General features: G+C 67.3%; 108 protein-coding genes, 1 tRNA gene and 1 pseudogene (1 of these 110 cut by a window edge). 46 read left to right on the top strand and 64 right to left on the bottom strand.

Going from position 1 to position 112,603, the window contains the following annotated elements:
* Window positions 1–492, bottom strand: partial view of an MFS transporter gene (locus tag DIE12_RS26015; RefSeq protein ID WP_044847451.1) — the start only. Its footprint begins 696 nt before the window's first position; only the first 492 of its 1,188 coding nucleotides appear in the window; the start codon lies at window positions 490–492; its stop codon lies off the left edge, out of view.
* Window positions 493–770: 278 nt separating this feature from the next.
* Between DIE12_RS26015 and uvrA the strand changes: the two genes are divergently transcribed.
* Both uvrA and DIE12_RS26000 read left to right on the top strand, forming a co-directional pair.
* Entirely contained in the window at window positions 771–3,656 is a 2,886-nt protein-coding gene (uvrA, locus tag DIE12_RS26005; protein ID WP_044847452.1) for an excinuclease ABC subunit UvrA, read from the top strand.
* A gap of 255 nt (window positions 3,657–3,911) precedes the next feature.
* Window positions 3,912–4,994 carry an AI-2E family transporter gene (locus DIE12_RS26000; RefSeq protein WP_044847453.1) on the top strand — a complete coding sequence of 361 codons (1,083 nt, stop codon included), beginning with the start codon at window positions 3,912–3,914 and terminating at the stop codon, window positions 4,992–4,994.
* A 138-nt stretch (window positions 4,995–5,132) separates the two neighbouring features.
* Here the strand turns inward: DIE12_RS26000 and purU are convergent, their stop codons facing one another.
* The 5 genes from purU to DIE12_RS25975 form a co-directional block, all read right to left on the bottom strand.
* Window positions 5,133–6,017 carry a formyltetrahydrofolate deformylase gene (gene purU, locus DIE12_RS25995; protein ID WP_124520756.1) on the bottom strand — a complete coding sequence of 295 codons (885 nt, stop codon included), beginning with the start codon at window positions 6,015–6,017 and terminating at the stop codon, window positions 5,133–5,135.
* A 101-nt stretch (window positions 6,018–6,118) separates the two neighbouring features.
* Window positions 6,119–6,976: an NUDIX hydrolase family protein gene (locus DIE12_RS25990; protein WP_124520754.1), complete on the bottom strand. Its 858-nt coding sequence runs from the start codon at window positions 6,974–6,976 to the stop codon at window positions 6,119–6,121.
* Window positions 6,977–6,981: 5 nt separating this feature from the next.
* Window positions 6,982–7,596 (bottom strand): LysE family translocator, encoded by a 615-nt coding sequence (locus DIE12_RS25985; RefSeq protein ID WP_044847456.1) that lies wholly within the window; start codon window positions 7,594–7,596, stop codon window positions 6,982–6,984.
* A 33-nt stretch (window positions 7,597–7,629) separates the two neighbouring features.
* The gene (locus tag DIE12_RS25980; protein WP_124486502.1) at window positions 7,630–8,196 is read right to left on the bottom strand and encodes an adenine phosphoribosyltransferase; all 567 of its coding nucleotides are present in this window, start codon (window positions 8,194–8,196) and stop codon (window positions 7,630–7,632) included.
* A gap of 78 nt (window positions 8,197–8,274) precedes the next feature.
* Window positions 8,275–10,281: a monovalent cation:proton antiporter family protein gene (locus tag DIE12_RS25975; RefSeq protein ID WP_124520752.1), complete on the bottom strand. Its 2,007-nt coding sequence runs from the start codon at window positions 10,279–10,281 to the stop codon at window positions 8,275–8,277.
* Window positions 10,282–10,406: 125 nt separating this feature from the next.
* Between DIE12_RS25975 and kdsD the strand changes: the two genes are divergently transcribed.
* The 11 genes from kdsD (at window position 10,407) to DIE12_RS25920 (ending at window position 19,638) form a co-directional block, all read left to right on the top strand.
* Window positions 10,407–11,390, top strand: coding sequence for an arabinose 5-phosphate isomerase KdsD (gene kdsD, locus DIE12_RS25970; protein WP_124520750.1), 984 nt, complete (start codon window positions 10,407–10,409; stop codon window positions 11,388–11,390).
* Window positions 11,390–11,926 carry an HAD family hydrolase gene (locus DIE12_RS25965; RefSeq protein WP_044847459.1) on the top strand — a complete coding sequence of 179 codons (537 nt, stop codon included), beginning with the start codon at window positions 11,390–11,392 and terminating at the stop codon, window positions 11,924–11,926. The genes kdsD and DIE12_RS25965 overlap by 1 nt, the downstream gene beginning before the upstream one ends.
* A gap of 3 nt (window positions 11,927–11,929) precedes the next feature.
* Entirely contained in the window at window positions 11,930–12,544 is a 615-nt protein-coding gene (gene lptC / locus DIE12_RS25960) for an LPS export ABC transporter periplasmic protein LptC (RefSeq protein WP_044847460.1), read from the top strand.
* A gap of 20 nt (window positions 12,545–12,564) precedes the next feature.
* A complete protein-coding gene (lptA, locus tag DIE12_RS25955) occupies window positions 12,565–13,230 on the top strand; it encodes a lipopolysaccharide transport periplasmic protein LptA (RefSeq protein ID WP_044847461.1) in 666 nt (221 codons plus the stop codon).
* The gene (gene lptB, locus DIE12_RS25950) at window positions 13,227–14,003 is read left to right on the top strand and encodes an LPS export ABC transporter ATP-binding protein (RefSeq protein ID WP_124486505.1); all 777 of its coding nucleotides are present in this window, start codon (window positions 13,227–13,229) and stop codon (window positions 14,001–14,003) included. The genes lptA and lptB overlap by 4 nt, the downstream gene beginning before the upstream one ends.
* 157 nt (window positions 14,004–14,160) lie before the next feature.
* Window positions 14,161–15,666 (top strand): RNA polymerase factor sigma-54, encoded by a 1,506-nt coding sequence (locus DIE12_RS25945; RefSeq protein WP_044847463.1) that lies wholly within the window; start codon window positions 14,161–14,163, stop codon window positions 15,664–15,666.
* A gap of 159 nt (window positions 15,667–15,825) precedes the next feature.
* A complete protein-coding gene (hpf, locus tag DIE12_RS25940; protein WP_006477786.1) occupies window positions 15,826–16,185 on the top strand; it encodes a ribosome hibernation-promoting factor, HPF/YfiA family in 360 nt (119 codons plus the stop codon).
* Window positions 16,186–16,354: 169 nt separating this feature from the next.
* Window positions 16,355–16,894: a PTS sugar transporter subunit IIA gene (locus DIE12_RS25935; protein WP_044847464.1), complete on the top strand. Its 540-nt coding sequence runs from the start codon at window positions 16,355–16,357 to the stop codon at window positions 16,892–16,894.
* 129 nt (window positions 16,895–17,023) lie between these two features.
* Window positions 17,024–17,992: an HPr(Ser) kinase/phosphatase gene (gene hprK, locus DIE12_RS25930; protein WP_006483133.1), complete on the top strand. Its 969-nt coding sequence runs from the start codon at window positions 17,024–17,026 to the stop codon at window positions 17,990–17,992.
* Window positions 17,993–18,067: 75 nt separating this feature from the next.
* Window positions 18,068–18,976, top strand: coding sequence for an RNase adapter RapZ (gene rapZ / locus DIE12_RS25925; RefSeq protein ID WP_124520748.1), 909 nt, complete (start codon window positions 18,068–18,070; stop codon window positions 18,974–18,976).
* 26 nt (window positions 18,977–19,002) lie between these two features.
* Window positions 19,003–19,638 (top strand): LON peptidase substrate-binding domain-containing protein, encoded by a 636-nt coding sequence (locus DIE12_RS25920; protein WP_124486506.1) that lies wholly within the window; start codon window positions 19,003–19,005, stop codon window positions 19,636–19,638.
* Between the two features lie 120 nt (window positions 19,639–19,758).
* Here the strand turns inward: DIE12_RS25920 and mutY are convergent, their stop codons facing one another.
* Both mutY and mutM read right to left on the bottom strand, forming a co-directional pair.
* Entirely contained in the window at window positions 19,759–20,865 is a 1,107-nt protein-coding gene (mutY, locus tag DIE12_RS25915) for an A/G-specific adenine glycosylase (RefSeq protein ID WP_124486507.1), read from the bottom strand.
* A 37-nt stretch (window positions 20,866–20,902) separates the two neighbouring features.
* Window positions 20,903–21,730 carry a bifunctional DNA-formamidopyrimidine glycosylase/DNA-(apurinic or apyrimidinic site) lyase gene (gene mutM / locus DIE12_RS25910; RefSeq protein WP_044847468.1) on the bottom strand — a complete coding sequence of 276 codons (828 nt, stop codon included), beginning with the start codon at window positions 21,728–21,730 and terminating at the stop codon, window positions 20,903–20,905.
* Window positions 21,731–21,816: 86 nt separating this feature from the next.
* On the opposite strand from mutM, the gene DIE12_RS25905 reads away from it, so the two are divergent.
* From DIE12_RS25905 to hisC, 8 genes are all read left to right on the top strand, one after another.
* Window positions 21,817–23,640 carry a tetratricopeptide repeat protein gene (locus tag DIE12_RS25905; protein ID WP_124486508.1) on the top strand — a complete coding sequence of 608 codons (1,824 nt, stop codon included), beginning with the start codon at window positions 21,817–21,819 and terminating at the stop codon, window positions 23,638–23,640.
* A complete protein-coding gene (gene lolB / locus DIE12_RS25900) occupies window positions 23,640–24,260 on the top strand; it encodes a lipoprotein insertase outer membrane protein LolB (RefSeq protein WP_124486509.1) in 621 nt (206 codons plus the stop codon). Before DIE12_RS25905 ends, lolB begins: the two co-directional genes overlap by 1 nt.
* 27 nt (window positions 24,261–24,287) lie before the next feature.
* Entirely contained in the window at window positions 24,288–25,169 is an 882-nt protein-coding gene (gene ispE / locus DIE12_RS25895) for a 4-(cytidine 5'-diphospho)-2-C-methyl-D-erythritol kinase (RefSeq protein WP_124520746.1), read from the top strand.
* Window positions 25,170–25,222: 53 nt separating this feature from the next.
* Window positions 25,223–25,299, top strand: a tRNA-Gln gene (locus tag DIE12_RS25890).
* 44 nt (window positions 25,300–25,343) lie between these two features.
* Window positions 25,344–26,306 carry a ribose-phosphate pyrophosphokinase gene (locus tag DIE12_RS25885; RefSeq protein WP_044847472.1) on the top strand — a complete coding sequence of 321 codons (963 nt, stop codon included), beginning with the start codon at window positions 25,344–25,346 and terminating at the stop codon, window positions 26,304–26,306.
* Between the two features lie 162 nt (window positions 26,307–26,468).
* The gene (locus tag DIE12_RS25880) at window positions 26,469–27,077 is read left to right on the top strand and encodes a 50S ribosomal protein L25/general stress protein Ctc (RefSeq protein ID WP_044847489.1); all 609 of its coding nucleotides are present in this window, start codon (window positions 26,469–26,471) and stop codon (window positions 27,075–27,077) included.
* A 119-nt stretch (window positions 27,078–27,196) separates the two neighbouring features.
* Window positions 27,197–27,796 (top strand): aminoacyl-tRNA hydrolase, encoded by a 600-nt coding sequence (gene pth, locus DIE12_RS25875; protein WP_044847473.1) that lies wholly within the window; start codon window positions 27,197–27,199, stop codon window positions 27,794–27,796.
* A 130-nt stretch (window positions 27,797–27,926) separates the two neighbouring features.
* Window positions 27,927–28,994: a histidinol-phosphate transaminase gene (gene hisC, locus DIE12_RS25870; protein WP_124520744.1), complete on the top strand. Its 1,068-nt coding sequence runs from the start codon at window positions 27,927–27,929 to the stop codon at window positions 28,992–28,994.
* An 88-nt stretch (window positions 28,995–29,082) separates the two neighbouring features.
* Here hisC and DIE12_RS25865 read toward each other — a convergent pair whose 3' ends face one another.
* From DIE12_RS25865 to rsmD, 3 genes are all read right to left on the bottom strand, one after another.
* Window positions 29,083–29,349 (bottom strand): YfhL family 4Fe-4S dicluster ferredoxin, encoded by a 267-nt coding sequence (locus tag DIE12_RS25865; RefSeq protein WP_124520742.1) that lies wholly within the window; start codon window positions 29,347–29,349, stop codon window positions 29,083–29,085.
* Between the two features lie 59 nt (window positions 29,350–29,408).
* A complete protein-coding gene (gene coaD / locus DIE12_RS25860; RefSeq protein WP_044847476.1) occupies window positions 29,409–29,906 on the bottom strand; it encodes a pantetheine-phosphate adenylyltransferase in 498 nt (165 codons plus the stop codon).
* A gap of 111 nt (window positions 29,907–30,017) precedes the next feature.
* Window positions 30,018–30,632 carry a 16S rRNA (guanine(966)-N(2))-methyltransferase RsmD gene (gene rsmD, locus DIE12_RS25855; protein WP_124520740.1) on the bottom strand — a complete coding sequence of 205 codons (615 nt, stop codon included), beginning with the start codon at window positions 30,630–30,632 and terminating at the stop codon, window positions 30,018–30,020.
* A gap of 202 nt (window positions 30,633–30,834) precedes the next feature.
* Here rsmD and ftsY point away from each other — a divergent pair, with 202 nt between their 5' ends.
* The gene (gene ftsY / locus DIE12_RS25850; protein WP_124520738.1) at window positions 30,835–32,001 is read left to right on the top strand and encodes a signal recognition particle-docking protein FtsY; all 1,167 of its coding nucleotides are present in this window, start codon (window positions 30,835–30,837) and stop codon (window positions 31,999–32,001) included.
* 104 nt (window positions 32,002–32,105) lie between these two features.
* On the opposite strand, the gene maiA is transcribed toward ftsY, so the two are convergent.
* Window positions 32,106–32,750, bottom strand: a complete 645-nt coding sequence (gene maiA, locus DIE12_RS25845) for a maleylacetoacetate isomerase (protein ID WP_044847479.1) — start codon at window positions 32,748–32,750, stop codon at window positions 32,106–32,108.
* Window positions 32,751–32,947: 197 nt separating this feature from the next.
* Here maiA and ybiB point away from each other — a divergent pair, with 197 nt between their 5' ends.
* Both ybiB and leuA read left to right on the top strand, forming a co-directional pair.
* Entirely contained in the window at window positions 32,948–33,922 is a 975-nt protein-coding gene (gene ybiB / locus DIE12_RS25840; RefSeq protein WP_124520736.1) for a DNA-binding protein YbiB, read from the top strand.
* A gap of 395 nt (window positions 33,923–34,317) precedes the next feature.
* Entirely contained in the window at window positions 34,318–35,964 is a 1,647-nt protein-coding gene (gene leuA, locus DIE12_RS25835; RefSeq protein ID WP_124486516.1) for a 2-isopropylmalate synthase, read from the top strand.
* A 142-nt stretch (window positions 35,965–36,106) separates the two neighbouring features.
* On the opposite strand, the gene DIE12_RS25830 is transcribed toward leuA, so the two are convergent.
* On the bottom strand, window positions 36,107–36,490 hold the full coding sequence (locus DIE12_RS25830; RefSeq protein ID WP_124520734.1) for a nuclear transport factor 2 family protein: 384 nt from the start codon (window positions 36,488–36,490) through the stop codon (window positions 36,107–36,109).
* A 45-nt stretch (window positions 36,491–36,535) separates the two neighbouring features.
* Window positions 36,536–37,105, bottom strand: coding sequence for an acyloxyacyl hydrolase (locus DIE12_RS25825; RefSeq protein WP_124520732.1), 570 nt, complete (start codon window positions 37,103–37,105; stop codon window positions 36,536–36,538).
* Window positions 37,106–37,466: 361 nt separating this feature from the next.
* Between DIE12_RS25825 and rpoH the strand changes: the two genes are divergently transcribed.
* From rpoH to cydX, 5 genes are all read left to right on the top strand, one after another.
* Complete coding sequence (gene rpoH / locus DIE12_RS25820) at window positions 37,467–38,402, top strand: RNA polymerase sigma factor RpoH (protein ID WP_044847484.1); 936 nt, start codon at window positions 37,467–37,469, stop codon at window positions 38,400–38,402.
* A gap of 330 nt (window positions 38,403–38,732) precedes the next feature.
* Window positions 38,733–39,008, top strand: a complete 276-nt coding sequence (gene cydP / locus DIE12_RS25815) for a cytochrome oxidase putative small subunit CydP (RefSeq protein WP_124486518.1) — start codon at window positions 38,733–38,735, stop codon at window positions 39,006–39,008.
* The gene (locus DIE12_RS25810) at window positions 38,998–40,578 is read left to right on the top strand and encodes a cytochrome ubiquinol oxidase subunit I (protein ID WP_044847486.1); all 1,581 of its coding nucleotides are present in this window, start codon (window positions 38,998–39,000) and stop codon (window positions 40,576–40,578) included. The genes cydP and DIE12_RS25810 overlap by 11 nt, the downstream gene beginning before the upstream one ends.
* Window positions 40,579–40,609: 31 nt before the next feature.
* Window positions 40,610–41,746, top strand: a complete 1,137-nt coding sequence (gene cydB / locus DIE12_RS25805; RefSeq protein ID WP_044847487.1) for a cytochrome d ubiquinol oxidase subunit II — start codon at window positions 40,610–40,612, stop codon at window positions 41,744–41,746.
* Between the two features lie 54 nt (window positions 41,747–41,800).
* On the top strand, window positions 41,801–41,923 hold the full coding sequence (cydX, locus tag DIE12_RS25800) for a cytochrome bd-I oxidase subunit CydX (protein ID WP_006483737.1): 123 nt from the start codon (window positions 41,801–41,803) through the stop codon (window positions 41,921–41,923).
* Window positions 41,924–42,182: 259 nt separating this feature from the next.
* Here cydX and nagE read toward each other — a convergent pair whose 3' ends face one another.
* The 8 genes from nagE to imuA all read right to left on the bottom strand — a co-directional run bounded on the left by nagE (window position 42,183) and on the right by imuA (window position 55,232).
* Window positions 42,183–43,946 (bottom strand): N-acetylglucosamine-specific PTS transporter subunit IIBC, encoded by a 1,764-nt coding sequence (gene nagE / locus DIE12_RS25795; protein ID WP_124520730.1) that lies wholly within the window; start codon window positions 43,944–43,946, stop codon window positions 42,183–42,185.
* A gap of 87 nt (window positions 43,947–44,033) precedes the next feature.
* Entirely contained in the window at window positions 44,034–46,616 is a 2,583-nt protein-coding gene (gene ptsP, locus DIE12_RS25790) for a phosphoenolpyruvate--protein phosphotransferase (protein ID WP_124520728.1), read from the bottom strand.
* A gap of 15 nt (window positions 46,617–46,631) precedes the next feature.
* Window positions 46,632–47,639 carry an SIS domain-containing protein gene (locus DIE12_RS25785; RefSeq protein ID WP_124520766.1) on the bottom strand — a complete coding sequence of 336 codons (1,008 nt, stop codon included), beginning with the start codon at window positions 47,637–47,639 and terminating at the stop codon, window positions 46,632–46,634.
* Window positions 47,632–48,735, bottom strand: a complete 1,104-nt coding sequence (nagA, locus tag DIE12_RS25780; protein ID WP_124486522.1) for an N-acetylglucosamine-6-phosphate deacetylase — start codon at window positions 48,733–48,735, stop codon at window positions 47,632–47,634. The genes DIE12_RS25785 and nagA overlap by 8 nt, the downstream gene beginning before the upstream one ends.
* 97 nt (window positions 48,736–48,832) lie before the next feature.
* On the bottom strand, window positions 48,833–49,567 hold the full coding sequence (locus tag DIE12_RS25775; RefSeq protein ID WP_124486523.1) for a GntR family transcriptional regulator: 735 nt from the start codon (window positions 49,565–49,567) through the stop codon (window positions 48,833–48,835).
* Window positions 49,568–49,873: 306 nt separating this feature from the next.
* Window positions 49,874–53,089, bottom strand: a complete 3,216-nt coding sequence (locus tag DIE12_RS25770; RefSeq protein ID WP_124521569.1) for an error-prone DNA polymerase — start codon at window positions 53,087–53,089, stop codon at window positions 49,874–49,876.
* Window positions 53,090–53,095: 6 nt separating this feature from the next.
* Window positions 53,096–54,592: a DNA polymerase Y family protein gene (locus DIE12_RS25765; RefSeq protein WP_124520724.1), complete on the bottom strand. Its 1,497-nt coding sequence runs from the start codon at window positions 54,590–54,592 to the stop codon at window positions 53,096–53,098.
* Window positions 54,525–55,232, bottom strand: a complete 708-nt coding sequence (gene imuA / locus DIE12_RS25760) for a translesion DNA synthesis-associated protein ImuA (protein WP_124486526.1) — start codon at window positions 55,230–55,232, stop codon at window positions 54,525–54,527. The genes DIE12_RS25765 and imuA overlap by 68 nt, the downstream gene beginning before the upstream one ends.
* A gap of 318 nt (window positions 55,233–55,550) precedes the next feature.
* Here imuA and DIE12_RS25755 point away from each other — a divergent pair, with 318 nt between their 5' ends.
* Window positions 55,551–55,859, top strand: a complete 309-nt coding sequence (locus tag DIE12_RS25755) for a VF_A0006 family four-cysteine protein (protein ID WP_124520722.1) — start codon at window positions 55,551–55,553, stop codon at window positions 55,857–55,859.
* Between the two features lie 100 nt (window positions 55,860–55,959).
* Here the strand turns inward: DIE12_RS25755 and DIE12_RS25750 are convergent, their stop codons facing one another.
* From DIE12_RS25750 to DIE12_RS25740, 3 genes are all read right to left on the bottom strand, one after another.
* Entirely contained in the window at window positions 55,960–56,292 is a 333-nt protein-coding gene (locus DIE12_RS25750; protein WP_124520720.1) for a DUF1493 family protein, read from the bottom strand.
* Entirely contained in the window at window positions 56,286–56,741 is a 456-nt protein-coding gene (locus DIE12_RS25745; protein ID WP_124520718.1) for an STM2901 family protein, read from the bottom strand. Before DIE12_RS25745 ends, DIE12_RS25750 begins: the two co-directional genes overlap by 7 nt.
* Before the next feature lie 437 nt (window positions 56,742–57,178).
* Complete coding sequence (locus DIE12_RS25740) at window positions 57,179–57,994, bottom strand: MetQ/NlpA family ABC transporter substrate-binding protein (protein ID WP_044848208.1); 816 nt, start codon at window positions 57,992–57,994, stop codon at window positions 57,179–57,181.
* A gap of 245 nt (window positions 57,995–58,239) precedes the next feature.
* Between DIE12_RS25740 and DIE12_RS25735 the strand changes: the two genes are divergently transcribed.
* Window positions 58,240–58,530 carry a YciI family protein gene (locus DIE12_RS25735; protein ID WP_044848209.1) on the top strand — a complete coding sequence of 97 codons (291 nt, stop codon included), beginning with the start codon at window positions 58,240–58,242 and terminating at the stop codon, window positions 58,528–58,530.
* A gap of 158 nt (window positions 58,531–58,688) precedes the next feature.
* On the opposite strand, the gene DIE12_RS25730 is transcribed toward DIE12_RS25735, so the two are convergent.
* The 5 genes from DIE12_RS25730 to DIE12_RS25710 all read right to left on the bottom strand — a co-directional run bounded on the left by DIE12_RS25730 (window position 58,689) and on the right by DIE12_RS25710 (window position 62,773).
* Window positions 58,689–59,306: an SCO family protein gene (locus tag DIE12_RS25730; RefSeq protein ID WP_124486528.1), complete on the bottom strand. Its 618-nt coding sequence runs from the start codon at window positions 59,304–59,306 to the stop codon at window positions 58,689–58,691.
* A gap of 18 nt (window positions 59,307–59,324) precedes the next feature.
* Window positions 59,325–60,227: a heme o synthase gene (cyoE, locus tag DIE12_RS25725; RefSeq protein WP_124520716.1), complete on the bottom strand. Its 903-nt coding sequence runs from the start codon at window positions 60,225–60,227 to the stop codon at window positions 59,325–59,327.
* 8 nt (window positions 60,228–60,235) lie between these two features.
* On the bottom strand, window positions 60,236–61,348 hold the full coding sequence (locus tag DIE12_RS25720) for a heme A synthase (RefSeq protein ID WP_124486529.1): 1,113 nt from the start codon (window positions 61,346–61,348) through the stop codon (window positions 60,236–60,238).
* Between the two features lie 25 nt (window positions 61,349–61,373).
* The gene (locus DIE12_RS25715; protein WP_124486530.1) at window positions 61,374–62,000 is read right to left on the bottom strand and encodes a cytochrome C oxidase subunit I; all 627 of its coding nucleotides are present in this window, start codon (window positions 61,998–62,000) and stop codon (window positions 61,374–61,376) included.
* Between the two features lie 62 nt (window positions 62,001–62,062).
* Complete coding sequence (locus DIE12_RS25710) at window positions 62,063–62,773, bottom strand: SURF1 family protein (protein ID WP_260426278.1); 711 nt, start codon at window positions 62,771–62,773, stop codon at window positions 62,063–62,065.
* Between the two features lie 84 nt (window positions 62,774–62,857).
* Between DIE12_RS25710 and DIE12_RS25705 the strand changes: the two genes are divergently transcribed.
* Window positions 62,858–63,067: a twin transmembrane helix small protein gene (locus DIE12_RS25705; protein WP_044848213.1), complete on the top strand. Its 210-nt coding sequence runs from the start codon at window positions 62,858–62,860 to the stop codon at window positions 63,065–63,067.
* A 186-nt stretch (window positions 63,068–63,253) separates the two neighbouring features.
* Here DIE12_RS25705 and DIE12_RS25700 read toward each other — a convergent pair whose 3' ends face one another.
* From DIE12_RS25700 to DIE12_RS25670, 8 genes are all read right to left on the bottom strand, one after another.
* Entirely contained in the window at window positions 63,254–64,111 is an 858-nt protein-coding gene (locus DIE12_RS25700) for a cytochrome c oxidase subunit 3 (protein WP_044848214.1), read from the bottom strand.
* A 138-nt stretch (window positions 64,112–64,249) separates the two neighbouring features.
* Complete coding sequence (locus DIE12_RS25695) at window positions 64,250–64,450, bottom strand: DUF2970 domain-containing protein (RefSeq protein ID WP_006760730.1); 201 nt, start codon at window positions 64,448–64,450, stop codon at window positions 64,250–64,252.
* A 16-nt stretch (window positions 64,451–64,466) separates the two neighbouring features.
* Window positions 64,467–65,075, bottom strand: a complete 609-nt coding sequence (locus DIE12_RS25690; protein WP_044848216.1) for a cytochrome c oxidase assembly protein — start codon at window positions 65,073–65,075, stop codon at window positions 64,467–64,469.
* A gap of 37 nt (window positions 65,076–65,112) precedes the next feature.
* A complete protein-coding gene (locus tag DIE12_RS38215; protein ID WP_027789063.1) occupies window positions 65,113–65,253 on the bottom strand; it encodes a cytochrome oxidase small assembly protein in 141 nt (46 codons plus the stop codon).
* Between the two features lie 91 nt (window positions 65,254–65,344).
* Complete coding sequence (gene ctaD / locus DIE12_RS25685; protein ID WP_044848217.1) at window positions 65,345–66,952, bottom strand: cytochrome c oxidase subunit I; 1,608 nt, start codon at window positions 66,950–66,952, stop codon at window positions 65,345–65,347.
* Window positions 66,953–66,995: 43 nt separating this feature from the next.
* Window positions 66,996–68,591 carry a cytochrome c oxidase subunit II gene (coxB, locus tag DIE12_RS25680; RefSeq protein ID WP_124520712.1) on the bottom strand — a complete coding sequence of 532 codons (1,596 nt, stop codon included), beginning with the start codon at window positions 68,589–68,591 and terminating at the stop codon, window positions 66,996–66,998.
* 56 nt (window positions 68,592–68,647) lie between these two features.
* Window positions 68,648–69,169 (bottom strand): DUF2244 domain-containing protein, encoded by a 522-nt coding sequence (locus tag DIE12_RS25675; RefSeq protein WP_044848219.1) that lies wholly within the window; start codon window positions 69,167–69,169, stop codon window positions 68,648–68,650.
* Window positions 69,170–69,364: 195 nt separating this feature from the next.
* On the bottom strand, window positions 69,365–70,330 hold the full coding sequence (locus tag DIE12_RS25670) for a methyltransferase domain-containing protein (RefSeq protein ID WP_124520710.1): 966 nt from the start codon (window positions 70,328–70,330) through the stop codon (window positions 69,365–69,367).
* Window positions 70,331–70,413: 83 nt separating this feature from the next.
* Here DIE12_RS25670 and DIE12_RS25665 point away from each other — a divergent pair, with 83 nt between their 5' ends.
* Window positions 70,414–71,226: a ComF family protein gene (locus tag DIE12_RS25665; RefSeq protein WP_124520708.1), complete on the top strand. Its 813-nt coding sequence runs from the start codon at window positions 70,414–70,416 to the stop codon at window positions 71,224–71,226.
* Window positions 71,227–71,332: 106 nt separating this feature from the next.
* Window positions 71,333–71,803: a tRNA (uridine(34)/cytosine(34)/5-carboxymethylaminomethyluridine(34)-2'-O)-methyltransferase TrmL gene (gene trmL / locus DIE12_RS25660; protein ID WP_044848221.1), complete on the top strand. Its 471-nt coding sequence runs from the start codon at window positions 71,333–71,335 to the stop codon at window positions 71,801–71,803.
* Window positions 71,804–71,827: 24 nt separating this feature from the next.
* Here the strand turns inward: trmL and DIE12_RS25655 are convergent, their stop codons facing one another.
* The 5 genes from DIE12_RS25655 to DIE12_RS25635 form a co-directional block, all read right to left on the bottom strand.
* The gene (locus DIE12_RS25655) at window positions 71,828–72,352 is read right to left on the bottom strand and encodes an O-acetyl-ADP-ribose deacetylase (protein WP_124486536.1); all 525 of its coding nucleotides are present in this window, start codon (window positions 72,350–72,352) and stop codon (window positions 71,828–71,830) included.
* A 106-nt stretch (window positions 72,353–72,458) separates the two neighbouring features.
* The gene (locus tag DIE12_RS25650) at window positions 72,459–73,457 is read right to left on the bottom strand and encodes an NAD(P)H-dependent glycerol-3-phosphate dehydrogenase (protein ID WP_044848223.1); all 999 of its coding nucleotides are present in this window, start codon (window positions 73,455–73,457) and stop codon (window positions 72,459–72,461) included.
* A 26-nt stretch (window positions 73,458–73,483) separates the two neighbouring features.
* Entirely contained in the window at window positions 73,484–73,966 is a 483-nt protein-coding gene (secB, locus tag DIE12_RS25645) for a protein-export chaperone SecB (RefSeq protein WP_014895954.1), read from the bottom strand.
* A 107-nt stretch (window positions 73,967–74,073) separates the two neighbouring features.
* Window positions 74,074–74,334 carry a glutaredoxin 3 gene (grxC, locus tag DIE12_RS25640; RefSeq protein WP_044848224.1) on the bottom strand — a complete coding sequence of 87 codons (261 nt, stop codon included), beginning with the start codon at window positions 74,332–74,334 and terminating at the stop codon, window positions 74,074–74,076.
* On the bottom strand, window positions 74,331–74,753 hold the full coding sequence (locus DIE12_RS25635; protein ID WP_050014781.1) for a rhodanese-like domain-containing protein: 423 nt from the start codon (window positions 74,751–74,753) through the stop codon (window positions 74,331–74,333). Before DIE12_RS25635 ends, grxC begins: the two co-directional genes overlap by 4 nt.
* Window positions 74,754–74,889: 136 nt before the next feature.
* On the opposite strand from DIE12_RS25635, the gene gpmA reads away from it, so the two are divergent.
* From gpmA to DIE12_RS25620, 3 genes are all read left to right on the top strand, one after another.
* A complete protein-coding gene (gpmA, locus tag DIE12_RS25630; RefSeq protein WP_044848226.1) occupies window positions 74,890–75,636 on the top strand; it encodes a 2,3-diphosphoglycerate-dependent phosphoglycerate mutase in 747 nt (248 codons plus the stop codon).
* A gap of 246 nt (window positions 75,637–75,882) precedes the next feature.
* Window positions 75,883–77,424, top strand: a complete 1,542-nt coding sequence (locus tag DIE12_RS25625; RefSeq protein WP_124486538.1) for a S41 family peptidase — start codon at window positions 75,883–75,885, stop codon at window positions 77,422–77,424.
* A gap of 132 nt (window positions 77,425–77,556) precedes the next feature.
* Window positions 77,557–78,309: a HesA/MoeB/ThiF family protein gene (locus tag DIE12_RS25620; RefSeq protein WP_124520706.1), complete on the top strand. Its 753-nt coding sequence runs from the start codon at window positions 77,557–77,559 to the stop codon at window positions 78,307–78,309.
* Window positions 78,310–78,409: 100 nt separating this feature from the next.
* On the opposite strand, the gene ptsP (DIE12_RS25615) is transcribed toward DIE12_RS25620, so the two are convergent.
* The 7 genes from ptsP (DIE12_RS25615) to DIE12_RS25585 all read right to left on the bottom strand — a co-directional run bounded on the left by ptsP (DIE12_RS25615) (window position 78,410) and on the right by DIE12_RS25585 (window position 85,838).
* Window positions 78,410–80,182, bottom strand: coding sequence for a phosphoenolpyruvate--protein phosphotransferase (ptsP, locus tag DIE12_RS25615; RefSeq protein ID WP_044848237.1), 1,773 nt, complete (start codon window positions 80,180–80,182; stop codon window positions 78,410–78,412).
* 207 nt (window positions 80,183–80,389) lie between these two features.
* Complete coding sequence (locus DIE12_RS25610) at window positions 80,390–80,659, bottom strand: HPr family phosphocarrier protein (RefSeq protein WP_006752075.1); 270 nt, start codon at window positions 80,657–80,659, stop codon at window positions 80,390–80,392.
* Window positions 80,660–80,733: 74 nt separating this feature from the next.
* Window positions 80,734–81,204: a PTS sugar transporter subunit IIA gene (locus tag DIE12_RS25605; RefSeq protein WP_044848229.1), complete on the bottom strand. Its 471-nt coding sequence runs from the start codon at window positions 81,202–81,204 to the stop codon at window positions 80,734–80,736.
* A 231-nt stretch (window positions 81,205–81,435) separates the two neighbouring features.
* Window positions 81,436–82,392 (bottom strand): glutathione synthase, encoded by a 957-nt coding sequence (gene gshB / locus DIE12_RS25600; RefSeq protein WP_124520704.1) that lies wholly within the window; start codon window positions 82,390–82,392, stop codon window positions 81,436–81,438.
* A gap of 25 nt (window positions 82,393–82,417) precedes the next feature.
* On the bottom strand, window positions 82,418–83,707 hold the full coding sequence (gshA, locus tag DIE12_RS25595) for a glutamate--cysteine ligase (protein ID WP_044848231.1): 1,290 nt from the start codon (window positions 83,705–83,707) through the stop codon (window positions 82,418–82,420).
* A gap of 241 nt (window positions 83,708–83,948) precedes the next feature.
* Window positions 83,949–85,466 (bottom strand): ammonium transporter, encoded by a 1,518-nt coding sequence (locus tag DIE12_RS25590; protein WP_124486541.1) that lies wholly within the window; start codon window positions 85,464–85,466, stop codon window positions 83,949–83,951.
* A 33-nt stretch (window positions 85,467–85,499) separates the two neighbouring features.
* Window positions 85,500–85,838, bottom strand: a complete 339-nt coding sequence (locus tag DIE12_RS25585; RefSeq protein WP_006398175.1) for a P-II family nitrogen regulator — start codon at window positions 85,836–85,838, stop codon at window positions 85,500–85,502.
* A 365-nt stretch (window positions 85,839–86,203) separates the two neighbouring features.
* Here DIE12_RS25585 and DIE12_RS25580 point away from each other — a divergent pair, with 365 nt between their 5' ends.
* Both DIE12_RS25580 and DIE12_RS25575 read left to right on the top strand, forming a co-directional pair.
* Window positions 86,204–86,455, top strand: coding sequence for an accessory factor UbiK family protein (locus DIE12_RS25580; protein ID WP_006398174.1), 252 nt, complete (start codon window positions 86,204–86,206; stop codon window positions 86,453–86,455).
* Between the two features lie 302 nt (window positions 86,456–86,757).
* Window positions 86,758–88,422, top strand: a complete 1,665-nt coding sequence (locus tag DIE12_RS25575) for a YifB family Mg chelatase-like AAA ATPase (protein WP_124521575.1) — start codon at window positions 86,758–86,760, stop codon at window positions 88,420–88,422.
* Between the two features lie 334 nt (window positions 88,423–88,756).
* Here DIE12_RS25575 and DIE12_RS25570 read toward each other — a convergent pair whose 3' ends face one another.
* Complete coding sequence (locus DIE12_RS25570) at window positions 88,757–89,329, bottom strand: hypothetical protein (RefSeq protein WP_124520699.1); 573 nt, start codon at window positions 89,327–89,329, stop codon at window positions 88,757–88,759.
* 163 nt (window positions 89,330–89,492) lie between these two features.
* Between DIE12_RS25570 and DIE12_RS25565 the strand changes: the two genes are divergently transcribed.
* On the top strand, window positions 89,493–90,029 hold the full coding sequence (locus DIE12_RS25565) for a peroxiredoxin (RefSeq protein WP_044846739.1): 537 nt from the start codon (window positions 89,493–89,495) through the stop codon (window positions 90,027–90,029).
* A 103-nt stretch (window positions 90,030–90,132) separates the two neighbouring features.
* Here DIE12_RS25565 and DIE12_RS25560 read toward each other — a convergent pair whose 3' ends face one another.
* The 9 genes from DIE12_RS25560 to DIE12_RS25520 form a co-directional block, all read right to left on the bottom strand.
* Window positions 90,133–91,488, bottom strand: coding sequence for a sigma-54 dependent transcriptional regulator (locus DIE12_RS25560; protein ID WP_044846740.1), 1,356 nt, complete (start codon window positions 91,486–91,488; stop codon window positions 90,133–90,135).
* A gap of 72 nt (window positions 91,489–91,560) precedes the next feature.
* A complete protein-coding gene (locus tag DIE12_RS25555) occupies window positions 91,561–93,585 on the bottom strand; it encodes an ATP-binding protein (protein WP_124486543.1) in 2,025 nt (674 codons plus the stop codon).
* Between the two features lie 4 nt (window positions 93,586–93,589).
* Complete coding sequence (locus DIE12_RS25550; RefSeq protein WP_044846742.1) at window positions 93,590–94,879, bottom strand: dicarboxylate/amino acid:cation symporter; 1,290 nt, start codon at window positions 94,877–94,879, stop codon at window positions 93,590–93,592.
* Window positions 94,880–95,240: 361 nt separating this feature from the next.
* Entirely contained in the window at window positions 95,241–96,926 is a 1,686-nt protein-coding gene (locus DIE12_RS25545) for a cation acetate symporter (protein ID WP_124520697.1), read from the bottom strand.
* 11 nt (window positions 96,927–96,937) lie between these two features.
* Window positions 96,938–97,243 carry a DUF485 domain-containing protein gene (locus DIE12_RS25540; protein ID WP_014895931.1) on the bottom strand — a complete coding sequence of 102 codons (306 nt, stop codon included), beginning with the start codon at window positions 97,241–97,243 and terminating at the stop codon, window positions 96,938–96,940.
* 97 nt (window positions 97,244–97,340) lie between these two features.
* Window positions 97,341–98,546 carry a CaiB/BaiF CoA-transferase family protein gene (locus DIE12_RS25535; RefSeq protein WP_124520695.1) on the bottom strand — a complete coding sequence of 402 codons (1,206 nt, stop codon included), beginning with the start codon at window positions 98,544–98,546 and terminating at the stop codon, window positions 97,341–97,343.
* A gap of 30 nt (window positions 98,547–98,576) precedes the next feature.
* Entirely contained in the window at window positions 98,577–99,722 is a 1,146-nt protein-coding gene (locus DIE12_RS25530) for an acyl-CoA dehydrogenase family protein (RefSeq protein ID WP_124520693.1), read from the bottom strand.
* A gap of 14 nt (window positions 99,723–99,736) precedes the next feature.
* Entirely contained in the window at window positions 99,737–100,933 is a 1,197-nt protein-coding gene (locus DIE12_RS25525) for an acyl-CoA dehydrogenase family protein (protein WP_124520691.1), read from the bottom strand.
* A 29-nt stretch (window positions 100,934–100,962) separates the two neighbouring features.
* Window positions 100,963–103,098 (bottom strand): 3-hydroxyacyl-CoA dehydrogenase NAD-binding domain-containing protein, encoded by a 2,136-nt coding sequence (locus DIE12_RS25520; RefSeq protein WP_124520689.1) that lies wholly within the window; start codon window positions 103,096–103,098, stop codon window positions 100,963–100,965.
* A 244-nt stretch (window positions 103,099–103,342) separates the two neighbouring features.
* Here DIE12_RS25520 and DIE12_RS25515 point away from each other — a divergent pair, with 244 nt between their 5' ends.
* The 3 genes from DIE12_RS25515 to DIE12_RS25505 all read left to right on the top strand — a co-directional run bounded on the left by DIE12_RS25515 (window position 103,343) and on the right by DIE12_RS25505 (window position 106,969).
* Complete coding sequence (locus tag DIE12_RS25515; protein WP_124486547.1) at window positions 103,343–104,305, top strand: LysR family transcriptional regulator; 963 nt, start codon at window positions 103,343–103,345, stop codon at window positions 104,303–104,305.
* Between the two features lie 71 nt (window positions 104,306–104,376).
* A complete protein-coding gene (ggt, locus tag DIE12_RS25510) occupies window positions 104,377–106,269 on the top strand; it encodes a gamma-glutamyltransferase (protein WP_124520687.1) in 1,893 nt (630 codons plus the stop codon).
* Between the two features lie 64 nt (window positions 106,270–106,333).
* Window positions 106,334–106,969: a LysE family translocator gene (locus tag DIE12_RS25505; protein WP_124520685.1), complete on the top strand. Its 636-nt coding sequence runs from the start codon at window positions 106,334–106,336 to the stop codon at window positions 106,967–106,969.
* Window positions 106,970–107,007: 38 nt separating this feature from the next.
* On the opposite strand, the gene DIE12_RS25500 is transcribed toward DIE12_RS25505, so the two are convergent.
* Genes DIE12_RS25500 through tauA form a run of 3 tightly spaced genes read right to left on the bottom strand, consistent with a single transcriptional unit; the run spans window position 107,008 to window position 109,827 of the window.
* On the bottom strand, window positions 107,008–107,973 hold the full coding sequence (locus DIE12_RS25500) for an ABC transporter permease subunit (RefSeq protein WP_124520764.1): 966 nt from the start codon (window positions 107,971–107,973) through the stop codon (window positions 107,008–107,010).
* On the bottom strand, window positions 107,973–108,770 hold the full coding sequence (locus DIE12_RS25495) for a taurine ABC transporter ATP-binding protein (RefSeq protein WP_044846750.1): 798 nt from the start codon (window positions 108,768–108,770) through the stop codon (window positions 107,973–107,975). Before DIE12_RS25495 ends, DIE12_RS25500 begins: the two co-directional genes overlap by 1 nt.
* Window positions 108,771–108,810: 40 nt before the next feature.
* Entirely contained in the window at window positions 108,811–109,827 is a 1,017-nt protein-coding gene (gene tauA / locus DIE12_RS25490; RefSeq protein WP_124486550.1) for a taurine ABC transporter substrate-binding protein, read from the bottom strand.
* A gap of 372 nt (window positions 109,828–110,199) precedes the next feature.
* Here tauA and DIE12_RS25485 point away from each other — a divergent pair, with 372 nt between their 5' ends.
* From DIE12_RS25485 to DIE12_RS25475, 3 genes are read left to right on the top strand one after another with little or no spacing between them, the layout of a single operon-like run.
* Entirely contained in the window at window positions 110,200–110,751 is a 552-nt protein-coding gene (locus tag DIE12_RS25485) for a PAAR domain-containing protein (RefSeq protein ID WP_124486551.1), read from the top strand.
* Complete coding sequence (locus DIE12_RS25480) at window positions 110,748–111,662, top strand: glycine zipper family protein (RefSeq protein ID WP_124486552.1); 915 nt, start codon at window positions 110,748–110,750, stop codon at window positions 111,660–111,662. Before DIE12_RS25485 ends, DIE12_RS25480 begins: the two co-directional genes overlap by 4 nt.
* 12 nt (window positions 111,663–111,674) lie before the next feature.
* Window positions 111,675–112,343 (top strand): hypothetical protein, encoded by a 669-nt coding sequence (locus tag DIE12_RS25475; RefSeq protein WP_124486553.1) that lies wholly within the window; start codon window positions 111,675–111,677, stop codon window positions 112,341–112,343.
* A gap of 134 nt (window positions 112,344–112,477) precedes the next feature.
* Here DIE12_RS25475 and DIE12_RS25470 read toward each other — a convergent pair.
* A pseudogene (locus tag DIE12_RS25470) lies at window positions 112,478–112,603 on the bottom strand (lipoyl synthase); the annotation flags it as partial.

The raw sequence follows: 112,603 nt of genomic DNA, 5'->3' as shown, positions 1-112,603 counted from the left end.
CACGATCGGCGCGCCGACGATCGCGACCGCGAACGACACGCCGATCGAGCCGCCGACCATCGCCATCGCCTTCGTGCGGTTCTGCTCGGAGGTCAGGTCGGCGATGAACGCGAGCACCGCGGACGACACGGCGCCCATCCCCTGGATCACGCGGCCGACGATGATCCACGTGATGTCGTGCGCGAACGCGGCGACGAAGCTGCCGAGCGCGAAGATCAGCAGGCCGGTGGCGATCACGGGCTTGCGGCCGAACTTGTCCGACGCCCACCCGTAGAAGATGTACAGCAGCGACTGCGTGACGCCGTACGCCCCGAGCGCGATGCCGACGAGCAGCACGTTGTCGCCGCCCGGGATGGTTTTCGCGTAGACCGAGAACACCGGCATGATCATGAACAGGCCGAGCATGCGCAGCGCGAAGATCGCCGCGAGCGACGTGGTCGCGCGCAGTTCGGGCGCACTCATGCGGGAAGACGTGGCGGACGGATTGGACATCGGGAATGAATTTCGAATGATCGGAATGTCCGCCCGGCGGCGGGCGGCGGAAGATCAGGGCCACCGGCCCGGCAGGCCTGGCAGGCGCGCTTTCCGGGGCCGCTTTCCGGGACGTCGGGCAGGCAGCCTGCGGGCCGCCTCGCGCCGTGCGGCGCGGCCGCCTTCCCGGCGTGGACACCGCCTTGCTGCCAGCTGCTGCAAAGGCTGGGGGCCCCCAACGACGGCCTCGAAAAGCCGTTATAGTAGCAGGTTTGGTTCCCTCCATTTTCGCCAGGTTCATGGAACAGATCCGTATCCGTGGGGCACGCACCCACAACCTGAAAAACGTCAATCTCGACCTGCCGCGCCACAAGCTGATCGTGATTACCGGGTTGTCCGGGTCGGGCAAGTCGTCGCTCGCGTTCGACACCCTTTATGCCGAAGGCCAGCGCCGCTACGTCGAGAGCCTGTCCGCGTACGCCCGCCAGTTCCTGCAGCTGATGGAGAAACCCGACGTCGACCTGATCGAGGGCCTGTCGCCCGCGATCTCGATCGAGCAGAAGGCGACGTCCCACAACCCGCGTTCGACCGTCGGCACGGTCACCGAAATCCACGACTACCTGCGACTTTTGTTCGCACGGGTCGGCACGCCGTACTGCCCCGACCACGACATCCCGCTCGAGGCGCAGAGCGTGTCGCAGATGGTCGACGCGGCGCTCGCGCTGCCCGAGGAAACCAAGCTGATGATCCTCGCGCCGGTCGTCGCGAACCGCAAGGGCGAGCACGCCGAGCTGTTCGAGGACATGCAGGCGCAGGGCTTCGTGCGCTTTCGCGTGCGCTCGGGCGGCGGCACCGCGAACGAAGGCGTCGCGAAGATCTACGAGGTCGAGTCGCTGCCGAAGCTCAAGAAGAACGACAAGCACACGATCGACGTCGTCGTCGATCGTCTCAAGGTGCGGCCGGACATGAAGCAGCGCCTCGCGGAATCGTTCGAGACCGCGCTGCGCCTCGCCGACGGCCGCGCGATCGCGCTGGAGATGGATACCGACCACGAACACCTGTTCAGCTCGAAGTTCGCGTGCCCGATCTGCTCGTACTCGCTGCAGGAGCTCGAGCCGCGCCTGTTCTCGTTCAACAACCCGATGGGCGCGTGCCCGGAATGCGACGGCCTCGGCCAGATCACGTTCTTCGACCCGAAGCGGGTCGTCGCGCACCCGTCGCTGTCGCTCGCCGCGGGCGCCGTGAAGGGCTGGGATCGCCGCAACCAGTTCTACTTCCAGATGCTGCAGAGCCTCGCGGCGTTCTACGAATTCGACATCGACGCCGCGTTCGAGGACCTGCCGGAAAAGATCCGCAAGGTGCTGCTGTTCGGCTCGGGCAAGCAGACGATCCCGTTCTCGTACATCAACGAGCGTGGCCGCACGACGATCCGCGAGCACGTGTTCGAAGGGATCATCCCGAACCTCGAGCGCCGCTACCGCGAGACCGATTCGGTCGCGGTGCGCGAAGAGCTCGCGAAATACCAGAACAACCAGCCGTGCCCGTCGTGCGACGGCACGCGGCTGCGCCGCGAGGCGCGCCACGTGCGGGTCGGCACCGGCGACTACGCGCGCGGCATCTATGAAATCAGCGGCTGGCCGCTGCGCGACGCGCTCGGCTATTTCGACGGCCTGTCGCTCGACGGCGCGAAGCGCGAGATCGCCGACAAGGTGATCAAGGAAATCGTCGCGCGCCTGACCTTCCTGAACAACGTCGGCCTCGACTACCTGTCGCTCGAGCGCAGCGCTGAAACGCTGTCCGGCGGCGAGGCGCAGCGGATCCGGCTCGCATCGCAGATCGGCTCGGGCCTGACCGGCGTGATGTACGTGCTCGACGAGCCGTCGATCGGCCTGCACCAGCGCGACAACGACCGCCTGATCGCGACGCTCAAGCACCTGCGCGACCTCGGCAACTCGGTGATCGTCGTCGAGCACGACGAGGACATGATCCGCACGGCCGACTACGTCGTCGACATGGGCCCGGGCGCCGGCGAGCACGGCGGCGTGATCGTGGCTGAAGGCACGCCGAAGCAGGTGCAGTCGAACCCGCAGTCGCTGACGGGCCAGTATCTGGTCGGCAAGCGCACGATCGAATACCCGGACGAGCGGCTCGCGCCCGATCCCGAGCGGATGCTGCGCATCGTCGACGCGCACGGCAACAACCTGAAGCACGTCGATCTCGAACTGCCGGTTGGCCTGCTGACCTGCATCACCGGCGTGTCGGGCTCCGGCAAGTCGACGCTGATCAACGACACGCTGTATCACGCGGTCGCGCGCCACCTGTACGGCTCGTCGGCCGAGCCGGCGCCGCACGAGGCGATCGAGGGCCTCGAGCACTTCGACAAGGTGATCAACGTCGACCAGTCGCCGATCGGCCGCACGCCGCGCTCGAACCCGGCCACCTACACGGGCCTGTTCACGCCGATCCGCGAGTTGTTCTCGGGCGTGCCGACCGCGAAGGAGCGCGGCTACGATCCGGGCCGCTTCTCGTTCAACGTGAAGGGCGGCCGCTGCGAGTCGTGCCAGGGCGACGGCGTGCTGAAGGTCGAGATGCACTTCCTGCCGGACGTCTACGTGCCGTGCGACGTGTGCCACGGCAAGCGCTACAACCGCGAAACGCTCGAAGTGCAGTACAAGGGCAAGAACATCAGCGAAGTGCTCGACATGACGGTGGAGCACGCGTACGAGTTCTTCAGCGCGGTGCCGGTGATCGCCCGCAAGCTGAAGACGCTGCTCGACGTCGGCCTCGGCTACATCCGCCTCGGCCAGTCGGCCACGACGCTGTCGGGCGGCGAGGCGCAGCGCGTGAAGCTGTCGCTGGAACTGTCGAAGCGCGACACGGGCCGCACGCTGTACATCCTCGACGAGCCGACCACCGGCCTGCACTTCCACGACATCGCGCTGCTGCTCGAGGTGATCCACCGGCTGCGCGACCAGGGCAATACGGTCGTGATCATCGAGCACAACCTCGATGTGATCAAGACGGCCGACTGGGTGATCGACCTCGGCCCCGAAGGCGGGGCCGGCGGCGGCCAGATCATCGCGCAGGGCACGCCCGAGCAGGTCGCGAAGACCAAGGCGAGCTTCACCGGCAAGTACCTCGCGCCGCTGCTCAAGCGCCCGGCCCGCAAGGCGGCGGCCGGCTGACACTTTCCGTTCCCGCGCGCGGCTGCCCGGCCGCGCGCGCCCGGCAGCGGGGCGGCGCCGGCCTCCTCGTTTTCCCTTCTGCGGTTTTCCCCTCTGCGTTTACACCACGAGCCAAACAGCCCCGTGGCAGACCATAATGGAAGCTATACTTTACGGTCGTAAGGTTCGCCATCCGCACCAATCCGGTGCGGCGCCGGGCGATCGCCGCCGTGTCGCCCACCGCGCGGCACGGCACACGAACGACAGGAATCCATGATGGAGAAGCAACAAGAGTCGCGCGACGCGCAGAACCGCGAGCCGCACCTGCGCAGCGTGCGGCTGACGAGCGACTTCAGCCTGCCGAAGCTGTCGGCGATCGAGATCGGCAGCTACCTGTTCGCCCTCGTCGCGATGGTGCTCGTCATCGAACTCAAGCTGCTGGGCGGGCTGCTGGCCGGCATGCTGGTCTATCAGCTGATCCATACGATCGCCCCGGTGATCGAACGCCACACCACGAGCATGCGCGCGCGCTGGGTCGCCGTCGTGCTGCTGTCGATCGCGATCGTCGGCGGGCTCACGGGCCTGACGATCGGCATCATCGACCACTTCGAGCACACGGTGCCGAACCTGCAGAGTCTCCTTGGCCAGCTGATGCAGATCGTCGAGCAGACGCGCGCCCGCACGCCGGCCTGGATCGCGAACCTGCTGCCGGTCGACGTCGAACAGATGAAGACCAAGGCGGCGCTGCTGATGCACTCGCACATGGACCAGCTCCAGCAAGGCGGCAAGAGCGTCGCGCGCGGCTTCGGCCACGTGGTGTTCGGGATGATCATCGGCGCGATGATCGCGATCGGCGTCGAGCACGGCAAGGTGCGTCGGCCGCTGTCGACCGCGCTCGTCACGCGCGTGTCGCGCTTCGCCGAATCGTTCCGCCGGATCGTGTTCGCGCAGATCAAGATCTCGGCGATCAACGCGACCTTTACCGGCATCTACCTGCTCGTCGCGCTGCCGATCTTCCACCAGCGGCTGCCGCTGTCGAAAACACTGGTGCTCGTCACGTTCATCGTCGGCCTGCTGCCGGTGATCGGCAACCTGATCTCGAACACGCTGATCGTCGCGGTGTCGCTGTCGGTCAGCATGGGCACCGCGATCGCGTCGCTCGCGTTCCTCGTCGTGATCCACAAGCTCGAGTACTTCCTGAACGCGAAGATCATCGGCGGCCAGATCGAGTCGCGCGCGTGGGAGCTGCTGCTCGCGATGCTGATCATGGAAGCCGCGTTCGGGCTGCCGGGCGTGATCGCCGCGCCGATCTTCTATGCGTACATGAAGCGCGAGCTGTACATGCTGCGGCTGATCTGACGCGCCGTACCCGACGCAACCCGATCCCCGCGCATCACGCGATAAAAAAACGCCGCTCCCCGTCAAGGGCGCGGCGTTCTTGTTTGCGGCAACCGACGGCCTGCGCAGGCCGGCCGGCGCGCATCACCGATCAGCCGATCAGCGGAACACGACGGTCTTCGTCCCGTTCAGCACGATCCGGTGCTCGACGTGCCACTTCACCGCACGCGCGAGCGTCACGCACTCGACGTCGCGGCCGATCGCGGTGAGCTGGTCGGGCGTCATGCTGTGGTCGACGCGCTCGACTTCCTGCTCGATGATCGGGCCTTCGTCGAGGTCGGTCGTCACGTAGTGCGCGGTCGCGCCGATCAGCTTCACGCCGCGGTCGAACGCCTGGTAGTACGGCTTCGCGCCCTTGAAGCTCGGCAGGAACGAATGGTGGATGTTGATCGCGCGGCCGGCGAGCTGCTGGCACATGTTCGGCGACAGGATCTGCATGTAGCGCGCGAGCACGACGAGATCGGCCTGGTGTTCGTCGATCACTTCCAGCACCCGCGCTTCCTGCGCGGCCTTCGCCGCATCGGACGAACCGCCGACGAGCGGGAAATGATGGAACGGGATGTTGTAGCTCGCGGCGAGCTGGTAGAACTCCTTGTGGTTCGACACGATCGCCGGAATCTCGATCGGCAGCTGGCCGGTGCGGTAGCGGAACAGCAGGTCGTTCAGGCAGTGGCCGATCTTCGACACCATGATCACGACGCGCGGCTTCACGGCCGCGTCGTGCATTTCCCAGCGCATCCCGAACTGCTCGGCGAGCGGCGCGAATTCCTTGCGAAGCGTGTCGAGCGCCGACGCGGCATCCGCGCCCTCGCCGTCCTGCACGAAGTGCACGCGCATGAAGAACTCGCCGGTGCGGCTGTCGCCGAACTGCGCCGAATCGAGGATGTTGTTGGCACGCTCGAACAGGAAGCCCGAGACCGCGTGGACGATGCCATGCCGGTCGGGGCACGACAGTTTCAAGATAAAGCTGTGATCGGTCGACATGACCGCTACTCCCTTCGTTTCGGTATTCGTCAAATAGGCCGTTCGTCCGGCCTTACCCTGGGGCCCAAGCCCGGGCAGGCAGGTGGCGCGTCAGTGGCGCGTCAGGCGGCCGGCGCGAACAGCGCGTCGATGCCCGCCGCGTCGGCCGCCGCGAGCCAGCGGTGGCGCAGCAGCGTGTCGAGCATCGCGAGGCTCGCATCCATCGTCGCGCGGCCTTCGCGCAGCCAGCCGATCACCTCGGGCACGCCGGCCAGCAGGTGCTCGGCCACTTCGCCGTCCTGGTTGTGCGGCGCGAAGTCGCGCGGCAGCGGCAGGTCGTACACGAAGATCAGTTCGGACTGCGTGCCTTCCGGCAGCGAACACAGTACCTGCACCGCGCGGCCCGCGATCGCACGCGCCGCCAGTTCGGCCGGCATGCCGGCCTCTTCCCAGCATTCCTTCGTGAGCGTCTCGTGAACGCCCAGGCCCCAGCCGATGCCGCCCGCGACGACGTTGTCGAGCATGCCGGGGTCGGTGGCCTTGGTCGCGCTGCGGCGGCCGAGCCACATCTGCGGCGCGGCCGCCGAACCCGGCGCAGCCTCATATTCTACGATGCCGTTCAGGTGCACCGCATAAGTCTGCGTGCCGAAGAAGCGCGACGCGGCGCGCTCGATGTACGCGAGCGGCGGATCGTCGAAGCGGTTGCGGATCGCATAGATCTCGTCGCGCCAGCCGGGAATCGCGCCTTCGGCCGCCAGCGCGCCGATCGCGCTCGCGAGCGCCATGCTGCGCGCGTCGACCGTGTCATAGCGCGCCGACAGCACGACGCGCGCGTCCGTCAGCTCGAACACGTCGGGCCAGCGCGCGAGCTTCGCGACGTCCTGGCGGCGCACCCAGCCCACGGCCACGCCGGCGATCTCGAAACGCAGGTGCGCGGCCGGATCGAAGCGGCGCGCGGCCGCAATGCACGGAAACGTCATCGGGCTCAGTCCTTCAGCGCGACGCGGATGCCGATCGCGATGAAGGTCGCGCCGGCGATCCGGTCCAGCCACACACCGGCCTTCGGGCGGCGCTTCAGCCATGTGCCGATCGCCCCCGCGCCGACGCCGAACAGCGAGAAGATCGCGGCCGTCTGCAGCATGAACAGCGCGCCGAGCTCGAACATCTGCAGCGTCACGCCCTGCACGCCGTGCGGATCGACGAACTGCGGCAGGAACACGACGAAGAACAACGTGACCTTCGGGTTCATCAGGTTGCCGATCACGCTCTGCCGGAAGATCGCGCCAAGCGGCTGCGGCGGGCGCTCGTGCGCGTTCGCGAGGCCCTGGCTGCGCAGCGCCTTGATGCCGATCCACACGAGGTACGCGGCGCCTGCGAGCTTCAGCGTCTGGAACGCGACCGGCGACGAGCGCAGCACCGCCGCGACGCCGAGCGCCGCGAGCGTCGTATGGAACAGGATTCCGGCCGTGAAGCCGAGCGCGGCGACGAAGCCGGCCGCGCGGCCCTGCGAGATGCCGCGCGCGAGCACCTGCAGGTTGTCGGGACCCGGCGCGAACGTGATCGCGATCGACGTGGCGAGAAACAGCATGAAGTTGGGCATCGTGACCTCGCGGCGTGGGCCGGCTCCGGTGGTTCAGTGGCCGGCGAATTCGGTGACGGTATAGACGGGCAGCCCCGCGTTGCGCAGCAGCGTCGAGCCGCCGAGATCGGGCAGGTCGATGATCGCCGCGCCTTCGACGACGACCGCACCGAGCCGCTGCAGCAGGTTGCGCCCCGCCATCATCGTGCCGCCGGTCGCGATCAGGTCGTCCATGATGATCACGCGGTCGCCGGGGCGGCACGCGTCTTCGTGGATCTCGACGGTCGCGCTGCCGTATTCGAGGTCGTACGATTCCGAGCGCGTCTTGTACGGCAGCTTGCCGAGCTTGCGGATCGGCACGAAGCCGACGCTCAGCTCGTACGCGACGATCGGCGCGATGATGAAGCCGCGCGCGTCGAGCCCCGCGACGTAGTCGAGCTTCGCATCGACATAGCGTTCGACGAACAGGTCGACGAGGATGCGCAGCGCCTTCGGGCTCTGCAGCAGCGTCGTGATGTCGCGGAACTGCACGCCCGGCTGCGGCCAGTCGGGCACGGTGCGGATCTGGCTGTGGATGAAGGCGACCGGATCGAGCGGTGCGCCCGGCGACGAATGCGGCATGAAACTCTCCGAAAAAAACGGTGCGCGAAGATCGGGCACCGTTTCGAATAAATACGGGTCAGGTTATCGAAGCGCGACTCAGGCGAGCGCGGCCGGCGGCTCGCGCCGATGCCGCGACAGCCGTTCCTCCGCGAGCGCGAGCGCTTCGGGCAGCCCGCGCAGCACGACGATGTCGCTCGCGCGCAGCTTGGTCTGCGGGTCGGGTTCGACGCCGCGGATGCCGTGCCGGCGGATCGCCGTGACTTCCAGCCCGAGCGCATACAGCCCGAGCTCCTCCAGCGAGCGCCCGACCGCATCCGCGCGCGCGTCGACCGGCACCGATTGTAGCCGCACCTGCTCGTGATCGTCGTCGTCCGTGTCGTCGGCGCCGCGGAAATAGCCGCGCAGCAGGCTGTAGCGCTCGTCGCGCATCTCCTCGACGCGCCGCACGACCTTGCGCATCGGCACGCCGACCAGCACCAGCGTGTGCGACGCGAGCATCAGGCTGCCCTCGACGATCTCCGGAATCACCTCGGTCGCGCCGGCCGCGAGCAGCTTCTCGAGATCGGCATCGTCGACCGTGCGCACGATCGCCGGCAGCGTCGGCTCGAGCTCGTGCACGTGGTGCAGCACGCGCAGCGCCGACGGCGTGTTCGCATACGTGATCGCGACGGCCGCCGCGCGATGGATACCGGCCGCGAGCAGCGACTCGCGGCGCGCCGCGTCGCCGAACACGACCGATTCGCCGGCCGTCGCGGCCGCGCTCACGCGATCGGGGTCGAGGTCGAGCGCGACATACGAAATGCCTTCCTGCTCGAGCATGCGCGCCAGGTTCTGCCCCGCGCGGCCGTAGCCGCAGATGATCACGTGGCCGCGCTGCTTGAGGCTTTGCGTCGCGATCCGCGTCATCTGCAGCGACTGCTGCATCCATTCCGTCGACGACAGCCGCATCACGATCCGGTCGGCGTTCTGGATCAGGAACGGCGCGGCGAGCATCGACAGCAGCATCGACGCGAGGATCGCCTGCAGCAGCGTCGAATCGACGAGATGCCGGTCGAGGATCAGGTTCAGCAGCACGAAGCCGAATTCGCCGGCCTGCGCGAGGCCGATGCCGGTGCGCATCGCGACGCCCGGCGTCGCGCCGAACAGCCGCGCGAGCCCCGCGATCATCGTCGCCTTGAACAGGATCTGTCCGACGAAGAAGCCGAGCACCAGCAACGGATGCTCCCAGATCACGCGCGGATCGAGCAGCATCCCGGTCGTCACGAAGAACAGGCCGAGCAGCACGTCGCGGAACGGCTTGATGTCCTCTTCCACCTGATGCCGGAACGGCGTCTCGGAGATCAGCATCCCCGCGATGAACGCGCCGAGCGCGAGCGACAGGCCGAAGCGGTCGGTGATGAACGCGGCGCCGAGCGTGACGAGCAGCAGGTTCAGCACGAACAGTTCCTGCGAGCGGCGCCGCGCGACGACGTTGAGCCAGCGCGTCATGAAACGCTGGCCGACGATCAGCAGCAGCGCGAGCGCGATCACGATCTTGACGGCCGCGAACCCGAGCGTGAGCGCGAGATCCTTCGACGACTCGGCGCCGAACGCGGCGATCACGATCAGCAGCGGCACCACCGCGAGATCCTGGAACAGCAGCACGCCGAAGATGTTGCGGCCGTGCGCGGTCTCGATCTCGAGCCGCTCGGCGAGCATCTTCGACACGATCGCCGTCGACGACATCGCGAGCGCGCCGCCGAGCGCGACGCTGCCCTGCCACGTGATGTGCACCCAGCGCTCGAACAGCGCGCCGAGCACAACCGCGAGCGCGAGGGTCGCGACCACCTGCAGCAGCCCGAGCCCGAACACGAGCCGCTGCATCGCCCGCAGCTTCGCGAGCGAGAATTCGAGGCCGATCGAGAACATCAGGAACACTACGCCGAATTCCGCGAGATGCTCGGCCCGTTCGAGGTCCGCGGCAATGCCGAACGCGTGCGGGCCGACCAGGATGCCGACGGTCAGGTAGCCGAGCATCGGCGGCAGGTTCAGCGAGCGAAATACGACGACGCCCACTACCGAGGCCAGCAGCAGCAGCAGGGTCATTTCGAGCGGGGAAATCACGGGCGAAGCGTCCTCGTTCGTCGGGGCCACGGCAAGGCGGGCGCAGGTGGTGGCGGTAGGCAAGCGGCATCGGACGAGTCCGAAGGCGCGGCGCGGCGAACAAACGCCTTTGCTATACTCCGCGCATGATAGCGAAAATCAATGATGATCGGGCGCTCGCGCTCGCCCGCGACGTGCTTGACATCGAGGCGGACGCCGTGCGCGCGCTGCGCGACCAGCTCGACGGCGACTTCGTTCAGGCCGTCGCGCTGCTGCTCGGCTGCCGCGGCCGCGTCGTGGTATCCGGCATCGGCAAATCGGGGCATATCGCCCGCAAGATCGCGGCCACGCTCGCCAGCACCGGCACGCCGGCCTTCTTCGTCCACCCGGCCGAGGCCAGCCACGGCGACCTCGGCATGGTCACGTCGGACGACGTCTTCATCGGCATCTCCTATTCCGGCGAATCGGAAGAACTCGTCGCGATCTTGCCGCTCGTGAAGCGGATCGGCGCGAAGCTGATCGCGATCACGGGCCGCGCGGAATCGAGCCTCGGCACGCTCGCCGACGTGAACCTGAACGCCGCGGTGTCGAAGGAAGCCTGCCCGCTGAACCTCGCCCCCACCGCGAGCACGACCGCCGCGCTCGCGCTCGGCGACGCGCTCGCCGTCGCGGTGCTCGACGCGCGCGGCTTCGGTTCCGAGGATTTCGCGCGCTCGCATCCGGGCGGCGCGCTCGGCCGGCGCCTGCTCACCCACGTGCGCGACGTGATGCGCTCGGGCGACGACGTGCCGCGCGTCGGGCTCGACGCGACGCTGTCGGACGCCCTGTTCCGGATCACCGCGAAGCGGCTGGGCATGACCGCCGTGGTCGAGCCCGACGGCCGCGTGGCCGGCATCTTCACCGACGGCGACCTGCGCCGTGTGCTCGCGCGCGACGGCGATTTCCGCACGCTGCCGATCGTCGACGTGATGACGCGCGAGCCGCGCACGATCGGCCCCGACCATCTCGCGGTCGAGGCCGTGGAACTGATGGAGCGCCACCGGATCAACCAGATGCTGGTGGTCGATGCCGACGGCGCGCTGATCGGCGCGCTGAACATGCACGACCTGTTTTCGAAGAAGGTGATCTGATGAGCGCAGCGCTGACTGCGGCCGAACGCGCGAGCCGCGTGAAGCTGATGATTTTCGACGTCGACGGCGTGCTGACCGACGGCGGGCTGCTATTTACCGCGGCCGGCGACGCGATGAAGTCATTCAATTCGCTCGATGGCCACGGCGTGAAGCTGCTCGGCGAAGCCGGCATCGCAACCGCGATCATCACCGGCCGCCGCTCGGAAATCGTCGCGGCACGCGCGAAGGAAATGAAGATCGCGCACCTGTTCCAGGGCGTCGAGAACAAGCTCGCCGTGTTCGCCGACCTGATCGCATCGCTCGGCATCACCGCCGACGCCTGCGGCTACATGGGCGACGACTGGCCCGACCTGCCGGTGATGCTGCGCTGCGGCTTCGCGACGGCACCGGCCAACGCGCACCCCGAGGTGATCGCGCGTGCGCACTGGGTGGCCGAGGCCCGCGGGGGCCACGGCGCGGTGCGCGAGGTCTGCGACGCGATCCTGCGCGCGCAGCGCCGCTACGACGCGCTGCTTGCGGCTGCCTGTGGAGCCTGACGGATGAACACGCATTTCCGCTGGACCCAGCTGCTGCCGCTCGTCGCGGTCGCCGCGCTCGCGGGCATCACGTGGTGGCTGCTGCAGGCGACGCTGCCGCCGCCCGGCGAGGGCGCCGTGCGGCCGAAGCGCCACACGCCCGATTATTTCGCGGACAACTTTTCCGTCACCGAGCTCGACCAGTCCGGCTCGACGCAATACCGGCTGACGGCCGCGAAGCTGATCCATTACGAAGACACCGACAACAGCGACCTGACCGATCCGGCCATGCGCGCGTTCCAGCCCGGCAAGCCGGTCGTGACGACCACCGCGAAGCGCGGCACCGTCAACGGCGACGTGTCGATCGTCGACTTGTACGACGATGCGCGCATCCTGCGCGTGGCCGGCGGCGGCGATCCGCAGATGCAGGCCGATTCCCAGCATTTCCGGATCTTCGTCAATGACGATGTGATCCAGACCGAAAAGCCGGTTAAACTTCAGCGCGGCCTGTCGCTCGTCAACGCGACCGACGGCATGAAGTACAACAACGTCACCCGGGTCATCGAGCTTTACGGCAACGTGCGCGGCACGATCGCCGCGGCGGACACGTCCGGCGGCTCGAAAGGTCAATCCAGGTGACGCATCCCTCACGTGACTGCATGAACGAACCGTTCCCTCGACAGAATTCCGGCGGCGCTGCGCGCGCCGTCCGCGCCGCGCTCGCCGCGACGCTCGTGGCGCTCCCGCTCGTCGGGCTGGCGCCGCTCGCCCATGCCGAGAAGGCCGACCAGAACAAGCCGATCAACGTCGAGGCGGACAACCTGACCTATGACGACCTGAAGCAGGTGACGGTCGCGACCGGCAACGTCGTGATCACGAAGGGCACGATCATCATCAAGGGCGACCGCGTCGAAGTGCGCCAGGATCCGGAAGGCTATCAGTACGCGACGTCGTTCGGCAGCGGCAAGAAGCACGCGACGTTCCGCCAGAAGCGCGAAGGCCTCGACGAATACATCGACGGCGACGCCGAGCGCATCGACTACGACGGCAAGCAGGACCTGACGACGCTGACGACCGCCGCGACCGTGCGCCGCCTGCAGGGCACGTCGACGATCGCCGACACCGTGCACGGCAGCGTGATCACGTACGACGGCCAGCGCGACTTCTACACCGCGAAGGGCGGCAAGGACGTCGCGGCGCCGGGCAACCCGAACGGCCGCGTGCGCGCGATGCTGTCGCCGAAGAACGGCGGCCCCGGGCAGCTGAACGGCGCGCCGGCGAAGCTGTCGCCGTCGACCACGATCCAGGGAGCGCCGGCCCAATGAACGCGCTTCCGAACCGCCAGCCGGCCGGCACGACGAGCTCGCTCGTCGTGCGCAACCTGAAGAAACGCTACGGCTCGCGCACCGTCGTCAAGGACGTGTCGCTCGACGTGAAGAGCGGCGAGGTCGTCGGCCTGCTCGGCCCGAACGGCGCCGGCAAGACGACGTCGTTCTACATGATCGTCGGCCTCGTGCCGACGGATGCGGGCGAAATCTCGCTGAACGGCAGCTCGATCGGCCTGCTGCCGATCCACAAGCGCGCGTCGCTCGGCCTGTCGTACCTGCCGCAGGAAGCGTCGGTGTTCCGCAAGCTGACCGTCGAGGAAAACATCCGCGCGGTGCTCGAGCTGCAGCACGGCGAAGACGGCAAGCGGCTGTCGAAGGACGCGATCGCGTCGCGCACCGAGGCGCTGCTCGACGAACTGCAGATCGGCCACCTGCGCGAGAACCCGGCGCTGTCGCTGTCGGGCGGCGAACGCCGTCGCGTCGAGATCGCGCGCGCGCTCGCGACCAATCCGAACTTCATCCTGCTCGACGAGCCGTTCGCCGGCGTCGACCCGATCGCGGTGCTCGAGATCCAGAAGATCGTCAAGTTCCTGAAGCAGCGCAACATCGGCGTGTTGATTACCGATCACAACGTCCGCGAAACGCTCGGCATCTGCGACCACGCTTACATCATCAGCGACGGTTCGGTGCTCGCCGCCGGCGCGCCGAGCGAAATCATCGAAAACGAAAGCGTGCGCCGCGTGTACCTCGGCGAACACTTCCGCATGTAAATCCCCCGTGGCTGGCCGCCCCCGCCCGGCATCGCCGCGCGGGGCGCGCCCGCGTGTCCTGCGGCCCCGCCGCGGCCGGGCGCCGCGCCGCGCGTAATCGCGGATGGCTCAAGGCGCCTGGGTCGTGGCAAACTGCCGGTATGACTCCCTCTCTGCCATGAAAGCCAGCCTTCAACTCCGCCTGTCGCAACACCTGGCGCTGACACCGCAACTGCAGCAGTCGATCCGGCTCCTGCAGCTGTCGACGCTCGAACTGCAGCAGGAAGTCGCGATGGCCGTCGCGCAGAATCCGCTGCTCGAGAACGACGACGAATGGATCGCGAGCCCGCTGCGCGTCGCGGCGGACGGATCGCTGATCGCGCAGACGCCGCCCGGACAGAACACCGAACCGGGCATCACGAACGGCAGCAGCCAGTCGAGCGAACGCGCCGAGCGCGACGAGCCGGCCGGCGCCGACGAATACGACGGATACGCATCGGGCGACGCCGGCGACGGCCCGCAGTGGAATCTCGACGAGTTCGGCCGCTCGAGCGGCGCCTCGGACGATGACGATCTCCCGCCGCTGCAGGTGCAGGAAGCCGCGACGTCGCTGCGCGACCACCTGTCCGCGCAATTGCGCGTCACGCAGGCCGGGCCGCGCGACCGCGCGCTCGTGATGTTCCTGATCGAATCGCTCGACGACGACGGCTACCTGACCGCCACGCTCGACGAAGTGCTCGCCGACCTGCCGCCCGAACTGGAAATCGACTGCGACGAACTGAATGCGGCGCTCGCGCTGCTGCACAGTTTCGATCCTGCCGGGGTCGGGGCCCGCTCGGCGTCCGAATGCCTGAAGCTGCAGTTGCTGCGCCTCGATCCGTCCCCCACCCGCACGCTCGCGCTGGAGATCGTGTCGCAGCACCTCGAACTGCTCGCCGCGCGCGACTTCACGCGGCTGCGCAAGCAGCTGAAGGCGAGCGACGACGCGCTACGCGACGCGCACGCGCTGATCCGCTCGCTGGAGCCGTTCCCCGGCGCTGCCTACGGCAAGGCCGAGGCCGACTACGTCGTGCCCGACATCATCGTGAAGAAGGCCGGCCAGGGCTGGCTCGCGGAACTCAATCCGGAAGTGATGCCGCGCCTGCGGATCAACAACCTGTACGCGAACATCCTGCGCAACAGCCGCGGCGACCCGTCGGCCGGATCGTTGAAACAACAGCTCCAGGAAGCACGCTGGCTGATCAAGAACATCCAGCAGCGATTCGACACGATCCTGCGTGTCGCGCAGGCTATTGTCGAACGTCAGAAGAACTTCTTTGCGCATGGCGAAATTGCCATGCGCCCCTTGGTTTTGCGGGAAATAGCTGATACGCTGGGCCTACACGAGTCGACTGTCAGCCGTGTGACAACCGGGAAGTACATGCTGACCCCGTTCGGGACGCTGGAATTCAAGTACTTCTTCGGATCACACGTTTCGACCGACACCGGAGGCGCCGCATCGTCGACCGCCATCCGAGCCCTGATCAAGCAACTGATAGGAGCTGAAGACCCCAAATCGCCACTTTCGGACAGCCGCATTGCCGAGCTGCTGGCAGAACAGGGATTCGTGGTTGCGCGCCGCACGGTTGCCAAGTACCGCGAAGCCCTCAAGATCCCGGCAGTGAATCTGCGCAAGTCTCTTTAAGCCTGCTGCCTGCCCGGCGGCAGGCGTGTTCCGGCCACCGCGCACTCGGGGAACAGGCCGGGCGACTTGTCCGCGAATTTGCCGCGCCATGCGGCAGGGGCAAGTCGACCGGAGCGCCGCCTCGATGCGGCCGGGTGGTCACTCGCTTGGAGAAGCACTATGAACCTGAAGATCAGTGGACATCATCTCGAAGTCACGCCTGCAATTCGCGAATACGTGATCACCAAGCTGGACCGGGTGCTACGGCATAGCGATCAGGTGATCGATGGCACTGTGATCCTCTCGGTCGACAATCACAAGGAAAAGGACAAGCAGCAGCGCGCGGAAATCAACCTGCATCTGAAGGGCAAGGACATCTTCGTCGAAAGCGCAAACGGCAACCTGTACGCTGCGATCGATCTGCTGATCGACAAGCTGGATCGCCAGGTCGTCAAGCACATGGAGCGTCTGCAGACCCATGCGCACGACCCGATCAAGCTGCAGCCGTCGATCGACCAGATCGAACTGCCGCCGCAATAACGTTCACCGCAACACACACGCCGCCCGGTTCGCCGGGCGTTTTTTTTGCGTCCACGCGGCAGTGGTGCGACCGGTCCGTCCATGCCGCGCCACGCACGCGGCTGTGCTCTATAATGTTCCGGTTATCGCCGGGGGGCGTTGGGTGCGGTAGCTGTCGTGCAGGTTTCCGATGCCGAACGCCTTGATATCGCCGAACATGGAAAATCAGTCTGCCGCCGCAAGGAGACCCCAGGCCGCCCAATCGCCTGCCAACATGAATCGCCTAGCCAAAATCCTGCCCATAGAGAACGTCGTCATCGACCTCTCCGTCACCAGCAAGAAACGCGTCTTCGAACAAGCCGGGCTGATGTTCGAGAATCAGAACGGCATCGCCCGCAGCACCGTCACGGACAACCTGTTCGCGCGCGAGCGCCTCGGCTCGACCGGGCTCGGCGAAGGCGTCGCGATTCCGCACGGGCGCATCAAGGGGCTCAAGCATCCGCTCGCCGCCTTCGTGCGGCTCGCCGACGCGATCCCGTTCGAAGCGCCCGACGGCCAGCCGGTCGGTCTCCTGATTTTCCTGCTCGTCCCCGAGCAAGCCACCCAGCAGCACCTCGAGATCCTGTCGGAAATCGCGCAACTGCTGTCCGATCGCGACGCGCGAGAGCGTCTGCACAACGAAACGGATCTCGCCGAGTTGCATCGCCTGCTCACTCAGTGGCAACCTTGAGTTGATCCGGGCGGATTATTTTCCCGAACGAGGCGGCACACGCCGCCGACCAGGGCCGCCCGGCGCCGGTCCGGCATGGCGACGCCCGTCGCCGCGCGCATGCACCGGCTCATTGGAGTGACGAGAGTCATGGATACGTCCAGCATCAACGCCCAGAGCATCTTCGACGACAACGCGGCCACGCTGAAACTGAGCTGGCTGACGGGGCATGAAGGCTGGGAGCGCGGTTTTTCGGCCGACACCGTCGGCAACGCGACGTCGAGCGCCGACCTCGTCGGCCACCTGAACCTGATCCACCCGAACCGGATCCAGGTGCTCGGCGAAGCCGAAATCGACTACTACCAGCGGCAGACCGACGAAGACCGTTCGCGCCACATGGCCGAGCTGATCGCGCTCGAACCGCCGTTCCTCGTCGTCGCCGGCGGCGCCGCCGCGCCGCCCGAGCTCGTGCTGCGCTGCACGCGCTCGTCCACGCCGCTGTTCACGACGCCGATGTCGGCGGCCGCCGTGATCGACAGCCTGCGGCTCTACATGTCGCGCATCCTCGCGCCGCGCGCGACACTGCACGGCGTGTTCCTCGACATCCTCGGGATGGGCGTGCTGCTCACCGGCGACTCCGGGCTCGGCAAGAGCGAACTCGGCCTCGAACTCATCAGCCGCGGCCACGGCCTCGTCGCCGACGACGCGGTCGACTTCGTCCGACTTGGCCCCGATTTCGTCGAAGGCCGCTGCCCGCCGCTGCTGCAGAACCTGCTCGAAGTGCGCGGCCTCGGCCTGCTCGACATCAAGACGATCTTCGGCGAAACCGCGGTGCGCCGGAAAATGAAGCTGAAGCTGATCGTCCAGCTCGTGCGCCGCCCGGACGGCGAATTCCAGCGGCTGCCGCTGGAAAGCCAGACGGTCGACGTGCTCGGTCTGCCGATCAGCAAGGTCACGATCCAGGTCGCGGCCGGCCGCAACCTCGCGGTGCTGGTCGAGGCGGCCGTGCGGAACACGATCCTGCAGTTGCGCGGCATCGACACGTTGCGCGATTTCATGGATCGGCAACGACTCGCGATGCAGGATCCCGACAGCCAGTTCCCCGGCAAGCTCGTGTAACCGCCCGGCGCCGGCCTCGCAGCGCCGACGCGTCGAGCCGGTGCTATGATGAAACGTCAGGATTCTCTGCTTCCCATGCGCATCGTCCTCATCACCGGCATCTCCGGCTCAGGCAAGTCCGTCGCGCTGAACGCGCTCGAAGACGCAGGCTACTACTGCGTCGACAACCTGCCGCCGCACGTGCTCCCCGAACTCGCCCGCTACCTGGCCGACGGCGGCCAGCACCGGCTCGCGGTCGCGATCGATGCGCGTTCGAGCGCATCGCTGGACGAAATGCCCGGCCTGATCCGCTCGCTGTCGCTCGAGCACGATGTCCGCGTGCTGTTCCTCAACGCAAGCACGCAGGCGCTGATCCAGCGCTTCTCCGAAACGCGCCGGCGCCACCCGCTGTCCGGCTCGCCGTCGCACGACGCGAACGTCGGACTGCTGTCGTCGCTCGAGGAAGCGATCGAGCGCGAACGCGAGCTGGTCGCGCCGCTCGCAGAATTCGGCCACCAGATCGATACGAGCACGCTGCGCGCGAACGTGCTGCGCACGTGGGTCAAGCGCTTCATCGAGCAGAAGAACAACGACCTGATGGTGATGTTCGAGTCATTCGGCTTCAAGCGCGGCGTGCCGCTCGATGCCGACCTGATGTTCGACGTACGCGCGCTGCCGAACCCGTACTACGACCATGAGCTGCGCCCGCTCACCGGGCTGGACCAGCCGGTCATCGCCTTTCTCGACGCACTGCCGATCGTCCACCAGATGATCGACGACATCCATGCGTTCCTGATGAAATGGCTGCCGCACTTTCGTGAAGACAACCGCAGCTACCTGACCGTCGCCATCGGCTGCACGGGCGGTCAGCATCGCTCGGTGTTCATCGCGGAAACGCTCGCCGCGCGCCTCGCGCACGATGCGAACGTGATCGTGCGGCATCGTGACGCGCCGGTGGATGTCGACGCGTCGTCGCGGCTCGTCACCGAGGTCGAACGACCTTAGCGACACCGCCCTCTCGCCGGCGCGCCATGTCCACCCTATCGACCACCCTGATCGACCTACCGCTGTTTCCGCTGCATACGGTGCTGTTCCCCGGTGGCTTGCTGCCGCTCAAGGTATTCGAGGCGCGCTATCTCGACATGTCGCGCGCGTGCCTGCGCGACGACGCGCCGTTCGGCGTGTGCCTCCTGAAGAGCGGGCCCGAAGTCGCGCAGGACGGCGCCGTGTCGGTGCCCGAGACGATCGGCTGCATGGCGCGCATCACCGAGTGCGACACCGGCGAATTCGGGATGCTGTACCTGCAGGCGATCGGCACGCAGCGATTCGAGTTGCTGTCGTATCGCGTCGAAAGCAACGGGCTGCTGGTCGGGATCGCGGAGCCGCTGCCCGACGACATCCCGCTCGAAGGCGAACAGGCGCTCGCACAATTCGGCTCGTGCGCCGAGGTGCTCGAGCGCATCATCGAAGCGCTGAAGAAGTCCGAACCGGACAAGATGCCGTTCGGCGAACCGTTCCGCCTCGACGACCCGAGCTGGGTGTCGAACCGACTCGCGGAACTGCTGCCGCTCGACCTGCGCGCACGGCAGAAGCTGATGGAGTTTCCGGATGTCGGCGCGCGGATCGACGCCGTGCACCACGTGCTCGACCGGCACGGCTGGCTGTAAGGCGCGGCCGGCCAGCCGCGTCGCACCGGCGTCGCCGGGCGGATCATCCTGACGGGCGAGCCGACCGCGTCGGCGCGGCACTTCCGTAAGCACGGCCCGCGCCGCGCCCTTTCCCCATCGTTACAGCAACGACCCGCTCAGCGCATCGAGCAGCTTGCGCACGGGCGCCGGCACGCCGTACGCATCGAGCCCGGCGAGCGGCACCCACGCCGTCTCGGCATCCCGTGCATGCGCAAGCGGAAGGCCGCCGTTCGTCATGTCGCTCAGCCGCGGCTCGATCTCGAGCCGGAAATGCGTGAACGTGTGCGTGAACGGCGCGAGCGGCACCGGGCCGCCGCCGCCGAAGCCACGCGCGAGTTCCGCGAGCGCCGCGTCGCCGTCCGCCTGCGGCAGGCACCACAGGCCGCCCCAGATGCCGGCCGGCGGACGCCGTTCGAGCAGCACGGCGTCGCCGTCGCGCAGCACGAGCATCCAGGTCTTGCGCGTCGGTACGGCCTTCTTCGGCCGCGCGGCCGGCAGTTCGCGCTGGCGGCCCGTGGATTGCGCGACGCAGTCGCCCGCGAACGGGCAGCGCGCGCAATCCGGCTTGCCGCGCACGCACAGCGTCGCGCCGAGATCCATCAGCCCCTGCGTATAGGCACTCACGTCGGCCGCGTTCGCGGCATCCGGCAGCAGCGATTCGGCCAGCGCCCACATGTCGTTCTCGACGCGCTTCTCGCCCGGAAAGCCCTCGACGCCGAACACGCGCGCCAGCACGCGCTTCACGTTGCCGTCGAGGATCGTCGCGCGTGCACCGTATGCGAACGACGCGATCGCCGCGGCCGTCGAACGGCCGATGCCGGGCAGTTCGGCGAGCGCTTCCGGCGTCGACGGGAATACGCCGCCATGCTCGGCGACGACGACCTGCGCGCAGCGGTGCAGATTGCGCGCGCGCGAGTAGTAGCCGAGCCCGGCCCACAGCGCCATCACGTCGTCGGACGGCGCGGCCGCGAGCGCAGCGACGTCGGGAAAGCGCTCGAGAAAGCGCGTGTAATACGGGACGACGGTCGAGACCTGCGTCTGCTGCAGCATGATTTCCGACAGCCAGATCCAGTAGGGATCGCGGGTGTTCTGCCACGGCAGGTCGTGGCGGCCGTGCTCGCGCTGCCAGGCGATCAGTCGCGTGGCGAACGTGCGATGCAGCGGCGTGACGGGGAACGGAGCGGGGGCGATGCGGGGCGGCTTCAAGTGTTCGAATCTTCGGAAAAAGGTTGCAACGCGGGGCTCAACGCTGGCAGGTCGGGCAGTAATAAGTCGAACGCTGACCCTGCACGATCTGGCGGATCGGCGTGCCGCAGACGCGGCAAGGCAGCCCCGCACGGTCGTAGACGAAGCAGTCGAGCTGGAAATAGCCGCTTTCGCCGTTGCTGCCGACGAAATCGCGCAGCGTACTGCCGCCGCGCTCGATCGCGTCGGCGAGCGTCGCGCGCACCGCGTCGGCCAGCCGCTCATAGCGCGGCAGCGACACCTTGCCGGCCGCGGTCGTCGGCCGGATGCCCGCGCGAAACAGGCTCTCCGACGCATAGATGTTGCCGACGCCGACGACCATGTCGCCCGCGAGCAGCGCCTGTTTGACCGACACCGTGCGGCCGCGCGTGCGTGCGTGCAGCAGCGCGCCGGTGAACGCCGGCGAGAACGGCTCGACGCCGAGGCTCGCGAGCAGCGGATGCGCATGCACGTCGCCGGCTTCGCGCGGGTGCCACAGCACGGCGCCGAAACGGCGCGGATCGCGGAACCGCAGCACGAATTCGTCGAAGATCCAGTCGATGTGGTCGTGTTTCGCAGCCACCGGCACGCCGGCCGCGGGCAGCACGCGCAGCGTGCCCGTCATCCCGAGATGGACGATGAACCAGCCTGCGTCGACCTCGAACAGCAGATACTTGCCGCGACGCTCGACGGCGAGCACCTCGCGCGCGCGCAACTGCTCGGCGAGCCCCGCCGGCACGGGCCAGCGCAGCATCGCGGTACGGACGTCGACACGCTCGACGCGGCGGCCCGCGACAAAGGGCTCGATGCCCCGGCGCGTGACTTCGACTTCTGGCAACTCTGGCATGTTCTACGGGTCTGAAACTCGATTCACGATCGTGCGTGTATTGTAGCGAGCGCGTTACAATCGGTTGAAACATCGAACGGATTTCCATGACCCTGCCCTCGAAGCTGCTTCTGAAGCGCCCCGCCGCCGAGCGCGGCGTGCGTGCCTTCCCGGTCCGCCGTGCGCTCGGCGCCGCGCTGTTCGCCGCCTGGACCCTCACCGCCATCCCGGCTCACGCGCAGGATCCGGCATCGGACGACGCGGAGCCGCAGGGCGCGTTCGAGCACGTGATGCCGGACGAGCAGAAGAATCTCCCGGGCGTGCCGCTGACGAGCCAGATCGTCTACCAGGTACTGGCCGCCGAAGTCGCGCTTCAGCGCAACCAGCCGGCGCCGGCCTACCAGACCTACCTCGCGCTCGCCCGCGACACGCGCGATCCGCGCATGGCGCAGCGTGCGACCGAGATCGCGCTCGGCGCGCAAAGCCCGGCCGACGCGCTGTCCGCGGCCAATCTCTGGCGCCAGTACGCACCGGATTCGAACCGCGCATCGCAAGTCGACGCCGCGCTGCTGGTGCTCGCCGGCAAGCCGGCCGACGCGCAGCCGATGCTCGCGCGCGAACTGGCCCGCGCGACCGGCGAAACGCGCGGCCCCGCGATCCTCGCGCTGCAGGCGCTGCTGGTGCGCGGCGCGGACCGCGTCGGCGGCCTCGCGGTGCTGAAGGACATGCTGAAGAACGACATGAACCGTCCCGAGGCGCAGCTCGCGATCGCGCGGCAGCAGCTCGCAGTCGACGACAAGGAAGGCGCCGCGCAGTCGCTGAAGCAGGCGCTGCAGATCCGCCCCGACTATCTGCCGGCGGCGCTGATGCTGTCGCAGATGGGGCCTGCCGAGCGCGCAGCCGGCATCACGTCGTTCGAGAAATATGTTCAGCAGAATCCGAAGTCGCGCGATGCGCGCCTCGCACTGTCGCAGCTCTACCTCGCCGACGACCGCCTCGACGACGCGCAGAAGCAGTTCGAGACGATGCGCAAGCTCGACGCGAAGGACCCGACGCCGCTGATGGCGCTCGCGCTGATCAAGATCCAGCAGAAGAAACTCGACGACGCGAACGCATACCTGAAGCAGTACGTGCAGCTCGGCAACAAGCAGCCGAACCTCGACGTCGGCCAGGGCTACATCTACCTCGCGCAGATCTCGATCGAACAGGGCAATGACGCGCAGGCGTCGCAATGGCTCGACAAGGTCGACCAGACGAGCCAGCACTACCTGCCCGCGCAGATCACGCGCGCGCAGCTCCTGCAGAAACAGGGCAAGACCGACGAGGCCCGCAAGGTGCTCGACGACCTGCCGATCAGCGATCCGCGCGATGCGGCCGTGGTCGCACGCACCGACGCGTCGATCCTGTTTACCGCGAAGCGCTATCCGGAAGCCGAGGCGCGACTCGCGCAGGCAGTCCAGGACTTCCCGGACGATCCCGACCTGCGCTACGACTACGCGATGGCCGCCGAGAAGACGGGCCACTACGCGGCAATGGAAAAGCAGCTGCGCGAGCTGATGCGCACGCAGCCCGACAACCCGCAGGCGTACAACGCGCTCGGCTATTCGCTGGCCGATCGCAACCAGCGCCTGCCCGAAGCCAGCAAGCTGATCGACAAGGCGCTGTCGCTCGCGCCGAACGACGCGTACATCATGGACAGCCTCGGCTGGGTGAAGTACCGGATGGGCGACGCGGCCGGCGCGGCGAAGGTGCTGCGGCGCGCGTACGAGCTGCAGCCGAACGCCGAGATCGGCGCGCACCTCGGCGAAGTGCTGTGGAAGAGCGGCGCGCAGGACGACGCGCGCACCGCGTGGCGTGCCGCGCAGAAGCTCGAGCCCGACAACGACACGCTCGTGCAGACGCTCAAGCGCCTGCAGATCAACGGCCTCTGATGCGGATGTTCCCGATGCTTTCCCTGTCTTCCCGCGCGCTGCGCACGCTGGCCGCGGCCGGCGCCGCGCTCGCGCTCGCCGGCTGCGCGAGCACGCCGCCGGCGGCGAATGCGCCGGCGGGCGCCGTGCTGCAAACGGCCGCGACGCACGCGTACCACGGCCGTTTCGCGGTGCAGTACAACGATCGCCTCGGCCGACCGCAGAACGTGTACGGCAACTTCGACTGGCAGGAGTACGGCGACGACGTGTCGCTGGAGCTGCGCAGCCCGCTCGGCCAGACGCTCGCGGTCGTGAAATCGACACCGCAGGCCGCGTCGCTCGAACTGCCGAACCGCCAGCCGCAATACGCGACGGACGTCGGCGAGCTGATGCAGAACACGCTCGGCTTCTCGCTGCCGCTGGCGGGCCTGCGCTACTGGCTGCTGCCGACGCCCGCGCCCGCGACGCCCGCGCAGACGGTGCGCGACCCGGCCGACACGACGCACGTCAAGCAGATCCGCCAGGACGGCTGGACGATCGACTATCTCGCCTACGCGGACGCACCGGCCACGGGCGTCAAACGCGTCAACCTCGTGCGCGCGACGCCGCCGCTCGACATCAAGCTCGTGCTCGACCAGTAAGCACGTGAACCTAGCCCCGACATACGCATGACCGATTCGATCCGCTCGCTGCGCAACTGCCTTGCGCCCGCGAAACTCAACCTGTTCCTGCACATCACCGGCCGCCGCCCGAACGGCTATCACGATCTGCAGAGCGTGTTCCAGCTGCTGAACTGGGGCGACACGCTGCATTTCACGCTGCGCGACGACGGTCGCGTCGCACGCGTCACCGACGTGCCGGGCGTGCCCGAGGAAAGCGATCTCGTCGTGCGCGCGGCCAACCTGCTGAAAACGCACACGGGCACCGCGGCCGGCGTCGACATCGAGATCGACAAGCGCCTGCCGATGGGCGCGGGCCTCGGCGGCGGCAGCTCCGATGCGGCAACGACGCTGCTCGCGCTGAACCGTCTGTGGCAACTGAACCTGCCGCGCGCGGAACTCCAGTCGCTCGCGGTGAAACTCGGTGCCGACGTTCCGTTTTTTGTTTTTGGAAAAAATGCGTTCGCAGAGGGTATCGGAGAAGAATTAGCTGAGGTAGAATTGCCGACTCGCTGGTTTTTGGTTGTGACGCCGCGAGTTCATGTCCCCACCGCTGAAATTTTTTCAGACGAGTTGTTGACAAGAGATACAAAGCGAGTCACAATTACAGACTTTCTTGCACAGCAAAACAGCGATGCGGGATGGCCAGATAGCTTCGGCCGGAACGATATGCAGCAAGTTGTGACAAGTAAGTACGCGGAAGTTGCGCAGGTGGTCAAATGGTTGTATAATGTGACCCCCGCGAGGATGACCGGCTCCGGAGCAAGCGTGTTTGCAGCGTTTCATAGCAAGCACGAGGCAGAAGCGGCGCAAGCCAGGCTGCCCACCGGTTGGAACGGTGCAGTTGCCGAGAGCCTGAACGAGCATCCGCTCTTCGCTTTCGCGTCATGAAGTTTTGCTTTGCCGGATGGCCTACAAGTCCGGTGAAGTTATCAGTTGAGTGTAGGGGAGTCGCCAAGTTGGTCAAGGCACCGGATTTTGATTCCGGCATGCGAGGGTTCGAGTCCTTCCTCCCCTGCCAAAAATTTTCCCGCATTTCCCGCCTAAGCCTGAAGCAGGTGCACGATGAGCAGCCACAGCCATGATGGCTTGATGGTCTTTACTGGCAACGCGAATCCCGCGCTCGCCCAGGAAGTCGTCAATATCCTTGGAATCCCCCTCGGCAAAGCAATGGTCAGCCGTTTCTCCGACGGTGAGATCCAGGTCGAGATCCAGGAAAACGTGCGCGGCAAGGACGTCTTCGTCCTGCAATCCACGTGCGCGCCGGCCAACGACAACCTGATGGAACTGATGATCATGGTCGATGCGCTCAAGCGCGCATCCGCCGGCCGGATCACCGCTGCCATCCCCTACTTCGGCTATGCCCGCCAGGACCGCCGCCCGCGTTCGGCGCGCGTCGCGATCTCGGCGAAGATCGTCGCGAACATGCTGGAAATCGCCGGCGTCGAGCGGATCATCACGATGGATCTGCACGCCGACCAAATTCAAGGCTTCTTCGACATCCCGGTCGACAACATCTACGCAACGCCGATCCTGCTGGGTGACCTGCGCAAGCAGAACTACTCGGATCTGCTCGTCGTGTCGCCGGACGTCGGCGGCGTGGTCCGCGCCCGGGCACTCGCGAAGCAACTCAACTGCGATCTCGCGATCATCGACAAGCGTCGCCCGAAGGCGAACGTCGCCGAAGTGATGAACATCATCGGTGAAGTCGAAGGCCGCACCTGCGTGATCATGGACGACATGGTCGATACGGCCGGCACGCTCTGCAAGGCCGCGCAAGTGCTGAAGGATCGCGGTGCGAAGCAGGTGTTCGCGTACGCGACGCACCCCGTTCTGTCGGGTGGTGCCGCCGAGCGTATCGCCGCATCGGCACTCGACGAGCTGGTCGTCACCGATACGATCCCGCTGTCGGCCGAGTCGCTGTCCTGCTCGAAGATCCGCTCGCTGACGAGCGCGAGCCTGCTGGCAGAAACGTTCTCGCGGATTCGCCGCGGCGACTCGGTGATGTCGCTGTTCGCGGAATCCTGATCGCGGAACGACACGATATAGCATGCGCAGAAAGCGAAGCGGCAACGCTTCGCTTTTTGCACAATCGGACGGGATAGACGAAACCCCGTCCGTTTCATCGGGGGCCGCCATTTCGCCGGCCCCGTTTTACTGCCTGGTCGCGGGCAGCAAATGGAGAATCACATGAAAGTCGTCGCTTTCGAGCGCCAACAGCAAGGTACGGGTGCGAGCCGCCGCCTGCGCAACGCCGGTAAGACCACGGGTATCGTCTACGGTGGCGAAGCAGCCCCGCAAAAGATCGAACTGGATCACAACGCGCTGTGGCACGCCCTGAAGAAGGAAGCCTTCCACTCGTCGATCCTCGACCTGGAAGTCGCTGGCCAGTCGCAACAGGTTCTGCTGCGCGACGTGCAATACCACCCGTTCAAGCAACTCGTGCTGCACGTGGACTTCCAGCGCGTCGACGCGAAGAAGAAGCTGCACACGAAGGTGCCGCTGCACTTCCTGAACGCTGAAGTCAGCCCGGCAGTGAAGCTGTCGAGCGCAATCGTCTCGCACGTCGCGACGGAAATCGAAGTCGAGTGCCTGCCGTCGGCTCTGCCGGAATTCCTCGAAGTCGATCTGTCGAAGATCGAAGCAGGTCAGTCGCTGCACGCGAAGGACATCGCACTGCCGAAGGGCGTGACGCTGGTCGCGCACGTCGACGCGGAAAACCCGGTTGTCGCATCGGCGACGGTCCCGGCTGGTGCCGTGTCGGACGCAGCAGGCGAAGGCGAAACGCCGGCTGCCTAAGCGGCTGCCCACGCGCCATTCGATCCGTTTCGCGAAACGGTCGATGCAACCCGCCGCGGCTTGCCCGGCGGGTTTTTCTTTTTCTGCGCCCAGGCGGGCGCTGCCGCCTACGAAACGTCATGATCAAACTGATCGTCGGCCTCGGCAATCCCGGGGCGGAATACACCGCGACGCGCCACAACGCCGGCTTCTGGCTGATCGACCAGCTCGCCCGCGAAGCCGGCACGACGCTGCGCGACGAGCGCCGCTTTCACGGCTTCTACGCAAAAGCGCGCCTGCACGGCGAGGAAGTCCACCTGCTGGAGCCGCAAACCTACATGAACCGCTCCGGCCAGTCAGTCGTCGCGCTCGCGAATTTCTTCAAGATCCTGCCCGACCAGATCCTCGTCGCCCACGACGAACTCGATCTGCCGCCCGGCACCGTGAAGCTGAAGCTCGGCGGCGGCAGCGGCGGCCACAACGGCCTGAAGGACATCTCCGCGCATCTGTCGTCGCAACAGTACTGGCGCCTGCGCATCGGCATCGGCCATCCGCGCGACCTGATTCCGGAAGGCGCGCGCGCCGGCGCGAAACCCGACGTCGCGAACTTCGTGCTGAAGCCGCCGCGCCGCGAGGAGCAGGACGTGATCGACGCATCGATCGAACGCGCGCTCGCCGTGATGCCGATGGTCGTCAAGGGCGAACTCGACCGCGCGACGATGCAGCTGCATCGCAACTGAACCCGCGCTGCACCGGTGCGGTGCAATGTGCCGCCCGGTTGCGCCGGGCAGCCCCGTCCTGCCGCGCAATTGCGCACTGCAACGCCCACATGCGGTAATCTGGTCGTTTTTGCCCGTCAGGAGCCAAGCGGTGAGCCGTTACTGGAGCGACGTCGTTCAGCAACTCGTGCCTTACGTGCCGGGCGAACAGCCCGCGCTCGCACACCCCGTCAAGCTGAACACCAACGAGAATCCCTATCCGCCTTCGCCGCGCGTCGTCGCGGCGATCGCACGCGAACTCGGCGATACCGGCGACACACTGCGCCGCTACCCCGATCCGCTCGCGCGCGCACTGCGCGAGACGGTAGCGGCCCATCACCGCATCAAGCCCGAACAGGTCTTCGTCGGCAACGGCTCCGACGAAGTGCTCGCGCACGCATTCCAGGCCCTGCTCAAGCATGACCGGCCGCTGCGCTTTCCCGACATCTCGTACAGCTTCTACCCGACCTACGCGCGCCTGTATGGCGTAGAGACTGCGATCGTGCCGCTCGCGGACGACTTCTCGATCCGGGTCGAAGACTATCTCGACGACGCGGGCGGCGTGCTGTTCCCGAACCCGAACGCGCCGACCGGGCGCGCGCTGCCGCTCGCGGACATCGAGCGGATCGCGGCCGCGAACCCGTCGTCTGTCGTGCTGATAGACGAGGCGTATGTCGATTTCGGCGCGCAATCCGCGATCACGCTGATCGACCGCCATCCGAACCTGCTCGTCGTGCACACGACGTCGAAGGCGCGCTCGCTCGCGGGCATGCGCGTCGGCTTCGCGTTTGGCGATGCCGCGTTGATCGACGCACTGAACCGCGTGAAGGACAGCTTCAATTCCTATCCGCTCGACCGGCTCGCGCAGGCCGCGGCGCAGGCGGCATACGAAGATACCGACTATTTCGGCGCGACCTGCCGGCGCGTGATCGACAGCCGCACGCGGCTCACGCACGCGCTCGAGGCGCTCGGTTTCGACGTCGTGCCGTCGGCCGCGAACTTCGTGTTCGCGCGCCATCCCGCGCACGATGCGGGCACGATCGCGGCACAGCTAAAGGATCGGGAAATTTTCGTGCGGCACTTCCGGGCGCCGCGCATCGACCAGCACTTGCGCATCACCGTCGGTACCGACGCCGAATGCGACGCGCTCGTCGCGGCATTGCGCGAGCTGATCGGCTGAAACGGTAGCGGAAGCTGAAACGGAACCGGCGCCGAACGGCGCCGGCCGAGGAAATCGTGACGTCGAGACGCGCGACGTCAGCAGGGCGTCACCGCACGTCGTCGCCCTTCGCGGCGGTCAACGCGTGATACTTCGCCATCAACTGCGCGTGCGATTCGTCGTGCTGCGGATCGCGCGGAATGCATTCGACCGGACACACCTGCTGGCACTGCGGCTCGTCGAAATGGCCGACGCACTCGGTGCACTTGTTCGGGTCGATCACGTAGATATCCGGGCCCATCGAAATCGCGCCGTTCGGGCACTCGGGCTCGCACACGTCGCAATTGATGCACTCGTCGGTAATCATCAAAGACATACTGATCTCACTTCTTCAGGCCGGCGGCCGGCTTCACGACGAAACCGGCCGGCGCCGCGTCACGCGGCCGGGCCTCCCATCGCAGTGACTTTCTCGGTCAGCCACTTCTCGACGGACGGGAACACGAACTTGCTGACATCGCCGCCCAACTGCGCGATTTCGCGCACGATCGTCCCCGAGATGAACTGGTACTGATCGGACGGCGTCATGAACATCGTCTCGACGTCGGGCAACAGATAGCGGTTCATCCCCGCCATCTGGAACTCGTATTCGAAATCGGACACGGCACGCAGGCCGCGCACGATCACGCGCGCGTTGTTGATGCGGACGAAATCCTTCAGGAGGCCCGTGAAACTCATGACCTTCACGTTCGGATAATGACCGAGCACCTCGTTCGCAATCGTCAGACGTTCTTCCAGCGAGAAGAACGGCTTCTTCGCGCGGCTGTCGGCGACACCCACCACCAGCGTATCAAAAATGCTCGACGCACGCCGCACGAGGTCTTCGTGCCCGCGCGTCAGCGGATCGAACGTACCGGGATACACGGCGACTACCATGTCGCTCCTCCTGTCATCACGCAAACGGGGTGGCAGCCGTGCGACGCGCACGCCACTGCCGAGATGGGCATGCGTCGCCTTTGCCGCGCGCCGCCTCGTATGGAACGCGCATTATTCATCATTTTCGCGCCGCAGCAAATGATAGTGAACCGCACCGGCCTTGCCGTGCTTCACCATCTGCCAGCCGGCCAGTGCGTCGTGCGCGGCCGGGTCGAGCTCCGCCCCCGTTTCGACGTACAGCGCACCATCCGGCGAGACGAGCGGCGCCGCCAGCGCGATCGAGCGGTCGAGCACGGCCGGCTCGCCGAACGGCGGATCGAGGAACACGACGTCGAACGCGCCCGGGGTCAGCCCGGCCGCGAGCCGCAGCGCGTCGGCTTCCGCGACCTCGACCGAGCGTGCGCCGAGCTTGTCCTTGATCGCGCGCAGCTGCTGCGCCGCGCGCGGGTGGCGCTCGACCATCACGACGCTCGTCGCGCCGCGCGACGCGGCCTCGAAGCCGAGCGCGCCGGTGCCCGCGAACAGGTCGAGGCAGCGCCGGCCTTCGAGATCCTGGCCGAGCCAGTTGAACAGGGTCTCGCGCACGCGATCGGGCGTCGGCCGCAGGCCGTCGAGATCGAGCACGGCGAGCGGCGTGCGTTTCCAGTCACCGCCGATGATGCGGATCGTGTGCGGCTTGCCGCGGCCGGCGGGGGCCGCCGGGCGGCCGGAAGAGGAACGGGACATACGGAATATCGACAACGGAGGGAACGGGTGCGCACGCGGGCGCACCGCCAAACAGGCGCACGTTACCACAGCGGCGGCACCGACTGACGCGAGTGCCTCGCCGCACTGATAAAATGCACGGTTTCGGCCGTCGTGCGCACGCGCGCCGGCCTCTCCGGCGCTCCGCCCTGGCGGCGCCCCGCCCTCTTCCCGACGTCAGACCATGTTCAGCTTCTTCAAACGATTCAAGAAAACGCAGGAGCCCGACTCCGCGGAATCGCAATCAGCCGACGCGCCGCAACCGGACGAGCCGTCCGACGCGCCCGCGCCCGCCCCCGAGCCCCGCCGGGCGGTCGAAGCACCGCAAGCGCCCGCGCAACCGCGACAGGCCGCGCCGGCCGTCGTGATGACGGTCACGCCGACCAACGACGGCAGCGACGAAGTCGTCGAGGCGGTCGAGATCGTGCCGCCGCCGACGCAGGACGCGTCCGCGAAGAAGTCGTGGCTCGCGCGCCTGAAGTCGGGGCTCGCGAAGACGGGCTCGAGCATCACCGGCGTGTTCGTCAACACGAAGATCGACGAGGATCTGTACGAGGAGCTCGAAGCCGCGCTGCTGATGTCCGACGCCGGCGTCGACGCGACCGAGTACCTGCTCGGCGCGCTGCGCGAGAAGGTGCGCGCGGGCCGGCTGACCGATCCGCAGCAGGTGAAGGGCGCGCTGCACGACCTGCTCGTCGAACTGCTGACGCCGCTCGAGAAGTCGCTGATGCTCGGTCGCGCGCAACCGCTCGTGATGATGATCACGGGCGTGAACGGCGCGGGCAAGACCACCAGCATCGGCAAGCTCGCGAAGCACCTGCAGAGCTTCGACCAGTCGGTGCTGCTGGCCGCGGGCGACACGTTCCGCGCGGCCGCGCGCGAACAGCTGGCGGTCTGGGGCGAGCGCAACAACGTGACGGTCGTCCAGCAGGAAAGCGGCGATCCGGCCGCGGTGATCTTCGACGCGGTCAGCGCCGCGCGCGCCCGCAAGATCGACGTGATGATGGCCGACACGGCCGGCCGCCTGCCGACGCAGCTGCACCTGATGGAAGAGCTGAAGAAGGTGAAGCGCGTGATCTCGAAGGCGCACGACGGCGCGCCGCACGAGGTGCTGCTCGTGATCGACGCGAACACGGGCCAGAACGCGCTCACGCAGGTGAAGGCCTTCGACGAAGCGCTCGGCCTCACGGGCCTGATCGTCACGAAGCTCGACGGCACCGCCAAGGGCGGGATCCTCGCCGCGATCGCGCGGCAGCGCCCGGTGCCCGTCTACTTCATCGGCGTCGGCGAGAAGGTCGAGGACCTGCAGCCGTTCAACGCAGTGGAATTCGCGGACGCGCTGCTCGGCTGAACGCCGCCGGCCCGCATCGCACGGGGCGCCTTCGGGCGCCCTTTTTACATGCGCGGCCGGAAGCCGTCAGCCGGAAGCCGGCGGCCCCGCGACGTCATTCGATGTCATTCGGCGTCGGGCTGCACGCCAGGCTCGGCGGCCTTGAACGCATCGAGCGTCGACGCATGATCTGCGATCCGCTGGATCGTCGGAAAGCGCGTCGTGTCGATCGAGAAACGGTTCGCGTTGAACACCTGCGGCACGATGCAGATATCGGCGAGCGTCGGCGTGTCGCCGAAGCACAGCTTGCCGGTGCGCGGATCGCTCGCGAGGCGCGTCTCGAGCGACGCGAAACCCGCCTCGATCCAGTGCCGGTACCATTCGTTCTTCGCTTCCTCCGGCACCTTCAGCGTGTGCTTCAGGTATTTCAGCACGCGCAGGTTGTTCAGCGGATGGATCTCGCACGCGACCTGCAGCGCGATCGCCCGCACATACGCGCGGTCGACCGGCGCCTTCGGCAGCAGCGCGGGTTCGGGATGCGTTTCCTCGAGATATTCGATGATCGCGAGCGATTGCTGCAGCGTGGCATCGCCGTCGATCAGCGTCGGCACGACGGCATCCGGATTCACCGCGCGATACGCGTCCTTCAGTTGCTCGCCGCCGTCGCGCAGCATGTGCACGGGGACCGTGTCGAACGGCAGCTGCTTCAGGTTCAGGGCGATCCGCACGCGGTACGACGCGGAACTGCGGAAATAGCTGTAAAGCTTCATGGGTGTCTCTCTGTTGGTCGTATTCGGCCGGTAACGGCGCCTGCAGCGCACGCACGGCACCGCCGGGAACCCGAGTTTAGCGCGCCGCGCGGCGGTGGCGCGCAGCCGCGCTTGGGCGAGCCGCGCCCATGCGATACTCGGGGCATTCCTTACCGCTCACCGCGCGGCCCGATGCCGGCCGCCCGCCCCACGCCCCGATGACCGCTCCCCACGACTCCGCCGCCTCGCCGTTCCCCTGCGCCCGCTTCATCAAGGAAATCGGCCGCGGCCCGAACGGCGCACGCGCGCTGTCCGCCGAAGACACGTTCGAGCTCTATCGCGCGATGCTCGACGCGCGCGTGTCGGACGTCGAACTCGGCGCGATCCTGATCGCGTATCGCCTGAAGGGCGAAAGCGCCGACGAACTGTCCGCGATGCTCGCCGCCGCGCAGGCGTCGTTCGAACCGGTGCACGTGCAGGACGCCGCCTTCCGCCCGGTGTCGATCCCGAGCTACAACGGCGCGCGCAAGCAGCCGAACCTGGTGCCGCTGCTCGCGCTGCTGCTCGCGCGCGAAGGCGTGCCGGTGCTCGTGCACGGCGTCGAACGCGATCCGGGCCGCGTGACGAGCGGGGAGATCTTCTCGGCGCTGTCGATCGCGCCGTCGAAGTCGCACGACGCGATCGAGGACATGCTCGCGGAGCGCCGCGTCGCGTTTGCGCCGATCGACGCGCTGGCGCCGCGCATCGCGCGTCTGCTGGCGCTGCGCGGCGTGCTCGGCGTGCGCAACTCCACGCACACGCTCGTGAAGATCCTGCAGCCGTTCGCGCCGGCCGGGCTGCGGCTCGTCAACTACACGCATCCGCCGTACCGCGACAGCCTCGCGCAACTGTTCCGCGATCATCCGGACGCCGCGCGCGGCGGTGCGCTGCTCGCGCGCGGCACCGAAGGCGAAGCGGTGGCCGACACGCGGCGCCAGGTGCAGGTCGACTGGCTGCACGACGGCATGTGCGACACGCTGATCGAGCCCGAGCGCTCGTCGAGCGACGCACCGCCCGTCGCGCTGCCCGAATCGCGCGACGCGGCGACCACGGCCGCGTGGACGGACGCCGTGCTGCGCGGCGAAGTTCCGGTGCCGGACGCGCTTGCGCGGCAGGTCGACACGATCGTGCGGATCGCCCGGATCGCACCCTGACCGGCATCCCGGGCCGGCGTGCTGTCGCGCCGGCCTTTTCAACCGACCATTTGACACGCACCCGCATCCTGGCATAGAGTTGTCGCCATGCGTTCCTTTCCGAACACCCTCCGAATTACCTCCGGCCGCCTAGCGCGGTCGCTATCGCTACGACTAGCCTAAGGCTGTCTTAGCGCCGTGTGCTGTCCGCACGGTCCCTCCCTGCAGTTCCTCGCAGCACCCTTCTCGCAGTTTTTACAACCCGAAGTCGTCAGCATTCGTCCGTCTATCCGTCGGTCGATTCGCGAAGATCATCCGCATCCGCAGCGCGTTTCCGGCGCCACGGTGCGAGGCAGCGCCTACCGTCGCCCATGCCGCCCGTCTTCGCTCGCGACTTGAGACCCGAGGTCCAGAAGATGAAGCGCAACCCGCAAGACAAGTATCGTCCGTTCGAACCCGTCCGCATCAATGGCCGCCGCTGGCCGACCCGCACCATCGAGCGTGCGCCGGTCTGGATGAGCACCGACCTGCGCGACGGCAACCAGTCGCTGATCGAGCCGATGAGCATCGAACAGAAGCTGGAGTTCTTCGACATGCTGGTCGCGATCGGTTTCAAGGAGATCGAAGTCGGGTTTCCGTCGGCGTCGCAGACCGACTTCGATTTCGTCCGCAAGCTGATCGACGAGAAGCGGATCCCCGACGACGTGACGATCGAAGTGCTCGTGCAGTCGCGCGAAGACCTGATCGCGCGCACCTTCGACGCGCTCGACGGCGTGCCGCGCGCGATCGTGCACCTGTACAACGCGATCTGCCCGTCGTTCCGGCGCATCGTGTTCGGGATGTCGAAGGACGACGTGAAGGCGCTCGCGGTCGAGGGCACGCGACTCATCAAGGAACACGCGGCGGCCCGCCGGGACACGCACTGGACCTATCAGTACTCTCCTGAAACCTTCAGCATGACCGAGCTGACGTTCGCGCGCGAAGTATGCGACGCGGTCGCGCAGGCGTGGCGTCCGACCCGCGATCACAAGATGATCGTCAACCTGCCGGCGACCGTCGAAGCCGCGAGCCCGAACGTGTTCGCCGACCAGATCGAGTGGATGGACCGCAACCTCGCGTATCGCGACAGCATCGTGCTGTCCGTGCATCCGCACAACGATCGCGGCACCGCGGTCGCCGCCGCCGAACTCGCGCTGCTCGCGGGCGCCGACCGCATCGAGGGCTGCCTGTTCGGCAACGGCGAGCGCACCGGCAACGTCGACCTCGTCACGCTCGCGCTGAACCTCTATACGCAGGGTATCGACCCGGGCCTCGATTTCTCCGACATCGACGCGGTGCGCCGCGTGGTCGAGCGCTGCAACCAGATTCCGGTGCATCCGCGCCATCCGTACGCGGGCGACCTCGTGTTCACCGCGTTCTCCGGCTCGCACCAGGACGCGATCCGCAAGGGCTTCGCGCAGCAGCGCCCGGACGCGGTGTGGGAAGTGCCGTACCTGCCGATCGACCCGGCCGACCTCGGCCGCAGCTATGACGCGGTGATCCGCGTGAACAGCCAGTCCGGCAAGGGCGGCGCGACGTTCCTGCTCGAACGCGGGATGGGCTTCACGCCGACGCGCCGCGTGCAGATCGAATTCAGCCACGCGGTGCAGACGCTCGCCGACGCATCCGGCGAGGAAGTGACCGGCGACGCGATCTGTGCGCTGTTCGCGCGCGAATTCTTCGAGACCGACGGCCCGGCCGCGCGCCACGGCAACGGGGCGCGCTGGCAGAACCGCGACATCGCGAGCGCGCCGCCGGCCGATGCGACGCCCGAAGACGCCGTGCAGCGCATGGCCGCGGCCTTCGCGACGGCAGCCGGCGCGACGATCGACGTCGCCTCGTGCGAGCACGCGCGCACGACGGACGGCCGGATCGCGGTATCGGTCGGCTGCCGGGTCGGCGACGCGCCGCTGCGGCATGGTGTCGGGGTGCACGACGACGCGGCGAGCGCCGCGCTCGATGCGGTCGTCAGCGCGATCAACCGCTCGGCCTGGCATTGCGCCGACCGCCGTGCGGCGGCCTGACGGCAGGCTTCGCTTCAGGGTTCGAACGTCAGCGAGCGGTGCGTGACCGCCCGTGCGCCGCGCGATCCGCGCCGCACGGGCCAATGAAAAGCGGCCCAGAAGGCCGCTTCGGTCGGGACATGAAAAGGAGCGCCAGGCGCGCTCATGTCTCGGTCGCGCACCGCGTCGCCTGCCACGCGAGCAGGCGCCAGTGGCCCTGCTCATGCGTGTGGACGGCCGTATAGGCGATCGGAAACACCAGCCCGCCGTTGTTCGTTTCCATCTCGATCAACGCGCGCCCGGTGACGACGCAGGTCGCGTCGCCGACGGGCAGCAGGTCCTGCGACTGGATTTCGATCTGGCGATAGCGGCGGCGGCCGGCGACGATGGCGTCGATGAACTGCTGCTTGGTTTCGCGTTTGCCGTTGGTGTGCACGAAGAACACCTTGTCCGACAATTGCGCGTCGAGCGCCTCGCCGTCTCCGTCGACCATCGCCCGGAACCGATCGCGCTCGAGCGCGCGAACCGCATCGACCACCTTCGCCATCGCCTGACTCCTCGGCAACGCGCCCGCCGTGCGCCGGCGTGCGGATCAGAAGTTGTACTGCACGTAGAACTGGTGGAAATTTATACCAGGATTCGGCTCTTTGATACCCGCGTTAGACACATGTTGAAAACGGTAACCGACCTGATACTGTTGCCGTTCTCCGAACTGGGCGCCAACGCCGGCGACGTCCACGAACTGGAACGACGTCGCCAGCGACAGATTGTTGGAGATCGTCGGGGAAGTCAGGAAGCGGATGCCGGCACCGGCCTCGATGAACGGACGCACCTGGCCCGCGCTCTTGATGAAGCGGAACATCGGCTGCGCGCCGAATTCGCCGATGCTGCCATGAACATTGCCGCCCGTATGCCAGTAGCCGGCGTGCCCTTCCACCACGAACGCGAAGTGCCAGCCGCCGATTTCCCACCAGTTCCAGCCCGGATCCCATACGACGCCGAGATCGCCCTTGTCGATCCCGTGGCGATCGGAAAACCCGCCGCCGGCCTGGATTCCCCATCGATCCGCGAACGCGGCACCCGATCCGCCCAGCAGCGACGCCGCCAGCAACGCGTGCAGCGCAAGCCGACTATGGGGCCGGCGATTCTTCTTATTGTTCATCTGACACTCCAACTTTGTGGGTTGAATGGAGCCTTGCCGCAGCGGCCGGGCCCGAGCGAACTGAATGGTATGGTAAAGGACTTTTCGGATCGGCATCGCGAAGCGAAATTGTTTGCTTCCAAAACTACAAAAATCGAAATCGTCTACTGATTACCATCAGAAACAATGGCTTACGGAACTTCCCTCCGCCAGCCCGGTCGCAAATTAGACTATCGACTCGACAAGTTCGATAGAAAACTGGGAACTCGGATGCCCCCGTGCCCTCTAAGGAATTAGCACTCGGATTACGGGAGTGCTAAGATGGGCCCCGGAATCTCATCCGAGACCAGGGGTTTGTCCCTGATTCCAAAGGAGTTTTTTAGTGAGCCACGCCCTGACCCTTCCGAATACCCTGAGCCCGACGCCGGCCAAGGCCGAATCGGCAGGCTCGCTGGCGCTCGCGACTCAATCGATGTTGCCGGGCCAGCTTGGCAACATCGACGCGTATATCCAGGCCGTCAACCGGATCCCGCTGCTGAGCGCCGAAGAGGAACGCCAGTACGCGACCGAATTCCGCGAAGACAACAACCTCGACTCGGCACGCCGCCTCGTGCTGTCGCACCTGCGGCTCGTCGTGTCGATCGCGCGCAACTATCTCGGCTACGGCCTGCCGCACGGCGACCTGATCCAGGAAGGCAACATCGGCCTGATGAAGGCGGTGAAGCGTTTCGACCCGGCGCAAAACGTGCGTCTGGTGTCGTACGCGATCCACTGGATCAAGGCCGAGATCCACGAGTACATCCTGCGCAACTGGCGGATGGTGAAGGTCGCGACGACGAAGGCGCAGCGCAAGCTGTTCTTCAACCTGCGCAGCCACAAGAAGAGCATGCAGGCGATGACGCCCGAGGAAATCGACGGCCTCGCGCAGGAGCTCAACGTCAAGCGCGAAGACGTGACCGAAATGGAAACGCGCCTGTCGGGCGGCGACATCGCACTCGAGGGCCAAGTGGAAGACGGCGAGGAGTCGTACGCGCCGATCGCCTACCTGGCCGATTCGCACAACGAGCCAACCGCCGTGCTCGCCGCGCGTCAGCGCGACATGCTGCAGACGGACGGCATCGCGCAGGCGCTCGAGGCGCTCGACGCCCGCAGCCGCCGGATCATCGAGGCGCGCTGGCTGAACGTCGACGACGACGGCTCGGGCGGCTCGACGCTGCACGATCTCGCGGCCGAGTTCGGCGTATCGGCGGAACGCATCCGCCAGATCGAAGCGAGCGCCATGAAGAAGATGCGCACCGCACTTGCCGAATACGCCTGAATCCGCAATTTAGAGCGCTTCACCCAAAACCGCTGCCCGCCCGGCAGCGGTTTTTTTTCGTCTGTCGTTTTTAGCCTCGATCGTGTCTGATTAATCGACCTTGTTGATCGGGTATCGGGCGAATTCCGGCCCCTTCCGCATAACCTTGATCTGCCTCAAGTTTCGGCACGCGCTTCGCGACGGTCTGCCGCATCGCCGCACTCGGCATCGGAAAGCCGGCATTTTAAAATTGGCATGTCGGCTCAAAAGGATTAAAACAGCTTAACTGCCGTCATAAATCCGACGTAAAGTCGCCCCAAAACCGATGTAAATCGATTCAGGATAATCACCTTGATCTCGATCAATAAAGCGCCTGCGCCGCGTCCCCCGCAGGCCACAGGCAGCGGCTGGCGCGCACGCATCGCCGCGTGGGCGCGCGGGCCGACCCTCATGCGCGACATCACGCTGGTGCTGATCGTCAAGCTGATCCTCCTGATGTCGCTCAAATACGCATTCTTCAATCATCCGCAGGCCGAGCACATGTCGCTGCCGCCTGCCGTCGTCGCCGAGAAGCTGCTCTCGGTGCCGGCGCCTGCATCTACCGAGGGAGACCACCATGATAAGTAGCGAAGTCGTCGATCTGTCGCGTCTGCAGTTCGGCATCACGGCGCTCTACCACTTCCTGTTCGTGCCGCTGACGCTCGGCCTGTCCTGGCTGCTCGTCATCATGGAAGCCGTCTACGTGATGACCGGCAAACAGGTCTACAAGGACATGACGCAGTTCTGGGGCAAGTTGTTCGGGATCAACTTCGCGATGGGCGTGACGACCGGCATCACGCTCGAATTCCAGTTCGGCACGAACTGGTCGTACTACTCGCACTATGTCGGCGACATCTTCGGCGTGCCGCTCGCGGTCGAGGGCCTGATGGCGTTCTTCCTCGAATCGACGTTCGTCGGCCTGTTCTTCTTCGGCTGGAACCGTCTGTCGAAGGTCAAGCACCTGATGGTCACGTTCCTCGTCGCGCTGGGCTCGAACCTGTCCGCGCTGTGGATCCTCGTCGCGAACGGCTGGATGAACAACCCGGTCGGCGCCGAGTTCAACTATCAGACGATGCGCATGGAGTTGACGAACCTGTTCGACGTGCTGTTCAACCCGGTCGCGCAGGTGAAGTTCGTGCACACCGTGTCGGCCGGCTACGTGACGGCCGCGATGTTCGTGCTCGGTATCTCGTCGTGGTACCTGCTGAAGAAGCGCGACACCGACTTCGCGCTGCGCTCGTTCGCGGTCGCGGCCGGCTTCGGTCTCGCGTCGACGCTTTGCGTGATCGTGCTTGGCGACGAGTCGGGCTATACGACCGGCGAAGTACAGAAGATGAAGCTCGCCGCGATCGAATCGGAATGGGAAACCCAGCCGGCGCCGGCGTCGTTCACGCTGATCGGCATTCCGAACCAGAAGGAAGAGCGCACCGACTACGCGATCAAGATCCCGTACGCGCTCGGCCTGATCGCGACGCGCTCGATCGACGAGCCGGTGATCGGCCTGCGCGAGCTCGCGAAGCGCAGCGAGGAGCACATCCAGAGCGGGATGGTCGCGTACGGCGCATTGCAGAAGATCAAGCAGGGCGACACGAGCGACGCGACCCGCGCATTGTTCGACCAGCACAAGCAGTATCTCGGCTACGGGTTGATGCTCAAGCAGTTCACGCCGAACGTGACCGATGCGACGCCGGATCAGATCAAGGCCGCCGCGAAGAAGACCATTCCGCCGGTCGCGCCCGTGTTCTTCTCGTTCCGGATCATGGTGTTCCTCGGCTTCCTGTTCCTCGCGACCTTCGTCGCCGCGTTCTGGTTCTGCGCGCGCCGCGAGCTGCTGCAGGACAACCGCCGCTGGTTCCTGCGCTATGCGGTGTGGGCGATCCCGCTGCCGTGGCTCGCCGCGGAATTCGGCTGGGTCGTCGCCGAGCTCGGTCGCCAGCCGTGGACGATCGCGGGCATCCTGCCGACGCATCTGTCCGCGTCCAGCCTGACGTCGACGGACCTGTACCTGAGCCTCGCCGGTTTCATCGCGTTCTACACGGCACTGTTCGTCATCGAGATCAAGCTGATGTTCAAGTACGCGCGGCTCGGCCCGTCGTCGCTGCATACCGGCCGCTATCACCACGAACTCGCCGCAGCCGGCGAGCGTGCCGCGGTTTGAGCACGCCCCCGCAACGGAACAAGGAATCGCTATGGACTATGCAACTCTCAAGCTGATCTGGTGGCTGCTCGTCGGCGTGCTGCTGATCGGCTTCGCCGTCACCGACGGCTTCGACATGGGCGCGACCGCGCTGCTGCCGTTCCTCGGCAAGACCGACGAGGAGCGCCGCATCATCGTCAACACGGTCGGTGCGACGTGGGAAGGCAACCAGGTGTGGCTGATCACGGCCGGCGGCGCGATGTTCGCCGCCTGGCCGCTCGTCTATGCCGCGTCGTTCTCCGGCTTCTACTTCGCGATGCTGCTCGTGCTGTTCGCGCTGTTCTTCCGGCCGGTCGGCTTCGACTATCGCAGCAAGCGGCCCGACCCGCGCTGGCGCGCGGGCTGGGACTGGGGCCTGTTCGTCGGCGGTTTCGTGCCCGCGCTGGTGTTCGGCGTCGCGTTCGGCAACCTGCTGCAGGGCGTGCCGTTCAAGTTCGACAGCGACCTGCGCGTCACCTACTACGGCGGCTTCTGGGCGCTGCTGAACCCGTTCGCGCTGCTCTGCGGGCTCGTCAGCCTCACGATGCTGGTCGCGCACGGTGCGGCATTCATCAAGATGAAGACCGACGGCGTGATCGCACGCCGCGCGTCGATCGCGCTGCGGGTGTCGGCGCTCGTCGCGGTCGTGCTGTTCGTGCTGGCCGGCGTGCTGATCGCGTCGACCATCGGCGGCTTCCACATCACGCACGCCGCGCCGACCGACACGGTCGCGAACCCGCTGCTGAAGGACGTGGCGGCCGGCTCGGGCCTGTGGCTCGCGAATTACGGCGAGTATCCGTGGATGATCGCGGCGCCGGTCGTCGGGATCGCGGGCGGCCTGCTCGCACTGCTGCTCGCCGGCTCGAAGCAGGAAAAGACGGCGTTCTTCTGCACCGGCCTGATGATCGCCGGCGTGATCCTGACCGCGGGTTTCTCGATGTTCCCGTTCATCATGCCGTCGTCGCTCGACCCGCGCAGCAGCCTGACCGTGTGGGATTCGACGTCGAGCCACATGACGCTGCAGGTGATGCTGTTCGCGGTGATCGTGTTCCTGCCGATCGTCCTGCTCTATACGAGCTGGGTGTACCGCGTGATGCGCGGCAAGGTCACGCACCAGTCGCTCGAAGAGAACAAGCACTCGATGTATTGAACCCGGCCGGGGCGCGCACGCGCCCTCGCCCACCGTTTCGCAAGGAGTCGGATCATGTGGTACTTCAGCTGGATTCTCGGTATCGGCGTCGCGCTGTCGTTCGGCATCGTCAACGCGATGTGGCTCGAAGCGCGGCAGAAGCCGCAGGAAGCGCCGGTGCGCGCACGCCGCGACTGACCGCTCCGGCGCGGCGGCGGCTGATCGCCCCGCCGCCCGCCGTCGGGAACGAACCTCGCTACGTGCGAGGTTTTTTTTCGTCCGGACATTCGTTCGGCACGCGCGGCACGTCGAAGCCAATTGAGCGCGATGCCGATGCACGCATCGCGCCCGCGCGCCGACAAAGAAAAACGGCTTGCGACACACGCGTCGCAAGCCGTTTTCGTTTTACCGACCGGCGGCCCGCATCCGCGAGGCGGATCGGGCCGGTCTCGTCAGATCATGCCGGTTGCACGGCCGCACCACCGCCCGTCGACGGCAGGCGCGCGCCGAGCTGTTCCGCATAGCGCGCCGCCGCGTTGCCGCAGACGATGTGGAACGTGTCCGGCGCCACCCATGCGACATCGAGCGCGCCGAGCCGATCGCGATCGACCGCCGCTGCGTCGCGCACGACGACGCGCAGGCGCGTGGTCGCGATCGCGTCGAGCGATGCGACGTTGGTCGCGCCGCCGAACACCGCAAGCCAACGCAGCGGATCGGGATCGAGCGGACCGGCCGCAGCGCCCATGACCGGCTGCGCGGGCGCGACCGCCGCCGCCGCCGCGGCACCGGCCGCACCGCTGCCGATCGCCGAACGCATCTCGTCGGCGATGATGTCCGCCTCCGGCCCGATGATCACCTGCACGCTGTTGCCGCCGCGCTTGAGCACGCCGCGCGCGCCGATCGACTTCAGTTCCGGCTCCGACACCTTCTCCGGATCGACGACGCTCAGGCGCAGGCGCGTCGTGCAGGCGTCGACGACCGTCAGGTTGCCCGCGCCGCCGAGCGCGGCGATGTAGCGCTGCGCACGCGGCGCTGCCGCCGCGGCACCGGCCGCCGGTGCGACGAAACCGCCCGACGCGAACGACTCGGTTGCCGAGTCGGCCGAGGCCGGCTCGCGACCGGGCGTCGCCATGTTGAACTTGCGGATGAAGAAACGGAACAGCCCGTAGTACGCGACGCCGTACGCAATGCCGAGCGGCACCGCGATCCAGCCCTTCGTCGACAGCCCGTAGTTCAGCACGTAGTCGATCGCGCCGGCCGAGAACGTGAAGCCGAGCTTCACGCCGAGGATCTGGCAGATCGCGAGCGACAGCCCGGTGAGTACCGCGTGGATCACGTACAGCACCGGCGCGAGGAACATGAAGCTGAATTCGATCGGCTCGGTCACGCCGGTCAGGAACGACGTGAGCGCCATCGAGAACAGCAGGCCGCCGACCATCGCGCGGCGCTCCTTCGGCGCTTCGTGCAGCATCGCGAGACACGCGGCCGGCAGGCCGAACATCATGATCGGGAAGAAGCCGGCCATGAAGGTGCCCGCGGTCGGATCGCCCGCGAAGAAGCGGTGCAGGTCGCCGTGCACGAGCTCGCCGCCGGCCGGCGGCGTGAAGTTGCCGAACACGAACCATGCGAGCGAGTTGATGATGTGGTGCAGGCCCGTGACGAGCAGCAGGCGGTTCAGGAAGCCGAACACGAACGCACCGATCGCGCCCGCCGTCGTCAGCCACTGGCCGGCCGCGTCGATCAGATGCTGGACCGGCTGCCACACGTATCCGAACACGATGCCGAGTACCACGCACACGAGCCCGGTGATGATCGGCACGAACCGCTTGCCGCCGAAGAACGCGAGGTAGTCGGGCAGCTTGATGTCCTTGTAGCGGTTGTACAGCAGGCCCGCAACGACACCCGCGATGATCCCGGACAGCACGCCCATGTTCAGCTTGGGATCGATGTCCTTCATGATCGCGGTTTCGATCAGGTAGCCGATCGCGCCCGCGAGTGCCGCCACGCCGTTGTTGTCCTTCGCGAAACCGACCGCCACGCCGATCGCGAACAGGAGCGGCAGGTTGTCGAAGATCGCGCCGCCGGCGTCGGCGATCATCTTGATGTTGAACACGTCCGGCTGCCCGAGCCGCAGCAGGATGCCGGCGACCGGCAACACCGCGATCGGCAGCATCAGCGCCCGGCCCAGGCCCTGTATCTTCAGAAACGGATTCCCGTCCATTCAATCCTCCAATCCATGTCTCGTCATTAAGCGTCGTTGACCTAATTGCTTGCGTAGTGAAACGGGTCGCGCGCCCGCCGTCGACGTTCAGTCGAGCGGCCAGACCTCGCGGCTTGCTGCCCTTACCGCCTGTGCCGAGTCGAGTGCGAGCAGATCCTGCGCACGCTGGCGACACAGCTGGTAATCGAGACGGCGCACGCGCGCCTTGATGCCCGGCACCGACACCGGGTCGACCGACAGTTCGGTCACGCCGAGGCCGACGAGAATCGGCACCGCGAGCGGATCGCCGCCCAGCGCGCCGCACACGCCGACCCATTTGCCGTGCTTCGCGGCGCCGCGCACCGCGATGTCGATCAGGCGCAGCACGGCCGGATGCAGGCCGTCGGACTGCGCGGCCAGATCGGCCTGGCAGCGGTCCATCGCGAGCGTGTACTGCGTCAGGTCGTTGGTGCCGATCGACAGGAAATCCGCGTGCTGCGCGAGCTGGTCGGCGAGCAGCGCCGCCGACGGCACCTCGATCATCACGCCGACCTCGATCGGCTCGGTGCGGCCCTGCGCCCGCGCGAATTCGTCGATGCGCTGGCGCAGCCGCACGAGTTCCCCGGCATCCGTCACCATCGGCAGCAGGATGCGCACCGCGCCGAACGGCTTCACCGCGAGCAGGCCCTGCAGCTGATCGTCGAGCAGATCGGGGCGCACCTGCGCGAGGCGGATGCCGCGCAGGCCAAGCGCCGGGTTCGGCTCGGGCGGCAGCGTCAGGTAGTCGACTTCCTTGTCGGCGCCGACGTCGAGCGTGCGGATGATCGCCGTGCGGCCCTGCAGCGCATCGACGATCGACTGGTAGCTCTGCTGGTGCTCGACGACGCTCGGCGCGGCCTGGCGATGGATGAACATCAGCTCGGTGCGCAGCAGGCCGACCGCGTCCGCGCCGTTGTCGACCGCGGTGTTCGCGTCGTCGAGCGTCGCGATGTTCGCGGCGACCTCGATGGCGCGGCCGTCGACCGTCGCGGCGGCGGCGCCGGCCAGCTTCCGGTTCGCCTCGCGCACGCCGTCCAGGCGCTGGCGCTCGTGGCGCGCGCGTTCGACGTCGAGTGCGGTCGGTGCATGTTCGAGACGGCCCGCGCTCGCATCGACGACGACCTGCGTGCCGTCGGGAATCGCATACAGCGCGTCGCCGACCGCGACGAGCGCCGGAATGCCGAGCTGGCGCGCGATGATCGCCGCATGCGACGTCGCGCCGCCGCGCGCCATCACGAGCGCGGTCACGCGCTGGCGATCGAGCGACGACAGGTCCGACGGCGTGAATTCCTCGGCGGCGAGCACGGCCTCGGCGGGCAGCGTGCGGGTCGCGCCGCTCGTGTGGCCGAGCGCGCGCAGCACGCGCTTCTCGATGTCGCGCAGGTCGGCCGCGCGCTCGGCAAGCAGCGCATCGTCGAGCTTCGACAGCGTGTCGATCTGCGCGCGGATCGTCGCGCGCCACGCGAAGCCCGCGCTCTTGCCGAGGCTGATCTGGTCGCGCGCCGCGTCGACCAGCGTCGGGTCTTCGAGCAGCACGCGATGCACCGCGAAGATCCCCGCCTCGCCGACCGCGCCGCGCGCCGATGCGTTGCGCACCGTTTCGTCGAGTTCGGCGTCGACCGCCGTCAGCGCCTGGTCGAGCCGGCGGCTTTCCGATGCGGGCGTGCCGCTCGCCTGTTCGGGCGGCACGATCTCCACATCGTCGAGACGCACCAGCGTGCCGACCGCGATGCCGGGCGCCGCGCACACGCCCGCGAGCGTGTTCGGGTCGAGTGTCGCGCCGGTGTCGTGCACGATCGGCTGCGGTGCGGGCGAACGCAGCCGCGCCGGCTTCTCCTCGACTTCGCCGTGCGCTTCGCGCAGCAGCTCGTGCTCGACCGCGTCGACGGCCTGCTGCGCGTGCGCGCCGCGGCCGATCAGCTCGATCGTCGCGCCTTCGCCGGCACCAAGGGCGAGCAGGCCCACGACGCTCGCGATCGACGCCTTGCGGCCGTCGAACTGCACGTCGACCGTCGCGTCGAAGCCGCGCACGGATTCGCGTGCGCGTGCGGCCGGCCGGGCATGCAGGCCGCCCGGCTGCGTCAGCACGAGTTCGCGACGCACTTCGTTCATCGCCGCGGCGCCGGCCTGCGCCGCCTGCGCGGCCGCTTCGCCCTTGCCGCGCAGCGTCAGGATCGGCGTCTCGCCGGCCGTCGCGAAACCGCTCGCGCGCTCGACGACGTCGAACGCGTCGGAGTTCGCGATCGCGATCACCGAAACCAGCGAATGCGCGCTGCGCGCGACCGCGTCCTGGTCGAACTCGATCAGCAGGTCGCCCGCGTCGACGCGTGCGCCGGCTTCGACGTGGGCGGTGAAGCCCTGCCCGTTCAGCTCGACGGTGTCGATGCCGATATGCAGCAGCACTTCCGCGCCTTGCGGCGTCGTGATCGTCACCGCATGGCCGGTGCGCGCGAGATGCGACACGACGCCGGCGCACGGGGCGACGAGCTGGCCCGCGAGCGGGTCGATGCCGATGCCGTCGCCGAACATCCCGCCGGAGAACACCGGATCGGGCACATCGGCCAGCGCGACGATCGGCCCGGTCAGGGGGCTGAGCAGGACGATCTGATCATGGGTGGAACTCTTCAACTGGGACTCCTCGGCGCGTCTCATCGGCTGTCTCGGCTATCAGTGCGTTTCGGTGACTTTGTTCAGGTGGCGCGGCGTGTCGGGATTGCGGCCGCGCGCGACGGCGAGATCCGCCGCCATCACGTAGAACGAAAGAATGGCGGCGATCGGGTCGAGCGCCGAATGGGCGGACTGCGCGAGCGGCAAGGTCGCGCCGGGCGTGCCGGCGGGCGCCGCGAGCAGCACGGCCGCGCCGCGTGCGCGCATGTCCTGCGCGAGCTGCAGCAGCCCGGCCTGCTCGGGCCCCGGCGGCGCGAACACGAGCAGCGGATAGTCGCGGTCGATCAGCTCCATCGGGCCGTGCCGGACTTCGGCGCTCGAGAATGCCTCGGCCTGGATGCCGGAGGTTTCCTTCAGCTTCAGCGCGGCTTCCTGCGCGATCGCAAGCCCGAGGCCGCGGCCGATCACGATCATCCGCTCGATGCCCGCGAGCGCGGCGACGGCCGGCGACCAGTCGAGGCGGCCGGCCTGCGCGAGCACGTCGGGCAGGCCGCGCAATGCCATCATCAGCGCGGCGTCGCGCTGCCAGTACGCGACGATCTGCGCGGACAGCGACAGCATCGCGATGTAGCTCTTGGTCGCGGCGACCGACAGCTCGGGGCCGGCCAGGAGCGGCAGCTGGTGCTCGCACGCGTCGGCGAGCGGCGACGGCAGCACGTTGACGGCGGCGACGGTGCGCGCGCCGGCTTCGCGCAGCGCGGCCATCGTGTTGACGAGATCGGGGCTCTTGCCCGACTGGGAGAATGCGAGCGCGAGCTGGTCCTGCACCTTCAGCGGCGCCTGCTGCAGCGTCGCGACCGACATCGGCAGCGACGCGACGGGCACGCCGAGGCGGCTCATCGTCAGGCTCGCGAAATAGCTGGCGGCGTGATCCGAGCTGCCGCGCGCGACCGTCAGCGCGACGGCCGGCGGGTGATCGAGCAGTTGCGCGGCGAGCGTTTCGACGCGCGTGGTGTCGGCGAGTTGCGCGGCGACGACCTGGGCGGACTCGCGCGCTTCCTTAAGCATATTCGACAATCGATTCTCCTTCGACGTAGGTCGCGGTGAGGTTCAGGTCGCGATCGAACACGACGAGGTCGGCCCATGCGCCGCGCTCGAGGCGGCCGCGATCGGTGACGCCGAGGTAGTCGGCCGCATAGCGCGACATCCGGTTCGACACGTCGGCGATCGGCAGGCCGAGCGACACGAGGTTGCGCAGCGCCTGGTCCATCGTCAGTGTGGAGCCGGCGAGCGTGCCGTCGGCGAGCCGCACGCCGCCGAGGCACTTGGTCACGTGCTGGCTGCCGAGCCGGTATTCGCCGTCGGGCATGCCGGTGGCGGACGTGCTGTCGGTCACGACGTACAGGCGCGGAATCGCGCGCAGCGCGGCACGAATCGCGCCCGGATGCACGTGCAGCAGGTCGGGGATGATTTCCGCGTACTCGGCATGCGCGAGCGCGGCGCCGACGAGGCCCGGGTTGCGGTGATGCAGCGGCGACATCGCGTTGAACAGGTGCGTGAAACCACACGCGCCGTGCTTGAGCGCGGCGACGGCGTCGTCGTAGGTCGCGAGCGAGTGGCCGAGCTGCACGCGCACGCCGCGCGCGGCCATCTCGCCGATGATCTCGATGTGGCCGGCGATTTCCGGCGCGAGCGTGACGACGCGGATCGGCGCGATCGACAGGTACGTCAGCACTTCGTCGAGCACGGCCGACACGGCCGCGTCCGGCTGCGCGCCGAGCTTGCCGGGGTTGATGTACGGCCCTTCGAGGTGCACGCCGAGCACGCGCGCGCCACCCTGCGTGCGGGTGCGGGCGACGGTGCCGAGGTTCGCGACGACCTGCATCAGTTCGTCGCGCGGCGCGGTCATCGTCGTCGCGAGCAGGCTCGTCGTGCCGAACTGCGCGTGCGTGCGCGCGATCGTCTCGATCGCGTCGCCGCCTTCCATCACGTCGGCGCCGCCGCCGCCGTGCACGTGCAGGTCGATGAAGCCGGGCAGGATGTACGGCGCGTCGTTCTTCGCGGGATCGGCGGGCGTGCCGTCGAGCGTGGTGATGCGGCCGTTCTCGCTGTCGAGCGAGCCGTGAATCCAGCCGTCGGGGGTGAGGATGTTTCCAGTCAGCATGACGTTTCTCTTGATGATCTGGTGACGCGGACATCCGCGTCGCGATTTGCAAATGCGTTGTGCTTCATTGCACGTGGCGCGCGGGCAGTCTCGCGCGTCAGCGTTTCAGTTCGGCGACGAAGTCGTAATAGTCGTCGCGGCAATACGTTTCGGTCACTTCGATCGCGCGCTGGTCGACGCCGTAGCCGATGCGCGTGATCACGAGCAGGGCCGAGCCCGGCTTCACCGCCATCCACTTCGCGATGTCGTGCGTCGCGTTCGACGCGCGAAAGTGCTGCAGCGCGCGCACGACGGTCATCCCGCGGGCGTCGAGGTATTCGTACAGCGACGCGCCGAGCGCCTGCGGATCCGGCACCGCCGCGGCCGGCAGCGTCGAATGCTCGACGGCCATCACGATGCCGTCCGCGCGGCGCAACCGCTCCAGCCGCGCGACCGTCGCGCCCGGCGCGAGGCCGAGACGCGTGATCTCGTCGCGGCGCGCGGCGCGCAGCGTGCGCGACAGCCACACCGAATCGGGCACGAAACCGCGCTGCTGCATCTTCGCGGTGAAGCCGACGAGACGCGACAGCGGATCGGCGACGCGCGGCGTGATGAAGCTGCCCGCCCCGCGCACCCGCTTGATCAGCCCCTGCTCCACCAGCAGCGCGAGCGCGCGGCGGGCCGTGATCCGCGACACGCCGACCGACCCCGACAGCAGCCGCTCCGACGGCAGCGCCTCGCCGGCGCGCCACGCGCCGGCGTGAATCGCGCGCGCCAGGTTGCGGGCGAGCTGCAGATACAGCGGCGTGTCGTCGAGGGGATCGGGCGCCAGTTCGGACCAGCCGGTTTCCATGTGCCTCCGGGTGTCGGACGACGATCTCGGACCGTCGAAAGTGAACGCATTATATAACCACCATAATACCAGTCAACGAACTGGTATTAGAGAGGTGAAAATCGCCGGAAGCCTTGCCAGGCAAGCGGTTTAGTAGCGGGAAATCCTTTGTTTACAACATGATGCAGAATAGGGATTTACCCGGATTGGTATGCAAGGGGACAGTTCCGGTGCCAGATTTGACGGGTTTTGGGCGCTGGAATCGATACCTGAATAGAACCAGTTCGGTCGACTGGTATGCATCCGGCGGCGTGCCGGCGCGCCGCGTCAGTGGAACTCGCGGCTCGACGTGCGCAGGCCGCCGAGCAGCGGCGTCAGGTCCTCGAAATGCTGCGCGACGAGGTGCCGCACGTCGCTGACGACCTGCCACACGCCCGACGCCGCGAGCAGCCGCGAATCGAGCGTTTCGCGGCGCTGCCGCGCGAGCAGTTCGGGCCGCACGATCACGTTCACGCAGCCCGTCTCGTCCTCGAGCGTCATGAACATCACGCCCTTCGCGGTGCCCGGCATCTGCCGCGCGATCACGAGCCCGCACGCGCGCGCGAGCCGGCCGTCGGGACGGTCGCGCAACTCGGCCGCGGACGACAGCCGCTGCGCGCGCAACGCGGGCCGCAGCAGCGCGACCGGGTGGCGGTTCAGCGTGAGGCCGGTGGTGTGATAGTCGGCGAGGATGTCGTCGGCTTCCGACGGCGCGCCGAGCACGGGCTGCTCCGTTTCGTCGATCGGCGCGGCGGCGAGCAGGTCGCGTTCGGGGGCTGCGGCGACGGCTTGCCATAATGCATCGCGGCGATGGCCGGCGAGCGTCGCGAGCGCGTTCGCGGCGGCGAGCGCTTCGAGATCGCGCCGTTCGAGCTGCGCGCGGCCCGCGAGCGCGTCGACGTTCTCGAACGGGCCGGCCGCGCGCGCGGCCTCGATGCGCCGCGCGGCGGCCTCGCCGAGACCGCGCACCAGCGACAGGCCGAGCCGCACCGCGGGCTGGCCGTGCGGCGGCGGCTGGCCGGGCAGCGCTTCGAGCGACGCTTCCCAGCCGCTGCGCGTGACGTCGGCCGGAAACACCTTCACGCCGTGGCGCTTCGCGTCCTGCACGAGCTGCGCGGGCGCGTAGAACCCCATCGGCTGGCTGTTCAGCAACGACGCGACGAAGATCGCGGGTTCGTGGCATTTGAGCCAGCTGCTCGCGTACGCGAGTTTCGCGAAGCTGGCCGCGTGGCTCTCGGGGAAGCCGTATTCGCCGAAGCCCTTGATCTGCTCGAAGATCTGCTCGGCGAATTCGCGCGTGTAGCCGCGTTCGAGCATTCCGTCGACGATCTTGTCGTGATACGGGCCGAGATCGCCCCTGCGCTTCCACGCCGCCATCGCGCGACGCAACTGGTCGGCCTCGCCTGGCGTGAATCCGGCCGCGACCATCGCGATCTGCATCACCTGTTCCTGGAAGATCGGCACGCCGAGCGTGCGAACGAGCACTTCCTTGAGCGCCTCGCTCGGATACGTGACTTCCCCCTCCTCTTCGCCGGCCACGATCCTGCGCCGCTTCAGATACGGATGCACGGCGCCGCCCTGGATCGGCCCCGGCCGCACGATCGACACCTGCACGACGAGGTCGTAGTAGTTGCGCGGCTTCAGCCGCGGCAGCATCGACATCTGCGCACGCGATTCGATCTGGAACACGCCGACCGTATCGGCACGGCAGATCATGTCGTAAGTTGCTTCGTCATCCTGCGGAATATGCTTCAGCGTGAATGGCTCGCCGTCCTCCTCTGGCCCGCGCCATGCGGTGCGCATGTCGAACGCGCGATGCAGCGCCGACAGCATGCCGAGCGCGAGCACGTCGACCTTCATCAGCTTGAGCGATTCGAGATCATCCTTGTCCCACTGAATGACGCGCCGCCCGTCCATCGCCGCGTTTTCTACCGGCACGAGCCGCGTGAGCTTGCCGCGGCTGATCACGAAGCCGCCCGAATGCTGCGACAGGTGGCGCGGAAAGTTGAGCAAGCGCCCCGCGAGTTCGGCCCATGCGCGAATGATCGGCGTGGCCGGATCGAGCCCGGTCGACGCGAATTGCTGCAGCAGGTCGCGGCTGCCGTCGAACCAGCGATGCCCCTTCGCGACGCGATCGACCAGCATCGGATCGACGCCGAGCGCCTTGCCGATTTCCCGCAGCACGCCGCGCGGGCGATACGTCGAAACGGCCGCCGCGAGTGCGGCGCGATGCTTGCCGTATTTTTCGTAGATATGCTGAATGACTTCTTCCCGGCGCTGATGCTCGAAGTCGACGTCGATATCGGGCGGCTCGCCACGTTTCTCGCTGATGAAGCGCTCGAACAGCATCGTGCTCTGGTCGGGATCGACTTCGGTGATGCCGAGGCAATAGCAGACGACCGAGTTCGCCGCAGAGCCGCGCCCCTGGCACAGGATGTTCTGGCTACGTGCGAACTTGACGATGTCGTACACCGTCAGGAAGAACGGTTCGTAGCTCAGCTTCGCGATCAGCGTCAACTCGTAGCCGATCCGCTCCATGACATGAGCCGGCGGCTCCCCGGCATAGCGACGGCGCGCGCCCGCCAGGGTTTCCTGTTCCAGATAGCTCGTCGGCGTATGACCTTCAGGCACGATCTCGTCCGGATACTCGTAGCGCAGCGAGTCGAGTTCGAAATCGCACGCATCGAGAATCGCGCAGGTCTCCGCGATCTCGTCCGGCGCAAACAGTTTCGCAATCCGCCCGCGCGCACGCAGATGCTGCTCCGCATTCGGCGCGAGCGCATAGCCGCATTCCGACACCGGCATCCCGACGCGGATCGCCGTCATCACGTCCTGCAGCGGCTTGCATGAGCGCCGATGCATCGTCACGTCGCCGAGCGCGACGACAGGTACGCCGCGCCGCTCGCCTGCGTCCCGAATCTCGTCGCGCTGCGGGCCGTCCAGCGCGCGCTGCAACTGCACGAGCCCGAGCCGCGCACGCTCGCCGAAGGTCGCGCGAAACCATGCGACCTGCGCATCGAGTACCTCCGCACGCACCGGATACGCGGGCACGAGAATCGCGAAACAGTCGGGCATGCCGCGCAGATGAGCGAAAGCCTCCGGCGGCCTCGACAACATCCTCGACGTCAGCCGGTAGGTTCCCTTCGGCGCCTCCATCCGCCGCCATGAAATCAGCTCGGACAGGTTGCCGTAGCCCTCGCGGTTCTGCGCCAGCAACACGAGTCCGAACGCACCGGGGCCCGGATCGTGACCCGGGGCGACTTCATCCGGCGTGACGTCGAAATACGAACCGATGACGAGCGGCAGCCCTTGCGCTTTTGCCGCGACATGCATGCGCGGCGCGCCGGCGAGCGAGCATTCGTCGGTGATCGCGATCCCTCGATAGCCGAGTTCCACCGCGCGCTCGACCAGTTCCTCCGCATGCGACGCGCCATGCAGAAACGAGAAGTTCGAGCGGCAGAACAACTCCGCGTAATCGGGCAGCAAACCGAATTCCGCAACCATCGCCGCTCACCCGAACAGGCCGTGCAGGAACCAGTGCGGTTCGGCCTCGCTCCCCGTCCGCTCCCTGAACACCCAATAGCACGCGCCCTCTTCGTCCTGCGCGACGCAATAATCGCGCGCCACGTGCTGACCGTCGAACCACCCTGCCTCGATCCGTTCGGGTGACGACATCATTCTCAGCGGCGTATGAAATACCGGCCGTTCCCCGCGCATCAGCAGCGGCAGCGGCTCGGCCAGCAGCCACGCGGGACGCGGCGGCGCAGCCGGCAGTCCGTCAGCCGGCTTGCCCGCCGGTGCATCGAGCGGCAGCCAGCGGTTCGCGGCCTCGGGCCGATAGTCGGCCACCGGCGCCGCGCGCAGCACGTTATCCGCGCCGAGCCGCGCGACCAGCAGTTCGAACAGCCGCGCGCGCGTCTCGCGCGTGCCGCCCGGCTCGGGGAAGAGATCGTCGGCCGGCGGTGCGACCGATTCGACGCGCGTGGCCTTCAGCCGCACCGCGATCACCGCGGCCGGCAACTCGACGCGTGCGAGCCGCTCGCCGAGCAGCCGCATGAAGTGCGTCTCGTCGCGCACGGGCGCGGCGAACGCGAGTTCGAGCGGCGTCGGCGGCACCGCCTGGCGGCCGCGCTCGTGCTCGAGATCGAGCGTCATCGCGGCCAGCGACAGCTGCCGCGCGGCCAGCCACCCGCAGAGCTGCACGACGAGCCGCCGCGCGGCGAACAGCACGGCTTCCGCGTATTCGACGCGCTCCGGCAATTCGAGCCGCACGTCGAACACGGGCGGCACCGCCATCCACGCGAGCGGCTCGACCGCATCGCCGTACGCACGATCGAGCGCGGCCAGCAGCGCGGGACCGCAGCGCCGCTGCAGCCCCGCGCGCGGCAGGCGGCGCAGATCGGCGAGCGTGCGGCAGCCGAGGCCGTCGAACCAGCCCGCATACGGGCGCGCGTCGGGCAGCAGCACGCACGGCAAGCGATCGAGCGTACGAACGAGCGAAGCCGGCCCGGCCACGCGGCGCCGGCTGCGCGCACGCGCCGACGTGCGCGCGAGCAGCCACGCGCCGCGCCCGGTCGGCGCGGCGGACAGGCGCGCCGCATAGCCGAGCGCCGCGAGCGTCGCGCGCACCTGGCGGCACAGCGACGGCAGGCCGCCGAACAGGCGCAGGCTCGGACCGACGTCGACGATCAGCGTCGCTTCGTCGTCGAGCGCGACGCACGGCGAGAAGCGCAGCAACGCGAGCGCGACCGCGCGCAGCGCATCGGCCTCGCGGGCGGGATCGCGTTCGACGAGCCGCGTGTCGGGCGAAAGCGTCAGCACGCCGCCGCGCTTCATGCCCGCGCGCACGCCCTGCCGGCGCGCGGGCGGGTCGGCAATCAGCACGACACCCTGCTCGAGCACCGCGCAGCCTGCGTCGTTTGCGTCGTCCGTCGCGCCGTCAGACGGCGGCGGGGCGCACACGTCGAGCGGCAGGCGCGGCAGATGGATGCCGAGCAAGACGCGCATAGCGGCTCTCCACGATGGGCGACGGCAAATCGAGCGCGAGCGGCTCGCCGCGCGCGGGCCCGCGACGCTTGACGATGTCGAGCGACACGCCGCCCGGCACCGGATGCAGCGCGACGCGCAGCACGGCCGGCGACGGCTGTTTGGCCGCCGACAGCGGGCGCAGCATCACGAACAGCGTGTCGCCGGTGCGCGCGGCAGCGAGATGCAGGCGGCGCAGCGCATCGGGCCGCGCGTCCTGCCAGAGCAGCAGCGCACCGCAGCAGCCGGTCCTGAGCGCCTGCTCGGCGGCCCACAACGCATCGGTACGGCTGCCGGCGCGCAGCCACAGCAGCGCGTCGGCCGGCACGCCGAGCGCGGCCAGCGCGGTCGCATGCGGCGACTGCGGCGGCGCGACGAGCGCGAGCGGCCGCCGCGCGCTGACGGTGCGCGCGAGCGCCGGCGCGAGCAGCCGCATCTCGCCGCAGCCCGGCTGGGCGGCCAGCAGTTCGACGAGCCCGCCGACCGGCCAGCCGCCGCCCGGCAGCTCGGCGGACAGCGACGCGAAACCCGTGTCGATCGTGCGCGCACCGCCGCGCGCGAGTTGCGAGCCGCGCCAGAGCGATGGATGAAGGGATTCGGGAGAAATGGAGGATGCGAGCATGACGCCACCCACAACTGTATGGATATACAGTATATGGCAATGCGTTCATGTCGCACAGTACTAGTACGAAACGGGGGTTTTGTCAGATGAAAAGCGCAGGAAAAGCCGGCGCCCCCGTCATGTGACGGCGAGCCGCCCCGGGCGTGGCGGGCGCGTGTCGCCCGCTTCCACCGCGCGACCCGACGGGGCGGAACGACCGCCCGCCGCAACTCGGCTCCGAAGCGACGCCGGCGCGCCGATCCCGCCGCACCGCGTCAGCCGCCCTTTCCGCTTTACGTTATGCTGTCCGCCGACCCGATCCACACCATCGGAGGGCCTATGAAACGGGGGATCCGTGCGATCGCATGCGCGGCCATCGCGCTGGCGCTGCCGGGTGCGGCATTCGCACTGACCGACGGCTACGCGCAATACGACGACTGCATGCTGGGCGCGCTGCGTGAGAGCCGCAACGGCGTGGCCGCGCAGCTGATCCAGCGCTCGTGCGACGCGCTGTACCGCAACAACGCGATGCTGCTGCCGCGCGAGCGGCGCTTCCACGAGTGCGTCGTGCAGTCGCTGCCGGGCGTGCGCGACAACTACGCGATCCAGCAGATCATGGCGATCTGCTCGCGGCGCGGCGAGATGTGAGGGAGTAGCGCGCGTCAGCCGGCGCTGGGCCTGCAGCGCATCTAAAGGAGTCGGCGCGATGCCGCCGCCCGGACGCAGACAAATGCAAAGCGGTGAGCAGTCAGTTGTAGAGCCAGTGCCCAGCCTTGGCCGATGCAATCAACATTCGGACGTTCAGGTCCGGAACATGATGAACGACTCTTTTCTTGAACGGATTGATCAAGTCAAGAAATGAAGAGTCCTCTTCGGGGTAATATTTTTTAATGTCGAATCTACTCATATCGACACCAAACTCCTCCGAATACTCCTTCATCATTTCTCCGACTTCAGCAACATCAAAGCCCAGGTCAACATCCAGATCGGTATTTTCGGTTATATCCACATTCCTCGACAACATGGAGAAGCCAATCCTCTTCTTCACGAAGTCAACTACTTCATCCTCAATGTCTACCATAACCTGTCACCCTCCCTCGCGACCCTATTGTAATGATTAGCTGCCTTATGAGCGATAATACAAATGTCACTCGCGAGAATTACCCAGCCTGCGACGGGTATCGTTCTCCCCACAAAAGTGCCGATGTTCCTCACCATCCTGACTTTCAGATCCTTCACCGGCCCGCCCACCAGGGTGGGCAACTTAAGACCAAACGGAAACTGCGCCTTCTGAAAAACCCTTCTCGAAAACTGGCTTGCACGCGAGGTCCCTTTTATTGCTCCGCCGGGTTTCACACGGGTCGATAAATTGTTTTTACCAAGCAGAAGCATGCCAACCGACACCGCATCGTCGACACCCAACTGATTCATGGATTCGTCGACCATTATCCAGAAGAACAATTCCCCGGCAGTCAGATTATCCATTCCATAATAATAGTAAACGCCGCCCAACTTTTCGGCCGCCCCCATTCAATATCCTCGCGTGTAATTTCCAGAACTGTTTTTCAGTCTAACGAAGACATATGGCTACCGAGCGGACAAATTCCTGCCGATCTTCCGGCCGCTCTCTATGCAACGACGGTGGAATATCCCGCGAAACTTTTGTCATGCGGCTCGACGTGAGCAATGACGGGGCACAGCGGGATACCGGCTCGAGAAAAGGCATACCGGTTCCGCACTCGAGCAACGACGCACCGGCTCGATGGCAACGTAACAGACCGTTACCAGACGGCGCTTACCAGCGAGTACGCAGCAATTGCGTTGTGTGATCTTCCCTGCGCTGGCGAATCTCGGGCATGTTAAAGCCAGCGAGGCGGCGCCTGCGCAGCGTCAATAGAACATCCCTCACCGCACAAACAAAAAAGGCCTGCGCACATGCAGGCCTTCGTTCGGTCAATCGATCGCGTTCAGAACGACGCGACCATCGAGCCCTTGAACTGCTTCTTGATGAACTCCCGCACTTCCGCCGACTGGTACGCCTTGACCAGCTTCTTCACCCACGGCTGATCCTTGTCCTTCGCGCGCACGGCGATCAGGTTCGCATACGGGCTCGTCAGCGATTCGAGCGCGATCGCGTCCTTGGTCGGCTGCAGGTTCGCGGCGAGCGCGTAGTTCGTGTTGATCACGGCGGCGTCGACGTCCGACAGCACGCGCGGCAGTTGCGCGGCGTCGAGCTCGGAAATCTTCAGCTTCTTCGGGTTCTCGGCGATGTCGAGCACCGTCGCGTTGTTGCCGCCCGTGCCGGCGCCCGTCTTCAGCTTGATCACGCCTTGCGTCTGCAGCAGCAGCAGCGCGCGGTTCTCGTTCGACGGATCGTTCGGCACCGCGAGCTTCGCGCCTTGCGGCAGGTCCTTCAGCGCCTTGAACTTCTTCGAGTACACGCCGATCGGCGAGATGTAGGTCAGGCCCGCGCTGACGATCTTGTAGCCGCGCTGCTTCACCTGGCTGTCGAGGTAGGGCTGGTGCTGGAAGCTGTTCGCGTCGAGGTCGCCCGAGTCGAGCGCCGCGTTCGGCTGCACGTAGTCGTTGAACTCGATGACCTTCACGTTCAGGCCTTCCTTCTCCTTCGCGACCTTCTGCACGACCTGCCAAACTTCCGCATCCGGGCCGGCCACCGTGCCGACCTTGATGACCTTGTCCTCGGCGTGCGCGCCCGCCGACAGCGTCAGCGCGGCACCGGTGGCCAGCACGGAAAATACCTTCAGGAGACTGCGACGCTTCATCTGTTTCTCGCTTTCTTGCTAACTGAAAATGGGGCGCGATACGGGTATCCCCGGACTCGCAGGAAGGGGCAAATGGTGTCACAGGATCGGCCGGAAGTGAAATACATCCCGCTCATATGGGTATGCACCGCGGCGGTGCTGGTGGACGATGCGCGACGACGGCCGGCACGACAGGGAACGGCCGCTGTGCTAAAAAGACCGGCCGACCGGCACACCACGCGCCGGCGACAATTCCAGGGCGATCCATGTACGTCATCGACATCCATTACAACGCATCGCTCGAGCGCATCGACGATGCACTCGAACGCCACCGCGCGTATCTTCAGCCGCTGTTCGAGCGCGGCATCTTCATCGCGGCGGGGCCGAAGGTACCGCGCGAAGGCGGCGTGATCCTCGCTGCCCGCATCGACCGCGACGAACTGGACGCGATCCTCGAGACCGATCCGTTCGTGACCGAAGGGCTCGCGACGTATCGCGTGACGGAATTCCGGATCACGCGTGCCGCGCAAGGCTTCAACGTGCCGGCGCTGCCGTAACGCGCGCAAGCGCATCAGCGCCCGAATGTTCATACGCAGCCGCCCCGCGAGGCGGCGCATGCAGATCGAGGGGGAGAAGGAGGAATGCGTGACGGCGCGTCGCGGCCGTCACGCGTAGCGCCAGGCGAGCGCCCGGGCGAACCTGCGGCGTACGCCGTTCAGTCGACCAGCAGCTTCAGGTCGTGGACCCACGGGCCGGGGCCCTGGCCGTCGCGCACGAACAGGCGCAGCTTGCCGTCGCGATCGAACACGTAGCTCGCGGCGGTGTGATCCATCGTGTAGCTGCCGGGCGTCTTGCCGGGCACCTTCGCGTAGTACACGCGGAAATCCTTTGTAACCTTCTTGAGCTGCGCCTCGTCGGCCGGCCGCAGGCCGATGAACGACGGATCGAACGCAGGCACGTACTGGCCGAGCAGCGCGGGCGTGTCACGCTCCGGATCGATGGTGACGAACAGCACCTGCACACGCTTCGCGGCATCGGGGCCGAGCTGCTTCAGCGCTTCGGACAGTTCGGCCATCGTCGTCGGACATACGTCCGGGCAGTGCGTATAGCCGAAGAACACCACGACCGCCCGGCCCTTGAAGTCGCCGAGCGTGCGCACCTTGCCCGCCGTATCCGGCAGCGAGAAATCGCTGCCGAACTGCGTGTTGCCGGTGATGTCGAGATTCTGGAATTTCGGCGCGTTGTCGCAGCCGGCGAGCAGCGTGGCTGCCGCGAATGCGCACGCGAGCATCCAGCCTTGGCGCGCGCGGCGCCCGAACCATGAATGGAGCATTGCGTTCAAACCGTGCGGTTACACGCCGAGCAGCGGGCGCGCATAGTGATCGACGAGCAGCGCGGCGAACAGCAGCGACAGGTAGACGATCGAGTAACGGAAAGCCTTGCGGGCGAGTTCGTCCGAATAGTCGCGATGGATCTTCCACGCATACGCGAGGAACACCGCGCCGAGCAGCACCGCGCTCGTCAGGTAGACGGCGCCGCTCATCGCGGAGATGAACGGCATCAGCGTGACCGCGAACAGGATCACCGTGTACAGCAGGATGTGCAGCCGCGTGAACTTCTCGCCGTGCGTGACGGGCAGCATCGGCAGGCCCGCGTTTTCGTAGTCCTTGCGGCGATAGAGCGCCAGCACCCAGAAATGCGGCGGCGTCCACACGAAGATGATCAGCACGAGGATCCACGCGTCGCCGGGCACCGCGCCGGTGACCGCGGCCCAGCCGAGCGCCGGCGGCATCGCGCCCGATGCGCCGCCGATCACGATGTTCTGCGGCGTCATCGGCTTGAGCAGCAGCGTGTAGATCACCGCGTAGCCGACGAACGTCGCGATCGTCAGCCACATCGTCAGCGGGTTCGTGAAGGTATAGAGCGTCCATGCGCCGACGCTGCCCAGCACGGCCGAGAACAGCAGGATCTGCGGAGTCGTGATCTCGCCGCGCGCGGACGGACGCCACGCGGTACGGCGCATCATCGCGTCGATCTTCTGCTCGACGAGGCAGTTGATCGCGAACGCGGCGCCGGCCAGCAGCCAGATGCCGACCGTGCCGCCGATCAGCACATGCCACGGCACCATGCCCGGCGTCGCGAGAAACATGCCGATCACCGCGCAGAACACCGCGAGCTGCGTGACACGCGGCTTCGTCAGCGCCATGTACTGCGAGAACCGGCTACCGGGCGATTGGGAAAGGGTGCTTTGCATGGGGACGGTCACGCCGGGGCGGCGTCGCGCGCGGGCTGCACGACACGGCCGGGGCGGCTTGAAAGGATGCGAAAGTTTAACATGACGACGAGCAGCAGCAGGATCGCGGCACCGCCGTTGTGCGCGACGGCGACCGGCAGCGGCCACTGCAGCACGATGTTGGTCAGGCCCGTCAGGAACTGCAGCAGGACCACCAGCAGCACGCCGTTCGCGGGCCGGCGCAGCGACTCGAAGCGGCGCATCCTCAGCGCGAACGCGACCAGGTATGCGACGACGACGAACGCGAACGTGCGGTGGGTCCAGTGGATCGCGACCAGCGCGTCCTGCGTGATCGCGTCGCCGTCCTTCGTCATGCCGAGCGCGCGCCACAGATGGAAGCCCTGGCCGAAGTTCATCGGCGGAATCCACTGGCCGTTGCAGGTCGGGAAGTCGGTACACGCGAGCACCGCGTAGTTGGTGCTCACCCAGCCGCCGAGCGCGATCTGCACGACCAGCAGCACCAGCGCCGCGAGCGCGGCCGCGCGGTAGCGGCCGGCCTCCGGGTCATGCGACGGCAGCGGCGTCTGCCGCGCCGCGAGCCAGCCGAGCGTGCCGAGTAGCATGAGGCCGAGCAGCAGGTGGGTCGTGACGATCACCGGCTGCAGCTTCATCGTGACCGTCCACGCGCCGAACACGCCCTGCACGACGATCAGCAGCAAGAGGCTCGTCGGCCACCACGGCGACACGTGCAGCGGGCGGCGGCGCAGCCGCGCGGACCAGGCGATCACGACCTGCGCGATGATCAGCACGCCGATCGCCATCGCGAAATAGCGGTGGATCATCTCGATCCATGCCTTCGTCATGCTGACGGGGCCGGTCGGCATTGCCTGGTGCGCGGCCGTGATCGCGGCGTGCGCGATGAACGGCGACGACGTGCCGTAGCAGCCGGGCCAGTCGGGGCAGCCGAGGCCCGAATCGGTCAGCCGCGTGAAGCCGCCGAACATCACCAGGTCGAGGGTCAGGAACGTGGTGATCCACACCAGCTTGCGGAACTTGTCGTCGTCGGCCTTCACCCACACGTACGACAGCGGCAGCAGCGCGATGCAGAGGCCGATCAGGCCGAGTTGCAGTAGATACGACATCGAATGGTTGCCTCGTCGTCTCGCCTTAGCCGATGCTCGACCACTTCAGCAGCTTGGTCACGTCCGACTTGATCTTGCTGGGATTCGGGTCCTTCGGGAAACGCATCATCAGGTTGCCGTTCGGATCGACCATGTAGAGGTGGTCGCTGTCCTTCGTGCCGGCGTCGGCCGGCAGCCATGCAGCCACCGCGGCCGGATCGGCGACCAGCCGGCGCGTGTCCGGATAGGCTTCCAGAACCTTCTGCGGAATCGCGCCCGCATCGCTGCGCAGCCACACCATCGTGATCCGGTGCCGCTCGCCCGCCTGCGTGACGCGGATCTGGCGCATGAAGTAGAGCTTTTGCGCGCATGCATCGTCGCACGCGCTGCGGTCGGTCATCACGAACAGCCACACGCCGCGCAGCGACGACAGCGGCACCGTCTTGCCGGTTTCGTCGGTGACCTGCAGGTCGGCCGGGATCGGCCGCTGCGGCTCGATCAGCGTGCCGTAGTTGGTCGAGCCGCCCTTCGGCTTGATCACGTAATAGGTGAAGTACGACGCGATGATCGGCGCCGCGCACACGAGACCCAGCAGCACGAGCATCCAGCGGCCGCGCTTGCGGGCGGCGGGCGAGATCGGCGCGGCGGCCGGACCCTGACGGGAAGATTGCATGGACAAATCAGACCTCTCGAAACGAACCCGCGGCGCGCGTGCGCCGCGTCCTGCCATGGCGCTCACGCGCCGGCCGACTTCTTCGCCGCACGCCGCGCGGCGTACAGGCCAAAGCCGAGCGCGACCGCCGCCATAGCCCACCACTGAAACATGTAACCGTAATTGCGCTCGACGCCGGTCGTCGCCGCCGGCCAGTCGCGCACGAGCTTGTCGCCGTCGTCGCTCGTCTGCTGGATCACGAACGGCTGCAGCGGCAGCCCCGTTTCCTTCGCATACGCGGCGACGTCCAGGTTCTGCCGGATCTTCTGGTGCGCGGCCGAGCCGCCTTCGCCGAGTTCGAACGCGCGCGACGCGTCGGCGCGCGCGATGCCTTCGATCTCGATCTCGCCGCCGGGCGTCGGGAACGGCTCGATCGCCGTGCGATCGGCGATGTTGCGCGGCAGCCAGCCGCGGTTCACCAGCACGACGCCGCCGCCCGTGAGTTTAAACGGCATCACGACGTAAAAACCCGGCTGGTCGTTATACGGCCGATTGTCGAGGAACACCGCCTGCTCCGGCAGGAAGCGGCCCTTCGCCCGCACGCGGTGGAACTCGATCGACGCGAGCGGAATCGGCTGCGCACCGACGTCGACGGGCACCGCGTGCTCGTAACGCACGACGTTCGCCTGCAGCGCTTCCTTCTGGTGCGCGCGGTCGCGCTGCCAGAACCCGAGGCGAATCGTGACCGCGACGACGACGAGAATCAGCAGCGCAGGCAGCCAGCGGATCTTCATCGGGCCACCCGCGAGGCGCATTCGCGAAAGCGAAGTGCGATAATTATCCTCTTCCTTTCGAATTGCCGTCGTCCGGTTCGTGTCATGCACATCCTCGTTCCCATCGCCTTCGTCCTCATCGTCGCCAGCATGGGCTCGGCGCTCTACTTCATGATGCAAGACCGCGGCCATACGAAACGCATGGTGTGGTCGCTTGCCACCCGTGTCGGGCTGTCGATCTCGCTGTTCCTGTTCATCCTGTTCGCGAACTGGATGGGCTGGATCCATTCGACCGGCCTGCCGATCGGGCGTTGATGCCTTCACCGCGCCGGCCTCTGTAATCGCTGTGACATTTCGCCGCACAGCGGAGCTACCAAGCAAAAGCGCCGCCTGACTGAGTCGCGGCGGCGCCGGATTGGCGTTGAGCGCAAGCAGCCGGCCGCTGCCCCGTCCCCGCCAATGAAAACGGCCCGCGCATCGCTGCGCGGGCCGTTGTTGCATTTACAGCCAGTAGACGACGACGTACAGGCCGAGCCAGACGACGTCGACGAAGTGCCAGTACCACGCGGCGCCTTCGAATGCGAAGTGGTGATCAGGCTTGAAGTGGCCGCGGATCATCCGCACCAGCACCACCGCGAGCATCGTGCCGCCGAGGAACACGTGGAAGCCGTGGAAGCCCGTCAGCAGGAAGAACGTCGAGCCGTACACGCCCGAGTTCAGCGTCAGGTTCAGTTCGTTGTACGCGTGGTAGTACTCGAAGCCCTGCGTGAACAGGAAGCAGACGCCGAGCACGAGCGTCGCGGCCAGCCACGCGATCGCCTTGTTGCGATGATTGTCGCGCAGCGCGTGGTGCGACACCGTCAGCGTCGCGCCCGACGACAGCAGCAGCGCCGTGTTCAGCGTCGGGATCGGCCACGGGCCCATCGTCTTGAAGTGACCGGCGAGCGCGGCCGGGCCTTCGTTCGGCCACACGGCGGAGAAATCCGGCCAGATCAGCTTGTAGTCGAGGCTGCCGAGCTGGTGCAGCGCGATTTCACGCGCGTAGAACAGCGCGCCGAAGAATGCGCCGAAGAACATGACTTCGGAGAAGATGAACCAGCTCATGCTCCAGCGGTACGACTTGTCGACGTTCTTGCCGTAATGACCGCCTTCCGACTCGGCGATCGAATCGCCGAACCAGTGGTACAGCGTGAAGAGCAACCACAGCAGGCCAAGCAGCGCCGTGTACGGAGCCCAGTCGTGACCGTTGATCCACAGCGCCACCGACGCGAGCATGACCAGCAGGCCGCAGGCCGCGCTGATCGGATGCTGCGACGGATGCGGCACGAAATAGTACGGGGTCTGGTTTTGACCGCTCATGCTTGATTCTCCACTTCAGTCCAATTTGTGTACCGGAAACCGCTCCGGCTTTATTTCTTGCACGGCACGACCGCCGCCGCTCTTTCCCGCACGCAGCGCCCGGGCGCTACGCACTGCATTCTTTCGTGGCCGCGAGCCTCAGCCCACGACCGCACGCACGATCAGGATCAGCACGCCGATGAACACACCGGCCGCGATCAACGCGACGATCAGCACGTGCAGCGGATTGAGCTGCGTCGCGTCGGCCTCCAGGTCGCGCCGCTTGCGCACCCCGAAGAACGACCACAACACCGCTCGCAACGCCTGGCCGAACGACCCGCTCCGCTTGGTCTCTGTCACTGCCCCGTCTCCGTCGTCATGCGTCCGGCTTCGCGTCGCCCTGCGCCGCCGTCTTGCGCGGTGCCGGCGCCGGCGCGGCCGGCGTGTTCAGCTCGAAGAACGTGTACGACAGCGTGATCGTCTTCACGTCCTTCGGCAGCTTCGGATCGATCACGAACACCACCTGCATCTTGCGCGACTCGTTCGCAGCCAGCGTCTGCTGCGTGAAGCAAAAACACTCGATCTTCTTGAAGAACTCCGTCGCCTGCTTCGGCGCGTAGCTCGGAATCGCCTGCGCCACCACCGGCCGGCCCTGCCCGTTGGTCACGTCGTATACGATCGTCGTCAGTTCGCCCGGATGCACGTCGAGGCTGTTGCGCTCCGGCTTGAAACCGAGCGGGCCGCGCGCATTCGCATCGAACTCGACCGACACCGTGCGGCTCATGTCGACCTGCGAGTTCTTCACCTCGCGTTCGCTGACATCGCGCTGCACCAGGTTGTTGATGCCGGTGATCTGGCAGATCGCGCGATACATCGGAATCAGCGCGAAGCCGAAGCCGAACATCAGTCCGGCCACGACGAAGAGCTTCACCAGCATCGAACGATTGAATGCGCGATCGACGGCGCCCTCTTCCGGCTTCGACATACGACGACTTCCTCGCTACTGCGTCAGTTACTGCATATCAGTGAGTGGACAGCCACCACTGCTTGATCACGACACCCACAAAAAAAACGGCGGCGATGACGAGCAGGATGAGGCCGAGCCGCTTGTTGCCCGCGCGAATCTGCTCGGGCGTTCGTCTTTGTTGTGGATTCCGGTTCATCTGAAACTTCGCTGAAACTTCGCTGAAACATCGATTCGGCGCCCGCCGCGCCTGCCTGCGCGGCAGGCAGCGGCGGAACGCCGGGTGAAACTTATTCGACGTGCGGCGGTTGCTCGAACGTGTGGAAGGGAGCCGGGCTCGGCACCGTCCACTCGAGGCCCGTCGCGCCATCCCACGGCTTGTCCGACGCCTTTTCCAGGTCGCCGCCGCCACGGTAGGCCGGCAGCGCGACCGCGAACAGGAAGTACACCTGCGCGAGGCCGAAGCCGAATGCGCCGATCGTCGCCACCTGGTTGAAGTCCGTGAACTGCGCCGGGTAGTCCGCATAACGACGCGGCATGCCCGCGAGACCGACGAAGTGCATCGGGAAGAACGTCAGGTTGAAGAAGATCATCGACGACCAGAAGTGGATCTTGCCGCGCGTCTCGTTGTACATCCAGCCCGTCCACTTCGGCGCCCAGTAGTACCAGCCCGAGAACAGCGCGAACAGGGAGCCTGCCACCAGCACGTAGTGGAAGTGCGCCACCACGAAGTAGGTGCCGTGGTACTGGATGTCGAGCGGCGCCATCGCCAGCATCAGGCCCGTCAGGCCGCCGAACGTGAACACGAACAGGAAGCCGATCGCGAACAGCATCGGGGTCTCGAACGTCATCGAGCCGCGCCACATCGTCGCGAGCCAGTTGAACACCTTCACGCCCGTCGGCACCGCGATCAGCATCGTCGCGTACATGAAGAACAGCTGACCGGTGACCGGCATGCCCGTCGCGAACATGTGGTGCGCCCAGACCATGAACGACAGGATCGCGATCGACGCCGTCGCGTACACCATCGAGCTATAGCCGAACAGCGTCTTGCGTGCGAACGCCGGGATCACCTGCGACACGATCCCGAACGCCGGCAGAATCATGATGTACACCTCGGGGTGGCCGAAGAACCAGAAGATGTGCTGGTACATCACCGGGTCGCCGCCGCCTGCCGCGTTGAAGAACGACGTGCCGAAGTGGCGGTCGAACAGCACCATCGTGATCGCGCCTGCCAGAACCGGCATCACGGCGATCAGCAGGTACGCGGTGATCAGCCAGGTCCATGCGAACATCGGCATCTTCATCAGCGTCATGCCCGGTGCGCGCATGTTCAGGATCGTCACGACGATGTTGATCCCGCCCATGATCGACGACGCGCCCATGATGTGGACCGCGAAGATCGCGAAGTCCATGCCCGGGCCCATCTGCGTCGACAGCGGTGCGTACAGCGTCCAGCCGGCGGCCGTCGCGCCGCCCGGCGCGAAGAACGAACCGACCAGCAGCACGGCCGCGACCGGCAGCAGCCAGAAGCTGAAGTTGTTCATCCGCGCGAACGCCATGTCGGACGCGCCGATCTGCAGCGGAATCATCCAGTTCGCGAAGCCGACGAACGCCGGCATGATCGCGCCGAACACCATGATCAGGCCGTGCATCGTCGTGAGTTCGTTGAAGAACTCCGGACGCATGATCTGCAGGCCCGGCTCGAACAGCTCGGCACGGATGCCGAGTGCCATCACGCCGCCCGACAGGAACATGATGAACGAGAACAGCAGGTACAGCGTACCGATGTCCTTGTGGTTGGTGGCGAACAGCCAGCGCCGCCAGCCGTGCGGCATTTCGTGCGCGTGGTCGTCGTGCGCGTGGTCCGCGGCTACGTCGTGCCCGATGCTAGACATGAGAATCTCCTAATGCGAATACGTCGACTAACTCAGCGACACGTCAAGCCGCCGGCCCGATCTCGACCCGCCGGGCTTCCTTCGCGTCAGCCCCGCCCGTGATCGTTTCCGGCTTTTTGAGAATAATGTGGTCTTCCGCCACGCCTGCTGCCTTCAGCGCGTCGCGCACGGCCTGTGCACGATGCTTGGCCAGTTCGGCGTTCGCGTCGGCCGAGCCCGTCTTGTCGGTGAAACCCGACAGCGCGAGCTTCGCGTCCGGATGTGCCTTCGCATAGTCGGCCGCTGCGGCGATCGCCGCCTTCGCGTCGGCCGGCAGCACGCTCTTGCCCGTTTCGAAGTAGATCGTCGACACAGCCGCCGATGCCGACGCTGCCGCCGGTTGCTCGGCCGCACCCGACGCGGCTTGCGCCGGTGCCGAGGCCGCTTCGGCCGGCGCCGCGGCGCCCGCCACGTCTTCCGGCATCTTGCCGTTGCGCGCGTCGGTCACTTGCTTCGGCTGCAGCAGGTCGTTCTTGTGGTTGCCCCACGAGTTGCGCTCGTACGTGATGACCGATGCGATGTCGAGGTCCGACAGCGACGCCCACGACGGCATCGCACCCTTGCCGTGCAGCACGCGCTCGACGTGGCCGGCGATCGGGCCGTTCACGATCGGGCTGCCGTCCATCGCCGGGAAGGCGCCGAGGCCCTTGCCGTTCACCTGGTGGCAGGCCGCGCAGTTCGCCTTGTAGACTTCCTCGCCGTGCGCGACGAGTTCGGCCATCGTGTAAACCTTGTTCGGATCGACCGATGCGCCGGCCAGCTTGGCCTTCTGCGCGCTCACCCACTTCGCGTAGTCGTCGTCCGACAGCACCACGACCACGACCGGCATGAACGCGTGTTCCTTGCCGCACAGTTCGGTACAGAAGCCGCGGAACGTGCCGACCTTGTCGGCCTTGAACCACGTATCGCGCACGAAGCCGGGGATCGCATCCTGCTTCACGCCGAACGCCGGCACGTACCACGAGTGAACGACGTCGTTCGCGGTCGTGATGATGCGGATCTTCTTGTTGACCGGCACGACGAGCGGGTTGTCGACTTCCTGCAGGTAGGTCTCGGTGATCGGCTTCTTGCCCATCACTTCGTCACGCGGGGTGCTGAGCGTCGACAGGAAGCTGATGCCCTCGCCCGGACCCTTCACGTAGTCGTAGCCCCACTTCCACTGGTAGCCGGTGACCTTGATCGTGAGATCGGCGTTGGTCGTGTCCTTCATCGCGACGACGGCCTTCGTGGCCGGCAGCGCCATCAGCACGACGATGATGAACGGCACGATCGTCCAGATGATTTCGACGGTCGTGCTTTCATGGAAATTGGCGGCCTTGTGGCCTTTGGATTTGCGGTGCGCGAAGATCGAATAGAACATCACGCCGAACACGCCGACGAAGATCACCGTACACAGGATCAGCATCATCGTGTGGAGATCGTAGAGCTCCTCGGCGATCTTCGTGACAGGCGGCTGAAAGTTGATCTCGTTGACGCGGGGGCCGCCCGGGCTATCACCGACCGCCAGAGCCGCGCCGGCAAAGAGCAATCCGCTGCATGCCAGCACGCCCGTGAGGGCTCGCTTGATTGTTTTCATAGCATCCTTACCCAAAATTTCCATTCAAACCCTCCCCCGTCGCAAGGCGCCGGCCTGTTCCGGCCGGTGCCCGCGCCTCGTCAGCCGCAGCGCCTGAGCGACACGCGCAGTTCGTCGGCGAACTGCGCACGCTTGTGCTGCGCGAGATGCTGCCCGATTACGACGGTCTGCCCGCGCGATACCAGTCGAATCGGATCGCGTGGCGTCGCACCCGGCTCGACCCGCACCCAGCGCGGATTGAATTCGATCTGCGTGAGCCGCTCCGCATCCATCCGCTCGATCACGAGCCGGTGCGGAAACAGCCTGATGCGCTCGTAATCGACCGCATGACGGGCATGGATCGCAAACGCGACGCCGACCGCCAGCAATTCGATTCCCGTGAAGGGCATGACGAGCCAGGCCCCCCGCCACATCAGCACTGCCGCGATCACCAGCGAGAAGCCCGCGAGCGACGCGTAAAACAGCACGAACTGGCGCGGCGACACCGAACAGTTGCGTTTCATGAGCCAGTCTTCGAGGACCGGTTCATCGTTCGTCTCCGCCGACACCCTTGCTGCTTCCATCGCCGCCTCACGCGAATGGCATGCGATGCATGCCTGCATCGGACTCGTCGGCCCGTATTGCGGGGACCCCGGGACGACAAGCTGACGCATTATAGGCGGGTTCAATGGCATCCACAAGCAAGCGGCTATCGGCCCGCGAGCCAAGCGCCACAAGCTTCCCGGCCGTTTTTGGCGTCTATTCGACCCCGCTTTGCGCCGCTAATTTCAGACATAACAAAACCCCTCTTTACCGCTTTACCGATTCTTCGGACGCCCCTTGCCGATATCTTCGATGCGCACGATGCCGTGCCCCTCGGGGGTCGTGCGCGGCACGGCCTTCCATGCGTGGCCGTAGATCACCTCGAACGTCAGGGCAATCGTGCCGTCCGCGCGCCGGCGCGCTTCCAGCGCGTCGCCGAGCGCCGCGCGAAAGCGCCGCGCCGCATGCTGCGGCACCGCGCGGTCGAACGGATAGGCGCCCCAGCGGCGCACGTCGGCCAGCAGGGAATCGGGGGTCTTGTACGTGACGGTCAGCACTTCCTGGTCCATCACCGGAATCTCGAAGCCGCTCTCGACGAGCATGTCGCCGAGGTCGTGCATGTCGACGAAATCGACGACGCGCGCGGCCGGCGGCGCGATGCCGAGCGCCGCTTCGGCGTCCGCGCAGGCCGCGCGCAGCTCGCGCAGCGTGTCGGGGCCGAGCGTGCTGAACATCAGCAGGCCGTTCACGCGCAGCACGCGCTGCCATTCAGGGAACACCGTATCGGGACGCGAATGCCAGTGCAGCGCGAGATTCGACCAGATCAGGTCGAACGCGCCGGCCGCGAACGGCAGCACCGAGAAGTCGGCCTGCGCGACGCGCGGGCCGCGCTGGCCCAGCGCCCGGCCGAGCGACGCGGGCAGCCAGCGGCGCCAGCTCGCCTGCTCGACCTCGCGCTGGCCCGCCCGTGCGAGCATCGCGCCGGACAGGTCGACGCCGAACACCGGGGCTTCGGGAAAGCGCGCGCGCAGCGCCGGCAGGTCGTCGCCCGGGCCGCAGCCTGCGTCGAGCACGGCCGCGGGGCTCACCTTGATGTATTCGAGGCGCTCGTTCATCCGCTGCGCGATCTCGCGCGGCAGGAACGCGACCGCGTCGAACGTGGCGGCGCGGCGATCGAAGATCCGCCGCAGACGCCGGGCGTCATTGGCCGGACGGCCGGTTGAAGTCGAAGCTGGGGACATGTCGGGCACACTGGCGAAGAGCCCGAAGTATACTCGCTCGCCTCGCAGCCTTCATCGAGGCGGGGCCGCCAGGAGTGTTCGCGATGGATCGCAGTTCCGCCCCGCGCCCGATGCGCGTCGTTTTGTCGCAGGTTCGCGCGCTGGCCGTGCGCGTCGTCGCACTCGCCTTGCCGAATCGGTGCGCGCTGTGCGGCAATTTGTCACATCCGGTGATTTGCAGCGCCTGCGACGCCGCGTACTGGAACGAAGCGCGGCTGCGCTGCGACGTCTGCGCCGTGCCGCTGGGCGTCGGGCGGCCGCGGCCGCGCGCAGCCCGCGGCGGGCACGGCGGCGCCGGTTCCGCGTCCGCGTACCGGTGCGAAGCATGCCGCGCGACGCCGCCGCCGTTCGATGCGACGCTCGCGCTCGCCGATTACCGCGCCCCGCTCGACGGGCTCGCGCGCGGCCTGAAGTTTCATGCGCGGCTCGCGCTCGGCGCGGAATTCGCGGCCCGGCTCGCACAGCGGATCGACGACACGGACGCGCTGCGCGCCACCGGCGGCTTCGACGTGATCGCACCGGTGCCGGTGTCGCACGGTCGGCTCGTCGCGCGCGGCTACAACCAGGCGTGGGCGATCGCGCGGCCGCTCGCGCGCCGGCTCGGCGTGCGCGCCGACGCGGCGCTGCTGGCACGCGTGGCCGAAACCGCGCCGCAGTCGCGGCTCGACCGGCGCGCGCGGCGCGACAACGTGCGCGCGGCGTTCGCGGTGGCGGGCGACCTCACCGGCCGCCACGTGGCACTCGTCGACGACGTGATGACGTCCGGCGCGACGCTCGCGGCGGCCGCGCAGGCATTGAAGGCGGCGGGCGCCGCACGCGTGACGAATCTGGTTGCGCTGCGCACCGCCAGGGATTAATTAGATAGAGAGGCCGGCCGCCCGCGCGCGGCGCCGGCCGTCACGAACCGGCCGGCCAGGACGAGTGCACGTCGCTCCGTCCCGGCCGGCCCAGCCAGACCCAACCATGTTCAACGTCGTCCTCGTCGCCCCCGAAATTCCGCCGAACACCGGCAACGTGATCCGCCTGTGTGCCAATACCGGCGCGCGCCTGCATTTGATCGAGCCGCTCGGCTTTCCGCTCGACGACGCGAAGATGCGCCGCGCGGGCCTCGACTATCACGAGTACGCGGAAATGCGCGTGCATCGCGACTGGGACGCGTTCGTCGCGACCGAAGCACCCGATCCCGCGCGGATGTTCGCGTTCACGACCCGTGGCTCGGGCCGCTTCCATGACCATGCATTCGTGCCGGGCGACTGGTTCGTGTTCGGCTCGGAAACACGCGGCCTGCCGGCCGAGGTGCTCGAACGCTTCGCGAACGAACAGCGCGTACGCCTGCCGATGCGGCCGGGCAACCGCAGCCTGAACCTGTCGAACACGGTGGCGGTGGTCGTGTTCGAGGCGTGGCGCCAGGCCGGCTTCGAAGGCGGCGCCTGACGCGCGGCCGGATCCGCTCACGCGCTAGATACGCGCGAGCCGCGCGCGATACAGGTCGTAGATGTCGGATGAAAAGCACGCGAACACCACGCGTGCGAGGTTCGGCGCCTGCGGCAGCATTTCGGCGACCGTGCCGACCGCGATGTCGACGGCCTCCTCGGCCGGATAGCGGTACACGCCGCAGCTGATCGCCGGGAATGCGATCGAGGTTGCCGCAACCTCCTCGGCCAGCTCGATCGCACGCCGGTAGCATGCCGCGAGCAACTCGGGCTCGCCGCGCCCGCCGCCGTGCCACACCGGGCCGACCGCATGAATCACGTACCGGGCCGGCAGCCCGTGGCCACGCGTGAGCTTCGCGTCGCCGGTCTCGCAGCCGCCGAGCGTGCGGCACTCGGCGAGCAGGCCCGGGCCGGCCGCGCGATGGATCGCGCCGTCGACCCCGCCGCCGCCGAGCAGCGAACCGTTCGCAGCATTGACGATCACGTCGACGTCGAGCGTCGTGATGTCGACGCGTTGCGCGTCGAGCGTGGTGGAACCGATCTGCAGCATGACACCCTCCCGAAACGCCGGAGACGGTTCAAGCGTAGTGCGCTTTGGCGCCGCCCGCTTTGCGCGAGCGGGCCCGGCCGCAAAAAATCGGTGTGATTCGTCGGCGTTATTCGGCGCGCGCGTCGCGCCGCAGCAGGCCGCTGACCGCATCGCGCGGTGCGACGCCGTCGAACAGCACACCGCACACGGCTTCGGTGATCGGCATTTCGATCGCCTGCGCGCGCGCGAGCGCGAGCACGGCCTGTGCGCAGCGCACGCCTTCGGCCACATGGCCGAGCGCGCCGAGGATGTCGTTCAGCGAGCGGCCGGCCGCCAGCTGCAGGCCGACCGTGCGATTGCGCGACAGGTCGCCCGTCGCGGTGAGGATCAGGTCGCCGAGGCCCGTGAGGCCCGTGAAGGTCTCCGCGCGGCCGCCGAGCGCGACGCCGAGCCGCGACATTTCGGCGAGACCGCGCGTGACCAGCGCGGCGCGCGCGTTCAGCCCGAGGCCGAGGCCGTCGGCGATGCCGGTCGCGATCGCCAGCACGTTCTTCACCGCGCCGCCGACCTCGACGCCGACCACGTCGTCACCCGTATAGATCCGCATCGCGCCGTGATGGAACGCGGCCAGCGTGCGCTCGCGGCATTCGGCGGACGTGCTCGCGACCGTCAGCGCGACGGGCAGCGCGAGCCCGACCTCGCGGGCGAAGCTCGGCCCCGACAGCACGCCGTTGCTGTGCTGCCCCGGCAGCTCGGCCGCGATCACCTGGTGCGGCAGCAGATGCGTGTCGGCCTCGAAGCCCTTGCAGACCCACACGACATGCGCGGGCACGCAGCCCGCGTCGCGCATCGCGCCGAACAGCGTGCGCAGCCCGGCCACGGGTGCTGCGATCACGCACAGTGCGTCGTCCGCGGCGCCGTGCGCGAGCGCCGCGCCGAGATCGGCGTCGTAGCGCAGCGCATCGGGCAGCGCGATGCCGTCCAGATAGCGGGAATTTTCGTGCCGGGCCTGCAGCCCGGCGATCAGCGCGGCGTCGCGCGCCCAGAGAAGCGTATCGTGCCGCGCGGCCAGATGGCCCGCGAGCGCGGTGCCCCAGGCACCGGCGCCGAGAACGGCTACTTTCATACCCAGCACCGGTCCGGAGTGAAACGTCAGTTCAGCGTCGTGCCGTTCGGCGCGCCTGCCGCACCGGCCTGCTGCTGCTGAAGCTGAGCGAGACGCTGCTCGTACAGCGCCTGGAAGTTGATTTCCGCCAGGTGGATCGGCGGGAAGCCCGCACGCGTGATCGCGTCGGCGATGTTCGAGCGCAGGTACGGGAACAGGATCGTCGGGCAGGCGATGCCGACGAGCGGGTCGAGCTGTTCGTCGGGAATGTTGCGAATGTCGAAAATGCCGGCCTGCTTCGCTTCGATCAGGAACGCGACCTTGTCCTTCACCTTCGCGGTGACGGTGCCCGACACGACGACTTCGAAGACGCTTTCCGCGAGACGTTCGGCCTTGACGTCGACTTCGACTTCAACCGACGGCATGTCCTGCTCGAGGAAGATCGCCGGCGAATTCGGCTGCTCGAGCGACATATCCTTCAGGTAGACGCGCTGGATGTTGAAGAACGGTTGGTTTTCGACGTCGGACATGGTGTTTCCCTAAAAGTGGTGACGCGGCGGCCCGGCTTCACGCCGGCCGCCTCGGTTGAATCCTGCGCGCTCATGCCGCGGCGCGGCCGGCGGCCATTCTGCCCTAATCAGGCCGCTTGCAGAAGCGGCACGAGCCCGCCTTCGCGGTCGAGCTTCGACAGATCGTCGTAGCCGCCGACGTGCGTGTCGCCTATGTAGATTTGCGGGACCGTGCGACGGCCGGTGCGCGTCATCATTTCCTCACGGCGGGCCGGATCGCGGTCGATCAGCACCTTTTCGATCTGCTCCACGCCGCGCAGCTTCAGCAGGCGCTCGGCCTGAATGCAATACGGACACACCTGCGTGCTGTACATCAAAACCTTGCTCACTTCGCCACTCCTTGTTTGACGACCGGCATCCCGGCCTGCTGCCAGGCGGCGACGCCGCCCTCGAGCACGTGTACCTCGGCATAGCCTGCCGCCTCGACCTCGCGCGCCGCCTTCTGCGACTGCTGGCCGTTCTGGCAGACGAGCAGCACGGGGGTGCTCTTGTTTTTCGCGACCTGCGCAATTTTCGCGCCGATCTCGCCGGCGGCGACCTGGCGCGCCGACGGCAGGTGGCCGGCGGCGAAGTCGGACGCGGTACGCAGGTCGATCACGACCGCGTTGCGGCGATTGATGAGCTGCGTCGCCTCCGCGGCCGACAGGCCGCCGCGGCCGCGGCGCAGGGCCGGCCATGCGAGCAGGCCGCCGGAAACCAGAAGGATCGCGATAAGGGCCAGGTTCGTGTAATTGGTAAAGAACGTCACGGAATGCCGCCGGAAAAAGAGAAATCGGATGAGGACAATCGCGCCATTATAAAATAACCGCCTTGCGCGATGGCGGACCCGGGCCGGGTACCGCGCGACGCGCCCCGCTTCCCTATCACTACCGACCGCAAGATCCATGTACAAACTCGTTCTCATCCGCCACGGCGAATCGACGTGGAACAAGGAAAACCGCTTCACCGGCTGGGTCGACGTCGACCTGACCGAACAGGGTCGCAACGAGGCCTACCAGGCCGGCGAATTGCTCAAGGAGGCCGGCTACACGTTCGACATCGCCTACACGTCGGTGCTCAAGCGCGCGATCCGCACGCTGTGGCACGTGCAGGACAAGATGGACCTGATGTACCTGCCGGTCGTCCACTCGTGGCGCCTGAACGAGCGCCACTACGGCGCGCTGTCGGGCCTGAACAAGGCGGAAACGGCCGCCAAGTTCGGCGACGAGCAGGTGCTCGTGTGGCGCCGCAGCTACGACACGCCGCCGCCGGCGCTCGAGCCGACCGACGAGCGCGCGCCGTTCGACGACCCGCGCTACGCGAAGGTGCCGCGCGAGCAGCTGCCGCTCACCGAATGCCTGAAGGACACGGTCGCGCGCGTGCTGCCGCTGTGGAACGAGTCGATCGCGCCGGCCGTCCGTGCGGGCAAGCAGGTGCTGATCGCCGCGCACGGCAACTCGCTGCGCGCGCTGATCAAGTACCTCGACGGCATCTCGGACAGCGACATCGTCGGCCTGAACATCCCGAACGGCGTGCCGCTCGTGTATGAGCTCGACGAGAACCTGAAGCCGATCACGCACTACTACCTGGGCGACCAGGACGCGATCGCGAAGGCGCAGGCCGCCGTCGCGAAGCAGGGCAAGGCGGGCTGATACCCGTCGTGCCGGGCGGGCCGCCTCGCGCGCGGCCTGCCCGGCCGCTCCGGCGCGCGGGCGCGAACCTTCGCGGCCCCGGTGCTGTCGAACCCGCTTTCGAATCCGCTGCGCATCCGGCGCCCCCGCCGGGACCGGGCTCCCGGACCATTTCGCACCGGTCCACTGAGCAATCGGGCGAACAGTTATACTTGTCCGCTACATCCCCGCTACCGCCACGCGCTTCCCGACCGCACCAGACTCTCTATGCGAATGAAATTGAAGAACATCGGCCTGATTGCCGCGGGCCTCGCCACGGGCGTATTCGCCACGCTGCAGGTTTCGGCATCGGCCGAGCAGACCGCCACGGCACCGCTTCCCCTCGACCAGCTCCGCCTGTTCGCGGAAGTGTTCGGCCAGATCAAGCGCGAGTACGTCGAGCCGGTCGACGACAAGAAGCTGCTGACGGCGGCGATCAAGGGCATGGTGTCGAGCCTCGACCCGCACTCGTCGTTCCTCGACAAGACCGACTACGACGAGCTGCAGGAGCAGACCAAGGGCCGCTTCGCGGGCCTCGGCATCGAGATCTCGCAGGAAGACGGCCTCGTCAAGGTGATCTCGCCGATCGAAGATACGCCCGCGTTCCGCGCCGGCATCCGTCCGGGCGACCTGATCACGCGCATCAACGACAAGCCGGTGCGCGGCATGACGCTCGACAAGGCCGTCAAGCAGATGCGCGGCGAGCCGGGCACCAAGGTCACGCTGACGATCTTCCGCAAGAGCGACGACCGCACGTTCCCGATCACGGTCACGCGCGCGATCATCAGGGTCCAGAGCGTGAAGATGAAGCTGCTCGACCCGGGCTACGCATATATCCGGATCACGAGCTTCCAGGAGCGCACGACGCCCGATCTCGCCGCGAAGCTGCAGGACATCGCGCGCCAGCAGCCGAACCTGAAGGGCCTGATCGTCGACCTGCGCAACAACGGCGGCGGCCTGCTGCAGAGCGCGGTCGGCGTCGCCGGCGCGTTCCTGCCGCCCGACTCCGTCGTCGTGTCGACCAACGGCCAGATCCCGGATTCGAAGCAGGTCTACCGCGACACCTACGACAACTACCGCCTGCCGTCCTTCGACGGCGATCCGCTGAAGAGCCTGCCGCCGATCTTCAAGACCGTGCCGATGGTCGTGCTGACGAACGCTTACTCGGCGTCCGCGTCGGAGATCGTCGCCGGCGCGCTGCAGGATTCGAAGCGCGCGCAGATCATGGGCAAGACGACGTTCGGCAAGGGCTCGGTGCAGACGGTCCGTCCGATGACGGCCGACACCGCGCTGCGCCTGACGACCGCCTACTACTACACGCCGAGCGGCCGTTCGATCCAGAACAAGGGCATCACGCCCGACGTGCCGGTCGATCAGTATGCGGACGGCGATCCGGACGACGTGCTCGTGACGCGCGAGGTCGACTACACGAACCACCTCGCGAACACGCAGGATCCGAATGAGAAGAAGGAACAGGAAGAGCGCGAGCAGCGCCGGATGGATCAGCTGCGCGTCCTCGAGGAGCAGAACGACAAGAAGACGCCGGAGCAACGCCAGAAGGACCGCGATCGCAAGCCGATCGAGTTCGGCAGCGCCGACGACTTCATGATGCAGCAGGCGCTCAACAAGCTCGAGGGCAAGGCGGTGCAGGAATCGAAGTCGCTGCTCGCCGAGAGCACGACGAAGAGCCCTGCGACCAAGGCCGCGTCCCCCGCGAAGGCGTCGGGCACGAAGGCCGCCGCACCGAAGCCCGCGTCGGCGCCGCAGTAAGCGCCGGCCGGCATCCGACGGGCCATCGCGGGAAGACCGCGATGGCCCGTTTTTCATGTGCGCCTAGAATACGCAGATGGACGCAGAGGCGTCCGCGCCGCCGCCGGCGGCATGCCTCACCCGACCTCTCCCATGAACGACGATCAACTCCTCCGCTACTCCCGCCACATCCTCGTCGACGAAATCGGCATCGAGGCGCAGCAGCGCTTCCTCGACGCGCATGCGATCGTCGTCGGTGCCGGCGGTCTCGGCTCGCCGGCCGCGATGTATCTCGCGGCGTCCGGGGTCGGCACGATCACGCTCGTCGACGCCGACACGGTCGACCTCACGAACCTGCAGCGACAGATCCTGCACGTGACGGCCTCGGTCGGCCGCAGCAAGGTCGAATCGGGGCGCGACACGCTCGGGCAGCTGAACCCGGAAGTGACCGTGCATGCGGTCGCGGCGCGCGTCGACGATGCATGGCTCGACGCGCACGTGCCGCAGGCGACCGTCGTGCTCGACTGCACCGACAACTTCGCGACGCGGCATGCGATCAACCGCGCGTGCGTCGCGCACGGCGTGCCGCTCGTGTCGGGCGCCGCGCTGCGCTTCGACGGCCAGATCAGCACCTTCGACTTCCGCGACCCGGCCGCGCCCTGTTACGCGTGCGTGTTTCCGGAGGACCAGCCGTTCGAGGAAGTCGCGTGCGCGACGATGGGCGTGTTCGCGCCGACGGTCGGGATCATCGGCGCGATGCAGGCCGCCGAAGCGCTGCGCGTGATCGGCGCGATCGGCACGACGCTCAACGGGCGGCTGATGATGCTCGATTCGCTGCGGATGGAATGGGCGACGATGAAGATCGCGCGCCAGGCCGACTGCCCCGTGTGCCAGGGCCGGCACTGACGCGCGCGGGATGCATAAACGCATGCGCCGGGCGGCGCATGCGCGACGTTTCGCTACCTTCGCGACGCGCGCGACGGTTTCGCCGCGCAGTCCGCGCCGCCTAGGCGGCCGCGTCCGCGCGCGGTTCCGCGACCGACAGGCGCTTGAGCGCCGCCTGCACTTCCTCCGGCTCGAACGCGGCCAGCACGTCGGCCGTCGGCTTCTCGAGCGCCTTCAGGTGCGCGCGCAGGATCTCCTGCTTCACGACCAGCAACTGGCTCGGGTGCATCGAGAACTCGGTGAGCCCCATCCCGAGCAGCAGGCGCGTGAGCGCCGGATCGCCCGCCATCTCCCCGCACACCGACACCGACACGCCTGCACGCTTCGCTTCGCGCAGCGTATAGGCGATCAGGTGCAGCACCGCCGGATGCAGCGGGTCGTACAGGTGGGCGACCGCGTTGTCCGCGCGGTCGATCGCGAGCGTGTACTGGATCAGGTCGTTCGTGCCGATCGACAGGAAATCGAAGCGCTTCAGGAACAGCGGCAGCGCGATCGCCGCGGCCGGGATCTCGATCATCGCGCCGACGCGCACGTTCGGATCGTATGCGAGCCCCGCGTCGTCGAGCTGGCGCTTCGCCTCGCGGATCAGGTCGAGCGTCTGGTCGATCTCCTGCGCGTGCGCGAGCATCGGGATCAGTATCTTCACCTGCCCGAACGCGGACGCGCGCAGGATCGCGCGCAGCTGCGTGAGGAACATCTGCGGCTCGGACAGGCTCCAGCGGATCGCACGCAGGCCGAGCGCCGGGTTCGGCGCCGTCTCGTAGCCTTCGTCGAGCGCCTCGAGCGGCTTGTCCGCGCCGACGTCGATCGTGCGGATCGTCACCGGCATGCCCTTCATCCACTCGACCGCGCGCTTGTACGCGGCGAACTGCTCCTCCTCCTCGGGCATCTCCTTCTGATGCATGAACAGGAACTCGGAGCGGAACAGCCCGACGCCGACCGCGCCGGCCTCGACCGCCGCCTTCGCGTCGTCGGGCAGCTCGATGTTCGCGTAGAGGTCGATCTTCGTGCCGCACAGGGTTTGCGTCGGCGAGAACTTCAGGCGCTGCAGCTTGCGCTGTTCGAGCAGCTTCTCGGACTGGCGGTACGAATATTCCTCGAGGACGATCGGCGCGGGATCGACGATCACGATCCCCTGGTCGCCGTCGACGATGATCAGGTCGTCCTGGCGGATCAGCGAACTCGCATGCTGGACGCCGACCGCGGCCGGAATGCCGAGGCTGCGCGCGACGATCGCCGTGTGCGACGTGCGGCCGCCGAGGTCGGTGACGAACGCCTGGAACGACTGCGTCTTGAACTGCATCATGTCGGCCGGCGCGATGTCGTGCGCGACGACGATCATCTCGTTCGTACCGTTCTTGGCCGCGCGATCGAGCGCCTGCGACGCCGACGGCGCACCGGCGAGCGCCTTCAGCACGCGCTCGACCACCTGCTCGATGTCGGCCTTGCGCTCGCGCAGGTATTCATCCTCGATATCGTCGAAGTGGCGCGTGAGCAGCTCGAGCTGCTCGGTCAGCGCCCATTCGACGTTGTAGCGTCGCGTGCGGACCAGGTCGATGGTTTCCTGCACGAGCATCGCGTCGCTCAGGATCATCGCGTGGACGTCGATGAACGCGCCCACTTCGGTCGGGGTGTCGTCGGTCAGGTCGGCGCGCAGCGCCTCGAGTTCGCGATGCACGACCTCGCGCGCCGTGCTGAAACGCTCGACCTCGGCGTCGATCTGGTTCGCCTCGACCAGGTAATGGGCGACGTCGAGCGCCGCCGGCGCGATCAGATACGCTCGCCCGATCGCGATACCACGTGAGACGGGAATGCCATGCAGCGTGAAGGACACGCGCACCTCCTCTGTACATGTAAAGCCGCGGCACACTGCTGCGATGCGCTTATGACCCCGGTTAGCGATTATAAATTCCGCACCTCCGTGCTGGCTGCATGCAGCGCAGCATTGCGATTTCCGCATCAATGCTACGGACGAAAAAAATGCCGCGACATACGCGGCATTCTGCTTCGAAACGGCAACGATCGCGGGGCAGGCCCCGGATCACTGACCTTCGCCGAACTTGTCCGCGATCAGCTTGAGCAACGCGTCCATCGCCTCGCGCTCGTCCGGACCTTCGGTCTCGATCGTCACGCTGCTGCCGATGCCCGCCGCGAGCATCATCACGCCCATGATGCTTTTCGCGTTGATCTTGCGTCCGTTGCGCGTCATCCAGACTTCCGACTGGAAGTTGCCGGCCAGTTGCGTAAGCTTGGCCGATGCGCGCGCATGGAGCCCCAATTTGTTGACGATGGTGGTTTCTTGTTGAAGCATGGTTCTCGGTCGGGTCGGTCGAGGCCGCCGGCGACGTGCGTCGGCGGGTCGGTCTAAAACGGAAAACGGGACGGTCAGTGCGATTCGGTGCGCGGTTGCGGCTCGGGCGGAATCGGCGCGCACTGGCCGCAGCCGGTTTCCGAAGGCGGCGGCGGCGTGCCGGCAGACACCTCGTGGACGCCCTTCGCGCCGCCGGACAGCGCCTTGTCGACGAGCTTGTCGAGCGGCACGGTACGGTAGCAGACGGCGCGCACCAGCATCGGCAGGTTCACGCCCGCCAGCACGCGCACGTTGTCGAGCTTCGCGAGCTGGCCCGCGATGTTCGCGGGCGTCGCGCCGTACATGTCGGTCAGCACGACGACGCCGTTCTCTTCCCTGAGCCGCGCGAGCTCCGCGTGCGCGAACGCCATCACCTGGGTCGGGTCGCTGTCCGCCAGCACGTCGATGCAGCCGATGCGCGCGGGCACGCCGCCGTAGATGTGCGCGATGCAGTCCCGCAGCGCGGTGGCGAGCGGCGCGTGCGCGATGATCAGAATCCCGGCCATGTCAGACTGCCCCCGGCCGCCCTTGGCGGGCCGACGCCCCGCAGCGGGGCAACGAGCATAGCGAGTATGGGAAACGTTTCATGTTCAGCCTTGCAACGGTTTCGGCCCGACCGCCGGGCCTTCGGCGCGCTGGTCGCGGCACCGGGCAAGCGGGCATTGTAGCAGGCCGGTCGAACCGCTCCGGCGACGGGGGGCCTGCGCGGCCGCCGCCGGGCTTGCGCGGAAAGCGGGCTACGCGGCCGCCCGCTCCAGCGCGTCGATGAACATCGCGGCGACGTCGAAACCCGTCTGCTCCATGATTTCGCGGAAGCACGTCGGGCTCGTCACGTTCACCTCGGTCAGCCAGTCGCCGATCGCGTCGAGCCCGACCAGCAGCAGCCCGCGCGCGGCGAGCACCGGCCCGAGCGTCGCGGCGATCTCGCGGTCGCGCGGCGTCAGCGGCTGCGCGACGCCGAGCCCGCCCGCGGCGAGATTGCCGCGCACCTCGCTGCCCTGCGGAATCCGCGCGAGCGAATACGGCACCGGCTCGCCGGCGATCAGCAGAATGCGCTTGTCGCCCGCCGTGATCTCGGGAATGAACTTCTGGATCATCAGCGAGCGCGTGCCGTCGTGGCCGAGCATCTCGATGATCGCGCCGAGATTCATCCCGTCGGCCTTCACGCGGAATACGCCCATCCCGCCCATGCCGTCGAGCGGCTTCACGATCACGTCGCCATGCTCGGCATGGAACGCTCGCAGGCGCGCGGCGTCGCGCGTGACGAGCGTCGGCGCGACGAACTGCGGAAACTCGCCGATCGCGAGCTTCTCCGAGTGATCGCGGATCGACTGGGGCTTGTTGAACACGCGCGCGCCCGCCCGTTCGGCAAGCTCGAGCATCCAGGTGGCCGTCACGTATTCCATGTCGAACGGCGGATCCTTGCGCATCAGCACCGCGCCGAACGACGTCAGCTGACGCGATTCGTGCGCGGCCGCCTCGAACCACGGATGGCGATGCAGGTCGGCCGTGTCGCCGACGATCGTCACGCGCTGCACGTCAGCCTCGACGCCCGAGCCCGTCCATGCGAGCTGGTGCGGCTGGCACGCGTACACCGCATGCCCGCGCCGCGCGGCCTCCGCCATCATCGCGTAGGTCGAATCCTTGTAGATCTTGAAGCGCTCGAGCGGGTCGGCGATAAAGAGAATGTCCATGCGGGTCCTGTACGTAGCGAAGCCGTTACACCTGGATGGCTTCGGGATCGGTCTTTTCCAGTTCGATCGACGACGCGATCAGCGACAGGCGCGCGACGACGCCGTACATGTAGAAACGGTTCGGCGGCGCGGCGCCCGGCTTCGCGCCGGCATCCGGCAGCGCGGTGTGCTCGAAGCCGAGCGGCACGTAGTGCATGCCGGGCGCGTTCAGGTTCTGGTCGCGCTCGCGGCCGCCGTGCGTGCGGTAGAAACCGCCGACCACGTAGCGGTCGATCATGTACACGACCGGCTCGGCCACTTCGTCGCCGACGCGCTCGAACGTGTACACGCCTTCCTGGACGATCACGTCGCGCACCGCGAGGCCGGCCTTCGACTCGGCCATCTGCGCGCGCTCGGCCTTCGACATGCGGCCGATCTCGGCCGCGTCGTGCACGGTCATCACGCCGCGCCCGGCGGTGCCCGCGTCGGCCTTCACGACGACGTACGGCTTTTCGCTGATGCCGTATTCGCGATACTTGCGCGCGATCTTCTTCAGCACGCCGTCGATCGCGTCGGCGAGCGCCTGCTCGCCTTCATGCGCCTGCCAGTCGACGCCTTCGACGTGCGCGAAATACGGATTCACCATCCACGGATCGACGCCGACCATCTTCGCGAACTTCTTCGCGACGTCGTCGTAGCACGAGAAGTGCGTCGACTTGCGGCGCACGGCCCAGCCCGCGTGCAGCGGCGGCAGCAGGTACTGCTCGTGCAGGTTCTCCAGCACGGCGGGAATCCCGGCCGACAGGTCGTTGTTCAGCAGGATCGAGCACGGATCGAAATTCTTCAGGCCGAGGCGGCGCTGCGAACGCTCGAGCGGTTCGAGCACGATCTTCTGGCCGTCGGCCAGCGTGATCGGCGTCATGTCGGTGATGCTCGGGTCGAGCGAGCCGAAGCGCACGTTCAGGCCGGCCTGGCGCATGATCGTCGCGAGCCGCGCGACGTTTTCCAGGTAGAACGCGTTGCGGGTCGGCAGCTCGGGAATCACGAGCAGGTTCTTCGCGTCCGGGCAGATCTTCTCGATCGCCGCCATCGCGGCCTGGACGGCGAGCGGCAGCACTTCGGACGGCAGATTATTGAACGCGCCGGGGAACAGGTTCGCGTCGACGGGCGCCAGCTTGAAACCGGCGTTGCGCAGGTCCACCGAACAATAGAACGGCGGGGTGTGTTCCTGCCATTCGAGCCTGAACCAGCGTTCGATCGCAGGCGTCGCGTCGAGGATCTTCTGCTCGAGCTCGAGCAGCGGACCGTTCAACGCGGTAACGAGGTGGGGAACCATGAATCACTCGCGAGCGGGAGAATGAAGATTGTAGAGCAATTGCCTTGCCCATTTGGGGATTGTTCCCGGCTTCACAAGGATATGGAGGAAGTTTTCGGCTATTGACCCGATAGCCTGAAGGGTTATGCGCTACGGCAGCACGCGGCAGGAGAAAAAAAGCCCGCCGGGTGGCGGGCCGAAGTCGCTGCGCTCATTCGTGGCGGGCGCCGTCTGCGCGGCGGCCCGCCGTCATCCTTGTGACTTATTCGACATGTTCGCCGTGCAGGATCACGTCGAGGCCCTCGCGCTCTTCCTCTTCGGACACGCGCAGGCCAATCGTCAGGTCGATCAGCTTCAGCAGCACGAAGCTCAGCACGCCGCTGTAGACCAGCGTGATCAGCACGCCCTTCGCCTGCAGCAGCAGGCTGCCGTCGGCGCCGCCGATGTCCTTGACCGCGAACACGCCCGTCAGCAGCGCGCCGAGAATCCCGCCAATGCCGTGCACGCCGAACGCGTCGAGCGAATCGTCGTAGCCGAGCTTCGACTTGAGCCACGTGGCCGACCAGAAGCAGATCACGCCCGCCGCGATGCCGATCACGAGCGCACCGGCGACGCCGACGAAGCCGGCAGCCGGCGTGATCGCCACGAGACCCGCGACCGCGCCCGACACGATGCCGAGCACCGACGGCTTGCCCTTCGCGACCCATTCCGCAAACATCCAGCCGAGCGCCGCGCAGGCGGTCGCCACTTGCGTGGTCAGCATCGCGAAGCCGGCACGGCCGTCGGCCGCGACCGCGGAGCCCGCGTTGAAGCCGAACCAGCCGACCCACAGCATCGAGCCGCCGATCATCGTCAGCACCAGGTTGTGCGGCGCCATCGATTCGCGGCCGTAGCCGACGCGCTTGCCGAGCACGAGGCACGACACGAGGCCCGCGATACCGGCGTTGATGTGCACCACCGTGCCGCCCGCGAAGTCGAGCACGCCGTCGGCCGACAGCCAGCCGGTCGGCTCCCACACCATGTGCGCGATCGGCACATAGACGATCAGCGACCAGAGCGTCATGAACACGAGCATCGCCGAGAACTTCATGCGATCGGCGAACGCGCCGCAGATCAGCGCCGGCGTGATGATCGCGAACGTCATCTGGTAGACGAAGTAGACCGATTCCGGAATCGTCGTCGCGAGATGGCTGACGGTCAGCGTGGTCGCCTTGTCGCCCTTGATGTAGTTCATGCCGTGCAGGAACACGCGCGACAGGCCGCCGATGAAGCCGTTGCCCGGCGTGAACGCGAGGCTGTAGCCCACCACCGTCCACAGCACCGTGATCGCGGCGGTGATCGCGAAGCTCTGCATCACGGTCGCGAGCACGTTCTTCTTGCGGACCATGCCCGCGTAGAACAGTGCGAGGCCGGGGATCGTCATGAACAGCACGAGCGCGGTGGACGTCAGCATCCACGCGGTGTCGCCGGCACTGATCTTCGACGAATCGACGGAGAACGGCTCGGTCGGCGCGGCGGGTGCGGCCGGCGCGGACGCGGCGGCGGCGGCCGATGCGTCGGAGGCGGCGCCCGAAGCGGGTGCGGCGGCAGCGGCAGGTGCCGATGCGTCGGTGGCGGCCGGCGCCGAAGCGGCGGGAGCCGCGGCTGCCGATGCATCGGACGCCGTGGCGGCGGGCGCGGACGCTGCCGCGGCGGAGGCCGCGTCGTCGGCGAGCGCGGGACCGACGCCAGCCGCGATCAGCGAGCCAGCCATCAGCAGGGACATCAGAAGTTTGCGCATCTCGGGTTTCCTCTTGTCGCTTGTCTTGGTCTGTTACAGCGCGTCTGCGCCGGTCTCCCCGGTCCGGATCCGGATCACTTGCTCGATCGGCGTGACGAAGATCTTTCCGTCGCCGATCTTGCCGGTGCGGGCTGCACGCTCGATCGCCTCGACCGCCTGGTCGACGAGATCGTCGGACACGGCCGCCTCGATCTTCATCTTCGGCAGGAAATCGACCACGTACTCGGCGCCCCGGTACAGCTCGGTGTGCCCCTTCTGGCGCCCGAACCCTTTCACCTCAGTGACCGTGATGCCCGAGACGCCGAGCGCGGAGAGCGCTTCGCGCGTCTCATCGAGCTTGAACGGCTTGATGATTGCGGTAATCAGTTTCATGGAGTCCTCTCGCAGGTTGATCCCGTCGAATTGGTTGGAATGGTGTGACCGTCTCTCCTCAGCAACTCGCATGCCATGTTCGCGCGAGCACCGCCTCGAATGGCTCCGAAACGGGGTTGCATCGGGTGCTGAAAGGTACGGAAAGATGCGGAAGCCCGGCCGAATGGCCAACGTGGCCCAGGTTTGCTGGCGCGCCGAAAGGATCATTGCTAGAGTGCACGCACGTCCCGGATCTCCGGGCCATTCACCCATGCGGGCGCCATGCCCGGAATTCGCGCCACGCGCGCACCATTTCCGGTCATGCGTGCATCATGGGCACGTACGCAACTGAAGATGCACACTTTTTGTGCAAGGAAGGAAATCTCATGAAGCAACCCAGCGATGTTTTCAACGACCTGCAGTCGCGCGTCAGCGACCTGCTGAAAAACTCGCCGGCCAAGGATGTCGAGCGCAACGTGAAGGCCATGCTGTCGCAAGGCTTCTCGAAGCTCGATCTCGTCACGCGCGAGGAGTTCGACACGCAGGCACAGGTGCTCGCCCGCACCCGCGTGCGTCTCGAGGAACTCGAGAAGCGCGTCGCGGAACTCGAGCAGAAGCTCGCAGCGTCCCAGGCCTGACGCCCAACCCGACCGACAGGTCCGGGCGCGGGCCGCCTCGTGCGGCCCGCGCCTGACATCCGAAGTCGGCCGGTCAGTCGTTCCGTCGTTCCTCGCAATTCCCGCTCTTCGCTGTTCTTCGCTCTTCGCTCTTCGCTCTTCGCTCTTCGCTCTTCGCTCTTCGCTGTTTGTAGCGCTTCGCTGTTCGTCGTTCCTCGTTCTTTTCCGCGCCACGCCGGCAAGCGCGCACCGATTCCTCCGATTCCCGAGGCATGCGGCCCGAATGGCCGCTGCCCGTCCGATTCATTTAAAGGAGCCTCGCCATGTCGCTCGCCGTGGTGCGCAGTCGCGCGCCGGCGGCCGGCCGCGCGCCGGACGTCACCGTCGAAGTCCATCTTGCCAACGGATTGCCGTCGTTCTCGATCGTCGGCCTGCCCGATCTCGAAGTCCGCGAAAGCCGCGAGCGCGTGCGCGCCGCGCTGCAGAACTGCGGATTCGACTTCCCCGTCAGGCGCATCACCGTCAATCTCGCGCCGGCCGACCTGCCGAAGGAGTCCGGCCGCTTCGACCTGCCGATCGCGCTCGGCATCCTCGCCGCGAACGGCCAGCTCCCGGCCGACGCGCTGGCCGGCCGCGAATTCGCGGGCGAACTGTCGCTGACCGGCGCGCTGCGGCCGATGCGGGGCGCGTTCGCGATGGCGTGCGGCGCGGCACGGGACTGGCGCGCCGCGGCGACTGGAGCGGGCTTCGAGTCCTGCGCCACGGAGACCGGATCCGGCTTCGGGCCCGCCGCCGCGGGGACCGGCGCGGGCTTCGGGTCTCGCGCCGCGGCCGTCGCGCCGTGCGGGCCGGCGGCCGCAGCCCGTCCGCCCGAGCTGTACCTGCCGCTCGACAGCGCGGCCGAGGCCGCGCTGGTGCCGGGTGTCACCGTGTTCGGCGCGCCCGACCTGCCCGCGCTGTGCGCGCACCTGGCCGGTGCGCCGGATGCCCGGCTCGCGCCGGTCGAGGCGCCCGGCCTCGACGGCGTGCCGGCGCCTGCCGCCCCCGATCTCGCGGACGTCGTCGGCCAGCGCGGCGCCCGGCGCGCGCTCGAAGTCGCCGCCGCGGGCGGGCACCACATGCTGATGATCGGGCCGCCCGGCGCCGGCAAGTCGATGCTCGCCGCGCGCCTGCCCGGCCTCCTGCCGCCGCTGACCGACGACGAGGCGCTGGCGTCGGCCGCGCTCCTTTCCGCGAGCCGCATCGGCTTCTCGCCCGCGCACTGGCGGCGGCGCCCGTTCCGCGCGCCGCACCACTCGTCGAGCGCCGCCGCGCTGGTTGGCGGCCGCAACCCGCCGCAGCCGGGCGAGATCACGCTCGCGCACCTCGGCGTACTGTTTCTCGACGAGTTGCCCGAATTCGACCGGCACGTGCTGGAGATGCTGCGCGAGCCGCTGGAAGTCGGCCGCATCACGATCTCGCGCGCGGCGCAGCAGGCCGACTTCCCCGCCGCGTGCCAGCTGATCGCCGCGATGAATCCGTGCCCGTGCGGCTGGCACGGCGATCCGTCCGGGCGCTGCCGCTGCACCCCGGAGCTCGCCACGCGCTATCTGCGCAAGCTGTCGGGGCCGTTGCTCGACCGCATCGACATCCAGATCGACCTGCCCGCGCTATCGCCGGCCGAACTCGCGTCGCGCGCGACGGCGCCCGGCGAGCCGAGCACCGCGGTCGCCGCGCGGGTCGCCCGGGCGCGTGCGCTGCAGCTCGACCGGCAGGGCAAGACCAATCACATGCTGAGCGGGCGCGAGACCGACGACCTGTGTCGGCCGACCGACGATGGTGAGCGGCTGCTGCGCGAGGCCGGCGAGCGCTTCGGCTGGTCGGCACGCGCGTATTTCCGCGTGTTGAAGGTCGCACGGACGATCGCCGACCTGGCCGGTGACCCATTGCCGACGGCCGCGCAGATCGCCGAGGCGATCCGCTACCGGCGTGCGCTCACGGCGCTGTGAATGCTCGCGGAGGACAAAATATGACTGTCAAGACTTGACTTATGCACAATTTCACGAATCCGGCCCCTGATCACCCGGCGCGGGCACCTCTTCGTCGCGAGATTCGTATCCCTTTGTTTTTATTGATTTTTCCGAAATGAATGGCCAACCGTCAAATGCGCCGGAAGGCCGTCCGGCGCGGCTTTGCGGGCGATTCGGTCAACTTTTCAACAAAGTTATCCACATGCGCTGTGGATAGCCGAAAAATCCCCGCAAAATCCGGCGATTAGCGTCGAAAGCTGCGAATGAACTTTCAATTGTCATGAAGTGTCTGAGCGCCCTCGCCGGCCGCTGTTCAGTCGAGCTTGAACGAGCCGAAAAACTGGTCCAGTTGCTCCTGCGCGAGCGGCCCGTCGGCGATCGCAACGGCCTGGTACGCGTGCCGGCCGCGCGCCACGAGCCGCGCGACGATCGTCTTGCGCGAGCGGTCGCCGCCGCTCGCCGCACCCGCGATGCGCAGCTCGAGCCCGTTCACCGCGCCGCCGGCCGCGAGCGGCACCGGCACCGAGGCCGTCTGCGGCACGCCTTCGAGATTGCGCGACAGCCCGGAACGCAGGAACTCGAGCGCCGCGCGGCGCGTGTCGTCGCGGTCGTCGGGCAGCGTCAGCGTGCCGACCGCGAACACCGCGCCGTCGACGTGCGCGGCCTGCATCCGCATCGGCATCGACGCGCCGCCGACCGCCACCGGCTGGTTCTCGACGGTCGGCTTCGCCGGCAGGTCGATCGTGTAGCCGGCGTCGTTGTGCAGCGTACGCCAGTCATATGACGGCGAGCACGCGGCCAGCGCCGCGCTCACGCACGCGAGCGCGGCGAAGTGTCGCAGCGGACGAAAAAGGGGGCACAACGAATCGATGACTTCCTTCGGCATGGCAGTGATGGGGACAGGCAAAAGGCCCATTATCCGACGAAGCCGACACCCGGGATGTGTGGCGGCCGCCGGTGCGTGCGCCGCATTCGCGCTAAAATAATCGCCGAATTTCGACGTCCTTTGCATCGATCCGCGTCATCGACCGACTCCGAGAGCACCGCAGATGAACACCACGCCTCCCGCCCAGCGCCGCACCGGCCCCGCCCGCTATATCGTCGCGGCCGTCGTCGTCGCGGCCATCGCCGTTGCCGGCTTCTTCGCGTTCAACGGCAAGTCCACCGTGCCGGACGCCACGTTCACGCTGCTGTCCGGTCAGAAGGTGTCGACGGCCGGCGACCTGAAGGGCAAGGTCTACCTCGTGAACTTCTGGGCGACGAGCTGCGCGACCTGCATGCAGGAAATGCCGCAGATGGTCGATACCTACAATCGCTTCAAGGGTCAGGGGCTGGAGTTCGTCGCGGTCGCGATGAACTACGATCCGCCGATGTACGTCGCGAACTATGCGCAGACGCGCCAGCTGCCGTTCAAGGTCGCACTCGACGACGGCAGCGTCGCGAAGCAGTTCGGCAACGTGCAGCTTACGCCGACAACCTTCGTCGTCGACAAGGACGGCAAGATCCTGAAGCGCTACGTCGGCGCCCCGCAATTCGCGGAACTCGACGCGCTGCTCAAGAAGGCGCTCGACGGCAACGCGGCCTGAGCGCCGCCTCCGCACGACACGACGCGCAGGGCCGCCCGCCGCGCCCTGCTCCACATGACGGATCGCACGACCGGCCAGCCCGGTTCCGCGGTCCGTCTCTTTTTCAGCGCTCGGTTTCGCCTTTCGCCGACAGCCCGTAGCGCTTCATCTTCTCGTACAGCGTCGCCTTGCCGACATGCAGCCGGTCGGCCGTCGCGGCGACCGCACCGCCCGTCTGGTTCAGCGCCTCGGCGATCACCGCGCGCTCGAACTGCTCGATGCGCTCCTTCAGCGTCTGGTCGCTCTCGGCATCGTCGCCGCTCGCACCGGCTTCCTGCGGCATGTCGGCGACGCCGAGCACGAAGCGGTCGGCCGCGTTGCGCAGCTCGCGCACGTTGCCGGGCCAGTCGCGCTGCATCAGGCTCGCGCGCTGCCGGTCGGTCAGCACGGGGGCCGGCCGCCCGTAGCGCACGGCCGCGTCGAGCATGAAGTGCTCGAACAGCGGCACGATGTCCTCGCGGCGCTCGGCGAGCGGCGGCAGCGCGATCGTCACGACGTTGAGCCGGTACAGCAGGTCGCGCCGGAACGTGCCGGCCGCGACGAGTTCGCTCATGTCGCCTTTCGCGGCCGCGACGACGCGGCAGTTCACGCGGATCGGCTGATTCGAGCCGAGCCGCTCGAGCACGCCGTCCTGCAGCACGCGCAGGAGCTTCACCTGCAGCGCGAGCGGCATGCTTTCGATTTCGTCGAGGAACAGCGTGCCGCCGGACGCATATTCGAGCTTGCCGACGCGGCGCTTCGCGGCGCCGGTGAACGCGCCGGGCTCGTAGCCGAACATCTCCGACTCGAACATCGGCTCGGGCAGCGCGCCGCAGTTCACCGCGATGAACGGCTTGTCGCGGCGCGGCGACAGCTCGTGCAGGCTGCGCGCGATCAGTTCCTTGCCGGCGCCCGTGTCGCCGTTGATCAGCACCGATGCGTCGGTGGGCGCGACATTCGCGATCAGCTTGCGCACCTGTTCGATCGCCGGACTGCGGCCGATGATGCGCGGCGCGACGATGTTCTGGCCGGCCAGCTCGCGCCGCAGCGCATGGTTCTCGAGCACGAGCTCGCGCCGCTCGAGCGCGCGGCGGACCGTCTCGATCAGCCGCTCGGCCGCGAACGGCTTTTCGATGAAGTCGTACGCGCCGTCGCGCATCGCCTGCACGGCCATCGAGATGTCGCCGTGGCCGGTGACGAGGATCACGGGCACGTCGGGTACGCGCTCGCGGCACTGCGCGAGCAGGTCGAGCCCGCTTGCGCCGGGCAGCCGGATGTCGCTGACGATCGCGCCCGCGGTTTCCGCGACGATCGCCTTGTCGGCCGCCTCGGCCGATTCGAACCCGACGACGTCGAACCCGGCGAGCTGGAGGCTCTGCACGCTCGCCCGGCGAACGAGCGCATCGTCTTCGATATAGATCACTTGCAGCCGGTTGGCCATCGTAGTCACTTGCTCCTGACAGACCGCGCGGCGGTGGTGCGCGCGGCTCTCGTTGATGCGGTCGTGCGGTGCCTAGCGCGAGCCCGCCGGCTCGGACACGGCGTCCGGATGATGCGTGCGCGCGCGCCGCAGCGTCAAGACGAACAGCGCGCCGCCGGACGGCGCATTGCGCGCGGTCAGCGCGCCGCCCGCGTCGCTCGCGATCGACGACGAGATCGCGAGCCCGAGCCCGAGCCCGCGCCCCATTTCCTTGGTCGTGAAGAACGGTTCGAACAGTCGCGGCAGCAGCTCGGGCGCGATGCCGGAGCCGTTGTCGCGCACCTCGACCGCGAGCGTCGCGACCGACACCGCGATCGTCACTTCGATCGCCGGCGCGGCGACGCCCGCGACCGCGTCGAGCGCGTTGCCGAGCAGGTTGATCAGCACCTGCTCGAGGCGCAGGTCCTCGCAGCGGGCGACGAGTTCCGGATAGTCGCGCGCCAGGTCGAGCGGCGCATCCTGCGCGGGCGACACCGTCGCATCCTGCAGCGTCAGCGTGAGCGCGACGCCGCGCAGCCGGTCGCCGAGCAGCGACAGCACGCTGCGCAGCGCGCGCACGACGAGCGCCTGTTCGTTGCGCGGCTTCGCGCGGCCGACGAACAGCTTCAGCTGGTTGGTGATCTTGCCCATCCGCTCGGTCAGCGCGGCGATCGCCTCGAGGTTCTCGCGCGCGGCCGCCTGCTCGCCGCGATCGAGCAGCACGCGCGTGTTGTCCGAGAAGCTGCGCAACGCCGCGAGCGGCTGGTTCAGTTCATGCGTGATGCCGGCCGCCATCTGGCCGAGCGCGGCGAGCTTGCTCGCCTGGATCAGTTCGTCGTGCGCGGCGCGCAATTCCTGCTCCGCGCGGATCCGGTCGCCGACTTCCTTCTGCAATTGCTCGTTCGCTTCCGACAGGTCGGCCGTGCGTTCCTCGACGCGCCGGTTCAGCTCCGCATACGCCTGCTGCAGCAGCGCGCGGCCGCGGATCATCTCGCGCACGCGCGCGCGGCGCATGCGCCAGTAGAACGCGAGCAACGCGACCGACACGAAGCCGAAGCCCGTGACGATCGTCGCGTTGCGCGCGTCGGCGTCGATGGGCGCGATCGGCGCGAGCGTGACGAGCAGCCAGTCGGGCTCGCCGATCCGCCGCTTGCTGGCGAGGAAACGCGGCGCGCGCAGGCCGGGGCCTACGCCGGCCGCACCGAGGCGCACGATCTCCGCATCGGCGCCGAGCACCTGCTCGACGCGCAGCGGCAGCGGCGTGACGGGCTGCTGCGCGTACTGGCGCGTCTCGTAGATCGACGCGGCGACGGGCCCCGTCAGCGGATGCAGCGTGTGGTACTTCCAGGCGGGCACGGACGACAGGAACACGACGCCGTGATCGTCCGCGACGACGAGCGGCTCGGACGCGTCGGCGCCCTGGAACCATTCGAGATTGAGCTTCACGACGACGACGCCCGCGATCCTGCCGTCGCGCCACACCGGCTGCGAGATGTAGTAGCCGGGGTCGCGGGAGATCGTGCCGATCGCGAAGAAGCGGCCGACCCGGCCGTTCATCGCGTCGATGAAATATGGACGAAACTGGTAGCCGGTCCCGACGAAGCTGTCCGGCGCGCGCCAGTTGCTGGCGGCGACGCACAGGCCGTCCGCGCCGATCACGTAGGTGACGGTTGCGTGCGCGTGTTCGTTGAGGTCTTCGAGATAGCGGTTCGCGCGCGCGGTGAAATCGGCGCGCTTCGGCTCGGCGAGCAGGTCCAGCACGTACGGATGGCTGCCGAGCAGATAAGGCAGCGATTCGTAGCGGTCGAGCGTGCTCTTGAGCGCGTTGGTGGTGCGGTCGACCCGCACCGCAGCGTTGCGCTGCAGCTCGGCGACGCCGCGCTGCCACGTGATGGTCCACGTCAGCGCGCACGCCGCCGCGAGCGCGGCGGCAAGCACGACGAGGATGAGCAGGCGGCGCTTCACGGACGTGACTTCCTGGCGATGCGGATCGCCTATTGTGTCATAGGGCGCCTCGTCGCTGCCCCGGCCGCCGCGCGGCGCACCGCCCGCGGGCGGTGCCGCCGCCTGCTCCTTCATGACGTCAGACGCCGGCCGTCTCGGTCGGCGTGACCTCGCCGCCGCCCTTCAGCGCCTGGCGCAGCTTGTTGCGGTCGAGTTCCTTCTCCCAGGCCGACACGACGACCGTCGCGACGCCATTGCCGACGATGTTGGTCAGCGCGCGGCATTCGCTCATGAAGCGGTCGATGCCGAGGATCAGCACCATGCCCGACAGCGGGATCGTCGGCACGACGGCGAGCGTCGCGGCGAGCGTGATGAAGCCCGCGCCCGTGACGCCGCTCGCGCCCTTCGACGTCAGCATCGCGACCGCGAGCAGCGTGAGCTGCTGCATCCACGTCAGTTCGATGTTCGTCGCCTGCGCGATGAACAGCACGGCCATCGTCATGTAGATGTTGGTGCCGTCGAGGTTGAACGAATAGCCGGTCGGCACGACGAGGCCGACGACCGAACGCGAGCAGCCGGCCTTCTCGAGCTTTTCCATCAGTTGCGGCAGCGCGGCTTCCGACGAGCTCGTGCCGAGCACGATCAGCAGCTCTTCCTTGATGTACGACACGAAGCGGATGATCGAGAAGCCCGTGAAGCGCGCGATCGCGCCGAGCACGACCAGCACGAACACGACCGACGTCAGGTAGAACGTGCCGATCAGCTTGAGCAGCGGCACCAGCGAGCCGACGCCGTACTTGCCGATCGTGAACGCCATCGCGCCGAACGCGCCGATCGGCGCCAGCTTCGTGACGATGTGCACGATGCCGAACAGCACGCGCGTGAGGCCGTCGATGAAGTCGGTCACGACCTTGCCTCGTTCGCCGAGGTGCGCGAGCACGCTGCCGAACAGCAGCGCGATCAGCAGGATCTGCAGGATTTCACCCTGCGCGAACGCGTCGACCATCGTGTTCGGGATGATGTGCATCAGGAAGTCGACCGTCGACTGCCCGTGCGCCTTCGCCGCGTACGACGCGACTTCCTTGCCGTTCAGCGTCGCCGGATCGATGTTGAAGCCGACGCCGGGACGCAGGATGTGCGTGGCCGCGAGGCCGAGCAGCAGCGCGAAGGTCGACACGATCTCGAAGTACAGCAGCGCCTTGCCGCCGACGCGGCCGACCTTCTTCATGTCCTCCATGCCGGCGATGCCGGTGACGACCGTACAGAAGATGATCGGTCCGATCACCATCTTGATCAGCTTGATGAAGCCGTCGCCGAGCGGTTTCATCTCGGTGGCGAGCGACGGATAGAAGTGGCCGAGGATCACGCCGACGATGATGGCGAAGATCACCTGCACATAGAGCACTTTGTAGAAGGGTTTCTTCTTCACGATGGTTCCTGCTGAAGTAGATGATGAGCCGGTGGAAACGGCGTCACGCGCGCAGGCGAATGTCTCAGGGGAGGAGGCATTCGCCCGCGCGGCTGCCGTGCCGCAACAAGCGATGCCTCAGGACATCCGGAGGGGGAGGAAGGCATTGGTCATCGGTTGTCTCCTTGCTTGCTGTAGTAGTTCGGCCGGGGGATGGCCGTGCGCTTTATATCGCAAGGTCGATGCCAGGTTTCCGGAGCCCCTCAAGCCGTTGTTTTCATTGTATTTCTCATAATGCGGCAGGCAAGGAAATCCGGGATTCCGGATTTCCGGAAAATATCCGTCCGGCGATCCGGACGGAGCGATTGTTTCATATGACGAATCAATGCTGCACGGCTTCACCGGCCAGCACGCCCGTCTGCGCATAGAACTCCTGCTGCGCGAACGCGTCGCGCTCGCGACGCGCGCGCTCGCCGCGGTCCGCGAACGAGCCGACGACGATCCCGACGAACGCGAGCGGCACCGACACGAGCGCCGGGTTGTCGAGAAACACCGGCGCGTGCGCGTGGTGCAGCACGTCGACCCACACCGACTTCGACAGCACCGTCAGCGCCACCGCCGACGCGAGGCCGAGGCCGCCGCCGAGCACCGCGCCGCGCGTCGTCATCCCGCGCCAGAAGATCGACATCGCGAGCACCGGGAAATTGGCGCTGGCGGCCACCGCCGCGACGAGGCCGACCATGAACGCGACGTTGACGTGCTCGAACAGGATCGACAGCGCGATCGCGACCGCGGACAAGCCGATCGTCGCCGCGCGCGAGATGCGCATTTCCAGCCGCTCGTCGGGCTTGCCGCGCGCCCACATCTGCGCATACAGGTCGTGCGAGATCGTGGTCGCGCCGGCGAGCGTCAGCCCGGCGACCACCGCGAGGATCGTCGCGAACGTGACGGCCGCGATGAAGCCGTAGAACCAGTTGCCGCCGACCGCCTGCGCGAGCTTCACCGCGACCATGTTCGAGCCGCCGAGCAGGTCGTGCGTCAGGTTGAACGTGCCGTTCGCGCCGAGCCGGAAGAATTCCGGATGCTGCGCGAGCAGCACGATCGCCGAGAAACCGATCACAAACGTCAGCAGATAGAAATAGCCGATGAAGCCGGTCGCGTAGAGCACCGACTTGCGCGCTTCCTTCGCGTTCGGCACCGTGAAGAAGCGCATCAGGATGTGCGGGAAGCCGGCCGTGCCGAACATCAGCGCGATGCCGAGCGACAGCGCGTTGGCCGGATCGCGGATCAGCTTGCCGGGCCCCATGATCGACAGCGCGCCCGGATGCACGGCCACCGCGCGACGGAACATCTCATCGACGCTGAAGCCGAATTCGGCGAGCGCGAGCAGGACGAGCAGCGTCGCGCCGCACAGCAGCAGCACGGCCTTGATCACCTGCACCCAGGTGGTCGCGGTCATCCCGCCGAAGAACACGTAGACGACCATCAGCACGCCGACGATCAGCTCGGCCGTGCCGTACGATAGCCCGAACAGCAGCTGGATCAGCTTGCCCGCGCCGACCATCTGCACGACCAGGTACAGCACGACGATCGTCAGCGCGTTCGCGGACGTCAGGAGCCGGATCGGCCGCTGTGCGAAGCGGTACGCGACCACGTCGACGAACGTGAACTTGCCGAGATTGCGCAGCGGCTCGGCGATCAGGAACATCACGAACGGCCAGCCGACCAGGAAGCCGATCGAGTAGATCAGCCCGTCGAAGCCGAACATGAACACCATCCCGGAGAGCCCGAGGAACGACGCGGCCGACATGTAGTCGCCCGCGATCGCGAGCCCGTTCTGCAGCCCGGTGATACCGCCGCCGGCCGTGTAGAAGTCGCGCGTCGAACGCGTGCGGCGCGCGGCCCAGCGCGTGAGCGCGAGCGTCGCGAACACGAACGCGAAGAACATCGCGATCGCCACCGGGTTCAGCTCGACCTTGTCGGGCATCGGGCCCGCGACGCCGGTCGCGTGCGCGGTGGAGGAAACGAGAACGGCCAGCGCGCCGAGCGCGCTCGAAGTGCGTCGCATGTCGGCCTCCGTCACGAACGCTGCAGGATCGCGTCGACGCGGCGGTCGAACGCACGGTTCGCGCGCAGCACGTAGCACGCGGTCAGCCCGATCGCGACCAGGATGATCGCGACGCCCGCGGCGATCCCGACCGTGGTCGTCGCGCCGCGGTACAGCGGCGCCGCAAGCACGTGCGGCGCGAGCGCGACGAGCAGGATGAAGCCGTAGTACGTGGCGATCATCAGTGCCGTGAGCGTGAAGCTGAAGCGGCGCCGTGCGCGCACGAGCTGCTGGTAGTCACGGCGCGCCGTGACCGATTCGATGACGGAAAGCTCCATGGTGTCTCCAATGTCTCCTCGTCGTTTCGCGAGAAGTGTCTTGTGGATGGCCGGCGCGCCCATCGATCCGCCCGCGCCGTGGCGGCACGTCAATGCGTTACACGACGCGATCCGCGCGCAGTCGCGCGACCTCGTCCGCCGACATCCCGAGCCAGCCGCCGAGCACGTCTTCCGTATCCGCGCCGAGCACCGGCGGCGCGCCGCGCACCGGCAGCCGCGCACCGTCGAAGCGATACGGCGGCGCCAGCACGTCGACGCCGCCCGCGACCGGGTGCGGCTGCCGCGTGACGAGCCCCGCCCGGGTCGCGCGCTCGGAGGTCAGCGCCTCGTGCAGCCCGAGCACTTCGCCGCACGGAATGCCGCCGGCGGCGAGCGCCGCGAGCAGCGTCGCGCGCGGCCGCCGCGCAAGTTCGCCGCGAATCTCCGGCAGCAGCGCGGCGCGGTTCTCCGAGCGGCCGAGATTGGTCTTGTAGCGTTCGTCCGCGGCGAGGTCGGGCCGCTCGATCGCATCGCAGAAACGCGCGAACTGCGTGTTGTTGCCGACCGTGATCACGAGCGGGCCGTCGGCCGCGTCGAACACGCCATACGGCACGATCGACGGATGCGCATTGCCGTAGCGCGGCGGATCCTCGCCCATCAGCAGCGCATCGAGCCCGTAGTACGCGGTGATCATCAGCCCGCAGTCGAACAGCGCCATCTCGATGCGCCGCCCGCGCCCCGTCGCATGACGCTCGTACAGCGCGGCGAGGACCGCCTGCGCCGAATACATGCCGGTGAACAAGTCGACCGCCGCGACACCGAATTTCAGCGGTGGCTGGCCGGCCTCGCCGTTCAGCGCCATCAGCCCGGCCTCGCCCTGCACGACGAGGTCGTAGCCGGGCCGCGCGGCTTCCGGGCCCGAGCGGTCGTAGCCGGAAATCGCGCAATGCACGAGCCGGGGATTGAGCGCGGCCAGCGCGTCGTAGCCGAGCCCGAGTTTTTCCGCGCCGCCGAACTTGAAGTTGTGCAGCACCACGTCGGCCTGCGCGGCCAGCTCGCGCGCGAGCCGCCGCCCTTCGTCGGTCTGCAGGTCGAGACAGATCGAGCGCTTGCTTCGGTTCACGCTGTTGAAGTAGGTCGTTTCGGTGTCGCCGATCCGCAAGCCCCAGTCGCGCGTGTCGTCGCCGCGCGCCGGATGCTCGACCTTGATCACTTCCGCGCCGAAATCGGCAAGCACCATCGCGCACCACGGGCCTGCCAGCACGCGCGAGAAATCGAGCACCTTCACGCCGGCCAGGGGCAACGCGCGCGATTCGTTCGTCATCCTTGTCTCCTCCATTCGCGTCGTTCGTCTTTATTGTTTCGACAGCGCGATGTAGCGCGCGAGATGGTGATCCTCGTCGCCGAGCTGGTGATCGATCATCACGAGCCGCTTCGCGTAATGCGACAGCGGCAGCTCCCACGTCATCCCGATCCCGCCGTGCAACTGGATGCTCTCCTCGGCGACCAGCGTGCCGATCCGGCCGATGGTGTACTTGGCCGCCGCGAGCGCGCGTTCGCGCACCGCGCGCGGCGCATCGAGCTGCGCGGCCGCGTTGATCACCGCCGAGCGCGCCTGCTCGACTTCGAGCAGCAGGTCGGCCATCCGGTGCTGCAGCGCCTGGAAGCTGCCGATCGGCATGCCGAACTGCTTGCGCGTGCGCAGGTAGTCGAGCGTCGCTTCCTTCGCGACGTCCATCGCGCCGAGCGCCTCCGCCGACAGCGCGAGCAGCCCGTAGCCGAGCACGCGTTCGAGCAATGCGGCGCCTGCTTCGTCGTCTTGCGTTTCCGGCACGCCGAGCGCCGCATCGCCCGGCAGCACGACGCGCTCGAAGCGCATCTCGGCCGCGCGGCCGCCGTCGATCTTCTTGTAGTCCCGCAGCGACACGCCCGGCGCGTCGGCCGGCACGACGAACAGGCCGATGCCGGCCGCGTCGTCGTCCTGACCGGACACGCGCGCGCTGACGACGAAGAACGCCGCCTGCGCGGCCTGGTCGACGACGCCTTTCGCGCCCGTCAGCACCCAGCCGTCGCCGGCACGCTCGGCGCGCGTGCGCACGGTCGTCAGTTCGTAGTGCGAGCCCGGCTCGTCGTGCGCGAACGCGGCGCTCGCGCTGCCGTCGATCAGCGCGGCCAGCCGCGCGCGATGCGCGTCGCCGCCGGCCAGCGCCAGCGCGCGACCCGCGAGCAGCGTGCCGAGGAACGGCTCGACCACGAGCCCGCGGCCGAGGCATTCGAACACCACGGCGATGTCGAAACCCGCGCCGCCGAAGCCGCCGTCGGCTTCGGCAAACAGCGCGCCGACCGCGCCGAGTTCGGCGAAGCGCCGCCACATCGCGCGATCGAAGCCTTCGACCGACTGCGCGATGCGGTCGCGCACCGGGAACGCATACCGTTCGGCGATGAAGCGGTTCAACGTGTCCGCCAGCATCCGGCGGTCTTCTGTGTGCTGGAAATCCATCGTCGCGTCCCTCGTTACAGCCCGAGCATCATCTTCGCGATGATGTTCTTCTGGATCTCGTTCGAGCCGCCGAAGATCGACAGCTTGCGATTGTTGAAGTACTGCTGCGCGGCGCTCGCGGCCTCATCCGGGCCGACCGGCTCGCCGTCGTAATCGGCATCGAGCGCTGCGTCGACGAACGGCTGCGCGTACGGCCCCATCGCGCGGCGCATCAGCGCGGTGATCTCCTGGCGGATCTGCGTGCCGCGGATCTTCAGCATCGAGCTTTCCGCGCCCGGCACGCCGCCGCCCGCGACCGCGGCGAGCACGCGCAGGTTGGTCGTGCGCATGTTCTCGAGTTCGATCTCGACGCGCGCGATGCGCGCCGCGAAGAACGGATCGTCGGCGAGCGGCCGGCCGTTCTTCGTGACCTTCGCGGCCACCGCGCGCAGCCGCTCGAGCGCGGCCGTCGAGAAGCCGATCCCGGCGATGTTGGTGCGCTCGTACGTGAGCAGGTATTTCGCGCAGGTCCAGCCGCGGTTTTCTTCGCCGACGAGGTTCGCCACGGGCACGCGCACGTCGGTGAAGAACACTTCGTTCACTTCGTGCTCGCCGTCGAGCGTGATGATCGGGCGCACCTCGACGCCCGGCGTGTTCATGTCGATCAGCAGGAAGCTGATGCCCTCCTGCTTGCGCACGTCGGTCGCGGTGCGCACGAGGCAGAAGATCATGTTCGCGTAGTGGCCGAGCGTGGTCCAAGTCTTCTGGCCGTTCACGACGTAGTGATCGCCATCGCGCACCGCGCTCGTCTTCACCGATGCGAGGTCGGAACCGGCGCCCGGCTCCGAATAGCCCTGGCACCACCAGTCGGTGCCGTCGAGAATGCGCGGCAGCCAGTGGCGCTGCTGCGCTTCGCTGCCGTACCTGATCAGCACGGGCCCAAGCATGTTGACGCCGAACGGCACGATGCGCGGCGCACCGGCGAGCGCGCATTCGTTGTCGAACAGGAACTTCTGCGCGACGCTCCAGCCGGGGCCGCCGTATTCGCGCGGCCAGTGGCTCGCGAGCCAGCCGCGGGCGTTCAGGATTGCGTGCCATTCGCGCATGTCGTCGCGCGTCAGGTGCAGGCCGCCCTTCACCTTGCGCGCGGTGCGCGCGGGCAGTTCGGCGGCGAGGAAGCGCTGCACTTCGGTGCGGAACGCTTCCTCTTCGGGAGTGAAATTGAGGTCCATCGTGGGTCCGTTGCGAATGCGGTGGGCGTTCAGTCGATACGGTTCAGACTCGCGAAATCCGCGCCGCGCCCGACCAGCTCGACGAGCAGCGGCGACGGTTTCCAGAACAGCGGATCCTCCTGCGCGAACGCGCGGATGTCGGCGAGCACGTTCGCGAGGCCGACCGTGTCCGCGTAGTGCATCGGGCCGCCGCGATGGCGCGGGAAGCCGTAGCCGTACAGGAACACCGCGTCGACGTCGAGCGGGCGCAGCGCGATCTTCTCGTGCACGACGTTCGCGCCTTCGTTGATCATCGCGGCAAGGTAGCGGCGCAGGATCTCGTCGTCGGTGAACGTGCGCGGTGCGATGCCCTTCTTCGCGCGTTCGTCGGCGACGATTGCCTCGACTTCGGGGTCCGGCGTGCCGACGCGCGCGCCGTCCGGATACAGGTAGTAGCCGCGCCCCGTCTTCTGGCCGAACCAGCCGCGCTCGCACAGCCGGTCGGAAATCTCCACGTAGCGCGCGCGCGGGTCGCGCGTGGCCGCGCGGCGCTTGCGGGTCGCCCAGCCGATGTCGCCGCCCGCGAGGTCGACGACCTGGAACGGCCCCATCGGGAAGCCGAATTCGCGCACTACGCGATCGATCTGGTACGGCGATGCGCCGTCCTCCATCAGGTAGTCGGCCGCGGTGCGATAGACGGCGAGGATCCGGTTGCCGATGAAGCCGTCGCACACGCCGGCGCGCACCGGCGTCTTTTTCAGCTGTTTGGCCAGCGCGAACGCGGTCGCGACGACGTCATCGGCGACGCGCGCCGGCACGACGATCTCGAGCAGCTTCATCACGTTCGCCGGCGAGAAGAAATGCAGGCCGATCACGTCGGCCGGCCGGTCGGTGCCGGCGGCCAGCTCGTCGATGTCGAGATACGACGTGTTGGTCGCGAGCATCGCGCCCGGCTTGCACGCGCGCGCGAGCTCGGCGAACACTGCCTTTTTCACGGCCATGTCCTCGAACACCGCCTCGATCACGACGTCGGCCTGCGCGAGCGCGTCGTACGACGTGCTGCCCTTGAAGCGCGCGAGGCGCGCCGCGTGCGCGGCCGGCGTCATCCGCCCCTTCGCGACGAGCCCGTCGTATACCTTCTCGACATGCGCGCGGCCGCGCGCGAGCGACGCTTCGTCGCGTTCGATCATCGTCACCGGCAACCCGGCGTCGAGTGCCGCGACCGCGATGCCCGCGCCCATCGTGCCGCCGCCGACCACGCCGATCCGCTCGACCGGGCGCGCGCTCGCGCGGCGCGCCTCGGGCGCCTTCGCGGCCTCGCGTTCCGCGAAGAACGCGTGCACGAGGCCCGCGCGCTGCGGGCTGTCGAGGCACTGCAGGAACAGGCTGCGTTCGAGCTTCATCCCCGCGTCGAACGACAGCGTGAGCGCGGCCTCGACCGCGTCGACGATCTTCGCCGGCGAGAACAGGCCGCGCGACTTCTTCGGCAACTCGGCGCGCGCCGCGTCGATCGCGGCCTGCGCGGCCGCGCGGTCGGCGAGGCCCTGCGCATCGCGCGTGCGCCGAGCCGGCGCGCCGAGCGACACGAGTTCCTGCGCATAGGCGAGGCCTTCGGCGAGCGTGTCGTCGCTGTGCGCGACGCGATCGACGAGGCCGAGCGCGAGCGCTTCGTCGGCGCTCGCGTGACGCCCCGTCAGCATCAGGTCGAGCGCGGCCTGGGCGCCGATCAGGCGCGGCGCGCGCTGCGTGCCGCCCGCGCCGGGCAGCAGGCCGAGCGTGACTTCGGGCAACCCGAGCTTCGCGCCGGGCACCGCGAGCCGGTAATGCGCGGCGAGCGCGACTTCGAGGCCGCCGCCGAGCGTCGCGCCGTGCAGCGCCACCACGACCGGCTTCGCACTCGACTCGATCCGCTCGCAGACGTCGGGCAGCGACGGCGGCACGGGCGGCTTGCCGAATTCGCGGATGTCGGCGCCCGCGATGAAGTTGCGGCCGGCGCCGACGATCAGCACCGCGCGGATCGCGGCGTCGGCCTGCGCGGCGTCGAGCGCGTCGGCAAGGCCGCGCCGCACATCGGCGGACAGCGCGTTGACGGGCGGATGGTCGATCGTGACGACGAGCACCTTGTCGCGCCGTTCGCGCGTGACGGCGCCGGTCTGGGCGGGTTCGGGGGAAGCGGTTGAATTCATCGTGTCTCCATTGCGGTGCGCCATGCGGGCGGGACCGGTCGCCAGGCCGGCGAGCGGCGCCGCTTCCCGATCCCGCGCGGCGGGAAACGATCCGGCGCATGTGCCGGGCATGACTCGATTCTCGATTGATCGAGATTCATTGACAATTCCCGCCCGGCTTTACAAGCTGTCAAGTCTGGCTTGACATTGAATGCTTTCGGACCGCTTCGGGTCCTTAAGCGGGACGGATCAGGAGACACCGGGCATGGACCTGAACGCGCTGACGCTGCTCGTCGAGATCCTCGACGCGGGCAACCTGAGCAAGGCCGCGCAGCGGCTCAAGATGAGCCGCGCGAACGTCAGCTATCGGCTGAACCAGCTCGAGCGCTCGATCGGCCAGCAGCTCGTGCGCCGCACGACGCGCCGCATCGAGCCGACCGAAATCGGGCTGAAGCTGTACGAGCACGGCCGGCGCATCCGCAACGAGCTGCTCGCCGCGCAGGAATCGGTGACGACGCTCGGCCAGGACCTGCAGGGCCGCGTGCGGCTGTCGGTGCCGAGCGGCTACGGGCAGATGGTGATGTCCGACTGGCTGCTCGCGTTCAAGCGGCTGCATCCGGGCATCGTGCTCGACGTGGTGTTCGAGAATCGCGTGGAGGACCTGATGCGCGACGAAGTCGACATCGCGATTCGCGTGATGTCCGAGCCGCCGCAGAACCTCGTCGCGCGCGACATGGGCGCGGTGCGCTACGTCGCGTGCGCGTCGCCCGCGTTCGCGGCCGCGCACGGCATGCCCGCGAGCCTCGGCGCGCTGGCCGCCGCGCCGGTCGTCACCGCGACGGTGCTGGGGCGGCAGCTGCGGATCGCCGCGTACCTCGGCGACGAGCGCCACGAGGTGCTGCTCGAGCCCACGCTGATTTCGGAGAACTTCCTGTTCCTGCGCCAGGCGATCCTCGCCGGAATCGGCGTCGGCATCGTGCCCGACTACGTGATGCAGGACGACATGCGGCGCGGCACGGTCGTCACGTCGCTCGACGCGTATCGTCTCAGCATCTTCGGCACGCACATGTACATGCTCTACATGCCGAACCGGCACCACACGCGTGCGACCGCGACGTTCATAGAGTTCATCCTCGAACAGGCCGGAAAGGCCGGCCGGGGCGGGCCCGGCGGGATGCGTCAGGGTTTCCTGTCGGATGACAATCCGCCGGCCGCACGGCGACAATAGCGCGCCGTCCGTGCGGAGCGCGTGCCGCGCACACGCCGCCTCCTTCGAATTCACTGTTGCCGAGGGTTTCAATGTTCGACCGGATCCGTCCGCATTCGCGTCCCCGGACGCTCGTCGCCACGCTCGCGCTCGTCGCGCTCGTCACGTTCGGCGCCGGCTGCACATCGCCGTCCGCGCCGTCCGCGCCGTCGGGCGCCGTCGTCCCGGTCGCTGCCGCGTCCGGCGCCGCGGTGCCGCTGCCCGGCGTTCACGCGCCCGAACTGGCGTCCGGCTGGACCGACAAGCCGGGCTGGACCTCGCAGCGCTTCATGATCGCGGCCGCGAACCCGCTCGCCACGCAGGCCGGCTACGAGATGCTGAAGGCCGGCGGCACCGCGATCGACGCGGCGATCGCCACGCAGATGGTGCTCGCGCTCGTCGAGCCGCAATCGTCGGGGCTCGGTGGCGGCGCGTTCATGCTGTACTTCGACGGCCGTGCGACGCAGGCGTACGACGGCCGCGAGACCGCGCCGGCCGCCGCGACCGACCGGCTGTTCTACGGCCCGACCGGCCAGCCGATGGGCTTCTACGAAGGTGTCGTGGGCGGCCGTTCGGTCGGCACGCCGGGCGTGCTGCGGATGCTCGACGCCGCGCACCGCGCGCACGGCAAGCTGCCGTGGCGCCGGCTGTTCCAGCCCGCGATCCGGCTCGCCGAGCACGGCTTCACGATCAGCCCGCGCCTCGCGATGCTGATCGCGAACGACAAGTACCTGATGAACGACCCGGCCGCGCGTGCGTACTTCTACAACAAGGACGGCACGCCGAAGGGGGCCGGCACGGTGCTGAAAAACCCCGCGCTCGCGACCGTGCTGCGCCAGGTTGCCGATCGCGGCGCGAATGCGTTCTACACCGGCGCGATCGCGCGCGACATCGTCACGAAGGTGCGCAAGCACCCGACCAATCCGGGCCTGCTGTCGCTGCAGGATCTCGCGCGCTACAAGGCGAAGGTGCGGGCGCCGCTGTGCACCGACTACCGGCGCTCGGTGGTGTGCGGGATGCCGCCGCCGTCGTCGGGCGGCCTCGCGATCGCGCAGATGCTCGGCATCCTCGAGGCGATGCCCGACTGGCAGCAAATCGGCGCGCAGAAGCCGGTGCGCAACGAAGTCGGCTACGAGCCGACGCCGTTCGCCGCGCACCTGTTCAGCGAAGCGGGACGCCTCGCGTATGCGGACCGTGCGCGCTACGTCGCCGATCCGGATTTCGCGCCGCTGCCGGGCGGCAGCTGGGCGAGCCTCGTCGACCGGACCTATCTCGCGCAGCGCGCGCGCCTGATCGGCGACACCAGCATGGGCGTCGCGCAGGCCGGCACGCCGCAGGGCGCGACGCTCGCGCTGGCCGACGACCGCAGCCCCGAATTGCCGTCGACGTCCGACATCGCGATCGTCGACCGCTACGGCCAGGCGCTGTCGATGACGACCAGCGTCGAGGACGCGTTCGGTTCGCGGCTGATGGTGCGCGGGTTCATGTTGAACAACCAGTTGACCGATTTCTCGTTCGTGTCGAACGAGAACGGGCGGCCGGTCGCGAACCGCGTGCAGCCAGGCAAGCGGCCGCGCTCGTCGATGTCGCCCGAGCTCGTGTTCGACCAGAAGACGAAGCAGGTGACGATGATCGTCGGCTCGGCCGGCGGCCCCGCGATCATCAACCACGTCGCGAAGACGATGATCGGCGTGATGGACTGGGGGATGACGATGCAGCAGGCGATCGCGCTGCCGAACGTCGGGTCGATGAACGGGCCGACGCAGCTCGAACGCGGCCGCGTGTCGGACGCGCTCGTCGACGGGTTGAAAGGGCGCGGGCACGACGTGCGGGTCGTCGAGATGAATTCGGGACTGCAGGGGATCCAGCGGCTGAACGTGCAGGGGCAGACGGTGTGGTTCGGCGGGGCCGACCCGCGGCGGGAAGGCGTCGCGATGGGCGAATGACGCCGGCAGGCTGGCGCCTCGATCTCGCGTAGACTGGCACCCTCTGCCCTCGAGGAGCCGCGACGTGAATTCGACGACACTCTTGCTGTATGTCATCACCGTATCCGCCGTCACGGTCACGCCCGGCCCGACGATGCTGCTGGCGCTGAACAACGGCGCCACACGCGGCATGCGCATCGCGGCTTACGGCATCGCTGGCGCCGCGCTGTCCGACCTGATTCTGATCGGCGCGGTCGGATGTGGGCTCGGCGCACTCATGCAAGCGTCGGAACACCTGTTCGTCATGCTGAAGTGGGCGGGCGCCGCGTACCTGCTCTACCTCGCCTGGGTGCTCTGGCGTGCCCCTATGTCCCTGCCGTCGGCCGACGCCGTGCAAGCGGACGGCGCACGCGACGGCCGCTCCGCATTCAAGCGCTCGCTGCTTGTTGCACTGTCAAATCCAAAGGGCTTGCTGTTCTTTTCGGCATTCCTGCCGCAGTTCATCCAGCCCCAATCGAACGTCTCGGCCCAGTACGCAACGCTGGCGATCCTGACGGCCATGATCGACGTCCTGTTGATGGGAATTTACGCGGCAAGTGGCTATCACGCGATGAAGGTCATGTCCGGCAAAGCCCTGAAATGGCTCAATCGCGGCTGCGCCGGCATGCTGGCCGGGCTGGCGGTCGCCCTCAGCCTCTATCGACGCGGCACCGCGACCTGATGCGACGACGACCTCGCCGCGTCGCAACACCCCTCCGCTCACCCCCGCCCCTTCCACGGCACCACCCGCCGCTCGACCCATCGCATCGCGAGATCGAACAGCCACGCGATCGCGCCGATGATCAGAATCCCCATCACAACGATGTCCGTGCGCAGGAAGCTCGATGCGTTGAGCACCATCTGCCCGAGCCCGGCCGTCGCGGCGACCATCTCGGCCGCGACCAGCGTCGTCCAGCCGAACCCGATCGCGATCCGCAAGCCGGTGAGGATTTCCGGCAGCGCGGCCGGCAGCACGACATGGCGCACGATCTGCGGGAAGCTGCCGCCGAGCGAATACGCGGCGTTGATCTGCTCGACGGTTGCCGCGCGCACGCCGGCACGGGCGGCCATCGCGATCGGCGCGAAGCATGCGAGGAAGATCACGACGAGCTTCGCCGTCTCGTCGATGCCGAACCAGATCACGACGAGCGGCAGATACGCGAGCGGCGGCAGCGGCCGGTAGAACTCCAGCAGCGGATCGAGCACGCCGCGCGCGATGCGGCTCACGCCCATCAGGATGCCGGCCGGCACGCCGATCGCAGTGGCGAACACGAAGGCGCCGAACACGCGCGCGGCGCTCCACAACAAATGCTCCGACAACGGCAGGCCGCCCTGGATGCGGCCATGCCACGCGTCGACGAACGCGGCCCACACCGCTTCCGGTGCGGGCAGGAACAACGGCGGCAACCACTGCCGGTGCGTCGCGACCCACCACAGCACGGCCAGCGCCGCGACCGTCGCCGCGCTGAGCGCGGCCGTCCGCCCCTGCCCCGGCAACCGGTAGCGATGCGATGCGCGAGCCGGACGCACCGCGTGACGCTGTCGCGTCGCGCGTTGATCCTGCCCGAACTCCGAGGCTGCTCGATCGGCTGCCAACGATTCCTGCGTGCTCATGTCGACCTGCCTGTGCAAAGTACTGATCCGGCCGCGCCCGACGGACGCGCCCCGTCGCGCGAACTCATGCATCACGCGCGCTCCGCCACCGCCTCGTCGCGATGCAGATACGCGATCAGCCGCTCGCGCCACGCGATGAATTCCGGCGACGACTTCACCGCGCGCGCATCGCGCGATTCGACGTAGCGCCGCGCGAACGGCAGCTCGAACGTCTCCGCGATCCGGCCGGGGCCGGGCGTCATCACGACGAGACGCGTCGCGAGGAACAGCGCCTCCTCGACGTCGTGCGTGATGAAGAACACCGTCTTGCCGGTGCGTGCCCACACGTCGAGCACGAGCGCCTGCATCGTGCCGCGCGTCATCGCGTCGAGCGCGCCCATCGGCTCGTCCATCAGCAGCACGCGCGGATCGCTCGCGAGCGCACGCGCGATGCCGACGCGCTGCTGCATCCCGCCCGACAGCTCGTACACGCGCGCGTGCGCATGCTTGTCGAGCCCGACCAGCGCGAGCATCTCCCGCGCCCGCGCTTCGCGTTCGGCCTTCGACACGCGTGCGAAGCGCAGCCCGAGCGCGACGTTCTCGAGCACGTCGAGCCACGGCAGCAACGCGTATTTCTGGAACACGACGCCGCGATCGGCGCCGGGGCCCGTGACCGGCACGCCGTCGACGCGCACGTCGCCGGTCGTCGGCGCGACGAAGCCGGCCATGCAGTTCAGCAGCGTCGTCTTTCCGCACCCGGACGCGCCGAGCGCGACGACGAATTCACCGGCTTCGATGCGCAGGTCGACGCGCGCGAGCGCCTGCGTCGTCGGCCGGCCGCGTTCGCCGGGATAGTCGACCGATACCTGACGGACTTCCAGCGTGCTCATGATCGAAGGGCTCCGCGACGAGAGGGCTGAACGGCCGCGCTCAGCGCGCGGCCTTCTGCACGAACTGCGGATCGACGCCGGCCGAATAGTCGGACAGCACCGTCTGGATCGTGCCTTGCGATTTGAGGAACGTGGCCGTGGCCGCGAGCGACTTCGCGGCGCCCGATTGCGCGCCGCCGCCGAGCCACGTCGGCGAAGCCTGCTCGGCCGCCGTCGGGAACGCGTAGAGCGCGAGGCTGGCCGGCACGTCCTGCGCGTTCGCGCCGGACACCTTCGCGACCGCCGCGACCTGCGGCGAACCGACCTTCCACGCGGCAGCGTGCGCGCGGTAGTCGGCGTCTGCCGCCGCGAGCACCTTCACGAAGCGCGTGACGAACTCGGGGTTCTCGCGCGCGAACTTGCGGCTCACGACGAAGCCGTCGAAGGTCGACTTGCCGCTTTCCTTCGCAACCTGGCCCGACGTCGTGAGCACGGTGCCCGACTGCTTGACCTTCGCGAGCACCGGATCCCAGATGTAGGTCGCGTCGATGTCGCCGCGCGCCCACGCAGCCGCGACTTCGGGCGGACGCAGGTTGACGATCTTCACGTCGTTCGGATTGACGCCCGCGGCCTGCAGCGCGACGAGCGTATGGAAGTGCGACGTCGACACGAACGGCACGCCGATCTTCTTGCCCTTCAGCCCGGCGACGTTCGTGACGCCCGAGCCGTTGCGCGCGACGAGCGCCTCGGCGTCGTTGATGTTGTCGAGCACCCAGAACAGCGAGATGTCGAGCCCCTGCGACAGGCCGGCCGCGATCGGGCTGGAACCGGCCTCGCCGAGCTGCACGGAGCCCGACGCGAGCGCGCGGATCACGTCGGCGCCGCTGTCGAGCTTGCGGAACGTGACCTTGTAGCCGGTCGCCTTTTCGACTTCACCGCTCGCCTGCGCATAGCGCCACGGCACGACCATGTCCTGGTACGCGATCACGACCTCGCGCGATTCGGCGTGCGCCGCGCCCAGCGCGGCAAAGGCGGTCAGCGCGACGACGGCGCGGCGGACGAAGCTGAAACGGGACATGCGACTCTCCTTCGGAATGCGGGCATTGCTGCGGGAGAGCCGACTTTACGAGCTTTGCGCGCGGCGGGAGCGAACTTATCCTGCGAAGCTATCGATGCCGTTTCAGCTTTGCTTTCCATGCTCGACCGGATTGCGTGTCCGGTCGGGTGACGATTGTGGTGCGGGGACGGGCCGTTGCCGCGCGTCGGTCGATTCGAGATCGTAGCCAACTTGCGGGACGTCTCACGCTCCGCGGATCCAGGGATGAAAAATCGGTCAAAACCACGATACTTCAAAAAAATTCGGATTACAGGGTTTTTAGTACCCGTCTAATTGCTGCGCCCAATGCCACGATGATATTTCTTTGTCCGTTGCGAAAAACGGATAATGAGCATGAAACGGTACTTGCTTAAGGTAGGCGACAAGTCAACTACGGGTGGCATCGTCATCGAGGGGGTAGACAGTTGCACGCATCACGGTACAGCCCTGACTTTTGTTGGCGCTCAAGTCGTTTGTAATGCGTGCCAGTCCACGGGTGTCATCGCGGCTCAAGGTCCTCGTTGGCCCGATCATAAGATGGGCAAAGAACAGGCTCTTGATGGCGACTTGTGCCTTTGCAAATGCCATCCTCCTCCCGTGATGATTGCCTCCCAAACCGATAGCTTTCATAGCTTCGAGTCTCACAATCTCACCGAGATGGGGTACGGACCTTCCGGGCAATCTCTGACGGAAGAGTATCGAGGCAACTGCGATGAGCGCGTGCGCGTGCTCGACGGTAACAATCAACCTGTTTGCAGTTCCCCATATCACATTCGCACGTCAGCAGGGGCGGTCTATAAGGGACTGACGGATTCCCAAGGTTACTGTCCTCGTGTCTACACGAAGGATGTGTCAAAGCTGGACATTGCAGTAGGTCTGCAAGCTCTGGAGCGGTGGGAACAATGAGCAACTTCGTCTATCGAACAACGACAAACGCTACCGCTGACTCCAAGTATGACGTGCTCGGGCATCACATGCCTGCTCGCATTTTCTTCTTTGTTACTGTTGAAGAAGTCGGCAAGGATGGCATGCTGGTCCGTCACACGTACAGCACGATCGACAATCCATATCTGAAGCAACTTGAACTCTCGCCACTTGGCGAGATGCGCGAAGTCTATCCAGAAAAATATGGTCTGTGGAGCAAGGGCGGTCCCAAAGCTCCAGGCAGTGTCGTTGACCACGTGCTGGAATACGACAAGCTAACTTCCTATGCATCTACCAGTAGCATCTATCCTACAGGCACGGGGAGAATGGCGGGCAAGACCGTGTATGTCGACATCGCCAAAGCCAAGCGAGCAGGCGCGAAGCTCGTGACAACCGATGAGATCGTTCAAGCCATCGATAAGTATGCGGCCGAGGCTCGCTCAAAAGACAAGCGGTGGGCGGAGCATATCAAGCAAAAAGTCCTGGCCATGGACAAGGAGGTTCTGGTTCAGCCACGGCCCATGGTGCCCGGTGAAGGCGTGTTCTCGCAGCGTGGCTTGGCTATCAGCCTCGGCATCGTCAAATATGCTCGTGTTGTGCGGGTTGTCGGGCTCGCTTTTACAGGCTATGACCTCTCGGTTGCATCCAATGAATCGATTCGTCTAAAGTCCATTCGTCCTCTGGAAAAGGAAGTCATTCGCCAGGCTGGCGGGTGGGCAGGTAGTTGGGCCGGCGCCGTTGCTGGAGCCAGAGTCGGTGCTACAGCGGGCGCGCTGGTCGGTGTTGAACTCGGGCCTGGCGCCGTAATAACCGGTGCCATCGGTGGCATCCTCTTTGGTGCTGTCGGCTATTTCGGCGGCTCGATGATTGCCGATCAGATTCCAGATAAATGATGAGGAGGGGATGTGTCTTTCTTCAGGCGCAAGGTTGAAGAGTTGCAAACGAAGCGGGCAGAGCGTGAAAGTCTGAAGAGTCTGGAAGACGCCTTTGGAAAGCCACTCGGTGAATTGCAAGCCATTTTCGGTTCCGGCTCGCTCGACCCAAAAAAGCAGCAACTTCCTGCCTACCCCAAGCCGATATATCAAGGCGATGCGGGTATCAATGCTTTTGGGCTGGTTCATCACGTTCAGCCCAGTCAGTTTCCGACTTTGCTCAATCTGGTGCGGCAAGGCAGACAAGAGGTTGCGTATTTTCAGTTCATGCGCGAAGTCGACGGGCAGTCGCTGAGTACCATCATCTCCGCCACATGGAGGTTTTCAGGGCGCGACGTGCGCTTGCTCTCCAACGATGTTGAACTGATTGCCAAGCTCTCGGAGCAAGGCTTCCACCCCGCCGCTCCGTGGATCACGTTGTATGAGTTTGGACCGATTCTGCATATCAGTCAGGGTGATCCTCACTACTGGCTGAACCATGTATGGGACTCGTTCTGGGAAAGCCTGAGCCTGGATGAACAGACGAGCTTTCTGGAAGAGGGCAGGAAAGAGACCGGCGCTTATATCTCAGCCGAGGATTGGGAACTGTGGGTCGAGAGTATCAGAATGCGCGATGTCCGGTTTCGCAAGCTTGAGGACTAAAAGCCCGTGGAAGCGCTGACGAAATCGCTCTTGCGCCAGAAGCCGTTGCTTCACTTCGTCAGGATATCGAGACGAAGAACTGCATAAAAAAACCCGCGTAGCGGGTTCTTTTATGCATCGAGCGTCTGGAGCAATCAGACCACCCCGGCCCCATGCGCCTGCAGATCGGCGTGATAGCTCGAACGCACCATCGCGCCGACGGCCGCGTGCGTGAAGCCCATCTTGTACGCCTCTTCCTCGTACATCTTGAACGTATCCGG

This window comes from Burkholderia sp. Bp9015 (assembly GCF_003853505.1).
Lineage (GTDB): Bacteria > Pseudomonadota > Gammaproteobacteria > Burkholderiales > Burkholderiaceae > Burkholderia.
The sequence above is the reverse complement of the archived record's forward strand: the minus strand, read 5'-3'. Positions and strand labels throughout refer to the sequence as shown.

Coding starts and splice junctions, on each gene's coding strand:
- uvrA (WP_044847452.1), top strand. CDS start 771: ATGGAACAGATCCGTATCCGTGGGGCACGCACCCACAACCTGAAAAAC.
- DIE12_RS26000 (WP_044847453.1), top strand. CDS start 3,912: ATGGAGAAGCAACAAGAGTCGCGCGACGCGCAGAACCGCGAGCCGCAC.
- purU (WP_124520756.1), bottom strand. CDS start 6,017: ATGTCGACCGATCACAGCTTTATCTTGAAACTGTCGTGCCCCGACCGG.
- DIE12_RS25990 (WP_124520754.1), bottom strand. CDS start 6,976: ATGACGTTTCCGTGCATTGCGGCCGCGCGCCGCTTCGATCCGGCCGCG.
- DIE12_RS25985 (WP_044847456.1), bottom strand. CDS start 7,596: ATGCCCAACTTCATGCTGTTTCTCGCCACGTCGATCGCGATCACGTTC.
- DIE12_RS25980 (WP_124486502.1), bottom strand. CDS start 8,196: ATGCCGCATTCGTCGCCGGGCGCACCGCTCGATCCGGTCGCCTTCATC.
- kdsD (WP_124520750.1), top strand. CDS start 10,407: ATGATAGCGAAAATCAATGATGATCGGGCGCTCGCGCTCGCCCGCGAC.
- DIE12_RS25965 (WP_044847459.1), top strand. CDS start 11,390: ATGAGCGCAGCGCTGACTGCGGCCGAACGCGCGAGCCGCGTGAAGCTG.
- lptC (WP_044847460.1), top strand. CDS start 11,930: ATGAACACGCATTTCCGCTGGACCCAGCTGCTGCCGCTCGTCGCGGTC.
- lptA (WP_044847461.1), top strand. CDS start 12,565: ATGAACGAACCGTTCCCTCGACAGAATTCCGGCGGCGCTGCGCGCGCC.
- lptB (WP_124486505.1), top strand. CDS start 13,227: ATGAACGCGCTTCCGAACCGCCAGCCGGCCGGCACGACGAGCTCGCTC.
- DIE12_RS25945 (WP_044847463.1), top strand. CDS start 14,161: ATGAAAGCCAGCCTTCAACTCCGCCTGTCGCAACACCTGGCGCTGACA.
- hpf (WP_006477786.1), top strand. CDS start 15,826: ATGAACCTGAAGATCAGTGGACATCATCTCGAAGTCACGCCTGCAATT.
- DIE12_RS25935 (WP_044847464.1), top strand. CDS start 16,355: ATGCCGAACGCCTTGATATCGCCGAACATGGAAAATCAGTCTGCCGCC.
- hprK (WP_006483133.1), top strand. CDS start 17,024: ATGGATACGTCCAGCATCAACGCCCAGAGCATCTTCGACGACAACGCG.
- rapZ (WP_124520748.1), top strand. CDS start 18,068: ATGCGCATCGTCCTCATCACCGGCATCTCCGGCTCAGGCAAGTCCGTC.
- DIE12_RS25920 (WP_124486506.1), top strand. CDS start 19,003: ATGTCCACCCTATCGACCACCCTGATCGACCTACCGCTGTTTCCGCTG.
- mutM (WP_044847468.1), bottom strand. CDS start 21,730: ATGCCAGAGTTGCCAGAAGTCGAAGTCACGCGCCGGGGCATCGAGCCC.
- DIE12_RS25905 (WP_124486508.1), top strand. CDS start 21,817: ATGACCCTGCCCTCGAAGCTGCTTCTGAAGCGCCCCGCCGCCGAGCGC.
- lolB (WP_124486509.1), top strand. CDS start 23,640: ATGCGGATGTTCCCGATGCTTTCCCTGTCTTCCCGCGCGCTGCGCACG.
- ispE (WP_124520746.1), top strand. CDS start 24,288: ATGACCGATTCGATCCGCTCGCTGCGCAACTGCCTTGCGCCCGCGAAA.
- DIE12_RS25885 (WP_044847472.1), top strand. CDS start 25,344: ATGAGCAGCCACAGCCATGATGGCTTGATGGTCTTTACTGGCAACGCG.
- DIE12_RS25880 (WP_044847489.1), top strand. CDS start 26,469: ATGAAAGTCGTCGCTTTCGAGCGCCAACAGCAAGGTACGGGTGCGAGC.
- pth (WP_044847473.1), top strand. CDS start 27,197: ATGATCAAACTGATCGTCGGCCTCGGCAATCCCGGGGCGGAATACACC.
- DIE12_RS25865 (WP_124520742.1), bottom strand. CDS start 29,349: ATGTCTTTGATGATTACCGACGAGTGCATCAATTGCGACGTGTGCGAG.
- coaD (WP_044847476.1), bottom strand. CDS start 29,906: ATGGTAGTCGCCGTGTATCCCGGTACGTTCGATCCGCTGACGCGCGGG.
- rsmD (WP_124520740.1), bottom strand. CDS start 30,632: ATGTCCCGTTCCTCTTCCGGCCGCCCGGCGGCCCCCGCCGGCCGCGGC.
- ftsY (WP_124520738.1), top strand. CDS start 30,835: ATGTTCAGCTTCTTCAAACGATTCAAGAAAACGCAGGAGCCCGACTCC.
- maiA (WP_044847479.1), bottom strand. CDS start 32,750: ATGAAGCTTTACAGCTATTTCCGCAGTTCCGCGTCGTACCGCGTGCGG.
- ybiB (WP_124520736.1), top strand. CDS start 32,948: ATGACCGCTCCCCACGACTCCGCCGCCTCGCCGTTCCCCTGCGCCCGC.
- leuA (WP_124486516.1), top strand. CDS start 34,318: ATGAAGCGCAACCCGCAAGACAAGTATCGTCCGTTCGAACCCGTCCGC.
- DIE12_RS25830 (WP_124520734.1), bottom strand. CDS start 36,490: ATGGCGAAGGTGGTCGATGCGGTTCGCGCGCTCGAGCGCGATCGGTTC.
- DIE12_RS25825 (WP_124520732.1), bottom strand. CDS start 37,105: ATGAACAATAAGAAGAATCGCCGGCCCCATAGTCGGCTTGCGCTGCAC.
- DIE12_RS25810 (WP_044847486.1), top strand. CDS start 38,998: ATGATAAGTAGCGAAGTCGTCGATCTGTCGCGTCTGCAGTTCGGCATC.
- cydB (WP_044847487.1), top strand. CDS start 40,610: ATGGACTATGCAACTCTCAAGCTGATCTGGTGGCTGCTCGTCGGCGTG.
- cydX (WP_006483737.1), top strand. CDS start 41,801: ATGTGGTACTTCAGCTGGATTCTCGGTATCGGCGTCGCGCTGTCGTTC.
- nagE (WP_124520730.1), bottom strand. CDS start 43,946: ATGGACGGGAATCCGTTTCTGAAGATACAGGGCCTGGGCCGGGCGCTG.
- ptsP (WP_124520728.1), bottom strand. CDS start 46,616: ATGAGACGCGCCGAGGAGTCCCAGTTGAAGAGTTCCACCCATGATCAG.
- DIE12_RS25785 (WP_124520766.1), bottom strand. CDS start 47,639: ATGCTTAAGGAAGCGCGCGAGTCCGCCCAGGTCGTCGCCGCGCAACTC.
- nagA (WP_124486522.1), bottom strand. CDS start 48,735: ATGCTGACTGGAAACATCCTCACCCCCGACGGCTGGATTCACGGCTCG.
- DIE12_RS25775 (WP_124486523.1), bottom strand. CDS start 49,567: ATGGAAACCGGCTGGTCCGAACTGGCGCCCGATCCCCTCGACGACACG.
- DIE12_RS25770 (WP_124521569.1), bottom strand. CDS start 53,089: ATGGTTGCGGAATTCGGTTTGCTGCCCGATTACGCGGAGTTGTTCTGC.
- DIE12_RS25765 (WP_124520724.1), bottom strand. CDS start 54,592: ATGCGCGTCTTGCTCGGCATCCATCTGCCGCGCCTGCCGCTCGACGTG.
- imuA (WP_124486526.1), bottom strand. CDS start 55,232: ATGCTCGCATCCTCCATTTCTCCCGAATCCCTTCATCCATCGCTCTGG.
- DIE12_RS25755 (WP_124520722.1), top strand. CDS start 55,551: ATGAAACGGGGGATCCGTGCGATCGCATGCGCGGCCATCGCGCTGGCG.
- DIE12_RS25750 (WP_124520720.1), bottom strand. CDS start 56,292: ATGGTAGACATTGAGGATGAAGTAGTTGACTTCGTGAAGAAGAGGATT.
- DIE12_RS25745 (WP_124520718.1), bottom strand. CDS start 56,741: ATGGGGGCGGCCGAAAAGTTGGGCGGCGTTTACTATTATTATGGAATG.
- DIE12_RS25740 (WP_044848208.1), bottom strand. CDS start 57,994: ATGAAGCGTCGCAGTCTCCTGAAGGTATTTTCCGTGCTGGCCACCGGT.
- DIE12_RS25735 (WP_044848209.1), top strand. CDS start 58,240: ATGTACGTCATCGACATCCATTACAACGCATCGCTCGAGCGCATCGAC.
- DIE12_RS25730 (WP_124486528.1), bottom strand. CDS start 59,306: ATGCTCCATTCATGGTTCGGGCGCCGCGCGCGCCAAGGCTGGATGCTC.
- cyoE (WP_124520716.1), bottom strand. CDS start 60,227: ATGCAAAGCACCCTTTCCCAATCGCCCGGTAGCCGGTTCTCGCAGTAC.
- DIE12_RS25720 (WP_124486529.1), bottom strand. CDS start 61,348: ATGTCGTATCTACTGCAACTCGGCCTGATCGGCCTCTGCATCGCGCTG.
- DIE12_RS25715 (WP_124486530.1), bottom strand. CDS start 62,000: ATGCAATCTTCCCGTCAGGGTCCGGCCGCCGCGCCGATCTCGCCCGCC.
- DIE12_RS25710 (WP_260426278.1), bottom strand. CDS start 62,773: ATGAAGATCCGCTGGCTGCCTGCGCTGCTGATTCTCGTCGTCGTCGCG.
- DIE12_RS25705 (WP_044848213.1), top strand. CDS start 62,858: ATGCACATCCTCGTTCCCATCGCCTTCGTCCTCATCGTCGCCAGCATG.
- DIE12_RS25700 (WP_044848214.1), bottom strand. CDS start 64,111: ATGAGCGGTCAAAACCAGACCCCGTACTATTTCGTGCCGCATCCGTCG.
- DIE12_RS25690 (WP_044848216.1), bottom strand. CDS start 65,075: ATGTCGAAGCCGGAAGAGGGCGCCGTCGATCGCGCATTCAATCGTTCG.
- DIE12_RS38215 (WP_027789063.1), bottom strand. CDS start 65,253: ATGAACCGGAATCCACAACAAAGACGAACGCCCGAGCAGATTCGCGCG.
- ctaD (WP_044848217.1), bottom strand. CDS start 66,952: ATGTCTAGCATCGGGCACGACGTAGCCGCGGACCACGCGCACGACGAC.
- coxB (WP_124520712.1), bottom strand. CDS start 68,591: ATGGAAATTTTGGGTAAGGATGCTATGAAAACAATCAAGCGAGCCCTC.
- DIE12_RS25675 (WP_044848219.1), bottom strand. CDS start 69,169: ATGCAGGCATGCATCGCATGCCATTCGCGTGAGGCGGCGATGGAAGCA.
- DIE12_RS25670 (WP_124520710.1), bottom strand. CDS start 70,330: ATGTCCCCAGCTTCGACTTCAACCGGCCGTCCGGCCAATGACGCCCGG.
- DIE12_RS25665 (WP_124520708.1), top strand. CDS start 70,414: ATGGATCGCAGTTCCGCCCCGCGCCCGATGCGCGTCGTTTTGTCGCAG.
- trmL (WP_044848221.1), top strand. CDS start 71,333: ATGTTCAACGTCGTCCTCGTCGCCCCCGAAATTCCGCCGAACACCGGC.
- DIE12_RS25655 (WP_124486536.1), bottom strand. CDS start 72,352: ATGCTGCAGATCGGTTCCACCACGCTCGACGCGCAACGCGTCGACATC.
- DIE12_RS25650 (WP_044848223.1), bottom strand. CDS start 73,457: ATGAAAGTAGCCGTTCTCGGCGCCGGTGCCTGGGGCACCGCGCTCGCG.
- secB (WP_014895954.1), bottom strand. CDS start 73,966: ATGTCCGACGTCGAAAACCAACCGTTCTTCAACATCCAGCGCGTCTAC.
- gpmA (WP_044848226.1), top strand. CDS start 74,890: ATGTACAAACTCGTTCTCATCCGCCACGGCGAATCGACGTGGAACAAG.
- DIE12_RS25625 (WP_124486538.1), top strand. CDS start 75,883: ATGCGAATGAAATTGAAGAACATCGGCCTGATTGCCGCGGGCCTCGCC.
- DIE12_RS25620 (WP_124520706.1), top strand. CDS start 77,557: ATGAACGACGATCAACTCCTCCGCTACTCCCGCCACATCCTCGTCGAC.
- DIE12_RS25610 (WP_006752075.1), bottom strand. CDS start 80,659: ATGCTTCAACAAGAAACCACCATCGTCAACAAATTGGGGCTCCATGCG.
- DIE12_RS25605 (WP_044848229.1), bottom strand. CDS start 81,204: ATGGCCGGGATTCTGATCATCGCGCACGCGCCGCTCGCCACCGCGCTG.
- gshB (WP_124520704.1), bottom strand. CDS start 82,392: ATGGACATTCTCTTTATCGCCGACCCGCTCGAGCGCTTCAAGATCTAC.
- gshA (WP_044848231.1), bottom strand. CDS start 83,707: ATGGTTCCCCACCTCGTTACCGCGTTGAACGGTCCGCTGCTCGAGCTC.
- DIE12_RS25590 (WP_124486541.1), bottom strand. CDS start 85,466: ATGCGCAAACTTCTGATGTCCCTGCTGATGGCTGGCTCGCTGATCGCG.
- DIE12_RS25585 (WP_006398175.1), bottom strand. CDS start 85,838: ATGAAACTGATTACCGCAATCATCAAGCCGTTCAAGCTCGATGAGACG.
- DIE12_RS25580 (WP_006398174.1), top strand. CDS start 86,204: ATGAAGCAACCCAGCGATGTTTTCAACGACCTGCAGTCGCGCGTCAGC.
- DIE12_RS25575 (WP_124521575.1), top strand. CDS start 86,758: ATGTCGCTCGCCGTGGTGCGCAGTCGCGCGCCGGCGGCCGGCCGCGCG.
- DIE12_RS25570 (WP_124520699.1), bottom strand. CDS start 89,329: ATGCCGAAGGAAGTCATCGATTCGTTGTGCCCCCTTTTTCGTCCGCTG.
- DIE12_RS25565 (WP_044846739.1), top strand. CDS start 89,493: ATGAACACCACGCCTCCCGCCCAGCGCCGCACCGGCCCCGCCCGCTAT.
- DIE12_RS25560 (WP_044846740.1), bottom strand. CDS start 91,488: ATGGCCAACCGGCTGCAAGTGATCTATATCGAAGACGATGCGCTCGTT.
- DIE12_RS25555 (WP_124486543.1), bottom strand. CDS start 93,585: ATGAAGGAGCAGGCGGCGGCACCGCCCGCGGGCGGTGCGCCGCGCGGC.
- DIE12_RS25545 (WP_124520697.1), bottom strand. CDS start 96,926: ATGCGACGCACTTCGAGCGCGCTCGGCGCGCTGGCCGTTCTCGTTTCC.
- DIE12_RS25540 (WP_014895931.1), bottom strand. CDS start 97,243: ATGGAGCTTTCCGTCATCGAATCGGTCACGGCGCGCCGTGACTACCAG.
- DIE12_RS25535 (WP_124520695.1), bottom strand. CDS start 98,546: ATGACGAACGAATCGCGCGCGTTGCCCCTGGCCGGCGTGAAGGTGCTC.
- DIE12_RS25530 (WP_124520693.1), bottom strand. CDS start 99,722: ATGGATTTCCAGCACACAGAAGACCGCCGGATGCTGGCGGACACGTTG.
- DIE12_RS25525 (WP_124520691.1), bottom strand. CDS start 100,933: ATGGACCTCAATTTCACTCCCGAAGAGGAAGCGTTCCGCACCGAAGTG.
- DIE12_RS25520 (WP_124520689.1), bottom strand. CDS start 103,098: ATGAATTCAACCGCTTCCCCCGAACCCGCCCAGACCGGCGCCGTCACG.
- DIE12_RS25515 (WP_124486547.1), top strand. CDS start 103,343: ATGGACCTGAACGCGCTGACGCTGCTCGTCGAGATCCTCGACGCGGGC.
- ggt (WP_124520687.1), top strand. CDS start 104,377: ATGTTCGACCGGATCCGTCCGCATTCGCGTCCCCGGACGCTCGTCGCC.
- DIE12_RS25500 (WP_124520764.1), bottom strand. CDS start 107,973: ATGCATGAGTTCGCGCGACGGGGCGCGTCCGTCGGGCGCGGCCGGATC.
- DIE12_RS25495 (WP_044846750.1), bottom strand. CDS start 108,770: ATGAGCACGCTGGAAGTCCGTCAGGTATCGGTCGACTATCCCGGCGAA.
- tauA (WP_124486550.1), bottom strand. CDS start 109,827: ATGTCCCGTTTCAGCTTCGTCCGCCGCGCCGTCGTCGCGCTGACCGCC.
- DIE12_RS25485 (WP_124486551.1), top strand. CDS start 110,200: ATGAAACGGTACTTGCTTAAGGTAGGCGACAAGTCAACTACGGGTGGC.
- DIE12_RS25480 (WP_124486552.1), top strand. CDS start 110,748: ATGAGCAACTTCGTCTATCGAACAACGACAAACGCTACCGCTGACTCC.